Raw genomic sequence first — 112,995 nt, 5'->3', positions numbered from 1 at the left:
CGGGGCCGAGTACAGCAACCCTCATGAGAACGCTGTGCGTGCCGTCATCCGCGAGAGCGTGGAGCGGAACTCCTTAGAGCTGGACCATGTGCTGGACCTGGCGTGTGGCAGCGGTGAGGCGACACGTGCGCTCCTGGCGATGGGCGCTGAGGACATCGACGGAGTGGATCCCTATACGGCCGCCGCGTACAGCGCCGCTATAGGGATCCCCGCAGAAGAGTTGAGCTTCGAGGACGTGGCCGCCGGCGCCTTGGCCGGCCGCCACTACTCACTGACTGTGTGCAGCTTCGCGCTCCACCTGGCCGACGCCTCCCGGCTTCCACTGCTGGCGTGGCAGCTGGCCCAGGTGTGCGACGCGCTGCTGATCGTCACCCCGCACAAGCGGCCCGACCTGCGGCCCGAGTGGGGTTGGCAGCTCGTCGACGAGTTCGTCCGCGACCGGGTGCGTGCCCGGGTGTATCTGGCGGACCGCCACGAACAGGGTCAGCAGGCAGACGAGCAATAGGCCCGCGAACGCATAGCGCGCCCCGCGTCCGCTGCTGTGGTTGGCCAGCGCAATAGCGGACGTCACCACGTACACGCCACCGGATGTCCCGAGACTGCGCGCGGTGTTCAACAACCCGCTGACGACCCCGGACGACTTCTGCGGGACCGCCGCCATCACCTGCGCGTTGTTCGCCGGCGCGTAGGCGCCCAGGCCCAGGCCCAGAACACCCAGCAGGGGGACCAGCACCAGCGGTTCGAACGGCAGCACCAGCAGCCCGGCCAGCGCGGCGACCGCCAGACCGAGCCCGACCCCGGCCCGGCACTTCACGAACGACGCGCCGACCGCGAAGCCGACCGGCAGCGTGGTCAGCACCAGCCCGGAGGACAGCGCGCTGGCGCCGCGCGCGGCCATGATCACCGGCACCAGCACCAGCGGCCCGAACAGGACCAGGTAGCCGCCGGCCGCGCCGAGCAGGCCCCAGCGCACGTCGTGCTGCTTCAAGGGCGCCAGGTCCGGCCGCAGCCCGGGGGTGCGCTCGCGGGTGCGCGGGAGCAGGAACACGCCGCCGACCAGCGCCACCACCCCGACCGGGACGTTCACCCCGAACACCCAGCGCCAGCCCAGGGTGTCCACCAGCAGGCCGCCGACCGCCGGACCCAGGCCCAGGCCCAGCGCCTGCGCCGCGGCCTGGATCCCCAGGGCCTGGCGCAGCTTCTCGCGCGGGGCCGCGTTGGAGATCAGCGCGATGCTGTTGGCCTGGAGCATCGCCGCGCCCAGGGCCTGGACCACGCGGAAGACGATCAGGGTGTCCAGGCTGGGGGCCAGGGCGCAGGCCGCGGAGGCGGCGGTGAAGACGGCGAAGCCGTAGACGTAGAAGAGCTTGCGGCCCAGGGCGTCCGACAGGCGGCCGGTCGGGACCAGCAGGAGGGTGAGCGTCAGCAGGTACGACAGGGAGACCCAGGAGACCGCGGCCAGGGAGGCGCTGAACTCGGTGCGCAGCGCCGGGTAGGCCAGGGTGGTGATCGAGGCGTCGAGCTGGCCCATGAAGGCGCCGAAGCAGACTGTCAGGACGGCCAGGCGCCAGGCCGAGGGGTGGTTGCGTATGCGGTCCGGGCGGGGTCGCTCACGAAGGAGGACGTTCACGATTTAGAGCGTACTCCGAAAGTTTCGGACACCGAAATATTCGGAACCCCGACACTGTGTCTCAACCGTGCGGAGGGGCGGGCGCAACCGGGCCCCGGTCTTCTAAGGTCTGGACATGCCTACGCAGGAGACCCCCGCGACGCCCCACACACCCGAGCCGCCCGAGTCCTCAGGGCCGCCCGAGCAGTCCGCGCCGTCCGCGCCCTCCGACGCGACCGCCCAGCAGCTCACCGACGTGGTGACCCGGCTGCGGCGCGCGCTGCGCACGTCGATCCGCACGGAGTACCCGTGGGAGGCGCTGCCGATGGCGCAGATCGAGCTGATGCAGGCGCTCAGCGACCGCTCCCCGGCGCGCGTGGGCGACCTGGCCGCGCGCCAGCGCCTGTCCACCTCCACGGTCAGCGGCCTGATCGGCCAGCTGATGACCGCCGGCCTGGTGGTGCGCGGGACCCACGCCGACGACCGCCGCGTGGCGGTGGTGGAGCTGACCGAGGCCGGCCGCCGCCAGCTCGCCGACTGGCAGTTCGCGCACCAGCGGCGCATCGGCGCCGCCCTGGAGCGGCTGGAGGTGCCGGAGCAGGAGGTGGTCGCCGCGGCGCTGCCGGCGCTGGCCAAGCTGGTGGAGTACCTGTTCGCGGGGTCGGGGCTGGGCGCCGAGGGCGGCGAGGAAGGCTAGCTCCGTGTGAACATCGGCCGACATCCGCCCCGATCCGGCCGATCCGGGCGGCGGCTCGGCCAGAATACGAGGCGGAACCGCGTCAGACGCGCGCCGCTGGAGTACAGCCTGGCGGCCGGGTGATGACAGGATGGAAGAGCCAACTTCTGAATCTGCCGCTGAGGACAACGCATGACCATCGACCCGGGAGCCATCCCGAACTTCGGCCCGCAGCAGCCGCCGCAGGGCCCGCCGCCGATCATCAAGCCGGACGCGAACCTGATCGGCGACCTGTTCGAGCAGGTCGGGATCAAGTACGGCACCGATGACGAGGGCGACATCGTCGCCTCGTGGCCGGGCTTCCGCGTCTACGCGATGTTCCGCGGCGACGCCAAGGAGCTGTTCGCGGTCCGCGCCTTCTACGAGCGCGCGTACCCGCTGGAGGAGAAGCAGGAACTGCTCGACGTCATCGACGAGTGGAACCGCGACTCGCTGTGGCCGAAGGTGTACACGCACACCAACGAGGAGGGTGTGCTGCGCCTGGTCGGTGAGGCGCAGATGGTCGTGCCGCAGGGCGTGAACGTCGACTACTTCGTCTCCAGCGTCATGAACTGGGTGCAGGCCTCGATCGGCTTCCACGGCTGGCTCGCCGAGCGCCTGGGCCTGGAGGTCGAGGTCGACTCGGTCGGCCAGGGCGGCCAGGACGAGGACGCCGACGGTGCCGACAACGACATCAAGGCCGACACCGACAAGAAGCCCGACACCGGCGAGAACAGCGCCTCGGACGAGTCCGAGGACTGATCGGCGGCACCGAAGCACGTCCTCGGCGTGAGGCGGCGGCTGACGCTCCGGCGTCGGCCGCCGTGCCAGAATCAGGGCATGGCGACCCGGCTGAGCAGCATCCGCATCGAGGTCGGCGGATCGGAGCACTGGGGCGTCGAGGAGGCGGTGCACCCGATGATCGACGGCCGCGACATACTCCGCGAGTCCTTCGTCTCCGGCCCGGGCCTGCCCCCGGACGTCCTCCTGCGGCCCCACGGCGAACTGCGCGCCGTCCCCGAACCGCGCGAGGTCGTGCTCGCCGAGGCCGACTGCACCCCGGCCTGCTGCGGCGCCCTGGCCGTGACGATCCGCCTGGACGGCGAGCAGGTGGTGTGGGGCGGCTGGCGCGACCTGAACGGCCCCGCTCCGGTCCTGCCGGAGTTCCGCTTCGACGCCGCCGAGTACGACGCGGAGATCGCGCGGGCGGAGCACGCGGTCGGCGGCTGAGGACCTGTCAGGGTTCGAGCGCAGCCGACAATTCCGGCGAAGGACCTGGCACCTGGACCGCGCCCTCCGACTGCCCCTCCGCCTTCTTCCCCCGCCCCCACCGCGGCCCCAACTCCACCGCGTACATCGCCGCGAGCACCATCGCCGCCCCGATCCAGCCGCGCACCGCCAGCGTCTCCCCGGCCAGCACCCCGACCACGCCGGCGAAGACCGGCTCCATCGTCAGCACCACCGCGGCGCGCGTGGCCGGCATCCGGGCCTGCGACCAGGTCTGCAGGAAGAACCCCGCCGCCGTCCCCAGCAGCGCCGTCACCGCGATCGAGGCCCAGCCCGCGGCGTCCGGCGGCAGCGTGATGCCCGGGTGGCTCCCGTGTCCGACCAGCGCCAGCAGCAGCGAGACCGCCGCGACCGTCCCGATCTGCACCACCGCCAGCGCGTACGCCTCATGCCGGTGCGACCACTCGCCCAGGCCCACGATGTGCACCGCGAAGAAGAACGCGCCGACGACCGTCAGCATCTCCCCGCGCCCCATCGACAGCCCGTGCAGCGAGATCAGCCCGAGCCCGACCGTGGCCAGCACCACCGCCACCCACACCGCCGCCGGCACCCGGCGCCGCAGCACCACCGCACCGATCAGCGGCGTGAACACCACGAACAGCCCGGTGATGAACCCCGACACCGACGCCGAGGCGGTCTGGAGCCCGAACGTCTGTGCCACGTACCCGGCCGCCAGCACCAGGCCGAGCAGCACCCCGTGCCGCCACCCGGCGCGCCCCAGCCCCGCCAGCGCCCGCGGCCGCACCGCGAGCATCGCCGCGCACGCCACCGCGAACCGCAACCCGAGGAAGTCCGGCACCGGCACCGAGGCGATCGCGTCCTTCACCACCAGGAACGTCGAGCCCCACACCGCCGTCGTGGCCAGCAGCCCGGCCGTGGCCAGCAACCCCGATCGGCGCGGCAGCGAGGACAGCTCCGCAGCCGGCGGGGACGCGCTGAGCGCCGTATCGGAGGTGGGGGCTTCGGTGGTCACGCGCTCAGTCTTTCATAAATTTGCCGAATGACGAATGAATATTCCGTCAGCAGGAGATCAAGGACATCGATCCTCCCACGTACCTGGCCGTTCTCCCCTCAGGTCATAGCAGCACCTTGGTACAGTTGCCGTTCGAACCTGGATGCGAACGGTGGGGGGAATCCATAGTGCTGGAAGCGTTGGCCGAATTCGTTCGGGGACGGACCACCGCGCAGGAGATCGAGGCGATCAGCGACGGCCAGGGCCTGTACCTGCCGCCGGACGCCGGCGTGGAGGTCTCCGAGCTGATGGCGTCGCAGGACCCCGCGGAACTCACGGCCAACGTCGTCTCCCTGCGCAACCTCATGCCGGGCGGCGACCTCTTCCACACCGCCGTCCTGGCCCTGATGTGCGGCACGCTGGTCGAACGCGGCGCCGACGCCGGAGCCGCCATCGACGCGACCCTGGAACTGTTCGTCCGCCAACTCGACGCCCTCGCCGACGACCGCAACCGCGGCGACCGCATGATCACCACCGCCGGCGAACTGACCTTCATGGCCACCATGACGATGCTCTGCCGCTCAGTGGGCACCCGCAAGCGCTGGCACGCCCGCCCCGACCTGATGGCCCGCCTGGACGACCTCGAAGAAGCCGGCCTGGTCCCCTGGTTCCTCCGCGAGGTCTTCACCCTCCACGACAACGTGGACCTCCTGATCCTGGACGCGAAGAACCGCCGAGCCTTCCAATTCCGCATGATCGGCATCCGCGACCGCCTCTACCACTGCTACGCCCTCCTCCAGGACGCACTCCTCCGCCACACCGGCCCCGGCTACCTCAACGCCGAACCCGTAGACCCCACCGCCGTCCGCTACGCCCGCAACCGCGACCTCACCGAGGACGACTACACGAACCAGAACATGCACGACCACCTACGCTTCAACTTCACCCACCCCGGCGCCCTGATCATGCCCGGCTCCGCATCCCCATCAGAACTCCCGACCCTGAACGGCCTCCCCTTCCTCCTGGTCGAGCCGAAGGGCATGTCGATCAACTGGAACCCGGCAAACATGTACGGAGTCGTCCACGAGGCCCTACAGGCCTCGGTGGAGCTGGTACGCGAACTCGACCGGGACCGAGCCGAGGCACTGTTGGGGCAGTGCGGGGCGTAGACGGAAGCGGCGGGACCGGACCCCATGGAGGGGGTTTGTTCGGGGGACCCGGACCATGGCGACCACAAGCAGCGACCGCCGCCGAAAAGCGCGGCGCGCCCACGCACGAAGACAAAGTCGAACAGTCGCGGGCCGCCGCCTTCAGGAGGTCCACAGGGGGCGCCCCTCGCTGTAGAGCACCTGCCTTTGATCTTAGGCACCCACCAAACGCGGCAGACACCCGCCAGGCCCACGCATGCGCAGTGACTCGGACCGATGCGCGGTCGTGAACACGCGAACCGCCAGCCGCCAACGCGAAACGAGTGACTCTGCCGAACTGCGCCACCAGCGGATCCCGTAAACCATGCGCGAAGCCGTAGAAAGCCTCTAAAACCCAAAGACCAACCGCACCGCCCACGCGCGCACCGACCACGCCAGCACCGACCGGGCCGCACCGACCAAGCCCGCATCAACCGCGCCCGTACCGCCCGAGCCCGCAGCGACCATGCCCGCGCAGTACCGCACCGCGCAGCCCCCTAAGCCGCTACCCCCAACCCCTCCAATGCGAACCACACAACCTTCCCCGTAGAAGTCCGCCGCGACCCCCAATCCGCCGACAGCTCGCTCACCAAGAACAACCCCCGCCCGCTCTCCTCCAGCTCGTCCGGCAGCGCCGCCGGCCGCGGCTCGGCCCCGACCTGGTCGGCGACCTCGCACGTCAGCCGCTCGTCGTACGACAGCCGGATCTCGATCGGCCCCGGCCCCGCCGCGTGCCGTACCGCGTTCGTCGCCAGCTCGCTGACCAGCAGCTCCGCCGTGTCCACGGTGTCCTCCGGCAGGCCCCAGGAGCCCGCCTGTTGCCGAACGAAGTGCCGGGCCTCGCGGACCGCGTACGACTCCGCCGGCAGCTCCCACGACGCCGAGCGCGAGGGGGCCCTCCCGATGCGCGCCACCAGGAGCGCCAGGTCGTCGCGGTCGCCTTCCAGCACCAGGGTGCGGGTCAGGGTGTCGCAGATCTCTTCCAGACCCGCCTCGGGATCGCCCAGGTTCTCCAGCAACAGATGTAATCCGTCTCCGATGTCGCGGTTCTTCGACTCGACCAGTCCGTCCGTGCACAGCACCAGCAGGGAACCCTCGGGCAGGTCCAGGGTCCAGGACTCGAAGGGGTCCGACACGAATCCCAGCCCCAGCGGCCGGTTCGCCGGGACGTCCTCCACCCGCGGCTTCACCGACGGGTCCGGGTGCACGATCACCGGCGGCACGTGGCCGGCCCGGACGATCTCGCAGGTGCGGGCCTCCGGGTCGTGTACCGCGATGATGCACGTGGCGAACAGGTAGCTGTCCGCCATGTCCGGCAGCAGGGCGTCCAGGTGCCCCATCAGCTCGGTGACCGGCAGGTCCAGGCGGGCCAGCGTCCGGACCGCGGTGCGCAGCTGCCCCATCACCGTGGCCGCCTGCATCCCGTGCCCCATCACGTCCCCGACCACCAGCGCCACCCGGCCGCCGGTCAGCGGGATCACGTCGAACCAGTCGCCGCCGACCTCCGCGACGTCGCTGCCGGGGACGTAGCGGTGCGCCACCTCCATGCCCGGCGGCGGCTGCACGCGCTTGGGCAGCAGTGAGCTCTGGAGTGTCAGCGCCTGCGACTTCTCCAGGTTGTACAGCCGCGCGTTGTCGATGCACAGCGCCGTGCGCCGCGCCAGGTTGTCGGCCAGTTCCACGTCCCGGCCGCAGAACTCGGCGCGCTCGGCCGGGTCGCGGTTGAACGCCAGCAGTCCCAGCACCCGGCCGCGTGCCATCAGGGGGCTGAGAAGCAGCGAGCGCCCGGCCATGGCCCGGTAGAAGTCCGGCCGGCCGAACTCCTCGGCGGTACGCCCGGCCAGGTCGTCGGGGACCACCGGGAAGAACAGCGAGCGCCGCTCGGCCATGCAGCGGGCGAACGGCGAGGCCGGCGGGCACACCGCGGTCTCCCCGATCGGCAGCGTGGACAGCCAGAACTCCACCGGCAGCGGGTCCTTCTCCGACACGCCCAGGGCCAGCCGGCGCACCCGGGCCCCGCCGTCCTTGAACGGCGCCGGGATCTCGTGGTGGGTGGCGACCCGCTCCTGCAGCAGCACCCACGTGGTGTCGGCGAAGTCCGGGATGGCGATCGCGACCAGTTCCTCGGCGGTGCGCACTAAATCCAGCGTCGTGCCGATCTCCTCGCTGGCCCGGTTCAGCAGCGCCAGTCGCAGGCGCACCGAGTCGGCGGTGTCATGCCAGTCGTGCGGCGGTGCTGCGTGCCGGGGTGTGCGCTTCTCACCTCCCGTTCCAGCCAGGCCCGTCTCCGGGGCGCCGGTTGTTACGGAAAAGGGAGTGGCGGCTTGTCCCGCCACCGTCCTATCCACTGCGTGCTCCCACCCTCTCGCTGCCTGCCCACCCGTACGCCGCCCGCGCTTTCGGCTCCGGCCCCCTGGCCTCCGCCGCGCCGGACGGCTTACGTCCACTCATCCCCATACCCGCCCGACCGCGCCTCCGACCATCGCTGACGCTCCGTCATCGAGTGGACACTGTCGAGTATGGATGTCTCCCTAAGGGGAACACGCCGAATCGCAGAAGTCTTCGTCCTGGCAGGTGACGCGGGGGGAGCACACCGATCCGGCGCGCTCCCGTCCCAGGACAACTCTCAGGACAACTCTCAGGGCAGTTCTCAAGGCAGCTCTCAGTTGCGGCTATCAGGACAGCGGGTTCTCGAACAGCGCCACGGGGTCTTTGTGCCGCGCATACTTCCCCGCCCCAGGCTGTTGCGAATAAACGGTGTCGCCGAAGAACCACTTATTGACTTCTACGTTGTCGAACCCCGCGGCCGCCAGCTTCGCTTTGGCGTCGTCCTCCGAAAGTCCGGTCACGCTGGGTACTTGGAACGTCTGCGCGCCTTTGGAGATGGTGAGCGTCACCGTGGCCCCGGGCTGCGCCATCGGCGGCGTCACCGACGCCACCGAGCCGCTGGCCACGGTCTCGGAGAAGACCTGGTCCGGCGCGATCACGACCTGGAACCCGGCGGTCCGCAGCGCCTGCGTGGCCGAGCCGGGGTCCTGGCCCGCCTCGTCGGGCACCGTGACGGGCTTGGGGCCCTTGGACACGGTGAGCTGGACGTCGCCGCCCTTCTTCACCTTCCCGGACGGATCCGGCGAGGACGTGATCACCTGTCCGGACGGCACGCTGTCGCTGTAGTCCGACAGCACCTCCGCGTGCAGCCCGTCGTGCTGAAGCTCCGCGATCGCAGCGTCCTGCGTCTGCCGGATCACCGAGGGCATCGAGCGGAACTGCCCGCTGGCCGTCCACCACGCCGCGATCCCCAGGATCAGGGCCACGACGAGGATCACGGCCAGCGCGTAGTGCCCGCGCCGGGGCCGCCAGCGCTGGTCGGCCGGGACGAGCTGGCGCGGCTGGTTCGGGGACGTGCGCGCCTTGTAGACCTGCTTGCCGCCGGGCTTGGTGGCCCGGGCCGCGTGGTCGACCCGCGTGGGGTTGCTCGGCAGCGGCGGGGGCGGCGGCACGGCGCGGGTGGTCTCCGGCGCCGGCATCACCCGGGTCCGCGCGAAGTGCCGCTGCTCGGACAGAGCCGCGAACTCCGCGGTCGCGGTGTTGTCCGGGTCGGTGTCCTCCGGGATCGCGCCGAAGTCCAGCGCCGCGTCCGGCAGGCTGCCGATGGTGCGCATCACCTCGGCGTGCAGGACGTTGGCGTCGGCGGGCCGCAGCTCGGGCTCGCGGGCCGTGGCCCGGGCCACCAGCGCGTCCAGCGCCGGGTCCAGGCCGGGCACGGCGGCCGACGGGCTCGGCACGTCGTCGTGCACGTGCCGGTAGGCGACCTGGATCGGGGAGTCGGCGACGAACGGCTTGGCGCCGGTGAGCATCTCGTAGAGCACGATCCCGGAGGAGTACACGTCCGAGCGGGCGTCGCAGATCCCGGACTTGACCTGCTCAGGGGCCAGATACGAGGCGGTGCCGACGATCATCCCGGCCAGCGAGACCGTGGCCCCGGCGGCGGCCGAGCGGGCCAGCCCGAAGTCGGCGACCTTCACCGCGTGCGCGTAGGTCCCCTCCTTGCCGATCAGCACGTTCTCCGGCTTGACGTCCCGGTGCACCATCCCGGCGCGGTGCGCGGCGCCCAGGGCCGACAGCACCGGCCCGAGGATCTCCAGCGCCTCGCGCGGCGTGAAGCGGCCGCGGTCGCTGAGCAGCTCGCGCAGCGTCTGCCCGTCGACGAACTCCATGACCAGATATACGTGCCCGCCGTCGGCGCTCTGGTCGAAGACCGCCACGATGTTCGGATGGGTCAGTCGCGCGGCGGTTTTCGCCTCCCGGATGAAGCGCGACACGAACTCCTCGTGCCGCGCCAGCTCCGGATGCATGACCTTCAGCGCGACCACCCGGTCGAGCCTGCGGTCGGTGGCCAGGTAGACCGTTGCCATGCCCCCGCGAGCGATCAGGGAGTCGACCCGATAGCGCTTGTCGAGAACCTGCCCGACCAGCGAATCGTCCAAAGTCTTGTCCACGAGGGTGAGTCTAGAGCTTGGGACCGTCGGTGGTCGGGTGGGAAACAGCCCGTAGTTGCCAGACCGTTTCATCTCCGGCCTTGCGCCGCGAGTCGTGTCGACCGCCCCGGTTGCCCGTAGGGGCACTCATCGGTGCCCAGGAGCCGTCTGCCGGGATCACCGCGATCGCGCTATCAATGGTGGATTGACTGTCGTCTGTACCCCTGCGAAGGCGGGACCCATGCACACACCGGAAAAGTTGCCCGCGAGCAAGGACAGAAAGGGCGCCGGGGCGGCCAAGACTCCGCGTCCTGCCGTGATGTCCCCGGCCGCCGCGTTCGGCGGGCCGATGACCCCCGCCGCGGTGCTGACGCTTCAGCGCGCACTCGGCAATCAGACCGTGTCCAGCATGCTCGGCCAAGAAGAACACGTTCACGGTGGCGACTGCGGTCACGGCCCCGTCCAGCGCCGCGCGGCCGTCCAGACCGAGACCGAGACCGAGACCGTCGAGACGCCCGCGGACATCCTCAACGCCGCCAAGGCTTCCGCCAGCCGGTCGATCGAGAGCGGCACGCTCCAGAAGGCCCAGTCGTTCTATCAGAACGATCGCCTGTCCCGGGGCCGCGTGCACACCGGTCCGCTCGCGCAGCGCGCCGTCGCGACGTTCGGCGCCGCGGCCATGACGGTCGGCGAGCACATCTTCTTCGGCGCGGGCGTCGAACACGACACCGCCACCGCGTTCCACGAGTACGGACATCTGGACAAGAACACCAGGGGAATCGCCGAGACGGGCACCGCCGGCGCCTCCGGTGTCCCGGTGACCAACCCGGGCCAGCACAGCGAGCGGGAGGCGGCGAACGACGGCGCCGCGGCCGCCTCGGGGGCCGAGATCGCCCCGTCGGTCGTCGCGCAGCGGGCTGTGCGTTCCCACAGCTCGCGCGAGGAGGAATAAGAGCGCAGCTGTCGTCATCGTTCCCGGAGCTACGACCACGACCGCTACGCGTGCTGTCGCAGCAGTCGCAGCAGTCGCAGCAGTCGCAGCAGTCGATCAGCCGCATCAGTCGCCCGAGTCGAACGCCGGCACCTCGTCCCGCAGGTGCGCCCGGCCGTCCATGGTCGAGGACGCCTGCGCGTGGTAGCGCTTGGGCATCCGCCCGGCTGCGCGGGCCAGCCGGCCGGCCTCGATCGCGTGCCGCATCGCGGTGGCCATGGCCACTGGGTGCTGGGCACGGGTGACGGCGGTGGCGAGCATGACCGCCGAGCAGCCCAGTTCCATGGCCAGGGCGGCGTCCGAGGCGGTGCCGATGCCGGCGTCCAGGATCACCGGGACCGAGACCGCGTCCACCATCAGCTCGATGTTGTGCGGGTTGCGCACGCCCAGGCCCGAGCCGATCGGGGCGCCGGCCGGCATCACGGCCGCGCAGCCGATCTGCTCCAGCCGCTTGGCCAGCACCGGGTCGTCGGAGGTGTACGGCAGGACCGTGAAGCCGTCGTCGACCAGCGCCTCGCAGGCCGCGACCAGCTCGATCGGGTCCGGCAGCAGGGTGTGCTCGTCGGCGATCACCTCGACCTTGACCCAGTCGGTGCCCAGGGCCTCGCGGGCGAGTTTGGCGGTCAGGATCGCCTCGCCGGCGGTGAAGCAGCCGGCGGTGTTCGGCAGGACCTGGATGCCGTTGCGGCCCAGCACGTCCAGGACCGAGCCGCGGGTGGCGGTGGACACGCGGCGCAGCGCCACGGTGGTCAGCTCGGTGCCGGAGGCCAGCAGCGCCTGCTCCAGGACGTCCAGGGACGGCGCTCCGCCGGTGCCCATGATCAGGCGGGAGGAGAAGGTCTTCCCGGCGATCTCGAACCTGGCGTCGGAGACGGGGTCGGTCATGGCTTTCTGAGCAGTCATGGCGTTCTCAGCAGTCATGGCTTTCTCAGCCTCCTTGCACGGCGGTGAGGATCTCCACCCGGTCGCCGGCCGCGAGCGGGGTGCCGTCCCAGGAAGCGCGCGGGACGACGGTTTCGTTGACGGCCACGGCGATGCCGCCCCGGTTGCCGTCCCGGGCCGCCTCGACGAGCGAGACGACCAGGTCCGCGACGGAGGCGCCCTCGGCGATCTGCGAGGCCTCGCCGTTCACTGACAGCTGCATGATGTGCTCGACGCTCATTTCTGGGATCCCGCGAACCTGAGAGGACTGAAGGGGGCCAGCGCCTCCGGGACCGTGCCGGTGGCCAGGATCTCCGCCATGCCGTCCGCGGTGGCCGGGGTGAGCAGGACGCCGTGCCGGTAGTGGCCGGTGGCGTACAGCAGCCCGGGCAGCGCGGTGGGGCCGATCAGCGGGGCGTTGTCGGGGGTGCCGGGGCGCAGCGCGGCGCGGGTCTCGACCAGCGGCAGCTCGGTGATGCCGGGGACCAGCTCGCGGGCGTCGCGCAGCAGCTCGTAGACGCCGCCGGCGGTGACCGCGGTGTCGTAGTCCTGCTCCTCGACGGTCGCGCCGAGCACGAGTTCGCCGTGCGCGCGGGGCACAAGGTAGGCGTGGTTGTTACGGACGACGTAGCGCACCGTGCGGGACAGGAACGGCTTGAAGACGTCCGGCACCGCCAGCCGGATGATCTGCCCCTTGATCGGCCGCACCGGCGGGACCAGTTCCTCCGGGACGCCGGCGATCTGCCCGGACCAGCATCCGGCCGAGAGCACCACCTGGCCCCCCGAGAGCGCGGTGCCGTCCTCCAGCACAACGCCGGTCGCGCGGTCCCCGGTCACGGTCAGCTCGGCGACCCTGGCGCGCACGATCGTGACGTCCGGATTCCGTTCCAGCGCCGCGAACAGCGCGGCCAGCAGCATCCGGTTGTCGACCTGGTGGTCCCCGGACACCAGCAGCCCGCCGCGCACCGCCGGCGCCAGCATCGGCTCCAGCCGCCGCGCCTCCCGGCCGGTGAGCCATTCTGCTTTCAGGCCAAGGGATTGCTGGAACGTGTGGAGCTCGGAGAGGACCTCCCGGTCGTCCGCGTCGAAGGCGACGACCAGTGTCCCGGCTTCGCGGTATCCCGGGTCCAGCCCGTCGGCGGCCTCCCGCAGTTCCTCGATGAAGGAGGGGTAGCGCGCGGCCGAGGCCAGGTTCAGGCCCAGCAGCGTCTCCTCGCCGTAGTGCAGCTCGGTGACCGGCGTGAGCATCCCGGCGGCGGCGAAGGAGGCGTTGGATCCCGGCGCCGGATCACAGATCGTCACCGACAGTCCGCGCTCGGCGGTCCGCCAGGCTGTGGCCAACCCGATCAGGCCGCCGCCGATGATCAGGACGTCGGAACTGGCAGGCACTGGCATGGTCCACAGTCTAGATCCGACGTCCGATGTACGGCGGTGGCCCTCCGCCGAGGGCCCGCCGCACACAAGACGTTCACCGCCCGGTGGCACCCTGCCAGACGTTGATCAGCATCAGCTGCTTGCCGGAGCTGACCCAGTAGAACTCGAACGCGTTCAGCGCGATGACCAGCGCGGCCAGCAGCGCCAGCGGCGCGATCGCGGGCATCGCCGGGGAGCAGGCCGTGACCACGATCGCCAGCAGCGCGGCCACCGTGCGGGTCCAGGAGGCGCCGCCGAACATCATGATCCGCGTGTAGCAGAAGGTCGCTATGTACAGCGAGACGCCGCTGCCGAGCAGCAGCGCGTGCACGCCGTGCGGGTGCGCCCCCGGGGCGGCCACCGCCTGCGCCATGCCGGCCGCGGCCAGCATGATGCCCAGCACGAACAGCATGTGGCCGTAGGAGAAGGAGGAGCGCACCAGCAGCGCCGGGACCTTGGCGACCTTCAGGGCGTGCTCGGTCGCCGAGGCGCCGTACTGGAAGTACGTCCACCACAGCCCGCACGAGAGCAGGAACGCCACGAACAGCGTCACCGCCTCCTCGCCGTGCAGCGCGTTGCGCGTGCCGCCCTGCCCGATCCCGACCAGCGTCTCGCCGAGCGCGATGATGACGAACAGCCCGAAGCGCTCCGGCAGGTGCGAGGCGTCGAACTGCATGTAGTCCAGCCGGTGCCCCAGCACAATCGGGACCGCGAGCTCGACCGCCGCGATCGCCAGCCACACCCACTGCCGGGTGTCGCTCGGCAGGAATCCGGCCACCGTCCAGGCCACGCCGGCCAGGACGCCGACGGTGAACGGGTTGAGCCGGATCTGGAACGCGTCGCGCGCCTGCATCGTGGCGCCGAGCAGGATCCGGGAGACCAGGTACGCCGCACCGAACAGCACGCCGCGGTTGCCGTAGGCGTCCGGCACCGAGACGCACATGACGAACGCCGCCCCGGCGATGGCCAGCAGCACCAGGTGCCGCTTCGTCGCCGAGATGACCATGCCGTTGAACACGATGGCGCAGCCCACCCAGGCCCACCAGAACGGCACGAACAGCAGCACCGAGCGGCCCAGGTCCGCCCAGCCGGCCCCGACGTACATCGCGTGCGCGACCTGGGTGACGGCGAACACGAACACCAGGTCGAAGAACAGCTCGGCCCAGGTCACGCGCTGTACCGCGTGCGGGGAGCGGCCCTTGTCCGGGCCGGCGTCGTCGGCCGCTATGTCGGCGCTGCCGTCGTCCTCGTCGGATTCGATCGGGGTGTCCGGGTAGTCCTCGCTCGCCACGGCGACCATGATGGCGCATACAGGTTGTCCCCGGGATACAGTGACGGACTGATGAAACTAGAACGTGTTCTCGTCGTCGGCGGCGGCATGGCAGGACTGCACACGGTGCGGTCGCTGCGCGAAAAGGGTTTCCACGGCTCGGTCACGTTCCTGGGCGAGGAGAAACACGCGCCCTACGACCGGCCCCCGTTGTCCAAAGCGATGCTGGCCGCCGGGCGCGGCGCGGTCGAGGAGGTCGAGGAGCTCGCCTTCGCGTTCGACTTCGCCGAGGCCGAGGTGGAGTGCCGCTTCGGCGAGCGAGCCGTCGGCTGGGCCCCCGGAGTGGTGACCACCGAGACCGGCGTCGAGCTGCGCTACGACCGGCTGGTCGTGGCCACCGGATCGGTGCCGGTCCAGCTCGGCTTCGGCGAGACGCTGCGCACCTACGAGGACGCGCTGCGGCTGCGCGAGCGCGTCCTGGGCGGCAAGCCGATGGCCATCGTCGGCGCGGGATGGATCGGCGCCGAGGTGGCCACCGCGGCCCGCAACGCCGGGACCGAGGTCGTGGTCCACGAGGCGCGCGAGCGCCCGCTGGCCGCGATCTTCCCGCCGGCGATCGGGCAGGCGATGGCCGGCTGGTACGCCGAGGCCGGCGCCGTGCTCAAGTGCTCGGACCCGGTCACCGGGCCGCCCCCGGGCTCCGACCACACCCTGGTCGCCGTCGGGGCCCGCCCGGACACCCGCTGGCTCGGCGAGGCGTTCCACCGGGCCCAGGACGGCTCGCTGCTGGTCTCGGAGTATCTGGAGACGAACGTGCCCGGCGTGTTCGCCGTCGGGGACGTCGCGGCGTATCGCAGCGTGCGCTACGGCGGGCGCCACATCCGCGTCGAACACTGGGACAACGCGCTGCGGGGCCCGCAGTCGCTGGTGCCGAACCTGCTGGAGGGCGTCGGCGCGGAGCTGTACGACCCGGTGCCCTACTTCTGGAGCGAGCAGTTCGGACGGATGGTGCAGTACATCGGGCACCACACCTCCGCCGACCGCCTGGTGCTGCGCGGCGACCTCAGCGCGCCGACGTGGTCGGTGTGCTGGCTTGATCCACACGCCCGGCTGACCGCCGTCCTGGCGATCGGGCGCCCCCGCGATCTGGCGCAGGGCCGCCGCCTGGTGACCGCCGGAGCCGTGATGGACGCCGCCCGGGTGGCCGATGCCGGAGCACCTTTAACGGCGGCGGTGCTCTAGAACACCTGGCATGCTTGGGAGCGTGACTGAGAAGAACACCGCAGTTGGCACCGCACACGCCGAGGCCCACCGCGACTCGATCGACCCCGAGACCGACGCACTGGTGGGGGACTGGCTCACCCTGCCCGACGTCGCCGAGCGCTTCGGCGTCCAGGTGACCCGCGTCCGGCAGCTCCTGCGCGACAACCAGCTGATCGCCGTCCGCCGCGGCGAGAACAACGCCCTGCACGTCCCGGCCGGCTTCCTCATCGAAGACCACACGGTCAAGGGCCTGACCGGCACCCTGACCCTGCTCAGGGACGCGAAGTTCACCGACGAGGAAGCCCTGCGCTGGCTGTTCACGCCGGACGACTCGCTGCCCGGCACGCCGGTCCAGGCGCTGCGCGAGAACCGCGGGACCGAGGTGCGCCGGCGCGCGCAGGCCGAGCTGTGAGCGCTGCCGCTGCCCCTGACACCGCCCCCGCCCCCGCCCCCGCCCCCGCCCTGCGCGACAAACTGGCCGACGCGCGCCTGTACCTGTGCTGCGACGCCCGCGAGAAGCAGGGCGACCTGCCGGAGTTCCTGGACGCGGTCCTGTCCGGCGGCGTGGACATCGTCCAGCTGCGGCAGAAGGGCATCGAGGCCCGGCAGGAACTGGCGGCGCTGGAGGTCTTCGCCGACGCCTGCCGCCGCCACGGCAAGCTGCTGGCCGTGAACGACCGCGCCGACGTCGCGCTCGGCGCCGGCGCGGACGTCCTGCACCTGGGCCAGGACGACCTGCCGGTCCCGCTCGCCCGCCGCGTCATCGGCCAAGCGCCGCTGATCGGCCGCTCCTGCCACGCCGAAGAAGAAGTCGACGCCGCGGCCATGGAGCCCGGCGTGGACTACTTCTGCACCGGCCCGGTCTGGCCGACCCCGACCAAACCCGGCCGCCCCGCCCCCGGCCTGAGCCTGGTCGAGTACGCGGCGGTCCTGGCGCCCGAAGGCGCCCGGCCCTGGTTCGCGATCGGCGGCATCGACGCCGGCAACCTCGGCGAGGTGCTGGAAGCCGGCGCGCGCCGGGTGGTCGTGGTGCGGGCGCTGACCGAGGCCGCCGATCCGCACGCGGCCGCGGCGGAGCTCAGCGGGATGCTGCGGGGGTAGGCGATCGGGCGGCTCGGGTGGTTGGTCGAGGCCGGGCCGGCGCGGCGAGATCCGTGTCGGTCCGGCGGGGTCGGGCTCCCACTCGGGCCCGCGTAGGCATCGCGCACTCGGGCCCGAGCAGGCATCGCGCGCCCGGCTCCGGCCGGGTGCCCTGATGATCACCGTGGGTTAGGCTCGCGACCGTGACCCCGTCCGCGTCGCCCCGAGCCAGGCCCTCCGCGGCTCTGCTCGCGCTCCTGGTCGCGGCGGTCCTGGGTCTGTCGGGCTGCGGCAACTCCTCCAGCGAGACGGCGACCGCCACCTCCCTCAAGCCCGCGGGCATGGCCGCCGTCGCCGAGACGAGCCTGCCCGCCGAGGCGCGGGACGTCATCAAGCGCATCGAGGACGGCGGCGCCTTCCAGTACCGCCAGGACGGCGTCACCTTCCAGAACCGCGAGCGCCGCCTGCCCGCCGAACCCAGCGGCTACTACCGCGAGTACACCGTCGCCACGCCGGGGGCGGTCGACCGCGGGGCGCGGCGGCTCATCCTCGGCAAGAACGGCGAGCTCTACTACACCCCGGACCATTACAAGTCCTTCCTGTGGGTGCTGCGAGGTGGTGTGACATGACAGCGTTGGCCCACGTCCTCGGCGAGGCCGGTCCCGGGGTCCACATCTGGAACTCCGACCGCCCGGCGGCCGAGATCCGTGCCGAGGCCGAGGAGATCGCCTGGCGCTGCGTCTTCGTGGACTGCTCGCACGTCCATGACAAGCCGCAGTTCCTCGAGGAGTGCGAACGCTCCTACCGTTTCCCCGCCTATTTCGGCCACAACTGGGACGCCTTGGCCGACTGTCTCGCCGATCTGCAATGGCTGCCGCCGCCGGCGCCCGGCAGCAACGGCGGGATCCTGACCATCGTCGAGAACAGCACCGTCTTCGCCTTCGCCGACCTGGACACCTACAGCATCGCCCTGGAGGTCTGGGAGGAGGCCGCCGAGGCCTGGCGCCGGATCGGCGTGCCGTTCACCGTGCTGCTGCGGTCGGGACAGTGATGCGCAGCAGCATGCCGACCGGACGCGGCACGGCCTCGATCCGGCCGCCGTGCGCCTCGGCCACCTGCTTGGCGATCGCCAGGCCGAGCCCCGACCCCGGCAGCGACCGCGCGTCCGGCGAGCGGTGGAAGCGGTCGAAGACGTAGGGCAGGTCGGCGTCCGGGATGCCGGGCCCGTCGTCGCCGACTTCGATGACGGCGTACCCCGCGACCGCCCGCACCGCGATATCGGCCTGCGTCCCGAACTTCAGCGCGTTGTCGACCAGGTTCCCGACCGCGCGTTCCCAGGCCGCCGGATCCCCGCGCACCACGACCGCCCGGCTCCCGGCGTCCACCGAAGCCGAACCCGGGACCGAACCCGAAACCGAAACCGAAGCCCCGCGCCGAGCCGCCAACTCCGCGCACAGCAGATCCATCCGCACCGCCTCGTCCCGGGCCGCCGGCTCCCCGAACCGCGCGAGATCCACCAGGTCGCCGGTCAGCAGCGACAACCGGCGCGCCTGGTCCAGGGCCTCGCCGATCAACGCCGGCGCCTGCGGGTCGTCCGGACGCTCCGCCAACAGCTCCAGGTTCGTCACCAGCGACGTCAACGGCGTGCGCAACTCGTGTGAGGCGTCCGCCACCAGCCGCCGCTGCGCCCCGACCGAACCGTCCAGCGCACCGGTCATCGCGTTGAACGCCAACCCCAGCCGCGCGACCTCGTCACGTCCGGAGACCGCGATCGGCGCGGACAGATCGCCGGTCGCGGCGATGCGCTCGGCCGCCGCCGTCAGCCGCGCGACCGGGCTGAGCACGCGGGCCGCCAGCAGGCGCGCGCCGACCGCCGCGAGCAGTCCGGCCGCCGGGGTCAGCAGCACCAGCAGCCACGCCAGCCGGTTCAGCGTCCCGGTCGGATCCGACTCCGGCGTCGCGGCGCGCACCAGGGCGCCGGGGTGGCCGGGGATCGGCGCGGTGTAGACGCGGTACAGGACGCCGCCGCTGCGCACATCGGCGAAATACGGCGGCGCCGAACCCTGGGCGACCTGGACGTCCCGCCGGCCGACCGGCGCGACCTTGTCGGCCTGCCCGTCCACCGGGGACCTGATGAGCTCGATGAAGTCCTTGCCGATCGAGATCTTCGAGCTCGGATTCCCGTCGCCCAGCACGTTCTCCGCCGACTCCACGGCCATCAGCTTCTTGTACGTGGCCGGGGCGTCCGCCGCGATCGCGACCAGATCGGCGTCGGTGTTCGCCCGCAGCCCGGCGCCGATCGCCGGATACTCGATCGCCCCGACCAGCGCCACCGCCGCGACCACGATCACCGCGCCGCCGATCGCGACCCGGCCGCGCAGGTTCACGGATCCTCCCGCAGCACGTACCCCAGGCCCCGCACGGTCTGGATGACGCGCGGCCGCCCGCCGGCCTCCAGTTTGGATCGCAGACAGCTGACGCTTACCCACAGCGCGTTGGAGTCCGGGCCGAAGTCGTAGCCCCACACCGTCTCGAAGATCTGGGTCCGGCTCAGCACCCGGCGCGGGTTGCGCAGGAACATCTCCAGCAGCGCCAGCTCCGTCCGGGTCAGCGCCAGGTTCCGGCCGGCCCGCGTGGCCCGGCACGCCGCGGCGTCCAGGACGAGGTCGCCGAAGACGAGGTCCTCGGTCGCCGCGGCGCTGGTCCGGCGCAACAGGGCCCTGAGTCGCGCGCGCAATTCGGCCAGGGCGAAGGGTTTGACGAGGTAGTCGTCAGCCCCGGCGTCCAGCCCCGCGACCCGGTCGTCGATCAGGTCGCGCGCGGTGAGCAGCAGGATCGGGGCGCCGTCGCCGGCCTCGCGCAGCCGCCGGCAGATCTCCAGGCCGTTGGGCTCGGGCATCATGACATCAAGAACCAGGGCGTCCGGCGGGTTCTCGGCGTGCTCGCTGAGTGCCTCGGCTCCGGAGCCGGCCAGGGAGACCTGATAGCCGTCACGCCGCAGCGCGTGGTCCAGCGCGCGGCGGACGGCCGGGTCGTCATCCACTACCAGGATGCGCATGGGGCGCAGTCTGGCGTCGTGGCCTGAGACCGCGCTGAGAGGGTCACGCGGCGCCGTTCACGGTGAGGTGCGCACCGGAGCCGAAGACCGAGACGACCTTGGCGACCGGCACGTGCAACTGGTCGGCCAGGTGCTGCTCGAACTGCGTCACCGAGGGCTTCGGCTTCGCGCCGATGATCCAGAGCTTGGCTTCTTTCAGGGCCTCGGCCAGCACCGCCTTGGACACGCCGAGTTCGGAGGCGATCTTGTCCAGACTGACGACGTCTACCTTCTTCTCGCACTCGCTCACCGGCGGCTTGACGCCCTTCTTGAGCACCACTTCGCACTTCACCGGCTTCTGCCCGGTCTTCGTGGCAGTGGTGCCGGCTTCCGCCGTGGCCGCCCCGGCGACCGAGGCGCCGATCGCGACCACCAGGGCGGCCACCGGGATCAGCCTTCTGCGCAGCATCATGGGAGTTCCTTCCGGTTCGGATCCGCGACGGTTCCTCCGCCGCGGGACCACCGAACCAAGCCGGCTTCTCGCCGAGCCGTGGCGAACCTTTGCATTCCCTTAGGAATCGCTGGGCGTTCAGACTCTTGACACCCCGTCTGGTCTACACCATTTTGAACTCAGCCCCCGTGGTGTAGACCACTAACCCCACAAGATCCAGGAGTCTTCCCCGAGAGAGGTGTGCTTTGACCTGTGCAAGAACGCGCCTCCGCGCGTTCGCGGCCATGCTGGCCGCAATCCTTGTAGCCGCCGCGATGACCGTCGCCCTGAGCGCTTCCCGCGCCCGCGCCGACAGCAACCTGGTGGTGAACCCCGGCTTCGAAAGCGGAAGCCTGAGCCCGTGGACGTGTGACGCGGGCACCGGCAGTGTCGTCGGTTCCCCGGTCCACAGCGGCAGCCACGCGCTGGCCGGAGCGGCGAACAACTCCGACGACGCGCAGTGCACGCAGACCGTCTCCGTGCAGCCGAACTCGGCGTACACGCTGTCGGCCTACGTCGAGGGCGCCTACGTCTACATCGGCGCCACCGGCTACAGCTCCACGTGGACGCCGTCGGCGACCTCGTACCAGCAGCTGAGCACCAGCTTCACCACCGGCGCCTCGACCACGAGCGTCCAGATCTACCTGCACGGCTGGTACGGGCAGGGTACGTACTACGCCGACGACGTCTCGCTCGTCGGACCGGGTGGCCAGACTCAGGTGCCCCCCGTTCCGAGCGGTCTGTCGGTGACCGGTACGACGTCGAGTTCGGTGTCGCTGTCCTGGAGTGCGTCCACCGGTGCGACCGGGTACAACGTGTACCGCGGTGGTTCGAAGGTCGCCAGCGTGACCGGGACCTCCTACACCGACTCCGGCCTGAGCGCCTCCACCAGTTACAGCTACACGGTTTCCGCGACGAACTCTGCAGGGGAGTCGGCGCAGTCCGCAGCTGTCACAGGCACCACGGCCGGGAGCGGGACGACCGTCCCGCCGACGCCGGGCGGTCTGTCGGTGACCGGTACGACGTCGAGTTCGGTGTCGCTGTCCTGGACCGCGTCCAGCGGTGCGACCGGGTACAACGTGTACCGCGGTGGTTCGAAGGTCGCCAGCGTGACCGGGACCTCCTACACCGACTCCGGCCTGAGCGCCTCCACCACCTACAGCTACGCGGTCTCGGCGACCAACTCCGCCGGTGAGTCCGCGAAGTCCTCGGCGGTGAGCGCCACCACGTCCGGCACCGGCGGTACCGGCGGCGCGCTGCCCAAGCACGTGCTGACCGGCTACTGGCAGGACTTCGTGAACAGCGCCAAGCCGCTGAGCCTGGCGGCTGTGCCCTCCGGGTACAACCTGGTGGCCGTGGCGTTCGCGAACGCCGACGCGAGCAACCCCGGCGGCGTGACCTTCAGCGTCGACTCCGGGCTGTCCTCGGCGCTCGGCGGCTACACCGACGCGCAGTTCAAGGCGGACATCGCCACGCTGCACTCGCGCGGCCAGAAGGTGATCGTCTCGGTCGGCGGCCAGAACGGCGCGATCAGCGTCGGCGACACGACCTCGGCGAACAACTTCGCGAACAGCGTCTACGGCATCATGCAGAGCTACGGGTTCGACGGCGTCGACATCGACCTGGAGAACGGCGTCAACGCCACGTACATGGCGCAGGCGCTGAACTCGCTGTCGGCCAAGGCCGGCTCGGGGCTGATCATCACCATGGCCCCGCAGACGATCGACATGCAGTCGACCGGCATGGCGTACTTCCAGCTGGCGCTGAACATCAAGAACATCCTCACGATCTCCAACACGCAGTACTACAACTCCGGGTCGATGAACGGCTGCGACCAGGGTGTGTACGCCGAGGGGAGTGAGAACTTCATGACCGCGCTGGCCTGCATCCAGCTCCAGGGCGGACTGCGCCCGGACCAAGTGGGGCTGGGCCTGCCGGCCTCCGGCAGCGCGGCCGGCGGCGGCTACGTCTCGCCGTCGCTGGTGAACAACGCGCTGGACTGCCTGGCGGCCAAGACGAGCTGCGGCTCGTTCGTCCCGCCGAGCACCTGGCCGACCATCCGCGGCGCGATGACCTGGTCGATCAACTGGGACGCGAGCAACGGATGGAGCTTCGTGAACACCGTCGCCCCGCACCTCGCGGCGATGCCGTGACCCGCTGACGCACTGACGCACTGACCCGGTGGTGATGCCGGCTCCTCGGCGCGCGCCGGGCCCCGCGGGGCCCGGGACAGTGCCGGCGCTGACGTCCTGAGACAGGGCCGACGCTCTAGCCGCGCCGGGCGGGCCACTTGCGGCGGCCGTCGGACTTCGGTCCGGCGGCCGCCGTCTGGCGTCCTGCGTCTGCTTCTGTGTCTGCCTCTACGTCCGCCTCTGTGTCTGCTCTTGCCGGCGCGAGGCTTCGGACGGTGCGCCCGGTCGGCGGTTCCCCCGGGTCCGACCGTGGTTGAACCTCAGTGTTCTGCGTTACCGTGGACGGGGTGATCCACGTGATGCAGCGTGTGGTGGTGTCGCTGCCGGGGCCCCGGCGCTGGCACCAGTGGGTGGCCAGGCACCCCCGGGCGGCGCAGGCGGCGCGCATGCGGCTGGTGCGGCGCCGCAGGGTGGCGCCGGAGCTGTTGCACGATGTCTTCGTCAACAACACCACGGCCGAGTCGGTCCGCGTCGCGGTGGTCCGGCGCTGCGCGGAACTCGGCGGCGTGGCACGGGTTCTGCCGTCGGTGGCGCGCGTGTGGTGGCCGTCGGCCTACTCCTGGCCGCTGACGTATGCCGACGACGCGGTGACGGTGCAACAGGCGCTGCGCGTCTGTCGGCGCTTGAAGGACCGCAAAGCCCTGCTGAGCGGCTACGCGCGCCTGGCCCAACTGGCCGGCCCCGAAGCGGTGTGGGCGATGGAGCTGGCGTACGTCGGATCGGTGGAGTTCATGGACCCGGTTGTGCGCAGCTCCATGCAGGCCGGCGATACCGACGTGCTCCTGAAGTGGCTCGACTAAGGGCTCGATGTAACCCCGCCGCGTATCTCTGCACGGGCTACCGCGATGTGCGGTCGGCGCTTTCGTCCGTGCAGGGAACAAGGGGAGGCAGAACGATGAAAAGCAGTACGCGTACGGCCCGCACGAAGCGCAGGATCTGGCTGGGATCCACCGCGGCGTTCCTTGCCAGTGCCGCCACCGTCACGGTGTTCGCGGCTCCGTCGCAGGCCGTGCCCACCCTGCCGCCGCCCGGGCAGGCGTCGCTGTTGGTGGAGGACTTCTACGTCGACACCCCGACCAACATCGTCGGGCAGATCTTCATCACCGGCTGCCGGGACACGCCCGCCCCGCCCGCGTGGGGTGACACGTCCGTGCCGTTGCACTTCATCACGGCGCTGTCGTGCGGGCCGGATCCCGACTGAGCCCTGCGCTGCGCGATGGCATGGTGCGGCCCGGGCTCGGCGAGCCGGGGCCGTTTGCGGCGCCTCTGGCTTGTGTGGGGGTGGGTGTGGGTGGTTGCGGTTTGTTTGTGGGTTGACAGGCGCAGGCGTTTCTTGACGGCTTCGCGCGGGGTCTGCGGGATCCGTTGGTGGCGCGGGTCGGGGGGGTGGCGCTGGTTTCGCGGGGCGGCGGTGGTGTGGGCAGGTGGGCGGGTCTAGAGCCACAGTCAACAGCAAAAGCGACAGTCAAGGTCAAGAGCGCCTCCGGCGGCGCCTACGCGGCGAGCGGCGCTCTCTCCGGGGATGGGGGGCCGCGCTGCTAGGCGGCGGACGCTGCTTGTGGTCGCCTCTGTCCCGGATTCCCCGTCGCATCGTCGCCCGGAGGGAACCATCCCGGCCTGGGCGGTGTCAAGCCGGATCGCTGTTGCTGGCCACCGGTTTGGTTCGGCTGGACACCGCCCAGTCCGGGATGGTTGTGCAAGCACCGCCGAAGCGACGGGGAATCCGGGACAACCCCGCCTGTGGGAACGGTTCCCGCACCACACGCACACACCGCCTGGCCGCCGCTGTGCCTCACGGAGTGGACCCCGTCCACACCACAGACCGGGGTTGTCCCGGATTCCCCGTCGCTTCGGCGGGCGAAGCCAAGCAGGCCGGGCCGGTGGTGTCAAGCCGCTGATACTAAACCACGGCGGCGGCGATCCGGCTTGATACCACCGGACCGGTCTGCTTCCGTCAGGCGACGATGCGACGGGGAATCCGGGACAGAGGCGACCACAAGCAGCGTCCGCCGCCTAGCAGCGCGGCCCCCCACTCCCCGGAGCGAGGCCGCTCGCCGCGTAGGCGCCGCCGGAGGCGCTCTTGACCTTGACTGTCGCTTTTGCTGTTGACTGTGGCTCTAGACCCGCCCACCTGCCCACACCACCGCCGCCCCGCGAAACCAGCGCCACCCCCGACCCGCGCCACCAACGGATCCCGCCAACCATGCGCGAAGCCGTCAAGAAACGCCTGTAAACCACCCACCCCAGCCGCACCCGCACGAAGAACTCACCCACACATAGGTCCGGGCGCCCCTTTTGCCGGCCGGGCGCCTCAGCCGAACAGGTCCGGGTCGGAGGCCACGATCTGGTCCCACAGCGGCCGCGCCTGGAACCAGCCGGCGAAGTGGCCGCCGATCTGCTCGCGCACCATCAGCGCGGTCTCGCGGTCGATGTGCTTGGGCGTCCCGGCCGCCATCGCCAGCAGCTGCGCCTGGCACGAGCGCTCCATCGTCACGAACCACCACACCGCCTCGGCCACCGACTCGCCGACGGTGATCAGGCCGTGGTTCTGCAGGATCGCGGCCTTGTAGCCGGCCAGGGCCGCGCCGATGCGCTTGCCCTCCTCGACGTCGCTGGCCACGCCGCCGTAGCCGAGGTACAGGCCGTGGTCCTCGAAGAAGGCGCAGGCGTCCTGCGTGATCGGGTCCAGCGGGATGCCCAGGGAGGCGAAGGCCTTGCCGTACAGGGAGTGCGAGTGCGCGGCGGCGACCACGTCCGGGCGCGCGCGGTGCACCTCGGCGTGGATGACGAAGGCCGCGCGGTTGACGTGGAAGCGGCCCTCCAGGACGGTGCCGTCGTGGTCGCAGCGGATCAGGTCCGAGGCCTTGATCTGGTTGAAGGACTGGCCGAAACCGTTGACCCAGAAGGTGTCCGGGAACTCCGGGTCGCGGACCGTGATGTGCCCGGCCACGCCCTCGGAGAAGCCGAACCTGCCGAAGATGCGGAAGCCCGCGGCCAGCTGCTCCTTGCGGTACTGGCGCTCGGCCGCGACGTCGTCGAAGGTCGGCGGGACCGGGAAGTAGAGCTCCTTGGTGGCGTCGCCGACGGCCTGCTCGACGTACTCGACGTCCGGTTCGGTGGTGGTCATGGCAGCCCTTCCGGTTATCGGATACAACTGTGTATCGGATGCGTTCCTGTATCGTTGACGGGTCCGGAGGAGGTGTCAAGGGCCCGTGCCCAAGGGAGTGACGAAGCGCCGGCCGCAGACGCTGGCCAAGCTGCTCGACGCGGCGCTGGAGGCGTTCGCGGAGAACGGGTTCGGCGGCACGCGCATCGAGGACGTCTGCGAGCGCGCCGGCTACACGCGCGGCGCGTTCTACTCGAATTTCGCGAGCAAGGAAGAGCTCTTCTTCGCGCTGTTCGACCGGCACGCGGAGCGCGTCCTGGAACGCTTCGAGAAGCAGGCGGCGGCGATCGGCGACGGACCGGTGACACTGCCGGACATCGCCGCGGCCCTGGCGGACTTCGATGACTCCGAGCGGACGTGGTACCTGGTCACGACCGAGTTCACACTGTCGGCGATCCGGGATCCGGAGGCGGCACAGCGGCTCGCGGAGCACGACGCGGGCCTGCGGGTCGAGGCGGTGCGGCTGCTGGGCGACCTGCTGACCCGCGCCGGGATGCGGCTGCGGGCCGGGGTGGAGCTGGAGTCGCTGGTCAGGATGCTGATCGCGGTGCGCGAAGGGGCTCTGGCGCAGAGCTATGTGGAGCCGGGGGAGTTGCCGCCGGGGACGCTGGAGCGGTTGTTCCTGCCGGCGCTGTTGGGGGCCGTGACCGAGGCGGTGTGAGTACCGCCAGTGCTGCCGATGTCGCCGCTGCTATTGGTGAGGCTAGTCGGTGAAGCCAGTCGGTGAAGCTAATTGGTGATCACCAGCGGTCGGCCGATGAGCGAGTCGAGGATGTCCCGTGCCGTCTCCAGGTCCTGGATCTGCTGCGTGATGCGGGCCCGTTCGACGGCCAGTCCCTCGTGCAGCTCCGGGCAGCGGCCGGTGAGGACCACGGAGTCGTCGACGACGTTCGGCAGGATCTCGGCGATGGCCGCGGAGCCCAGGCCCGCGGAGAGCAGGACGCGGATGCGGTGCACGATCGCCACGCTGCGGTCGTCGTATACGCGGTAGCCGCTGGGCAGGCGGGCCGGGGCGAGCAGGCCCTGCTCCTCGTAGTAGCGCAGGGCGCGGATCGAGGCGCCGGTGCGGCGGGAGAGTTCGCCGATCTTCATGGATCCAGGAGAACGCGGGGTTGACTCTGACGTCAACGTGAGGCTTTAGCGTCGCGGCATGGACAGTGATGTACAGCGGATCGCGGTAGTCGGGCTCGGACCGATGGGGCAGGCGTTGGCCACGGCGTTCGCGCGCGCCGGGCATGAGGTGACGGTGTGGAATCGGACGCCGGGCAAGGCCGAAGGGCTTCCCGTCCCGGTCTCGGTGGCGGGTTCGGTCTCGGAGGTAGTACGGGCGGCAGATGTGGTGGTGGCGTGCCTGATCGATGACGCGGCGGTGCGGGGCGTCGTGGAGGGGGTCGACTTCGAGGGGCGTCCGCTGGTCAATCTGACCAGCAGCGATCCGCGGCAGGCGCGGGAGATGGCGCGCTGGGCCGACGTGCAGGGCTTCGCCTATCTGCCCGGCGTGATCCTCACGCCGACGCCGATGATCGGTACGCCGGCCGGGACGGTTCTGCTCAGTGGTGACGCCGGTGTGTACGACCGGGTGGCGTCGGCATTGGCGGCGCTTGGGGAGCGCATCGTTTATCTCGGTCCGGATCCCGCTCGGGCGAGTGCCTTCGACGTGGCACTCCTGGACCTGTTCGCGACCGCGACCAACGGGCTGCTGCACGCGTTCGCCTTGGCCGGCGCCGAGGGGATCGCTCCGAGCGAGTTCGCGGGCTTCGCCGCCGGCATGGGCGGGCTGCTGCCGGAGATGGCGACGCGGTTCGCCGCTCAGCTCGAAAGTGGGGAGTTCCCCGGTTCGCGCTCCACCATCGCCTCGGCCGCGTCGAGCGTTCGACACATCACCGCTGCCGCGCGTGAACACGGTTTGGACACCGGCATGCTCGACGCCGCGCAGGGCGTGATCGAGCATGCGGTCGCGCAGGGGCACGGGGCGGACGGGCTGGGGCGTTTGGCGACGATGTTCGGGCCCCGCTGAGATCCGGCCTCACTGATTCGGCCTCTGCTGACCGGCCCCGCTGACCTGCGTTGAATGTCGTCCCCTATAGTTTGAGCGATCGCTTAAACGAGAGGGCGGCGCGAAATGAAGATCGTGATCCCCGGCGGAACCGGCCACGTCGGCGCGGTGGCAGAGCGTGCGTTCACGGCGGCCGGACACTCGGTCGTAGTCCTGAGCCGGAATCCCTCGCGCCCGAACCAGGTGCGCTGGGACGGCCGGACGCTGGGGGCGTGGGCGGCGGAGCTCGACGGGTGCGACGTAGTGCTGAACCTGGCGGGACGCAGCGTCAGCTGCCGCTACACGCCCGAGAACCTGCGGGACATGATGGACTCGCGGGTGCTGTCGACCCGCGCGGTCGGCGAGGCCATCGCCCGGGCCGAGCGCCCGCCGCGCGTATGGCTCCAGGCGAGCACCGCGACCATCTACGCCCACACCTTCGGCCCGCCGAACGACGAGCACGGCCTCATCGGCGGCACCGAGCCCGGCGTGCCGGAGTACTGGGCGTACAGCGTCGAGATCGCGAAGAACTGGGAGCGCGAGCAGGCGCAGGCCGACACCCCGCACACCCGCAAGGTGGCCCTGCGCTCGGCGATGGTGATGAGCCCGGACCGCGGCGGCATCTTCGACTACCTGTCCTGGCTGACCCGCCTCGGCCTCGGCGGCCCGGTCGCCGGCGGCCGCCAGTACGTGTCCTGGATCCACGACCACGACTTCACCGCCGCCCTGACCCACCTCATCACCCACGAAGAACACGAAGGCCCGATCAACCTCGCAGCCCCCAACCCCTTGCCCCAGCGCGATTTCGCCCGCACCCTCCGCCACGCCTGGCACATGCCCATCGGCCTACCGGCGACCCGCACGATGGCCACCCTCGGCGCCTACGCCCTGCGCTCCGACACCGAGCTGCTGCTCAAGAGCCGCCGCGTGATCGCAGCCCGCCTGCCCGACGCCGGCTTCCACTTCGCCCACACCGACTGGAACGACGCGGCCCGCGACCTGGTGCGGCGGGTGCGGGCCGGCCGCGGGCGCTGATTCTTGCCGCTCGCGAGGCCAGTCCTCTTGCGCGCCGCCCCGAAAACACTGCGGCCGAGCACACCGAGCGCTCATCAAAGCGCATCAGCATGCCCGGTCACCGATGGCCACCCGGCGCGGGCACCGGCACCTACCCCCGCGCCAGCGCCGCCACCTACATCCGCGCCGCCACCTACCCCGGCGCCGGCACCTACCCCCGCACCGCCACCTACACCTCCGCCGCCGCCGACCACTGCACAACCAGCGCGTCCTTCTCCCCGAACCGCACCAGGTGCCGCGCGACCACGTCCTCCACCGCCGCGAGGCGCTCGGCGTCCTCGGCGCGCGCGGTCATGCGCAGGGTGCCGGGTTCGGCTGTCAGGGCGCAGTTGCCGTGGCTGAAGATGAGGGTGCCGGTGTGGCCGTCCTCGGACTGCTCGGCGTCGATCGTGTTCCCGAGGTGGGAGATGAGTTGCTTCAGGTAGCGCTCGGGGCGGTCGGTGGGGACGTTCGCGACGGATTCGATCATGCTGTGATTATTCCTTCGGTGCCTCTGCCTCGGGGGTAGCCGCGGCGCGGTCGTCGGTGGTGCGGCGGCGGAGCGCCGGTTGGCTCAGGGCCGGGGGCATCCAGCCGCCGCCCTCGGCGGCCCAGACCAGGTCGGTGCCCGGGGGGACGATCTCGTCGATGCGGTCCAGGGTCGCGTCGTCCAGGGCCAGGTCCTGGCCGGCGAGGGAGGACTCCAGTTGTTCCATGGTGCGCGGGCCGATGATCACCGAGGTCACTGCCGGGTGCGCCAGGGGGAAGGCGGTGGCCAGTTGGGGGAGGGAGACGCCGAGGTCTTCGGCCAGGGTGAAGAGTTTCTCGACCGCGTCGTACTTCGGGGCGTTGGCCGGCAGGGCCGGGTCGAAGCGGTCGGCGCGCAGGGCGGCGCGGCCGGTGGTCAGGTCGACGCCGGTGCCGCGGCGGTACTTGCCGCTCAGGAAGCCCCAGGCCAGCGGGCTCCAAGTGAGGACGCCCATGTTCAGGCGCTGGGCGGTGGGCAGGATCGAGCCCTCGATCTCGCGCGACAGGATCGAGTACGGCGGCTGCTCCGTGCGGAACTTCATCAGGCCGCGGCGCTCGGCGACGTGCCAGGCCTCGACGGTCTGCTCGGCCGGGAAGGTGGAGCTGCCGAAGGCCCGGATCTTGCCGGCGCGGACCAGGTCGGTCAGGACACCGAGGGTCTCCTCGATGTCCGTCTTCGGGTCCGGGCGGTGGATCTGGTACAGGTCGATCCACTCCGTCTGCAGACGGCGCAGGCTGTCCTCGACGGCGCCGGTGATGTAGCGCCGGGAGTTGCCGCCGTGGTTGCGCTCGCCGTCCAGCGAGAAGTGGACCTTGGTGGCCAGCACGACGTCGTCGCGCCGGCCCTTCAGGGCCTTGCCGACGATCTCCTCGGACTCCCCGGTGGAGTACATGTCCGCGGTGTCGACGAAGTTGATCCCGGCGTCCAGCGCGGCGTGGATGATGCGCTCGCCGTCGGCGTGGTCGGGGTTGCCGATCGCGCCGAACATCATGGTGCCCAGGGCGTAGGTGCTCACTTCGATGCCGGTGGCACCGAGGACGCGGTAGTTCATCGTCATGTCGGCCGACGCTACGACCTGGAGTCGACTCCAGGTCAAGCGCGGCGGGCCGCGGGCCCGCGGTGAGGGCCTAGACCTTCACCGCGCTCCCGCTGAGCCACTGGTTCCAGCTCTCCATCCAGTCGCCGTAGCCGTTGCCCGGCGAGACCGTCTTCGGTGAGTTCACCACCTGCACCAGGTCTCCGGGCAGGGTGTTGGAGAACAGCCACGCCGCGCGGTCCGTCGACAGGCCGACGCACCCGTGGCTGACGTTCGCGTACCCCTGCGAGCCGACCGACCAGGGAGCCGCGTGGATGTACGTGCCCGAATACGTCAGGTGGATCGCCCACCGCACGTCCGGGATGTCGTAGGCGTCGCCGAAGCCGACCGAGCGCGACGTCATGTGCACGTCGGAGGCCTTGTCGATGACCGCCATCGTCCCGCCCCAGGTGTCGTCGCCCGGCTTGCCGCCGGTCACCGGCATCGTCCGGACGGTGTTGCCGTTCTGGTAGACCGTCATCTCGTGCTTGGACAGGTCCACCACCGACACCTGCTTGCGGCCGACGTTGAAGGCGAAGGACGTGTCCGTCCCGCCGTACTGGTCGGCGCCGGCCGGCACGCCGTCCAGGTTCAGCGACACCCGGACCTTGGTGCCCGGCTGCCAGTAGCTCTCCGGGCGCCAGTCCAGCCGGGCGTCCGACAGCCAGCTCCAGTGCCCCGCCTGCGGCGGGTCGGTCTGCACGACCAGTGCCTTCTCCACCGCCGCGCGGTCGGTGACCGAGCGCGTGAACTGCACCAGGATCGGCATGCCGACGCCGACCAGGTCGCCGTTCTGCGGCTCGGTGGTCTGGAACTTCAGCGTGCTGTCGGCCGAGGGCGCGAAGGTGGTGAACGACGAGGTCCGCGTCACCTGGTTGCCGTTCTCGGAGACGCCGACGGCGGTGATCGTGTACTTGGTGTGGGTCCGCAGATGGTCGTCCGCGGTCCACACCGTGCCCTGCGGGTTCAGCGAACCCGGCACGGTCGCGCCGTCGGGCGCGGCCAGCGTGACCGAGGCCAACTGCTCCCCGGACTGCGCCGTGACGCTCACCGGCACCTCGGTGCGGATGCCGGTGGCGCCGTCGGTCGGCACGCTGGTCAGCGGAATCGGTGTGGCCACCGGCTGCACGGTGGCGTGGGCGGAGCCCGGCATTGCGGCCGAGCCGAGGGCCGCGCCGCCGATCAGCGTGGCGACGGCGGCGACGCCGAGAGTCCGGCGGGGGTGGCGCGGGGTCCCGGTGCGCACTCTGGTCTTCTCCAGGTTCGTGGCGGATGAGCGGTGCATACCGATACATGTGCGCCGCTTCCTTCTCATATATGCCGATCGATGAGCCGAACGGCGGAAGACACACCGAGTTGTCCCCCAGAAGTTTGAAGAGCGACGCATAGCGTCTCCTTGACGGGCGGGGGTGGGAGACGGGTCGGCGTAAGTGGTTTCATTCCTGGGTGAGCGACGCACAACTCTGGACCCCCGAATTGGCCGCCGCCGACCGCGACAAGGTCTGGCACCCCTACGCCCCGATGCCCTCAGCGGTCGAGCCCTTCCCGGTGGTCTCCGCCGACGGCGTCCGCATCCGCCTGGCCGACGGCCGCGAACTCATCGACGGCATGGCCTCCTGGTGGTCGGCGATCCACGGCTACCGGAACCCGGTGCTGGACCAGGCGGTGCGCGACCAGCTCGACACCATGGCGCACGTGATGTTCGGCGGCCTCACCCATGCCCCGGCAGTCCGCCTCGCCGAGCGCCTGACCGGCATGGCCCCGGCCGGCCTGGAGCACGTGTTCTTCGCCGACTCCGGCTCGGTCTCGGTCGAGGTCGCTATCAAGATGTGCCTGCAGTACCAGCGCTCCCAGGGCCACGCCTCGCGCACCCGCCTGATGACCGTGCGCGGCGGCTACCACGGCGACACCTTCGGCGCGATGGCCGTCACCGACCCGGCCGGCAGCATGCACCAGCTGTGGGCGGACGTCCTGCCGGAGCACGTCTTCGCCGACCGCCCGCCGGCCACCCTCACCGAGGAGTACGCCGCGCACCTGGCGGACCTGGCCGCCCGGCACGCCGGCACGCTCGCCGCGATCATCGTCGAGCCGGTCGTGCAGGGCGCCGGGGGCATGTACTTCTACGACCCCGAAGTCCTCAAGGTCCTGCGCGCGCTCTGCGACGAGCACGGCCTGCTGCTGGTCCTCGACGAGATCGCCACCGGATTCGGCCGCACCGGCGAGCTGTTCGCCGCGGACCACGCCGGCGTCAGCCCCGACATCATGACCGTCGGCAAGGCGTTGACCGGCGGATACATGACGCTGGCCGCGGTGCTGTGCACCAGCCGCGTGGCCCACGGCATCTCCAGCGGCGAGGCCCCGGTGCTGATGCACGGCCCGACGTTCATGGCCAACCCGCTGGCGTGCGCGGTCGCCTACGCCTCGACCGGCCTGCTGCTCGAGGGCGGCGCGTGGCGCACGCAGGTGGCGGGGATCGAGAAGCAGCTGACCACGCACCTGGACGCGGCGCGCGAGCTGCCCGGGGTCGCGGACGTGCGGGTGCTCGGCGCGATCGGCGTCATCGAGATGGAGCAGCCGACCGACATGCGCACCGCGACGAAGGCCGCGATGGATGAAGGAGTGTGGATCCGGCCGTTCGGCAAGCTGCTGTACGTGATGCCGCCGTATGTGACGCCCGAGGAGGACGTCGAGCGCATCGCCGCGGGGTTGGTCGCCGCGGCGCGCGCTTCGGGGGCGTAGCGGTGAAAGGCAGCCTCAGATCCTCAGGCGGCCTCAGATCCTCAGGCAGCCGCAGATCCTAAGCCAGCCTCAGATCCCGCCCTTGATCATCGCCCCGCCGTCCACCACCAGCACCTCGCCGGTGATCCACGAAGCCAGGTCGCTGGCCAGGAACAGCGCCGCGTTCGCGATGTCCTGCGGCTCGCCGAGCCGCTCCAGCGCCCACGGGTACTTCGTGTCGGGCTCGGCGCCCTCCCAGAGCATGCGCGCGAACTCCGTCTTCACCAGGCCGGGGGCGATCGCGTTCACGCGGACCGCCGGGGCCAGTTCGCCCGCCAGGTGCTTGGTCTGGTGGATCAGGGCCGCCTTGGTGGTGCCGTAGACGCCCAGGGGGTCGTTGAACTGCAGGCCGCTGACCGAGGACAGGTTGATCACGCTGCCGCCGGGGTGTTCGGCCTCGGGGTTCATCGCCTGGCGCCAGGCCTCCTGGGTCCAGATCAGGGGGCCGCGCAGGTTGACCTCGACGGTCTTGTCGAAGCGCGGGACGTCGACGTCGATCACGTTGCCGAAGTGCGGGTTGGTGGCCGCGTTGTTGACCAGGATGTCCAGGGTGCCGAAGGTGTCGACGGCGAACTTCACGCAGTCGTGCGCGGCCTGCGGGTCGCCGGCGTGGGCCGCGAACGGCACCACCTGCGCGTCGGGCACCTGGGCGCGGATCTCCTCGGCGGCGCGCTCCAGGCCGTCGAGCTTGCGGGAGCTGATCACCACCTGGGCGCCGCACGCCGCGTAGGTGGCCGCGATGGCCTGGCCGATACCGCGGGACCCGCCGGTCACCAGGGCGACCCTGCCGTCGAGTCGGATGTCCATGCCGGTGCTCCTCACCTGCCGCAGTCCTGCGACATCTCGAGAATCTTGCGACATCTCGAAAGACCTCGCTCTTTCGCGACCGAACGATAGGCCATACCTTTCAAAGGGTGACAGACCCCGCCGCGCCCGCTTCGGCCGGGCTCGACCCGGCCGCCGTCGCCGACTTCCTGGCCGCCGTCCCGCAGGTGGGGGCCGAGCCCCCGCTGACCGCCGAGCTGATCGCCGGCGGTCTTTCCAATCTCACCTACGAGCTCCGGGACGCCGGCGGCCGGACCTGGGTCCTGCGCCGGCCGCCGCTGGGGCATGTGCTGCCCACGGCGCACGACATGCGCCGCGAATACCGCGTGATCTCCGCGCTGCGCGGGACCGTGCCGGTGGCGCGGGCGTACGTGCTGTGCGAGGACCCGGACGTGATCGGCGCGCCGTTCTACCTCATGGAGAAGGTCCAGGGCGAGGTGCTGCGGACGCGGGCCCAGTGCGCGGCGCTGACCGTGGCGCAGCGGCGGTCGGCGGGGGAGAGTCTGGTCGACGTGCTCGCCGCGCTGCACAGCGTGGATCCCGAGAAGGTGGGGCTGGCCGATTTCGGGAGGCCGGAGGGGTATCTGCACCGGCAGCTGGACCGCTGGGACCGGCAGTACGCGGCGTCGCAGAGCCGTGAGATCAGGGGTCTGTTCGAGCTCGGCGACGGCCTGCGCGCGGCGGTGCCGGTGACTCAGCGTTCGACGATCCTGCACGGCGACTACCGGCTGGACAACGTGATGATGCGGCTGCCGGCGGCCGGCGAAGGGCCGCTTGGCGAAGGGCAGGCCGGTGCGGGACCGGCCGGCGAACCGGCCTCGGTGGCCGCGGTCTTCGACTGGGAGATGTCCACGCTGGGCGATCCCCTGGCGGATCTGGGCCTGTTGCTCACCTACTGGGAGGAACCCGGCCACCCCTCGAAGGACATCCTCGCCGCGGCCGGCGGCGGCCTGACCAACCACGAGGGCTTTCCCAGCAGCCGCGAGATCGTCGACCGCTATCAGGGCGCGACCGGGCTGATCGTCGACGACCTCGACTGGTACATCGCCTTCAGCCACTACAAGCTCGCGGTGATCCTGGAGGGCATCCACTACCGCCACGAGCGCGGCCTGACCCTCGGCGAGGGCTTCGAGCGCGCCGGGGCGGCGGTGCCGGCTCTGGTCGAGGCCGGCCGTCGCTATCTGGACCGGACCCGCTAGGCGTCACACAAAAGAACCCGCTAGGCGTCACACAAAACAAGCCGCAAGGCGTCACACAAAAGAAGCGGAGGAGCCCGGAGCCCGACCGGGCCCCTCCGCTTGTGGGGCAGTTCAGCGTATTGGGTCTACCGCCCGTTCGTCACGTTCAGTGGTCACGGTTAGTTCACGAAGACCTTCTTGCTGCTCTGCGTGGTGTCCAGCACCGGACCCACGCCGCCCTTGAACGTGCCGCTGCTCGGGCACAGCCCGGAGCCGCTGATCAGGTTGACGTTCTGGGTGGCGAAGCTGATCGCGTTGGTGGTGTTGGACAGGCTGCCGTCGATCTCGGTGACCGAGCCGGTGGTCCCGTAGTCACAGGTGACGTTGCCCAGGAACGAGGCCAGCGTGACCTGCTCGTCCAGGCTGGTGACCTTCAGCTTCGGGCTGGTGCCGTCCACCACGTTGCCGGTGGCCGGGCCGTTGATCTCCACGCTCACCACGCTGAACGTGCCGACGACCGTGGTGGTGCAGTTCGCGGGGTCGGCGTGCAGCTGGGTGATGGATTCCACCGCGTTGCCGGCGCCCTTGTTCGGGTTGGCGGTGACCTTGGCGGTGAACTGGCCGGTGCTGCAGTCGATGACGCCGCTGCTGGTGGTGAAGACGAAGTCGCTGTTGATCGCGCCCTTGACGATGTCGTTGACGTTCACGTTGGTGCCGCCGGCGCTGCCGACGGTCAGCACGCCGCCGGTGGCGGCGCCGGCCTGGCCGGCCGCGCCGAGCACGAGGCCGACGGTGGCCACGGCGGTCAGGGCGAGAGTACGGGTTCGCATGAGGGACTCACTTTCTCGTGGCGGTGATGGCGTTGATGGTGGTGATGCCGGTGATGGCGGCGATGGTGTCGATGGCAGGGCTGGTCAGTTGACGAAGGTCGCCTGGCTGCTCTGCGTGGTGTCCAGTACCGGACCCACGCCGCCCTGGAACGTGCCGCTGCTCGGGCACAGCCCGGAGCCGCTGATCAGGTTGACGTTCTGGGTGGCGAAGGAGATCGCGTTCGTGGTGTTCGACAGGCTGCCGTCGATCTCGGTGACCGAGCCCGTGGTCCCGTAGTCGCACGTGACGTTCCCCAGGAACGAGGACAGGGTGACCTGCTCGTCCAGGCCGGTGACCTTCAGCGTCGGGCCGGCGCCGCCCACGACGGTGCCGGTGGCCGCGCCGTTGATCTCCACGCTCACCACGCCGATCGTGCCGCTGACCGTGGTGGTGCAGTTCGCCGGGTCGGCGTGCAGCTGGCTGATGGACTCGGTGGCGTTCCCGCCGACGGCCGGGTTCGCGGTGACCCCGGCGGTGAACTGGCCGGTGCTGCAGTCGATGGTGCCGCTGCTGGTGGTGAACACGAAGTCGCTGTTGATGGCGCCGCTGAGAGTGTCGCCGACGTTCACGTCGGTGCCGCCGGCGCTGCCGACGGTCAGCACGCCGCCGGTGGATGCTCCGGCCTGGCCGGCCGCGCCCAGGACGAGGCCGAGGGCGGCCGCAGCGGTCAGGGCGAGGGTACGGGTTCGCACGACGGACTCACTTTCGTGTGGCGTTGATGGCGTTGATCAGATCGCTGTCACTGGAGTCGACCGCGAGGTCGGTGGTGACCGAGGACAGCGTGATCGCGTTGTGCCCGGCCGCCGAGGGCAGGCCGAACAGCAGGTTCACTATCCAGTCGGCGCTGCCGAACAGGCCGCAGCCGTTGGCGCCGGGAACCGGCAGCGCGTTGTCGTTCAGCGTGGCGTTGGCGAAGCCGACGACCGTGTCCCCGAAACCGTTGGGGTCCCGGCCGATCGAGATCGTCCCGGTGCTGCCCTTGACCGGCTGGTTCGGCGGCGGCGGGCTCGTGGTCCCGGCCGTCGGGCTCAGCACGATCGGCGCGCTGTCGGAGCCGATGTAGCAGCTCAGGCCGAGGAACGCGTTGAGCAGGTGCAGCTTGATCGGCAGCTGGAAGATGGGATAGTTCTCCCCGGCCGACAGCGGCGCGAAGTTCGTGATCGGGCCGGCCGGCTCGATCAGCACGATCGCGCTGGTGACGCCGGGCCAGAAGTTGGACAGGCCCGGGATCGGCACGTCCAGCGGGCTGGACTGCAACTCCTTGCCGTCGGTCGGACTGACGGTGGAGAACAGCTCGGCGGTGCTCTTGTCCGGGAAGGTGACCGTCGGGCCGCCCTTGGCCCAGGTGACCCCGAAGGAGACGGTCATGGGTGAGCTGAAGTTCACCTGGGTGGAACCCACGGTGAACCCGCCGCCGCCTATCGTGGCCACCGTGCAGCCCACGACGGCCTGGTTCGGGTCCTGCATCTGCGTGCTGGAAGTGGGGCACGTGCCCATGCCCGTATACGGACCCGTTGGTTGCCCGCTCGCCGCCGCGGACGGCGAGGCGACTGTCGCGACCAGGGCCAATGTGCCCACGACCGCGGTGAGTGTACGTTTTCTGAACCGGTGGAACAGGCCTGGGACAGCCATGTTCACGCTCCCTCGTCAGCGGGGATGTCAGATGAGCGGGGACTGCGTCGACGGTGACGCCGGTGGAGACAGAAAAGATCGAAGAACTCGTTCGTGCACGGGTTCTCGATGATCCGATGCAGATCACGCTCTGATACCGGCCGGTAACAAAACCCGTGGAGTTTGTAACTCCGTGAGGTTCGCCAGTCAAGTCCCCAGGGGAGAAGATGCCTGTTTCACCCGTTCTGGCGCCGCTGCCCGGCGCGCGCTCCCCGCGTGATCCGCAGCGGGCGATCAAGCGCGGCCCCAGCCGGGTGCCGCGCGAGCAGGTGGCGGCCACCCAGCGCGACCGGCTGTACGACGGCCTGGTGCGCACGGTCGCCGAACGCGGCTACGCCAACGCCTCGGTCAGCGACATCTGCCGGGTCTCCGGCGTGACCAGGCCGGCGTTCTACGAGCACTTCGAGAGCAAACAGGGCGCGTTTCTGGCCGCCTACCGGCACGGCACCGATGTGCTGTTCGCGATGCTGCGGCACGCTTTCCTGGAGCAGACCGACGAGAGCGAGGCCGGCGAGGGCGACGGGCTGTGCCCGCTGCCGCAGTCCCCGGCGGACATCGAGACCTGGACCAGGGCCACCTGCGCGGTGCTGGCCGTGCTGCTGGACGTGCTGGCCAGCGTGCCGGCCTTCGCCACGGCGGCGATCGTGGAGATCGACGCGGTCGGGCCCGAGGGGCGCCGGGCGCGCTCGGAGCAGCTGCACGCCTTCGAGGCCTTCTTCGCCCTGGCCCCGGCCACGCCGGAGGGCGTGGACCGCGGCGAGGTGGTGAACTCCGTCGTGGCCGGCGCCTACGGCACGCTCTACCGGTACATCGCCGAGGGCCGCTCGGCGGAGCTTCCGGCCCTGTTGCCCGCTCTGGTGTATTTCGTCGTGGCGCCCTTCGCCGGCCCCGAGATCGCCGCGAAGGCCTCCTTCGCCGCCTCGGCCGACCATCCCCGATCGGTGGCGCCGTGCGCCCCGGCGCAGGCCGAGCCCGGTGTCGGCGACGAGTGAATCAGGGCCCGAACGGTTGACCGATTCAAAACCCTGAGAGTATGTTACCCGTCAGTCACCTCGTGGGTGACTCATGTCACATTCCAGCCGTGCCGGTGCTGGTTCACTTCTCGTCCAGGCGTTCGCGCCGGCACCATTTGCGCCTGGTGACAGGAACGGAAAGGAGCCGAATGGCGACGAAACGCGAAGGCAAAGTCCGTTACCGCCGCGCCGCGATACCGGGGATGGCCGCGATGGCCGCCACCGGTGCGCTCGTGGTGCTCACCGCACAGGGCGCCCTGGGTGTGCAGTTCGCGATCTCCGGGATGCCCTTCGTGGTGACCGCGGACCACCTGACCGGGTCGAACTTCCAGCAGTACGGCAACCTGGACTCCGCGCTGCCCGGCAACCCCTGGCTGAAGAGCTCCAACGGCCAGGCCGTGGTGATGACCTCGGTGATCGGCGATGCCAAGGTCTACAACCTGTGCCAGAGCGTGAACCTGGTCGGCGTCAACCTGGTGATCCGCGCCGGCACCGGATCCACGCCGGTGCACGCGACCAACCTGGTGCTGGACGGCACGGACCTGAGCGGCAACGCCACGTTCACCAACATCCAGATCGGCCGGGACGCCAGCAACCTGACCGAGGTGCCCAGCATCGAAGGCCACGCGTACACCTTCGCGCAGCAGGCCGACACGGTGGACATCACGGACGTCCGTCAGGACAACTACGCGTCCACGGCTTCGACGTTCTCGCTGCCGAACCTCAGCATGACCTTCCAGAGCAAGGGCTGCTGAACGGTGACAGAGCACGAAGAAGGCGCGCCCCTCCTCCTCCCGGAGGCCCCGGCCCCCGAGGAGGACGGCGGGGCGCGCCGTGCCTTCCGGCACTGGCGCCGCACCCGGCCCTTCTGGGGCGGCCTGCTGGTGGCCCTCGGCGGCGGCGAGATGCTCTCGCTCTACCACACGGCCATGAAGGTCAGCATCCACATGGGCCTGTACGGCATGGCCGGCTACGCGGTCCCGGTCCTGCTGGTCGTCCTCGGACTGAGCCTGATCTTCGACCCGATGCACCGCACCTTCTACTCGGTCCTCTCACTGCTGTTCGCCATCGCCAGCTGGATGACCAGCAACCTCGGCGGCTTCCTGATCGGCATGCTGCTGTCCATGACCGGCGCCTCCCTGGCGTTCGGCTGGACCGAGACGCCGGCCGACGAGCAGGAACCGGCACGGGAGAGCGAGAACCAGACCGAGGGGCTGCCGATCTCCTGACGCCGGGCGCGGGGTGGTGACCGGTCGGAACTCTCGGAGCTCTCAGAACCGGAATTCTCAGAACTCTCAGAACCAGGGCGCGAAACGGCCCGGGGCGAACCGGTTCTCCGGATCGAAGTTCCCCTTCACCCGCCGCATCACCTCGACGCTGCCCGGTGCGCGGCCCCAGGACTCCACCATCGCGTCGACGCCGGGGCGGCGGCGGCGCAGCATCACGAAGCCGCCGACGGCCTCGACCGAGGTGCGCCAGTTCTTCACCAGCTCGGCGTGGGCCTTGGCGTCGGCGCCGGTGATGCGGACCGTGTAGGCGCCGGTGGCCGGGCTGCAGGTGAGCAGTGCCTTGACGCCCGCGCGGTCCGCGAATGCTGACAGGGAGCCGACCAGGCCGGGGTCGATGCCCGGGCGGGTGGCGGCTCGCAGGACGGTGTCTCCGGGTTCTGCGACGACCCGTGCCGCGTGCGATTCCCAGAAGCTGTGCGCCTCGCCGGCGTCGAGTTCGGCCAGGCTGCCGGTGAGCATCGAGCGGGCCGCCGCGGCGCGCGCGGCGGCGCCGTCGGCGGTTCCGTCGAAGCGGACCGCCAGGACCTGCTCGGGTTCGCACCACTCCACGGCCGTCGGCTCGATCGCCGAGCGGTTCAGGGCCCAGGTGAGCTTCTGGGCCAGGGCGGTGTTCACGTCGCGCACCATGACGGTGCGGGAGGTCTGCGGCAGCGGATGGACGCGCAGGACGAGTTCGGCCACGACGCCGAGGGTGCCCAGCGAGCCGTGGCACAGCTTCGCCAGGTCGTAGCCGGCCACGTTCTTGATGACGTGCCCGCCGCTCTTGGCGATCGCGCCGTCCGGGAAGACCATCGTCGCGCCGATCACCAGCTCGCGCAGCGAGCCGTAGGCCAGCCGGCGCGGGCCGGCGTCGCCCGTGGCCAGCAGGCCGCCGATGGTGGCCTCCGAGCGCGCCGGGTCGTACGGCAGCCACTGGCCGCGCGCGGCCAGCTCGGCCTGCAGCACGTCCAGCCGGATCCCGCCCTGGACGTGCACCGTCATGTCGGCCGGGCGGTGGTCCAGGACGCGGTCCATGCCGGCCAGCGACACCGTGGTGCGCGCGTCGCGCACCGGGGCGCCCCAGGTGGTGGCCGTCCCGGTACCCCGTATCAGGACCGCGCCGACCGTGGAGACGGCGTCGCGCAGGTCCTTCAGCGTCGTCGGGGTGATCGAGCGCGGGCCCGTCGGCGGTTCGGGCGCGGCGGCGGCGCCGTCGGCCGACGTGCCCGGGGCCGCGGACGAGCCGCCGTCGGCGTTGGAAGCGGAGGAGGAGGCGGCTACCATCTCTGGATCTTTCCGGTCTCTTCGAGCGGGTGCGGCTGATAGGCCCCGGCCCTGGCCTCGCCGCACAGCGCGGGAGTCGGGAACACCTTTCCGGGGTTGCACAGCCCTGACGGGTCGAACGCGGCGCGCAGACGGTCCATCGCCGTCAGGTCCGCGGGGGAGAACATCTTGGGCATCGAGCAGGCCTTGTCCACGCCGATCCCGTGCTCGCCGGACAGCGAGCCGCCGAGGGCGACACAGAGTTCTGCGATGTCCGCGGCGAGGGTCTCGGCGGCCGGTCCCTGGCCGTCGGCCGCCCGGTACAGAACGAGCGGATGCAGGTTTCCATCGCCGGCGTGGAAGACATTGGCAACACGCAACCCCGCCGCCGCCGACAGGTCCGCGATGCCGGCCAGCGCCTCGGCCAGCCGGGTGCGGGGCACGACGCCGTCCTGCAGCAGGAACTCCGGCGAGAGCCGGCCCATCGCGGCGAACGCGGCCTTGCGGCCGGCCCAGATGGCGGCGCGCTCGGCGTCGTCCGCGGCGATCCGCAGCCGGGTGCAGGCGTGCTGCGAGCACAGGGCGCTGACATGCTCGAACTGCTCGGCGCACTCCTCGGCCGGGCCGTCGAGCTCGATGATGAGCGAGGCCGCCGCCTCCCGGTCGTAGCCGGCGTGCACCGCGTCCTCGCAGGCCCGGATGGCCAGGTTGTCCATCATCTCGATGGCGGCCGGCACGATGCCGGCGGCGATGACCGCGCTGACCGTCTCGCAGGCCGAGGGCACGTCGGGGAAGTCCGCGACCAGCGTGCGGACCACCTCGGGCCGGCGCAGCAGCCGGACCGCGATCCGGGTGGCCACGCCGCACGTCCCCTCGGCGCCCACGAACACGCCGCGCAGGTCGTAGCCGGGGGCGTCGTAACAAGGGGCTTCGATGTCGTCCGAGCCCAGCACCGCGACGCTGCCGTCGGGGAGCACGGTCTCCACGGCGAGCACGTGGTGCGAGGTGAAGCCGTACTTCAGGCAGTGCGCGCCGCCGGAGTTCTCCGCGACGTTGCCGCCGATCGTGCACACCACCTGGGAGGAGGGGTCCGGGGCGTAGTAGAGCCCGTATTGGCCGGCGGCCGCGCTGATGGACAGGTTGGTCGCGCCCGGCTCCACGATCGCGACCCGCCGGTCGGGGTCAACATCAAGTATCCGGTTGAGCTTCGCCAGCGCGATGACGACGCCTGATTCGGCCGGCAGCGCGCCGCCGGACAGGCCGGTGCCGGCGCCGCGGGCGACGTACGGGACGCCGTGCCGGACGCACGCGCGCACGATCGGCGCCACCTGGGAGCGGTCGGCCGGAAGCAGGACCAACCCGGGCAGAACGCGGTGCGCGGTGAGCGCGTCGGTCTCATACGCTCGGCGTTCGGCCTCGCCGGAGAGCACCCGCAGGGCCGGCCCGCACTCGGCGGTGACGTCCGCGAGCACCGCGGCCAGCGCCTGCCGCCGATCCGTTTGCGTTGTCCGCCCCATGTGACGTGCCCCCTTTCCGCCGTCCCCCGCGCCGCTTTCCCCCGCGGCGATCTTGAAGTAGATCACCCCAGATTATTAGTAGGTCACCACAGATCACCACCGTGCGCCACCGGGGCGGGGCCGCGCGCCCGGCGGCGCGCGGGTGGACACTCGTGCCCCGATCATGTATGTGTTCTGATAATCACCGGCCCGGCACGGCTTCCGCTCCAAGTCGCTTTTGCCTTTGCGCACAAAGGAAAATGGCTCGTTCCGACGATCCATCTGGACCAGAGAGGTCAGCCCGCGCCAATGACTCTGACTGCCCCCCGCCCGCGCCTGGCACCCACGCGCGACCGGGGTACCGTCGCCGTCCTGCTCTTCCGGGACGCCCCCTTGTTCGAATCGTCGATACCGATCTCGGTGTTCGGCGTCGACCGGCGCGTCATGGGCCTGCCGTACTACCGGTTGCTGGTGTGCGCCGGCGAGGCCGGCCCGCTGGCCACGACCGGGTCGCTGCGGGTGTCCACGCCCTTCGGCCTGTCCGGCGCCGACCAGGCCGGCACGGTGATCGTGCCGGCCTGGCGGGCTCCGGGGGAGCGGCCCCCGGAACCGGCGCTGGCCGCGGTACGCAAGGCCCACAAGGAGGGCGCGCGGCTGGCCGCGTTCGACTCTGGGGTCTTCGTGCTGGCCGCGGCCGGCGTCCTCGACGGCCGCGGGGCCACCACGCACTGGATGTACGCGCCGGCCCTGGCCCGCCATCACCGCCGGGTGAAGGTGGACGCCCGCTCGATGCAGATCGACCACGGCGACGTGGTCACCGGCGCCGGCGCCGCGGCCGGCCTGGATCTGTGTCTGTACCTGGTCCGCATGGACCACGGCGCGGAGGCGGCCAGCGCGCTGGCCCGCCGCCTGGTGGTGGGCCCCGGCCGGCGCAGCGGCCAGGCCGCGTACTTCGACCGCCACCTGCCCAGCGAACTCGGCGCCGGCACGCCGATCGGCGACGCCATGAGCTGGGCCCTGGACCACCTGGCCGAGCCCTTCGACGTCGACGAGTTCGCCAAACACTCCGCGATGTCCCGGCGGACCTTCGACCGGCGCTTCCTGGAGGTCACCGGGACCACGCCGCTGAGATGGGTGAACTCCCAGCGGGTGATCGCCGCCCAGCGCATCCTGGAGTCCACCGACCTGCCGGTGGACGAGGTGGCCCGGCGCTCGGGCTTCGCCTCGGGCCCGGCGATGCGCGCCAACTTCCTGCGGGTGCTGGGCACCCAGCCGGCGCGCTACCGCGAGGCCTACCTGGCCTCCCGGGCAAGAGGCGGCCGAGAGGGCCGCGAGGGATAGGTCCGCCACCCATCGGAGGCGGGTTCATGACGACCGGGTCGCGCCAACGCGGTGTGGCCCAGGTCGGTCTTCGCGGCTCCTACTGAGCCCAGGGCGGGGTGAAGGGCGCGCCGCCCACGATCGCCCGCATCCCGACGGACGTGGCCACGGTGAGCCGCGCCGGCTCCTCGGTGCTCGCGTTGCGGATCTGCAGGCCGGCGTGCGCCGGCACGATGATCGCGTCGCCCGGGCCGGCGGTCGCCTCGCGGCCGCCGACGGTGGCGCAGACCGCGCCGCCGATGACGACGAAGATCTCTTCACGGTCCATGCTGTGCGTCTCGCTGACCGCGCCGGGCTCCAGGTCCAGGGCCCAGACGGCCAGTTCGGTGCTGCCGCGCGAGGGCACGGCCAGCGGGCGGAAGGTGAAGCCGTCGCGGGCGAAGTGCGGGGCGTCGGCGAGGGTGGACAAGGGCATGGCGGCCTCCGTAAGGCAATATGGACAACATGGTTGACGATCGAAGCCTAGGCCGCCGCCGCGTAGATGGTCAACCCAGTTGTCGATCACGCTTTCGGCCACAGCCCCACTAGGGTGGATCCATGAGTGACAGGCTGGTGTGGATCGACTGCGAGATGACCGGGCTCGACCTGGACAAGGACGCTCTGATCGAGGTGGCCGTGCTGGTCACGGACTCGGAGCTGAACGTCCTGGGGGACGGGGTTGACGTGGTGATCGCGCCACCGGCGGACGACCTGCCGGGCCTGCTGGAGAACATGGTCGAGGTGGTGCGCGAGATGCACACCGCCTCGGGTCTGCTGGAGGAGCTGGCCGGCGGCGTCACGATGGCCGAGGCCGAGGAGCGGGTCCTGGCCTACGTGCGCGAGCACGTGCCCGAGGCCGGCAAGGCCCAACTTGCCGGCAACTCCGTCGGCACCGACCGCGGGTTCCTGGCCCGGGACATGCCCGAGCTCGAGCAGCACCTGCACTACCGCATCGTGGACGTCTCCTCGATCAAGGAGCTGGCCCGCCGCTGGTACCCGCGTGTCTACTTCAACTCCCCGAAGAAGACCGGCAACCACCGCGCCCTGGGCGACATCCGCGACTCGATCGCGGAGCTGCGCTACTACCGCGACGCGATCTTCGTCCCGCAGCCCGGCCCGGACTCGGAGACCGCGCGCACCCTGGCCGGCCGGATCGAGGCCGAGGAGGCCGCGGCGGCCGCCCGCGCGTAGTCCTGACCTCGCACTCGGGCCCTGCGGGGCCCGAGCTAAAGGGTTGTGCAGAGTACCGCCGGATTCATGTATTCTTGGCGTGCCAGCACGGCGCAGGGCCCGGGAGACCGGGGTTCGGCGGCGTGCGGGACCATGGTGGGCGTAGCTCAGTTGGTAGAGTCCTGGGTTGTGATCCCAGTTGTCGCGGGTTCGAGCCCCGTCGCTCACCCTCCGTGGAACGGCCTCCGATCTCGATGAGATCGGGGGCCGTTTAGTATATTCCCCGGCATGGGCGAGAACCTGGACGACCTGACTTCCAAATGCGTCCACTGCGGGTTCTGCCTTCCGGCGTGCCCCACCTACGCGCTCACCGGTGACGAGAACGACTCGCCGCGCGGTCGCATCCACCTGATCCGCCAGGTGCTCGAGGGCAAGGCCGAGCTCGACGACGCGGTGGCCGAACACGTCGACTCCTGCCTGGGCTGTCTGTCCTGTGTGAGCGCGTGCCCCTCCGGCGTCGAGTACGACCGGATCATCGAGGAGTTCCGGCCCCAGGTCGAGCAGGCCTACGCCCAGACCCGCGGCGACAAAGCGTTCCGGGAGCTCGTGTTCGGGCTCTTCCCGCACCCGGCCCGGCTGCGGGTGGCTGCCCTCGGCGCGGTGGCGTACCGCCGGACGGGTGCCGCGGCGCTGGTCCGTTCCAGTGGACTGCTGCGCCGCTTCCCCAAGCTCGGCGCCATGGAGGCGCTGATGCCTGAGACCACGCTGCGCAAGGCCTGGAGCTCGCTGCCCGCGAACAGCCGGCCCGCCGGAGAGGTGCGCGCCACGGTCGCCCTGGTCTCCGGCTGCGTGCAGCGGGTGTTCTTCGGCGACGTCAACGCCGCGACCGCGCGGGTGTTGCAGGCTGAGGGCTGCCACGTGGTGGTGCCCCAGCAGGGCTGCTGCGGTGCCCTGTCGCTGCACGCCGGGCGCGAGCAGGAGGCCAGGCAGTACGCGCGGCGGCTGATCGACGCGTTCCGGCGTCCGGCGTCCGCCGGCCATGTGCCGCTGGAGGAGCTGGACGCGGTCGTGGTCAACGTCGCCGGCTGCGGCTCCACGCTGAAGGAGTACGGCGAACTGCTCGCCGACGACCCGGACTACGCCGGACCGGCCGCGGAGTTCGCCGCCAAGGTCCGCGACGTCTCCGAGGTCCTGGCCGACCTGGAACCGCGCGCCGAACGCCACCGGATCCAGGCCCGGGTCGCCTACCACGACGCCTGCCACCTGGCGCACGGCCAGGGCGTGCGGGCTCAGCCGCGCAAGCTGCTCGCCGACATCCCCGGCCTGGACGTGGTCGAGCCCGCCGAGGCCGCCTTCTGCTGCGGCTCGGCCGGCGTGCACAACCTGGTGCGCCCGGAGGCGGCCGAGGAGCTGGGCCGCCGCAAGGCCGAGCGGATCCGGGCCACCGAGCCCGACCTGGTCGCCACCGGCAACCCCGGCTGCCTGCTGCAGATCCGCCGGTACCTGGGGGACGACACCCCGGTGGTGCACCCCGTCGAGATCATCGACGCCTCGATCAGGGGGCTGACGCTCAATCCCCGGCGGCGTCGACCCACTTCGTGACGTCCTTCTGCTTGGTCCGGAACGTCTTGCCCCGGACCCGGAACACCAGCTGCGCGACGGCCCGGCCGTTGTCCTGCCGGATCGTCTCCCACTCGTGGTCGGCCGGGGGCTTGTCGTAGTTCGGCTCCAGCTTCTTCACCGCCAGCTCGGTCAGCTCCACCCGGCAGCTCGGCTCCAGCTCATGGGCCACCTGGATCGCCGCCGCGACGTTCTCCAGTCCGAGCCGCGCCCAGGAACCGTCGGCGAACACGAAGCTGACATCCGCGCCGCCGCTGCCGAACGCGTGCTTCACCACCGACGCCAGCGCGCCGCGCGGCGCCTCCCACAGCACCTCGGGGTGCTCCAGCCCGCCGTCGGCGATCGTCCCCAGCACCACCAGGCGCCGGTCGGTCACCACCAGGTCGGTGCGGTACTGCTTGGCCCGGCGGTCCGGGTCCAGTTGGTGGGGCAGGCCGCGCGCGATCGTGCCCGGGGCCGCGACCAGCACCGGGAAGTCCTCGACCTCGCGGGCCGGGTCGGTGGGGCGGGCGCCGTCGCCGAGGTTCACGGTCGGGTTGGCGTTGCTCACGGCGTTGACCGCCAGCGCCGCCGTGAACACGACGGCCTTGCCGATGCCCCACGCGGTCTTGGTTGTGCGCGCCGCGGCGTCCGAGCGTGGGCTGTACGCCGGGCCCTCGGGCCAGCCGGGCAGCTCGGCGGCGATGTCGCGGCCGGTCTCGTCGCGGAACCAGCGCATCTCCGCGACCTTCTCGGCGCGGCCGGTCGCGAAGCGGGCCGGGCCGCGGTGGACGAGGGCCTCGTCGGGTTCGGGATACCAGCTCATGGGACAAGCAGCTTATTGATCCGGCCGGGTGTGTGCCGGATCGGCGCCGGCCAGAATGCCGGCGCGAGGGCCAGTGCCCGCTCAGTCCGCCGTCGCCCGCTCGATCCGCCATCGCCGCCACGCCGGCCACCACCGGTCCAGCAGGAAGTACGTGACGATGCCCAGGCTGATCGCCACCAGGTGCTCGCGCCCGGCCAGGTTCGGCAGGATCGCCGCCTCGCCGCCCATCGACACCGCGGTCAGCGCCACCACCCAGTACGTGCGCAGCCGCAGCGCCAGGTAGATCAGCAGCGCCACCACCGCGACCGAGGGGCCGGTGTCGACCTGGAAGTTGTCGATCTGCGGGGTGCCGATGTGCAGCCAGTTGCTGGCGTAGACCATCAGCCGGGCCGCCATCGAGGTCACCGCGCTGGTGATCATCGCGATCGCGATCATCTTCTTCCAGCCCAGCCAGCACTCCGCGATCCCGAACGCGATCAGGACCTGGGCCATCGCGCCCCAGGCCGGCAGGTCCGGGGCCGGGGCGAACAGCGACAGCGGCAGCTGCGGCAGCAGCTGCCAGATCGGCTCGCCCTGGCGCACCCCGGCGATGTCGATGACGAAGGCCAGCCCGCCGGGCCGGTTCATCTCCAGGATCCAGAGCACCCCGATGGTCAGCACGCACAGCAGCGTGGCCGGGATCGCCATCAGCTTCTTCGTCCGGACCTCCCGGACCGGGACGGAGAAGAAGACCACCATGTCGCGGACGAACGTGCGCCCGACCGCCGCCACGGCGCGCACCACCGGGTTGCGCCGCGGTGCGTCGGCGGGCTCGGGCGGCGCGACCGGGGTCAGCGCGGCCTCGATCGGGTCGCCGCCGCGCGGGGCGTGCGGGTTCAGGGGGTCCAGCGGGTCCAACGAGTCCGGCGGGTTCAAGGGGTTTAGCGGTCCCGGCGGGGTGCCCTGGTCCGCCGCCGGCGTCTCCACTGATTCCCCGGGTACGCGGCCGACACCGGAGCCGGCTTCGAGGGGATCCGGCGACTTGTCGGTCACGGTCTCATTCGCCATCGTCGTCCCCCCGGATCGGTAGCCGTGGCGTCCGGCATAGGCGGATGCGCTGGAAATTCGCCTCCGACTCCGATATTAGCAACGTCGGAAGATCCAACGCCGGGCCGGGGGACGGTACAGGTCACGGGGTACCCCTGCCCGCTCGAAGATCACACTACTCGACGTCGCACAGGCGTCACCCGCTCGTCGTATAGGTTTGGCTCAGCGCGCAGCAGGTTCAACATAACGGCGAGGAGTGGCACGGCACATGTGCGGTATCGCGGGCGTCTTCGGGGCCCATGACGAGGCCATGCTCAAGAGGATGGGCGACGCCATCGCCCATCGCGGGCCCGACGGCGAGGGCCTGGTTTCTTTGGGTAGCACAGCCAGTGATGGGGGTCGCGTGGTGGGCTTTGCCCACCGCCGCCTGGCGATCATCGACCGGGCCCACGGCGACCAGCCGTTCCTCACCGAGGACGGCCGCTACGCCGCCGTCTACAACGGCGAGGTCTACAACTACCGCGAGCTGATGGCCGAACTGGAAGCCCTCGGCCACAGCTTCCGCACCGTCTGTGACACCGAGGTCGTGGTCCGGGCCTTCGCCGAGTGGGGCGAGGCGGCCTTCGACCGGTTCAACGGCATGTTCTCGGTCGCGATCCACGACACCGAGACCGGCAAGAGCTACCTGGCGCGCGACCACTTCGGCATCAAGCCGCTGTATCTGGCCTCGGTGACCGGGGAGGACGGCAGCCACCGCCTGGTCTTCGGTTCGGAGATCAAGGCGGTCCTGGCCTCGGGCCTGGTGCAGGCCGCGCCGGACGACCAGACGCTCTACCGCTACCTGCGCTTCCGCATCCACGAGGACTCCGACCGCACCTTCTTCGCCGGGATCGAGAAGGTCCGCCCCGGCGAGGTCGTGGTCGTCGAGGGCTCCGACGTGCAGCGCCGCATGTTCACCACGCTGCGTGAGGACCTGCTGGCCGACGGCCCGCGCTCGCCGTTCACCAAGGACACGACCAAGGAGTTCAAGGAGCGCCTCACCGAGGCGATCCGGATGCGCCTGGTCGGTGAGGTTCCGGTCGGCACCGCGCTGTCCGGCGGCCTGGACTCCTCCACCGTCGTCGCGGTGATCAGCAAGCTGATGAAGCAGCACGCGCAGGACGTGGAGTCGGTCGGCGCGACGCAGAACAGCTTCTCCGCGGTGTTCCCCGGCAGCGTCAACGATGAAGAGCGCTACGTCGACGCGGTCATGGCGAAGGCTGACGGCCCCATCGAGTGCCACAAGATCCACCCGAACCCGGACGAGTTCCTGGAGGACCTCGCCGACTTCGTGCGCACGCAGGAAGAGCCGACCATCTCCACCGGCCCCTACGCGCAGTACAAGGTGATGCAGGAGGCCACCAAGCACGTCACCGTCCTGCTCGACGGCCAGGGCGCGGACGAGATGATGGCCGGCTACCTGCCGTACTACTTCGTCTACCTGCGCCAGCTGCGCAAGGAGAAGCAGTACGCGAAGCTGATGCGCGAGGTGGTCTCCTCCACCGACGTGCTGTCCCGCTACGGCAAGCAGGTCGTGCGCGGCAAGCTCGGCCTGGACCAGCCGGTGGACATCCGCCAGATGCTGGACAAGAGCTTCGCCAAGCAGCACAAGGGCGAGACCTTCAGCCCCGTGCCGGACGACCTGAGGGCGCGCCTGGTCGAGGACATCTTCGCCAACTCGCTGCCCTCGCTGCTGCGCTACGAGGACCGCAACACCATGCGCTTCTCGCTGGAGGGCCGTGTGCCCTTCCTGGACTTCAACCTGGTGCGCTACCTGTTCACGCTGGAGCCCGAGGCCATCATCAAGGGCGGCTGGAACAAGAAGATCCTGCGCGACGCGGTGCGCGGCCTGCTGCCGGACCAGATCGTCGACCGCCGCAACAAGATCGGCTTCACCACGCCGGAGCGTGAGTGGTTCCTGCGCATCAAGAACCACGTGCACACGGTCTTCCGCTCGGACTCCTTCGGCTCGCGGCCGTACTTCGACCAGGCCTCGGTGCTGCGCGCGTTCGAGGAGTTCATCAGCGGCAAGAACAGCGACACCATGCTGTTCTGGCGGCTGCTGAACGTCGAGCTGTGGCTGCGCACCTTCGTGGACGCCCCCGGCACCCACGTGGACTCCACGACCTCGGCGGCCAAGGAGTACTTCGCGGCCAACCCCGGCAAGGAGATCGCGATCAGCACGCCCTCCAGCGGGCAGGTGCTGCGCTTCCCGATCCAGACCGATGCCTTCGCCAAGGGCGACGACTACCACACCAAGATCTCCGAGTACGGCGCCGAGTTCGCGACCCGCGCCTCGGAGTCCGAGGAGCACGCCGAGGCGCTGAACAGCCCGTGGTTCCTGGCCGTCAGCGAGAAGGTGGTGGCCATCTCCCAGGGCCGCAGCTACTTCCTGTGGGAGATCAAGCCCTCCTTCGCGGCCCGCAAGCTGCAGAAGTTCGTGGTCCGCACCCCCGCCGGCATCGGCCTGGGCTCCCCGGAGACCATGCAGCTGGCGATCCAGGAGGCGGGCCTGGCGCGCATCGTCGCGGCCTCCGCGGCCGGCGCCGTGGGCAAGGTCGTGGGCCGCAAGGGCCTGTTCTACCAGCTGGCCGGCCCCGCGGTCCGGGCCATCGACGGCCCGACGCAGTACTCGCTGTACCCCTCGAACGTCTCGGCGAAGCTGGCCCCGGCCGACCCGGGCAAGGCCGCCTCCGAGCTCGCCGACCGGCTGCGCGGGTCGCTGAGCGGCCAGGCCGCCGCCACGTTCCAGGGCGTGGCCATCATCGACGCCAACGACCTGGGCTGCAACATCCTGGGACAGGCCTCGACGGTCTCCGAGGAGAAGATCGCTGAGATCTTCAAGGACAACCCGCTGGGGCAGGGCGCGCAGCGCACGCCGCTGGCTGTGGTGGTGCTGCCCAAGCAGAAGAAGTAGCGCCCGAGGCGCTCTGAGGGAAGGCCCGGTGGCCCGCGTTCGCGCGGGTGCCGGGCCTTTCGCGCGCTGTGCTTCAGCTGATCTCGTGGAACGCGTGGTAGTGGCTGTCAGCCCACTGCCGGGCCTCGTCGTGCGTTCGCTGCCCTGGGGAGCGCGTGGTGCACTCCTCGCACTGCGCCCGCCACGGCCAGCCGCCCCACGTGTGCACGATGGTGACCGGACCCCACTCGTTGCCTTGACGCTCGCGTTCGATGACGGTGTTCATCGACACACCCTCCCTCGCGCCTCACAACCCATTTCACCAGGACCCGGCCCGCCGGCGCCATCGGATATACCCCTAGGGAGCCCGCCACGGCGAGATGCTTCTTGTGACGCTGGAGTAGACGCCCCGCGCGCGGCTAATCTACGGCTCGTGACTATCGAAGACGACGACGACCTCGCCCTGCCCGCGGCGCTGGCCGCGATAGCCGCGATCGGCTTCTCCGCGGAGGCCGACGAGGACGAGCCGAGCGACGAAGAGCGCGACGACGAGCGCGACGAGAGCGAAGACACCGAGAACCTGTGGGTGGACTTCGAGCCCTTCGAGGAGTTCCTGGACTCCGAGGACACCGCCGACTGGTTCCGGAGCTGGACCGGCAACCCGGAGGCCGACGCCGACCAGTTCCGGGTCTTCGGCCAGACCGCCGACGGCGGCTACGCGGCCTTCTGGCTGGTCCGCGAGGACGCGCCGCTGGCCGAGCAGCCGGTGGTGTTCCTGGGCTCCGAGGGCGAGACCGGGGTGGTCGCCTGCGACCTGCCCTCGTTCCTGTGGCTGGTGGCCGACGGATCGGGCCCCTACGAGGCGGTGGAGCACCCCACGCGCCGCTCCAACCCGCACCCGGAGTTCACGGCCATCGCCGACAAGCACGCCGGGACGGACCGCATGACGGCCCGCGAGGTGGTCGCCGCGGCCCGGGACGAGTTCCCGGACTTCGAGGACACCATGGTGGAGCTTTCGCGCTGAGCGCGGTGTGACCCGCGCGGAGCACGATGCGGCATAGTGCGGGCACGATGCGGGCGGCGACAGTGGCGCCCCATCGTGTCCGGCTTGGCGGTGCCCGGGCGTACGGCCGGATCAGTACCCGAGCACGCGCCCCGATCAGCCCTTTGGCGCGCGGGCCCGATCGGTGCCCGAGCACGCGGCCCGACCGGCGTCTCGGCGCGCGGGCCCGATCGGTGCCTGAGCGCCCGAGCCGATCAGTACCCGAGCACGCGCCCCGATCAGTGCCCGGACACATGCCCCGGCAGCACGCACACCGCGTCGATCCCGAGCACGTGGTTCAGCCGCCCGAAGGCCAGCCACGAGCCCAGGCACATCGTCAGCTCGACCACCTCCGCCTGCGAGTAGCAGCCCAGCATCCGGCCCCAGAACTCGTCGTCGAGCCCGTGGTGGTCCAACGCGTAGCGCTCGGCGTACTCGGCGGCCACCCGGGTCCGCTCGTCCAGGGACTGCGCGCCGCGCCAGTCGGCGACCGCCGTGTCGAAGCCGTCCTCGACCTTCTCCCCGGCGCGCTCGGTGCGCCAGTCCAGGCAGAACAAGCAGCCGTTGATCTGCGCGATCCGCAGGCGGGCCGCTTCGAACTCGCGCAGGCCCAGTGTCGTGTGTTCGTACACCGCCATCGAGAAGGCCGCCGCCGCGGGGCCGATGCCGGGCACCATCTCGCCCCACACGTAGCCGATCGGTTCCTTGCCCTCGGGCATGTCGATGATCACTGCGTTCCTTCTTCCCAGATCCCGGTCGCCGGACGGACGGGCACGTCCAGCGCGTCGTAGAGCCCGGGCTCGCGCCCGGCCAGCCACCCGATCGCGCCGACCAGCCGGCCCACCGCGGTGGCGTTGCCGCCGGCCGAGCGGTTCCCGCCCTCGTCCTCGGCCTCGAGCGTGACCTCGATCCGCGGCTCGCCCTCGATCACCACGCGGTGCGCTCCTACCCCGTCAGGGGCCTGCGGCCAGTGCGGTGCCACCGAGCCGTGGATGCGCGTCACGTGTTCGATCACGATCCGGGGCACGCCCCCGATCTCGCCGCGCACCTCGAAGCGCACCCCGCCCTGCGTGCCGGCGGCGAACTTGCCCATCGTCGGCGTCTCGGCGTCGATGTCCAGCGCCGCGCGCTCCACGTGCTCGGTGATCGCCGACAGCTCCGCGCCCAGGGCCCGCGCCATCAGCCGGATCTGCCCGCCCCACACCATCGTGGGCACGCCCGGCGCGGTCATCGGCGGCTCGTAGTCCATCGGCTGCCCCATGCCGACCAGGTAGCGGACCGAGTCCTCCTGGTCGTAGGTCGCGTAGTCGAAGATCTCCTGGCACCGCAACGCGCTGATCCGGGAGCCGAGCCCGGTCATCATCAGCGGCAGCACGTCGTTGGCCCAGCCGGGGTCGACGCCGGAGGCGAACAGCGATCCGCCGCCGGCGGCCACCGCCGCGAGCACGCGCTCGCGCTGGTCGGGCGGCGCGCTGTGCGGGTCGTAGAACGCGTACAGGGCCGGCGTGACCACGATCGCGCCGGCCCGGACCGCGCGGACGACGTCGTCCAGCGCCTCGTCCGGCCGCACGTCCCCGGACGCGGCGTAGACCACGGCCTTCGCCCCGGCCAGCGCCGCCTCGGCGTCGTCGGTGGCCGCGACGCCGAGCGGCCGCCCGAGCCCGGCCAGCTCCCCGGCGTCGCGCCCGACCTTGCCCGGGTCGTGCACCAGCACCGCGCACAAGCTCAGGCCGGGACGTGCGGCGACCGCCCGGATCGCCGCACGCCCGATGTTCCCGGTACCCCACACCAGCGTGGGGATCAGCTCATCCGCCATTGGCGATGATGTTCTCGATGTTGCGCTCGGCCAGCGCGGTGATGGTCACGAACGGGTTCACGCTGGTGTTGCCGGGGATCAGCGCGCCGTCCATGACGTACAGCCCCGGGTAGGCGGTCAGCCGGCCGTAGTTGTCAGTGGCCTGGTTCAGCACCGCTCCGCCGAGCGGGTGGTAGGTCAGCTCGTCCTGCCAGGTCTTGTAGGTGCCGAACAGGTCGGTGCGGTAGATCGTGCCCTCGGTCGAGTTGATCTTGTCGAAGATGGTCTTGGCCATCGTGATGCCGTCCTGCTTCCACGCCTGCTGCCAGCTCAGGTCCACCTTCTGCGTGCTGGCGTTCCAGGAGAACGCCGCGCGGTGCGGGTTCTTCGTGATCGACAGGTACAGCGAGGCCCAGGTCTCGATCCCGATCGGCAGCGGGGCCACCTCGGCGAACGCGCCGCCGTTGGTCCAGTTGTCGATGCCGCCGCAGGGGACCGTGGACTGCTGGGAGCCGGTGGGATCCCAGATCTGGTTGGCGCGGCCGACCATGATGTTGCCGTTGTCGCCCCAGTTCTGGCCGACCTGGGCGTTCAGGTTCGGCAGCTGCCCGGTGTCGCGCATCTGCACCAGCAGCTTGCTGGTGCCCACGCTGCCGGCCGCGAAGATCACCTTGTCCGCGGTGACCTCCTTGGAGACGACCACGTTCCCGGTGGTGTCCAGTTGGTTCATCAGGACCGTGTAGCCGCCGCCGGAGGCCGGGGACACCGAGGTCACCTTGTGCAGCGGCGAGATGTTGACCTTGCCGGTGGCCAGCGCGGCGGGGATGTAAGTCTTCTGCAGGGATTTCTTGCCGTAGTTGTTGCCGTAGAGCAGTTCCTGGCCCAGTGCAGAACGAGGGACCGTGCCGGCGTCCTCCTGCTGCATGTAGTTCCAGTCGTACACGTCGGGCACGAACACGTACGGGAACCCGGACCGCCCCGCCTGCTTCTGCCCCACCCGCGCGAACTGGTACCAGGCGGTGGTGTTGAACCAGCTGTTCGGGATGACCCCGGCGCCGAGCCCGGCGTTGGCCCGCGGGTAGTACACGTTGTACATCTCGGCCGGGTTCACCGAGGGCAGGATCGCGCCGAAGTTCTCCTGCTTCGGCGTCACGGCCATGCCGCCGTTCACCAGCGACCCGCCGCCGACGCCGCGGCCCTGGTAGACGGTGATCCCGGCGAAGTCCTCGGCGTCCAGGATGCCGGTGTACGACGGGATGGCGCGGTCGATCGGGATCCCGAGGAAGTAGCCCACCGGCTGCTTGGTCTCGGTCCGCAGCCAGAACGACCGCTGGTCCGGGCTGGTCAGGTTGCAGAAGATCTTCCCGTCCGACCCCGGGGTGTCCCAGGCCATGCCCATCTCGATCATCTCCACCGCGACGCCGGCCTGGGCCAGCCGCAGTGCCGCGACCGAACCGCCGTATCCGGTGCCGATGATCAGCGCCTGGACGTGGGCCCCGTTGGAGATGGGGGTGCTGCGCGGCGCGGCGGCCGCGGCCCGGGAGGCTGAGAAGCCCCCGAGGGCCGCGGCGCCCAGGACCGTGCCTGTACCGGCCAGGAATCCGCGCCGTGACAGACCTCGGGCTCCTGGGTCCCTCCTTGGTGTTGCGCTCATGTGACACTCCTCACATGGTGCGGAATTTGAGAACTTGTGTACTACCGCCCGCATGAGAAGTCACGACTTACTGACGAGTAATATAACGGGACGTCAGATCAGAAAGCCCAGGTAGATCGCGTGGAAATCGCGCCGAACCGGTCAGCACCGGTCAGCGCGGAGTCTGGCTCCGGTAGGTGTGGCCCAGCTCCGGGCCCAGTCCGAAGTAGTGCCGGAAGTTGTAGACCAGCGGACTCCAGGCCGCCGGCTCGACGTGGTTCGTCCCCGGGATCACGATCGCGGGGTCCGCGTGCACCTTCAGGACCTGCGCCTCGACGATGAGGAAGTCCTCGGTGAGGTCCGGCAGGATCCTGGCAACCGCGGCCTCAAATTGCAGCCCGCACTCGGCGACCCTCGGCGGGGTGACAACCTCCGATTCCCTTGCTGTGAACCCCGATACGCCGAACTTGTCAGGCTCGAACCGCATCCCCGCCGGCTTGCTCTCCGGCACCGGGAAGCGGCCGGTGACCGGGGCCAGACTCTCGACCCGCCGCCACAGGTGCGGCCCGGGGACGTTGATCACGACCTGCGGGCGGCGCGCGAGGTTGTACGCGGTCTGGCCCTCGGCGCCGAGCCCCATGACGATGGTGTGACCGAGTGCCCACGCCGAGGAGATCGGGGCGAGGTTGGCGGAGCCGTCGTCGTTCTCGGTCGACAGCAGGACCACCGGGGTGCCGAAGTAGAGAATGCTCGGCTCGATCACGATGTGCTCGGCGCGGGCGGTACTGAGTGAGCTCGTCATGCGGCGACCGTAGGCACCGGACGTTTCGGCGGCCGCCGAACGATGCCCGGAGAATAATCACAGCTATGAGCACTACCGGCCCCACCACCGCGAACCCCCTGCTGGCCGGCGCCGACCTGGCCGCGATGGCCCGCCTGCTGGCCGACGGCACCCGCGCCACCTTCTGCCTGGCCCTGCTCGACGGCCGCGCCTGGACCCCGACCGAACTGGCCCGGCACGCCGGCGTCGCCCCGTCCACCGCCACCGAGCACCTGAACGCGATGGTGACCGGCGGCCTGCTGGCCGAGGAACGCCAAGGCCGGCACCGCTACGTCCGCCTGGCCGACCAACAGGTCGCCGAACTCATCGAGACCATGGCCGCGGCCGCCCCGGTCCGCGCCACACCGCCCCCGCGCACCCTGTCCGCCGACAGCCGCCGCCGCGCCCTGGCCCACGCCCGCACCTGCTACGACCACCTCGCCGGCCGCGTCGGCGTGGCCATCGCCGACGCCATGACCGCCCGCGACCTGGTCGACTGGCACCACGGCCTGAGCCTGACCCCCGACGGCGAACGCTGGCTGGCCGACCTGGCGATCGAAGTCCCGGCCGCCTCCAAACGCCCTGCCCTCCGCCCCTGCCTGGACTGGACCGAACGCCGCCCGCACCTGGCCGGCGCCGTCGGCGCGGCCCTGTGCGAGCACGCGCTGGACCACGGCTGGATCAAGCGAGTCGGCACCTCGCGCGCGGTGCTGGTCACGACGCGGGGGCGCGATGTGTTCCGGGAGCGGCTGGGGCTGTCGGAGCAGGTACTGACGCCGGCGGCGGGCTGACGCGGCGCGTCTGAGCGCAGCGCCTCGACGACGGCCGCTATCAGGACCGTGACGCCGAACAGGCCGGCCACCGCCCTGTTGAAGGTCACGACACCCTTGTCCCGCACCGGATCCCCATCCAGGCCGCGCCACGGGATCCGCTCGGCCAGGCCGTTCACGTTGAGCGCGACCGGGATCGCGCCGACGGCCAGCGCGATCACTGCGAGTTTGATCAGCACACCGGGATGGTACGCCCGCCGCCTGCCGCACCGGCCAAGCTAGCCAGTTCCCTGATTCTGTCCCGTCATCCCCGCGGGTCCGCGGCCTATGCCGCATCCCCCTGGCGCTCGCCGAACCGTCGCGCCAGCCGGCACCCGCCCCGCGCCCGAGCGACGCCGAATCAGAGCTCGAATAGCTTCACCACCGCGCGCGGCAACTCCGGGTCCGGCGTGGTTCGGCTCGCCGCGTCGCTCCGTTTCGGGTTCAGAAGGGGTGGAACATGTCAGCAGCCTCGATGGGTGTGCGAAGAGCGATGGGTGTGCGGAGAGCCTTGGCGTTCCTGGGAATGCTGGTGCTCAGCTGCGCCGCGGTGGTCGCCGGGCCGGCGGTTCGGGCGCACGCCGCGGCCGACGTCGCGGTGCAGCTCGGCTATGCCGACAACCTGCGCGCGAACCCCGCCAACTTCCCGACGCCCTGGGAAGGCGCGCCGGACGTCACCTACGGCGGCTGCACCGGCGGCTGCACCTTCGACGCCGGCGCGGTGCGGGTCATCAACAACACCGGCGTCGGGGTCACCGTCGACTACATCCACGTCAGCTTCGGCACCTGTGTGTACGACATCTGGCGGCACAACGTGCCGCTCGCGCCGAACGGGCAGTACATCGTCACCCAGACGATCAACTCCTTCAGCGCCGGCTGCACCTCCGACGGCTCCTTCGACACCTCCGACATCGGGCCGAACGGCGCCGACTGGTCCGGGGACTGCAACCAGTCCAACGTGGTTCCGCTGGTCACCGTGTCGATCGACGGCGTGGTCAGCGACTTCAACGACACCGGCAAGATCCTCAACACCGGCGGCGTGGACGGCGCCAGCTGCGGCATGGGCAACGAGTCCCAGCAGTGGGCCCCGGTCGGCAGCGTCTCCTGCCCCGGCTCGATCCTGAGTCTGGCCCCGCCGCAGCAGGACCTCGCGGTCGGCACCCAGGCCTCTGTCACCGCCAACCTGGTCAACAGCTGCGGCGACCCGCTGCAGGGCGCGCCGATCGCCTTCAAGGTCGCCAGTGGTCCGAACGCCGGCCTGACCGGCAGCGCCACCACGGACGCCGGCGGCAACGCCACGTTCACCTACACCGGAACGGTGTCGGGCACGGACGTCATCGGCGCCTCGACGACGAACCCGGCCGGCACCATCACCTCCAACAACGTCCAGGTGACCTGGCTGACGCTGCTGACCGGCGACGCCTACGGCCTGAAATCCTCCGGCCTGGTCGGCATCGCCCCGACGCCCGAGGCCGGCCCGGTCGCGGTGACCGGGGCGAGCACCAGCTCCCCGCCGTGCGACGCGAACATCCTCGGCCTGATCATCACCGCCAACACGCTGTGCGCGAACGTCTCCACCGCGGTGAACCCGGACTCCTCCACCGCCGACGCCTCGGTGCAGCACGTCGGCATCGCCGTCCTGGGCCTGCCGGCGATCCAGATCGGCGCGGTCGCGTCCACCTCGCACATGGTCTGCGCCGGCGGCACCGGCGGAACGAGCATCGCGTCCATCACCGTCGGCGGCATCACCGTCCCGATCAGCGTGAATCCGGGGCCGAACACCACGGTGAACGTGCTCGGCATCAAGCTGATCCTGAACGAGCAGATCGCCACCGGCACCGCCACCGACCACACGCTGACGGTCAACGCGGTGCACGTGATCGTGCCCGGGCTGCTGGACACGGTCGTGGCGTCCTCGACCAGCGACATCCACGGGTGTGCCTGAGCCCTGAGATGAGCTGAACGGGATCGGTGCCTGACAAAAGCCGGGCACAAGCCAGACACCAGAAGGCCCGGCCGGGGATCACCCGGCCGGGCCGTCCTGTCAGTGGGCGGCGTCCCGCCCGGCGGGCTCGTCAGCCTGAGCAGGCGGTGATCATCGCCGTAGAGTCGCTCGTTATCGCGTTCATGTCGGGCGTCTTGCCGGAGGAGGCCTGGCTGGCCATGCCGACCCAGTCGTCGCCGAGCTTGTTGATCGCCGCGGCGGCGGCCGGGTTGGAGGACTTGCCCGCGTCGGCGTGCAGTTTGTCCCCGATCCCCTTGATGGCGGCGATCGCGCCCCCCAGGTTGCCGGCGGCGTTGGATATCGTGGTGGAGCCGTTGGTCAGGTCCGTCATGGCCGCCGAGCACCCCGGGTCGCTGCCGCCCAGGCCACCGGTGCTGCCGCCGGTGCTGGAGTCGTCCGAGGAGGAGCTGCTGCTGCCGCCGGTGCTGGAGCCGTCGGAGGACGAGCTGCTGCTGCCGCCGGTCGAGGAGTCGTCGCTGGAGGAGCTGCTGTGGGACGTGAGGCCCCCCGTGAGCGGATTCGCGCCGCCGGTGGCCGCCGCCGGGGTGGTGCCGGACGAGGAGCACCCCCCGAGCAGGATGACCGAGGAGGCCAGGGCCGTGCCGACGAGAATCCGTATGCCACGCGTCGTGGACATTGGTAATACCCCCATTGTTGTTTGGACCTGCGAAGTGCTCCGCCACGCTACCGCAATGGGTTGACGGCGAGCGCACAGACGAGAGGGTTAACCCCAATAGTCCGCCTCAAACGTAGGCGGTCTGAGACTAACGCGTGACGTCGACCACTGAGATGATCTTTATGGCCGCCGCGACGGTCTCCGCCAGCGTCCGCGTCACCGGTGCGCCGAACCTGTGCGCCAGGCGAATCAGGTAGCGATTCCTTTCCGGATTCGGGCAATCCGGCGGACAGCCGAGGACCGCGCGGCCGGAGCGCGCGACCAGACCGAACTCGACATTCGTCGTGAACCCCGGCAGAGTGCGCAGATCGCGCGGGATCCAGAACAGGATCGCCGAGGCGCGGTCCAGGCCCTCCCACTCCCACTCGATCTGGTCCTCGTACTCGGTTTCGCGCAGACCGCCGGGGTTCTCCGGGGCCAGGATGTGCAGCGTGTCAGGCTTCTTCCAAGCGTTTTTCAGAGCCTGGACCGCCTGCGGCCGCCAGGAGGCGACGGCCTCGGAACGGGGCGTCGGTCCGGCCAGGAAGACGCTGGGGCCGGACGGGATGGGCTCGCGGGCCCACACAACGGAAACGGTCACGCCGCCATCATCGCCGCAGGGCCGGGCACCCGGTGTTCTCCCCGAATCCACCATCGGCGGTTACCGTGCCAAAAGGGGACGCCATCTCAATCCTCTGGGAAAGACAGGAGCCCGCGTATGTCGCTGACCCGCCGCCGCCTGCTGACCACCGCCGCCGCCACCTCGGCGCTGTCCGTGCTGCCGCCCTCGCTGAGCAAGGCGATGGCCGCCGCCGCGGACACCAGGCTGCACTCGCTGGACCAGATCGAGCATGTCATGATCCTGATGCAGGAGAACCGCAGCTTCGACCACTACTTCGGCACGCTGTCCGGCGTGCGGGGATTCGGGGACCGTGACGCGCTCCGGCTGCCCGACGGCCGTCCGGTGTTCTACCAGCCCGACACCGCCAACCCCGACGGCTACACCCTGCCGTTCCGCATCGACACCACCAAGACCAGCGGTGCCAAGTACCCCAGTACGGACCACAGCTGGCCCGGCCAGCACAAGTCCTGGAACAACGGCGCGATGGACGGCTGGATGGCCGCGCACCGCACGGTCGACGGCGGCCCGTGGTCCATGGGCTACCTGACGCGCGAGGACCTGCCGTTCCACTACGCGCTCGCCGACGCCTTCACCGTGTGCGACAACTACCACTGCTCGGCCTTCGGTCCCACGCACGCCAACCGCCTGTTCGCGATCAGCGGCACCAACGACCCGGACGGCGTGGCCGGCGGCCCGGTGGTGAGCAACAGCAACCCGGCGCCGTTCCGCTGGACCACCTACGCCGAGCGCCTGGAGGCCGCCGGGATCAGCTGGCGCTACTACGTCGGCAACACCGCCGGGTCGGATCTGGGCTGGTTCCAGAACTTCCAGAACGCCCCGCACGACTCGTCCCTGTGGGTCAACGGGATGCAGCCGCGGCCGCCGCAGGCGATCGCCGACGACATCGCGAACGGGGACCTGCCCGCGGTGAGCTGGCTGAACTCGCAGTATCTGCCCTCGATCGGGCTGCCGGAGGCCAGCGAGCACCCGCCGGCGCTGCCCGGGGCCGGCGCGGAGTACATCTGGGGCGTGCTGGACGCGCTCGGGCAGCACCCCGAGGTGTGGGCCAAGACCCTGCTGCTCATCACCTACGACGAGAACGACGGCCTGTTCGACCACGTCCGGCCGCCGACCGCGCCGCCCGGGACGCCGGGGGAGTGGATCACCGTCGACCCGCTGCCCGCGGAGTGCCAGGGCATCGCGGGCCCCTCCGGGCTCGGGTTCCGGGTGCCCACGATCGTGGTCTCGCCGTGGAGCGCCGGCGGGTACGTGTGCTCGGAGGTGTTCGACCACACCTCGACGCTGCGTTTCCTGGAGCGCCGCTTCGGCGTGCGGGAGACGAACATCAGCGACTGGCGCCGCTGCACCGTCGGTGACCTGACCGGGACGCTGCGTATGCACGAGCGGCCGGAACGGACCTTCCCGAAGTTCCCGGACGCCGCCGCGCTGTACCAGCAGGAGCTGAACGAGGTCGCCACACTGCCCCCGGTGGTACCGCCGACGGTGCAGAGCATGCCGCGCCAGGAACCCGGTCACCGGCTGCGCGTGGGTTGAGACGAATAGTCCGTTTTGCGTGCACCGGGAAGGCCCTGAGAAGACCTCGGGGCCTTCCCGTTTCCCTTTGTCGCGACGGTGATCCGGCCGCCACGCATCGTGAGAAATGTGGTCTATGGCACCGGAAAGCCTTACGGGCGGTGCGTCCCATATTCACTGCATGTCATCGTTCTTGTGATTTGCTCAGGGTTGTGCTTACCGTCGGGGTCATGCCCCGCCGCGAGCGGGGACCTCGCCGGCCGGCACGCCCCTTCCTGCCCCGGACCGCGAGAGTCATTCGAACCCGACCCCCGTGAGCGGAGCAGGATGCGGGCGCCCAGGCGCCCGCCGGCGTGGCGGAGAGAGTGCAAGCCTTCAGATGTTCAACCTGTCCAGCCGCAAGAAGACCGGGATCGTCGTGGCCTCCGTGGCCGGCGCCGCCGTCGTGCTGCCCGCCCTGATGGCCGCCACCGCCAGCGCCGCCAGCGTCTCGACCTGGGACCAGGTCGCGGCGTGCGAGAGCGGCGGCAACTGGTCGATCAACACCGGCAACGGGTACTACGGCGGCCTCCAGTTCTCGACCAGCTCCTGGCTGGGCGCCGGCGGCGGCAAGTACGCCCCGCGTGCCGACCTGGCCACCAAGGACCAGCAGATAGCCGTCGCCGAGAACCTGCTGGCCTCCCAGGGCCCGGGCGCCTGGCCGGTGTGCGGTCTGCGGGCCGGCCTGAGCGCCGGCGGCGCCCCGGCCGCCGTGAACCCGGGCAGCGGCTCGAGCAGCTCCAGCACCACCCAGAGCCAGCCCAAGGCGCAGACACAGACGCAGACCCAGACCTTGCAGGCGCCCAAGCAGCAGCAGGCCCAGCCGGCCCCGGCCGTCCAGGTCCAGCCGACCGGCGCGACCTACGTGGTCAAGAGCGGCGACACGCTGTCCCAGATCGCCGTGAGCCACCACGTGGCCGGCGGCTGGCAGAGCCTGTTCCAGCTGAACAAGGGCCAGATCTCGAACCCGAACCTGATCTTCCCGGGCCAGGCCGTCAAGCTCTGAGCGTCATCAGAGCACTGATCTGCCGACCGCAGCCCCGGACCGCGTCACGCGGGCCGGGGCTGCGGCGTGCCGGCGCGGGCCTCGGCGACCGCGTCCAGAACGAGCTTGAGCGTCGTCGCAGCATCCTGCTTCGCCGAATCCATCACCAGGTGCGGCTCCGGCCACGTCTCCCACATTCCCTGCATCCGCACCACGTGCTCCCACGGCACCGTCGGCCGCCAGCCGGGGATGCCGCGGTCCCGGCCCTCGACCCGCGACCGGTGCATCTCCGGGTCCGAACACAGGCACTCCACCCCGACGAAGCGCGCCCCGAGGCTCTCGGTCACCCGCCGACACCGTTCCCGCGAGACGACTTCGTGTCCTGTCGCGTCGAGCACCACGTCCAGCCCGAGCTGCAGCTGCCGCGCGAGTGCCGCGATCAGCATCGTCTCGGCCAGCGGGTCCACGTTCTCGTCGGTCAGCACCCGGAACGGGGTCAGGGCCCCGAGCCGCCAGTCCATGGAGAACACCGCCGCCCGCAGCTCCCGGGCCAGTCCCTCGGCCAGCGTGCTCTTGCCGGCCCCCGGCGCCCCGGCGACCAGCACGGCCACCGGCGTCGCCGAAGGGTCCAAAGGCGTCAGTCGTTCGTAGCGCTGGAATACGGGCTCGTAGTCAGTCATGAACCGACACTAGGCATGGCGCCGCGCGGAGCCCCAGGGCTTTCGCTCATGGCGAACGCCACCGGCTATCCCTTCAACCGCCCCAACCGCTCCACAGCCTCGGCCAGCACCTCGTCCTTCTTGCAGAACGCGAAGCGCACCAGGGCGCGCGCGGCCTCCTTGTCGTCGTAGAACACCTGGTTCGGGATCGCGACGACGCCGCACAGCTCGGGCAGCTCGCGGCAGAACTCCAGGCCGCCCTTGTCGCTCAGGGCACTGACGTCCGTGGTGACGAAGTACGTGCCGTCGGGCCGGAACACCTCGAAGCCGGCCGCGCTGAGCCCGTCGGCGAGCAGGTCGCGCTTGCGTTCCAGGTCGGCGCGCAGGGTCGTGAAGTACTCGTCCGGCAGCGCCAGCGCGGCCGCGGCCGCGTACTGGAACGGGCCGCTGGCCACATAGGTGAGGAACTGCTTGGCGCTGCGGACCGCGGAGACCAGCGCCGGGGGAGCGGTCACCCAGCCGACCTTCCAGCCGGTGAAGGAGAACGTCTTGCCGGCCGAGCCGATGGTCACCGTGCGCTCGCGCATGCCCGGCAGCGTGGCCAGCGGGATGTGCTCGGGGCCGAACGTCAGGTGCTCGTAGACCTCGTCGGTGACGACCAGCAGGTCGCGCTCGCAGGCCAGCTGTGCGATCGCCTCGGACTCCGCGCGGGTGAGCACCATGCCGGTCGGGTTGTGCGGGGTGTTCAGCAGGAGCAGGCGGGTGCGATCGGTCACGGCGGCGCGCAGCGCGTCCAGGTCCGGCCGGAAGTGCGGCGGGCGCAGCGTCACCGGCACGCGCACGCCGCCGGCCATCGCGATGCACGCGGTGTAGGAGTCGTAGTAGGGCTCGAAGGCCACCACCTCGTCGCCCGGTTCCAGCAGGGCCAGCAGCGCCGCCGCGATGGCCTCGGTGGCCCCGGCGGTGACCAGCACCTCGGTGTCCGGGTCGAAGTCCAGGCCGTAGAAGCGCTTCTGGTGCTGGGCGATCGCGGTCCGCAGCTCCGGGATGCCGGGCCCGGGCGGGTACTGGTTGCCGCGTCCGGACAGCACGGCATCGGCCGCGGCCTGCTTGATCTGCTCGGGCCCGTCGGTGTCCGGGAAACCCTGGCCGAGGTTGATCGAACCGGTGGCCACGGCCAGGGCCGACATCTCGGCGAAGATGGTGGTGCCCATCGGGGCCAGGCGGCTGTTCACGTAGGGCATGCGCATATTCGCCATCCTGCCGTACCGGCGGCGCCACGGCCGGTCAAGGCCGGGCCCGGCCCGGCGGCGGGCCCCGGTATGCCAGGCTTGGCCCATGGACTTGCGCATCTTCACCGAGCCGCAGCAGGGCGCCGACTACGACACCCTCCTCACCGTCGCCAAAGCCACCGAGGACCTGGGCTTCGACGCGTTCTTCCGCTCCGACCACTACCTGAAGATGGGCGGGGTGACCGGCGAGCCGGGCCCCACCGACGCCTGGATCACCCTGGCCGGCCTGGCCCGCGAGACCAGCCGCATCAAGCTGGGCACCCTGGTCAGCCCGGCCACCTTCCGGCTGCCCGGCCCGCTGGCCATCACGGTCGCCCAGGTCGACGCCATGGCCGGCCCGGGGCGCGTGGAGCTGGGCCTGGGCACCGGCTGGTTCGCCGACGAGCACACCGCCTACGGCATCCCCTTCCCGGACAAGCGCTTCGGCCTGCTGGAGGAGCAGCTGGAGATCGTCACCGGGCTGTGGAACACCCCCGACGGCGCCACCTACAGCTTCAAGGGCGAGCACTACACCCTGGAGGACTCCCCGGCGCTGCCCAAGCCGGTCACCAGGCCGCACCCGCCGATCATCATCGGCGGCGGCGGCCCCAAGCGCACCCCGCGCCTGGCCGCGCGCTATGCCAGCGAGTTCAACACCTCCTTCCGCCCCTTCGACGACAGCGACAAGCTGTTCGCCACGGTCCGCGAGGCCGTCAGCGCCAACGGCCGCTCGCCGGAGTCGATGACGTACTCCGCCGCCCTTGTCGCCTGCGTCGGCCGCGACGAGGCCGAGTTCGCCAAGCGCGCCGCCGCCATCGGCCGCGAGCCGTCCGAGCTGCGCGAGAACGGCCTGGCCGGCACGCCGGCGGAGGTCGTGGACAAGATCGGGCGCTACGCCGGCATCGGGGCCCAGCGGCTGTACCTGCAGATCCTCGACCTGTCCGACCTGGACCACCTGGAGCTCATCGCCTCCGAGGTCATGGGACGGCTGTAGTACCGATCCCGATGTCCAGTACTCAAGGAGCCGGCCGCGCAGGCCGTGCCGATCGCACCGATCGCACCGATCGCACCGATCGCACTGATCGCAGCGACCTCGCGGCCGACTGCGCCAACTGCTTCGCGCTGTGCTGCGTGGGGCTGGCGTTCACGGCGTCCCAGGACTTCGCCGTCGACAAGTCCGCCGGGACGCCGTGCCCCAACCTCGCCGCCGACGACCGCTGCTCGATCCACACCGGACTGCGCGGCCGCGGCTTCAAGGGCTGCACCGTCTACGACTGCTTCGGCGCCGGCCAGAAGCTGTCCCAGCAGACGTTCGGCGGCGTGTCCTGGCGACAGGCCCCGCAGACGGCGCCGCGGATGTTCGCGGCGCTGCCGGTGATGCGCCAGCTGCACGAGATGCTCTGGTACCTGGCCGAGGCCGAGTCGCTGGCCTCGGCCTCGGCGCTGCGCGCCGAACTCGGCTGGTCGGCCGAGGAGACCGAACGCCTCGCCGGGCTCCCGCTCGACGATTTGTTGGCGCTGGACCTGTCCGCGCACCGGGCCGGTATCAGCGAGCTGCTTTCCGAGGTCAGCTCCCTGATGCGGGCCGGTGTCGGGGCAGGGCGGAAGAAGGACCGGCGCGGCGCGGATCTGATCGGCGCCCGGCTGCGCGGTGCCGACCTGACCGGGGCCGACCTGCGCGGCGCCTACCTGATCGGTGCCGACCTGACCGGGGCCGATCTGCGGCGCGCGGACCTGATCGGCGCGGACCTGCGCGACGCGAACCTGGCCGGCGCCGATCTGACCGGCGCGATCTTCCTGACCCAGACACAGGTGAACGCGGCGCTCGGAGACGCCGGGACGAGGATCCCCGAAGGGCTGACGCGGCCGTCGCACTGGGAGTGAGGGCCGCCGTCCGGGCTCGCCGGCCTCGGTCCGGCTCATCCATGCTCGTCCATACTCGGCAAAACAGACTTAACGCTGTATTCGTCTATATATTCGACCTAAAGGTGCTGCGTCGCCGCGATCAAGGTTGCCGCCCGCCACGAAAGCCCCCCATCCGGCCGCTGTTCATTACCGTCCCACCAACACCACCGCGCCGTTGGGCATCAGGCGTTGAGCGTATTTGAGGTGCGCACCCCGGCCAGGCGAACCTCGACCACCTGGACTGCGCGTGTCCGGCAATCCGTCCAGTGCCCCCGGCTCCCGCCCCGACGAGGCGCTATCCGTGCTGAGTGCGGCCGTGGCGGCGTCTAATAGTCCTTACGTTGCCGTTTCGTGACGCGTTCATGGCGGATTCGTGTCCGCCAGCTCATAGCGATCATGGTCGAAACCCGAATAGGTTTTGCGCGTCAACATATCGGCGGCGCCTCCCGGGGGTAGGCGACGTGCGGAACCAGAAAGGGGCAAGCTCCCATGCGTAAGGCGATCCTCGCTATCACCGCACTCGGCGCCGCGGTTGCGTTGAGCGCGGCTGGCTGCAGCAGCTCTAAGAGCAGCGGTTCTTCTTCCACCACCGGTGGCGGGTCTTCGACCACCGCCGCGTCGGGCTCGAGCAGCAGCAGCAGTGGCACGCCCAGCTACAAGAACAACAAGGTCGGCATCCTGCTGCCGGACACCTCCTCCTCGCCGCGCTGGGTCAACTCCGACCCGAACGAGCTGAAGACGCAGTGTGCGAGCTACGGCCTGACCTGTGACATCCAGAACGCCAACGGCTCCGCGACCACGCAGACCACGCAGGCGCAGTCGATGCTCAACGAGGGCGTCGGCGTCCTGATGATCGTCAACCTGGACTCCGGCTCGGCCAAGGCGATCGAGGCCCAGGCCCAGGCCAAGGGCGTCGTCACCATCGACTACGACCGCCTGACGCTCGGCGGCAGCGCGCAGTACTACGTCTCCTTCGACAACGTGGCCGTCGGCCAGGCCCAGGGCACCGCGCTGACCAAGTGTGCCCAGGTCGCCGGCAAGTCCGCGGTGAAGTACGTCGAGGAGGACGGCGCCGCGACGGACAACAACGCGACGCTGTTCAAGCAGGGCTACGACAGCGTGCTGAGCAAGCAGGCGGGCTGGACCCAGGCCGGCGACCAGTCCGGCAACTGGGACAACCCGGCCGGCACCGCCCAGTCGGTGTTCCAGAAGCTGCTGCAGGGCGCCCCGGACCTGAACGCGGTCATGGTCGCCAACGACGAGATGGCCAACGCGGCCATCACCGTCCTGAAGCAGCAGGGCCTCAACGGCAAGGTGGCCGTCTCGGGCCAGGACGCGACCGCGACCGGTCTGCAGAACATCCTGACCGGCGACCAGTGCTTCACGATCTACAAGCCGGTCAAGGGCGAGGCCGACGTGGCCGTCAAGCTGGCCAGCCAGATCCTGTCCGGCCAGAAGCCGACCGCGCCGTCCACGGTCCACGACCCGACCGGCAACCGTGACGTCCCGTCCTACCTGGCGACCCCGGTCGTCGTGGACAAGAGCAACATCACCCTGCCGTTCACCGACGGCTACCAGAAGGCCTCCGACGTGTGCACCGGCAACTTCGCCGCTCTGTGCGCGACGGCCGGCATCAAGTAAGGAACGCCGCATACGACCGGCGGCGGCAGCGTGTCGGGTTCCCACTTTCCGACACCGCCGCCGCTGGTCGGTGCTCCGCGCGGGAGCTGCATAACCCCCCTGCGAAGCCCACACGGCGGCCGGCGGCGGTCGCTGAAGAGCAAGACCGTTCGGGCTCGACCGCTCTGGCTCGACCGTTCGATTGCTGGGCGTCATGAGTTGAGAGAGGTGTGAGGTGACGGAAACAACCACGTCCACGGCACCCCGGACGGCGGGATCGGGCGAGCCGATCCTTCAGTTGCGGAGTGTCAACAAGTCCTTCGGCCCGGTCCACGTCCTGCGCGACGTGAACTTCGAGGCCCACGCCGGCGAGGTCACCGCTCTGGTCGGCGACAACGGCGCCGGCAAGTCCACGCTGGTGAAGTGCATCGGTGGCACGTACTCCATCGACAGCGGCGAGTACGTGTTCGAAGGCCGCGACGTGAAGGTGCACGACCCCCGCGACGCGGCCGGGCTCGGCATCGAGATCGTCTACCAGGACCTCGCGCTGTGCGAGAACCTGGACATCGTCGGCAACATGTTCCTGGGCCGCGAGCGCGTCTCCGCCTGGAAGACGCTGGACGAGAACACCATGGAGCGCCTGGCCGGCGAGACGCTGGCCGGTCTGTCGGTGCGCACCGTGAAGTCGCTGCGCCAGCAGGTCTCCAGCCTGTCCGGCGGCCAGCGGCAGACCGTGGCGATCGCCAAGTCCGTGCTGTGGAACTCCAAGGTCGTCATCCTCGACGAGCCGACCGCGGCGCTCGGCGTGGCCCAGACCGCGCAGGTCCTGGAGCTGGTGCGCCGGCTGGCCGACCGCGGCCACGCGGTCATCCTGATCTCGCACAACATGCGCGACGTGCTCGAGGTCTCCGACCGGATCGCCGCGCTGTACCTGGGCCAGATGGCCGCGCAGGTCAAGCGCTCGGACGTGACCCAGACCCAGATCGTCGAGCTGATCACCGCCGGCCGTTCCGGGGACCTGGGCCTGCAGCCCGGCGCCAACGGGACCAACGGCAACGGCAACGGCCACGCCGAGGGCCTGAACGCCGCCGGCGGCACCGGCGTCGCCGAAGCCCTGGCCGCCGCCGAGGCCAACAAGACCGGCCCGACCGACGCGACTCCCGAGGGGGGCACGGAATGAGCAGCACCACCGAGAACCCCACCGGGACCGGCACCGCCGCCGAGGCGGACGGCACCACCGGTGGCACCGGCGCGGTCGGCACGCTGCTGGCCTACGGCCGCAACCGCATCGACCGGGCGCGCGGCGGCGAGCTGGGCTCGGCCCCGGCCGTGGCCGGCCTGATCGTCCTGGTCGTCTTCTTCGCGATCGTGCAGAACGGCTTCCTGTCGCTGTACAACATCGCCAACCTGGTCACCCAGGCCGCGCCGATCATCGTGCTGGCCATGGGCCTGGTCTTCGTCCTGCTGTTGGGCGAGATCGACCTGAGCGCGGGCACCGCCTCCGGCGTGTGCGCGGCGCTGATGGCGGTCATGATCGTGCGGCACAGCCTGCCGTGGTGGCTGGCCGTGATCGCCGCCGTCATCACCGGCGCCGTGCTCGGCTTCGTCATCGGCTGGCTGCGCGCCAAGGTGCGCATCCCGTCCTTCGTCGTCACCCTGGCCGCGTTCCTGTCCTTCCAGGGCATCGTGCTGATGCAGGTCGGCAAGGCCGGCTCGATCTCGCTGCCGGACCAGGCCGCCAAGCCGATCATCACGCTCGAGGGCTACAACAACAACCTGATGCCGCTGTGGCTGGGCTGGGTGCTGCTGGCCGTGGTGGCCGGCGGCTACACGCTGGTCAAGCTGCGCCTGTCGGTGAGCCGCCGGGCGGCCGGCCTGGAGGCCGAGCCGGTCCTGGTGACCTTCACCAAGACGCTGCTCATGGTGATCCTCGGCACGGTCTTCGTCTACCTGCTGGGCGAGAACCGCGCGATCCAGCAGAACGCGTTCTTCAACAACCTGAAGATCGAGGGCATCCCCTGGGTCGTCCTGCTGCTGATCGTCCTGACCGTCGGCCTGACGTTCCTGCTCAGCCGCACCCGCTACGGCCGCCACGTCTACGCCGTCGGCGGCAACGACGAGGCCGCGCGCCGGGCCGGTATCCGGGTCGACCGGATCCGCATCTCGGTGTTCGTCCTGTGCTCGCTGCTGGCCGCGGTGGCCGGCATCGTGCAGGCCTCGCAGCTGGAGTCGGTGGCCTCGAACTTCGGCGCCGGCAACACCCTGCTGCTGGCCGTCGGCGCCGCCGTCATCGGCGGCACCAGCCTGTTCGGCGGACGCGGCCGCATCATGGACGCGGTCTGGGGCGGCCTGGTCGTGGCCGTCATCCAGAACGGCATGGGCGACCTGATCAAGGGCGCGAACAGCCAGGCCTGGCAGTGGATCGTCACCGGTCTGGTGCTGCTCCTGGCGGCCGGGTTCGACGCGGCCTCGCGCCGCGTCGGCAAGGGCGACTCGCGCTGAGGCGAGAATCGGTCGGTCTCGGTCGATAATGACCGAGACCGGCTGAAACCAGCCGACACGCGCCGACATGCGCAGCGAGGAGAGAACCATGAGGGCCCGCAAGGGGTTCACCTACGGAGTGACCCAGGAGGAGCTGCGCCGGCACAACCTGTCGACTCTCTTGCGCTATGTCCACCAGCACGGGCCCACCTCGCGGGCCGTGCTCACCGCGAGCATGAGCCTGAACCGCTCGACGATCGGCGCCCTGACCGCCGACCTGTCCTCGGCCGGGCTCGTCGAGGAGGAGCTGCCCGGGCAGCACCTCGGGGCGGGGCGGCCGTCGCTGGTGGTGGTGCCCAGGGCGGCGCACGTGTACGCGCTGGCCTACATGATCGGGGTCGACTTCGTCGTCGCGGCCCGGGTGGGCCTGGGCGGGCAGGTGCTCGACCGGCGCGAGCTGTACCGCCCGCGCGGCGACTACGACCTCGAAGACGTCATGGGGCACCTGGAACGGTTCACCGGCGAACTGCTCGCCTCCGAGGACATCCCCGCCGGCGCCCTGTGCGCGGGCGTGGGGGCCGCGGTGCCGGCCGCCGTCCGCTCCACCGACGGCATGCTGCGCTTCGTTCCCAACATGAACTGGGACGACTGGGGCGACGCCCCGCTCGGCGACATCCTGCACCGCCGCCTGATGGAGACCTTCGGCATCGACGCCCCGGTCGCCGTCGGCAACGACGCGGACCTCGGCGCCCTGGCCGAACGCACCCGCGGCGCCGCGGTCGGCTGCGACGACCTGGTGTACATCGTCGGCGAGGTCGGCGTCGGCGCCGGGGTGATCGCCGGCGGCGAGGCCATGTCCGGCCACGACGGCTACGCCGGCGAAGTCGGCCACATGGTGGTCAACCCCTCCGGCCGGCTGTGCCGCTGCGGCGCGCGCGGCTGCTGGGAGACCGAGATCGGCGAGCCGGCGATCCTGGCCGCGGCCGGCCACGCCGACGGCCGCCGGGCCACCGTGGCCGAACTGGTCGCCGAGGCGGCCACGGGCGACGAGAAGTCGGTGCGGGCCCTGGAGCACATCGGCGGCTGGATCGCCCTGGGCGTGGCGAACATCGTCACGATCTTCAACCCCAAGATGGTGATCTTCGGCGGCCTGTTCGGCGACGTCTTCCCCGGCATCCAGGGGCAGATCCGCACGAACCTGCTGTCCGGGAGCCTGGGCGTGGTGCGCGAGGGCGTGCGCCTGGTGACGCCGGGCCTGGGCGCGGACTCCACGCTGATCGGGGCCGCGGAGAAGGCTTTCGAGCCGCTGCTGGCCGACCCGCTGGGATTCGTGCAGCAGCAGGCGCTCTCCGGCGGACGCGGAGCTGTGGCGGGCTGATTCCCACACCGTTTTCGGCTATGGCCGCCATGCCGGAACAGCCATCGCGCACCCCATGATCACGCGCCTAGCCTGAGGCGCATGACAGCGAATCCCGGCAGCCCCCTGGTCCTCCTCAACCCCGGCCCGGCGTGCACGACCGACCGCGTCCGCGCCGCCCTGGGCCGCGGCGACTGGTGCCACCGCGAGCCGGAGTTCTCCGAGCTGCTGGCCTCGATCCGCGCCGGCCTGACCCGGGTGCTGAACGTCGGCGACACGCACGAGGCGATCGTCGTCACCGGCTCGGGGACCTCCGCGATGGAGATGGCGGTCATCAGCGCGGTGCGCGCCGGCCGCTCGATCCTGGTGGTGCGCAACGGCGTCTACGGCGACCGGCTGGCCCGGATCGCCGAGGTCAACGGGATCACGGTGCACTCGGTGACCGGCGAGTGGACCGAGCCGGCCGACCCCGAGGCGGTGCGCGCGGCACTGGCCGGGCACCCGGACGTGGACGCCGTCGCGGTCGTGCAGCACGAGACCACCACCGGCATGATCAACCCGGTCGGCGCCATCGGCCGGATCGCGCGGGAGGCCGGGGTGCTGATGGTGGTGGACGCGATCAGCGCCACCGCGATCGAGGACGAGGGCCACGAGGACCTGTGTGCCGACATCATCTGCGGCACCGCGAACAAGGGACTCCACGGACTGCCCGGCATCTCCTTCATCCTGTGCTCCGACAAGGGGATCGAGCGCCTTGCGGAGGTCCCGGTCCGCTCGCTGTACCTGAACGCCAATACCTACCTCACCGGCCAGCGCAAGGGTGACGTCCCGTTCACCCCGGCCGTCCAGGTGTGCTTCGCCCTGGACGAGGCCATCAAGGAACTGGAGGAGCGCGGCGGCGTCGCGGCGCGCGTGGCGGAGTACAAGGAACGGGCCGCCCTGGTGCGCGCCGGACTCGCGCGGCTGGGACTGGAGGTCCTGATCCCCGAGCAGCACCGGTCGAACTCGATCTCCATGATCTACCTGCCCGAGGGCATCACGTATCCCGAGCTGCACGACGCCCTCAAGGACGAGGGCTTCGTCATCTACGCCGGCCAGGGCGACCTGGCGAAGACCTTCTTCCGGGTCTCCACGATGGGCGAACTCCCGCTGCCCACATTGGAACGGTTCCTGACCGCGCTGGAAACGTCCATCGCGAAGATCCGCGCAGGTCGCTGAACGGATGCCCGTTGTCAACCTCGCGGAATAGGCTGACGGGCACGGGGCAGGAGGCGTGGGAAGTGGGCCAACCGTGACGCAGCTGAACTTGCACCGTCTGTCGATCTTCATGACCGTGGTGGAGACCGGCGGCTTCTCGGCCGCCGCCCAGAAGCTCTACATGAGCCAACCCTCGGTCTCCAACCACGTCCGCAACCTCGAACAGTCGCTGCAGACCACCCTGATCGACCGCTCCGGCCCCCGCATCCGCCCCACCGCCGAGGGCGAAGTGCTGGTCGAGTACGCCCGCCGGGTGTTCCTGCTCACCGAGGAAGCGGTCGCGGCCATCCGCGAGGTCTCCGGCGTCCAGTCCGGCCGCCTGGAGGTCGGCGGCACCACCACCGTCGGCACCTACCTGCTGCCGCGCCTGCTGGCCCGCTTCCGCGAACGGCACCGTGCGATCGAGTGCGACATCGTGGTCGGCAACAACGGCCAGATCGTGAAGCGCCTCCTGGAAGGCGAACTGGGCCTGGCCATCGTCGCCGGCCAGCCCGGAGCCCCGCAGCTGAAGACCGAGACGGTCCTGGACGAGCGCCTGCTGCTGGTCGCGGCACCCGGCCACCCCCTGACCAGCACCACCGCCCCGCTGGCACCCAGGGAACTGGCCGCCGAACGCTTCCTGCTGCGCGAACCCGGCTCCCAGACCCGCGACCTGCAAGAAGCCGCCCTCATCGGCTGGGACCTGGACGACATGGCCAAGGCCGACATGTGGGGCCCGGAGACCATCAAGCAGTCGGTCGCCGCGGGCCTGGGCATATCGCTGATCTCCGAGCACGCCATCGACGCCGAGGTCCGCGACGGACGCCTGGTGGTCCTGGACGTGGACCCGCCGCTGCGCTCCAGGCCGGTGGTGGTCGCCTACCGGCGCGACCGGCTGCTGTCGCCGGCCGAGCGGGCGTTCCTGGGCTTGGTGCGCGGGCTGCGGACCTGGCCGGCTGGCGAGGGGGCGGGGGACTGAGGCACTGAGGCACTGAGGCACTGAGGCACTGAGGCACTGAGGCACTGAGGCACTGAGGCACGGGCAGAAGGGTGGTGCCGCTGGCTTGGGCGTGGGTGCGGTATGGGTCTTTTGGCAGAGTCTGTTCGTTGTTTGACAGTCAAGGGCGTTTTCTTACGGCTTCGCGCGGGTTGAAGAAGGATCCGCTGGGGGCGCGGTTCGGTGGTGTGCCTCGTGTCGCGTTGGCGGCCGGCGGTTGTGGCTGTTCAAGAGCGCGCGTGGGTCCGAGTCACTGCGCACGCGTTTGGTCTGGCGGGCGGCGGCCGCGGTTGGTGGGCACCGAAGATCAAGATCAAAGGCAGGCGCCTCCGGCGGGCACTCCAGGCTCTGAGGGGACATCAACACCCCGCGTGGGCGGCGGTCTGAGTTGTGGTCGCCTCTGTCCCGGTTCCCTCGTCGCTGTCGTCGCCGTAGACGGAATCATCCCGGCCTGGCGGTATCAAGTCGGATCACACGCTGCTGTGGTCCGGTTTCGTGCGACTTGACACCGCCAGTCCGGAATGATTGGCAGAGCCCGCCGACAGCGACGAGGGAACCGGGACAACCCCGCCTGTGGGAAGGATCCCCGCACCTCGCGCACACCACCTCACCGCCGCGTGCACTCGAGAAGTGGACCCGGTCCACACCACAGGGGGTTTGTCCCGGATTCCCCGATGCAGTAGACAGCACCACCTGCCCAGACCATCAGCAGCCAACGCGCCCCGACCACCGCCCCACGACCGCGCCACCCTACGGATCCCGCAAACCATGAGCGAAGCCGTGAAAAGCTTCTAAACCCGACCAACAAACCACGCCCGGCACGCCCCAGCCAGCCACCCACGCCCCAACCACCACCGCCGAATCCCCTGGCCCCCGCCATCGAGCCCTGACATCCTGCCCTCATGGGAATGCTCGACGCCTTCGCGGCGCGCGTCGCCGCCGGCACCGAGGTGCGCTTTCGTCCGACCGGCTCCTCGATGGTGCCGCTGATCCGCAGCCGCCAGCAGGTGACCGTCGCTCCCGTCGATCCGGCCAAGCTTGAGACCGGCGACATCGTCCTGGTGCGCGTCGCCGGGACCACCTACCTGCACCTGGTCTCGGCTGTCGACCATGCGAACGCGCGCGTCCAGATCAGCAACAACCGCGGCCGGGTCAACGGGTGGACCGGGCATGCGCGCGTCTTCGGTATCTGTACCGAGGTCGAGGGCGTGGCTCGGCCCGGAACCTCCGGGAAGACCATCGCCTCTTGACGGGCTCGGGCCCCTGCCGCTTCCCTGGACCGATGACGGTCCAGAACGCGTGGCACCCCACCGCCGACCAGTCCCTCGCGCGCCGCGGCGCGCTCGCCGACCTGCTGCGCCGCACCGCCGCCCGGGATCCCGGCAAGCTCGCTCTGGTCTTCGGCGGCGTTCGGCAGACCTTCGCCGAGCTCGACACGACCGTCAGCCGCGCCGCGAACGCCCTGGCGGCCCGCGGCGTCCGGCGCGGCGACCGGGTTCTGCTCCTGGCGCACAACTCCCACGGCTTCGTCGTCGCCTACTTCGCGCTGGCGCGGCTCGGGGCGGTCTCCGTGCCGGTGAACTTCATGCTCGGGCCCGAGGAGATCGCCTACGTCCTCACGCATTCCGGGGCCGTCGCCGTCATCGCCGAGGACGCCCTCGCCGACACCGCGGACCGTGCCTGGCAGGCGGCCGGGACGGCGGCACCAGTCCTCAAAGCCGCCATCGGTAGCGGCAGCGGCGTCCCCGAAGGCTGGCTCGACTTCGAGGCCGCGTATCAGGACGCCGACGCCGAGGAGCCCGACGCCCCGGTCACCGACGACGACCCCGTCCAGATCATGTACACCTCCGGCACGGAGTCCCGCCCCAAGGGCGCCGTCATGTCCACCCGCAACCTGGTCGCCCAGTACACCAGCGCCATCGTCTGCGGCGAGATGTCCGCCGACGACGTCGAAGTCCACGCCCTGCCGCTCTACCACTGTGCGCAGCTGCACTGCTTCCTCACCCCGGACATCCAGCTCGGCGCCACCAGCATCGTGCTCCCCGGCGCCGATCCCGCGACCATCCTGCGCACCATCGAGCAGGAGGGCGCCACCAAGTTCTTCTGCCCGCCGACCGTCTGGATCGCGCTGCTGCGCCATCCCGACTTCGACAGCCGCGACCTCAGCACCCTGCGCAAGGGCTACTACGGTGCCGCCGCGATGCCGGTCGAGGTCCTGGCCGAACTGCGCCGCCGCCTGCCGTCTTTGCGCTTGTACAACTTCTACGGCCAGACCGAGATGTCCCCCGTGGCCACCGTCCTGGGCCCCGAGGACCAGGAACGCAAGCCCGGCTCGGCCGGCCGCGCAGCCCTCAACGTCGAGACCCGCGTCGTCGACGACGACGGTGCGGAGGTCCCGCGCGGCGAGGTCGGAGAGATCGTGCACCGGGGCCCGCACACCATGCTCGGCTACTGGAACGACCCGGAGCGCACCGCCGAGGCCTTCCGCGGAGGCTGGTTCCACAGCGGCGACCTCGGCGTCATGGACGACGAGGGCTTCCTGCGCGTCGTGGACCGCAAGAAGGACATGATCAAGACCGGTGGCGAGAACGTCGCCAGCCGTGAGGTCGAGGAGACCGTCTACCAGCATCCGGCCGTCGCCGAGGTCGCGGTGTTCGGCGTGCCGGACCCGTACTGGATCGAGACGGTGTGCGCGGCGGTGGTCCTGAAGCCGGGGGAGCGGCTGGAGCCGGAGGACGTCATCGAGTTCTGCCGGGCGCGGCTGGCCGGGTTCAAGACGCCCAAGAAGGTCGTCGTCGTCCCGGCGCTGCCGAAGAACCCCTCCGGCAAGGTTCTCAAGCGCGAGTTGCGGGAGACCCACGCGAGCTCATGACCGTGGCCATGATCTTGGATGTCATCGGTATGGTAACCATCTGATCGTCAGTCGCAGAACGGGATGGGGGACGATGACGATGCAGACGCTTGGTGCCGGGGACCCACAGCGGATCGGGCCGTACGTACTGACCGGCCGGCTGGGAGCCGGCGGCATGGGGAGTGTGACCCCGCAGGGCACCGGCATCAACTGCCCCTTCGACACGGCGGGCAACGGCTACAGCGCCGGCTCCCCGGTGGTCAGCAGCGGCGGCGCCACCGTCGGCTACCTGCCTCAGGGCACGAACTGGGTGATCTGCCAGGCGCAGGGCGGCACCCGGACCGAGAGCGGCGGCCAGTACTTCAACAACTGGTGGGGCTGGACCGAGGGCGACAACCAGAAGTGGGGCTGGGTCAACGCGGTCGACGGCCACGGCGGCGCGAACAACGGCGCGTTCGGCGGGGTGCCGATGTGCGACGGGTCGAAGGGCGCTCCGCCCCAGTAGGCCCCAGTAGGCCCCAGTAGGCCGTGCGGGCCCGTGCTGGACGTCCGCCATCTCATCGGCCGGTCGGCCGCCCAGGACGGTATCGAGTGTGATGGAGTAATCCGGTAAGCCCCCACCCCACCCCACAGTGAGGACCGCCGGACATGGCGCGATTCAAAGTAGGCGTGCAACTGCGCCCCCAGCACACCGACATCACCGCCCTGCGCGAGGCGTGGCAGCGCGCGGACGAGCTCGGTGTGGACTCGATCTGGACCTGGGACCACTTCTACCCGCTCAGCGGGGACCCGGAGGGGACCCACTTCGAGGGCTCCAGCCTGCTCGCGGCGATGGCCGTGACCACCACGCGGGCCCGCTTCGGCATGCTCGTGTTCTGCAACAGCTACCGCAACCCCGAGCTGCTGGCGGACATGGCGCGCACCGTCGACCAGCTCTCCGGCGGCCGCTATGTCCTGGGCGTCGGGGCCGGCTGGTTCGAGCGGGACTACAACGAGTACGGCTATGAGTTCGGAACGGCGCCGGAGCGGCTGCGCGCGCTCAGGGACGCGCTGCCGCGGATCAAGGAGCGCCTGGGCAAGCTCAACCCGGCCGACCCCGATCTGCCGATCCTGATCGGCGGCGGCGGGGAGAAGGTGACGCTGCGGCTGGTGGCGCAGTACGCCGACATGTGGAACACCTTCGGCCCGGTGGAGAACTTCCGGCACAAGAACCAGGTGCTGGACGAGTGGTGCGCGAAGGTCGGCCGGGACCCCAAGGCCGTGGAGCGCACCGTGATGATCAGCGACGACGAGATCGACAACTACCAGGCCTACCTGGACGCCGGCGCGGACCACATCATCCTCGGCGGGGACTACCCGTTCCCGCTGGACAACATCCGGCGGCTGCTGGAGCACGCGCGCGACTGAGAGGCCCGGGAACGGCATCAGGGGCCTGGTTCGCTGTGAACCAGGCCCCTGATTACTTGAGTTTTCGCCTTGCGTCTCGACCGTTACGGCAGCGTCCACTTCTGGGCGTTGGTGCCGTTGCAGGTGTAGATCTGCAACTGCGTGCCGTCGGTCGTGGTGCTGTTCGGGTCGTCCAGGCACTTGCCGGACTGCGGGTTCACCAGCGAGCCGTTGGACTGCTGCTGCCACACCTGGGACCCGGTGCCGTTGCACGTGTACAGCTGCACCAGGGTGCCGTCGGTGGTGCCGCCGCTGGTGACGTCCACGCAACCGCCCATGACGCCCAGACTCCCGTTGGAGTTGACCGTGAACTGCTGCGCGACCGAGCCGTTGCACGTCCACAGCTGGATGTGCGTGCCGTTGGCGGTGCCGCGGCTGCTGTCGTCGGCGCACTTGCCGGCGATGCCCGAGGTGATCGGGCCGGTGCTGCTGCCGGAGCTGCTCTGGTCGTAGGACGGCGGCGCGTCGCCGGCGCCGGTGCCCCAGGAGGACGCCGAGGAGCCGAGCGTGAAGTCCAGCGTGACGCCGGCCTTCCAGGTCGAGGCCGGCAGCCAGGTGTGCGTGCTGGCCGTGCCGTTCACGTTCAGCGACTGCACGTAGTAGTTGCTCGACGAGGCGGCCGGGGCGTTGATCGTGATGGTCTTGCCGGAGTCCAGGTGCACGACCGCCTGCGTGAACAGCGGGCTGTTGTACGCCAGGTCCGCGCTGCCCGGGGTCACCGGGTAGATGCCCAGGGCGCCCCAGACGTACTGCGAGGACATGGTGCCCAGGTCGTCGTTGTTCGGGAAACCGCCGGGGGTGTCCTGGTACAGCTGGTTCAGGAACCGGTTCACGACCGACTGGGTGTGCGAGGGCTCGCCGGTCCAGTCGTAGAACCAGGGGGTGCCCAGGTCCACCTCGTTGGACAGGAACGACTGGTCGGAGTGGGCGCTGTTGAAGGTCTGGAAGTAGTAGTCCAGCGCCGAGTTGATCGTGCTGTTGCCGCCGTAGAGCGCGGCCAGTCCGGTCTGGTCGAAGCCGACGTCGAAGCGGTTCTGCGCGGCCGTGGACTCGGTGAACCCGGTCGTGGTGCCGGTGGTGATGCTGTCGAAGTTCCCGTTGGACTCCACCGGGTTCAGCAGCTGGTTGGCCGGGTTGAAGATGTGCTTCCAGTTGTTGGCCCGGACGTTGAACTTGGTGGCGTTCGCCGAGTCGCCCATGGCCGAGGCGAAGCGGGACAGGGCGAAGTCGGCGTTGTCGTACTCGATCAGGCTGGAGGCCGAGTCGCGGACGTTGCAGCAGCCCAGGGACCCGGTGTACAGGTCGGAGGGCAGGTAGCCGTAGGTGTTCTCCAGCGAGGTGCCGCGGCGCACGTTGTTGTTCGTGGTGGCCTCGGTGAGCATGTCCGACAGCGCTGTCGACGTGTCGAAGCCGGTGCCGCCGAAGGCGTAGTAGTTGGAGATCGCCGCGGTGGCCGGGTCACCGTCCATGACCCAGTTGTAGAAGTTCATGAAGCCCCACTGCGGGAACGTCCCGCCCTGGGCGTAGTCGTTGACCAGCGACTGGGCCTGGTCCGAGGCGATCGAGGGGTCGACGAACGCGTCGAGCTGCGTCTGCCCCTTGTAGACGTCCCAGCCGGAGAACTGGTCGTACTGCGCGTGCCCGGAGGCCGCGGTGTGCACGGCGTTGTCGAAGCCCATGTACTGGCCGTTGACGTCGGTCACCGTGTTGGGGTGCAGCAGCGCGTGGTAGAGCGAGGTGTAGAACAGCTGCTGCTGGGCGGCGGTGCCGCCGGCGATCTGGATCTTGCCCAGCTGCGCGTTCCAGGCGTTGTGCGCCGCGGTCTGCACCGTGGAGAAGTTGAACCCCGACTGCTCGGCGGCCAGGTTCGCGGAAGCGTTTGCGGCCGAGACGTAGGACAGGCCGACCTTGGCCTGGACCACCTGGTTGGAGCTGGTGTTGAAGTTCAGGAACACCGAGTTCGGGCTGCCCTGGCCGCTCTCGGAGATGACCTGCGAGGACGTGAAGGACTGGTCGAAGACCATGTCGAAGTGCAGCGTGTAGCTGCCGGTCTCGCCGCAGAAGCCGCCGGAGGTGACTTGGCCGGTGACCTCGTTGCTGCCGACGATCTGCGCGGCGGTGTTGCTGCTGCCGTTCTCGCTGTCCAGCAGCTTGAGCAGCAGGTCGGCCTGCGTTGTGGCCGGGAAGGTGAAGCGGGCCATCCCGGTGTGGGCCGTGGTCGTCAGCTCGGTCTTCACCGGCGTCGATCCGGTGCTCACCGTGTAGTAGCCGGCGTTGCCGGTCTCGGTGCTGTGGTTCAGCGACTCGGTGAGCACACCCGGGTCCCCGGAGGGCAGACCCCCGGTGAAGGGCAGCACCGGCACGTCGCCCATCGCGCCGCAGCCGGGGCCGGCCATGTGCGTCAGGGAGAAGCCGCGGGTGCTGGTGGCGCCGTAGTCGTAGCCGCCGCCGTCGTTGCGGCTGCCGTTGGGGGAGTCCGGGCCCCACTGCACCATGCCGAACGGGGAGTCGGCGCCCGGGAAGTCGTTGCCGCCGCCGGAGGTCATCACCAGGGTGTTGACCGTGGAGGCGGGGTCGGCGACGAAGGCGGCCTTGACGGCGGCCTTCGTGCTGGCTTGCGCGGCGCCGGCGGACAGGCCCGCGGTGCCCAGGGCGGCCGCGGCGATCAAGGCCCCGGCCGATATCAGGGAGCTGCGGCGCCGAGGTGGGCGCCCTGTGCGGTTCGGACTGGTCACGGTGTCTCTTCTCTCGACGGCAACTGACTCAGTATGTTGTGAACGTTCACAGGCACCGGGGATTGTCTGGCCCCTGAGAAGAGTTGTCAATGGGGGGCGCTGAGGAATCACGGATGGTAACGTTAACCAGCCGAACTAGGAGGTCGGATGGCAGCGCGGCCCACGATGAAGGACGTGGCGCAGGCGGCGGGGGTGTCACTGATGACCGTCTCGCGCGTGGTGGCCGGGGAGGCCGGCGTGGCGCCGGCCACGGCCGCCCGCGTCGAGGAGGCGATCAGGGCTCTGGGATACCAGCGTAACGACATCGCCCGCAACCTTCGCCGCAAAGCGCAGGATTCGCGCACCATCGGTCTGGTGGTGGACGACCTGGCGAACCCGTTCTTCTCCGCCCTGGCCCGCTCGGTGGAGGACGAGGCGTACCGCCGCGGCTTCCTGGTCCTGGTCGGCAGCACCAACGACGACCCGCGCCGCGAGCGCGACGTGGTCTCGGCCTTCAGTGCCCGCCAGGTCGACGGTCTGGTCCTGGTCCCCACCGGCGGCAACCGCCCCTTCTTCCGCGCGCAGATGGCCCGCGGCGTGAAGGTGGTCTGCGTCGACCGCCCGGCCACCGGCCTGGACGTGGACTGCGTCGCGGTGGACAACCGCGCCGGCACCGCCACGGCCGTCCGCCACCTGCTGGACCGGGGCCACAGCCGCATCGCCTACCTGGGCGACCGCCAGGAGATCTGGACCCAGCGCGAACGCTTCATCGGCTACGAACAAGCCATGGCCGCCGCGGGCCTGGCCGTCGACCCGGCCCTGGTCCGCCACGGCCTGCGCGGCGTCCCCGAAGCGGCCAGGGCGATCGCCGACATGATGAAGGCACCCAACCCGCCCACCGCCCTGTTCAGCGGCAACGACCTGGTCACCCTCGGCGCGGTGGAGGCCGGCGCCACCCGCCGCCTGGCCCTGGTCGGCTTCGACGACTTCCTGCTCGCCGACAAGCTCGACCCGCCGATATCAGTGGTCAGCCAGGACCCCGCGGCCCTGGGCCGCACCGCCGCGCAGCTGCTGTTCGGCCGCATCGACGGCGACGACGCCGCCGCCCGCTCGGTGGTCCTCGCGACCCGCTTCATGGACCGCGGATCCGGCGGCAAGGCGGTGGGGCCGCCGCTGCCGGGCGGGTTCGTGGTGCAGCAGGCTGTGGTGGACTAGACGGTTGATTCCTGGGGGTTCCGGCAAGCAGCACCGCACCTGACAAGCAGTCTTGCGAAACGGTTCAGCAGCAAGCATGGGCGACCCGGACGACCTCCCGCAGCCTGGTTGGCTGTGGGTGGTCGGCCGGGGCGGCCAGGCGCCGCTGATCAACCGTTTCGCGCCGGTACCCCCAGGAATCAATCGCCTAGCTTTCCAACGCAGCCCTCAGCGCCACCGCGATCTCATCCATCCGCTCGCCCGTGAGGGCCTCGTCCTCGTCGCGCCCGAGCAGCTCGAACACCCGCGGCCCCCGCAGCTCCGGCGGCAGCTCGGGGTTGCGGGGGACGATGTGGAAGTGCACGTGTCCGAAGCCGGCCGCCTCGGCGAACTGCACCACGTAGGTCTTCTGGCAGCCCGTCACCGCGTGCAGCGCGCGCGAGAGCCGGACCTGCCAGCTGCCCAGTCCCGCCGCCTCGGCGTCGGTCAGTTCGGCGATCGTCGTGACGTGGCGGCGCGGCACCAGCACCAGCCAGCCCGGCAGGGCTGTGCCGATCGCGTGTGCCGCGCGCCAGTGTTCGTCGTGGCCGATGCGTTCGCGGGGCGGCAGGTCGGCGAGGCGGGCGTCGTTGCGGCAGCTGTAGCAGTCGGGCTCTTGGGTCATGGCTCGACTTTAGAGCTGCCGCATCGTGGCGGATCTGGGGCGTGTCTTGGAACTAGGCGATCTACGAGAAGACCGACAGGCAGTTCGTCGGCGTCGCGTGTGCCGGGTCCAGGGCGTTGACCGTCTCGTGCAGCGCGATCTTGTCGGTGGTGCCGATGGTCACGTGCTCGGACAGGTCGGTGGCGCACAGGTTCTGCAGCACGACGTTGTGCACGTTGGGCCCGCTGAGAGCCTGCGACTGCCACGGCGTCACGACCTCGTCGTACACCGTGGAGATCACCGTGTACTGCACGCCGGGCACGGTGTCCCCGCCGGCGTTCAGCTGTTGCATCAGCGGCGATCCGACGATCTGGTCGGTGCACGCCGGGCACGCCGTGCCGATCAGGCCGATCGCGCCGGGGAAGTAGTCGGCGGCCAGCGTCTCGATGCCGTCGAGGTCGGTGCCGTGGTTGGAGGGCGCGAGGCCCACCAGCGTGTGCACCTTGGCGGCGCCACCGAGGAACTTCAGGTAGTAGCGGGGCATCATCCCGCCCTGGCTGTGCCCGACGATGTCTACCTGCGAGGCGCCGGTGGCCGCCAGCACCTGGTTGACGTAGTCGGAGAGCTGCTGCGCGGACTGCGCCACCGGCGCCAGACCGTGGAACACCGGGATGCCGGGCTCCTGGCCGTAGTCGAGCTCGAAGACGCAGAAACCGCGCGAGGCGATGTAGGGCGCGCCGACCAGCCAGTTGTCACCGGCGTTGGCGAACGTGCCGTGCACCAGCACCACCGGTCGGGGGTGCGAGGCGCTGGGCCTGCAGGAGAAGTCGTTGATCCCCGACGAGGTGACGGCCTGGGCCGGGGCGGCCAATGCCAGGAACGGCACAGCCAAGAGCAAGGCGGAAATTGCGTGGAGCATGCGGTTTGGGCCCATTCGCAACTTGCGCATAATGAGCGACGCAGGAGCGATTGCGCGAGAACTGAAGGGACGCATACTGACTCCCTTAGACCGGGGCGAGCGGTTCGGGGATCTGCATTTGGCCAATACAGATCAGGGTCACACGCGTGTGGTTACCGGTCGGTAAAGCTACTCGCAGGTAGCCAGGAAGTCACGGATTCATGGCAGTTCCTTTGCCGAGTTGCACACGGCCTCTACCAGGTCGATCACCCGAAGCACCTCAGTTGTCGTACACGTGACGCTCTCATCGCCCAGCCGATACGCCTTCGCCTTCGCGCACAGATCCGCGTACTTCGGGAAGAGCTTCGCCGTGTAGTCCGCCGAAGCCTCCTTCGAGATGACCTCCCCGGTGGCGATCGTCGCGTGCAGCCGCCCCGGCCCGGTCGCCTCCCAGGCCAGCAGGTAGGGATCGACCGTGGCGTCAGGATCCTGTTTCGCGAAATGCGGCCGGTAGCCGACCTGCCCGCGCCAGTACGACTCCAGGTTCCCGTGGTTCCACTCCCGCAGCCACGCCGGATCCGGAGCCACCCGCAACTCCGAGGCGCTCGGGCCGTGCAGCGTGATCCCGTGCTTGGCCAGAACCGCCCACAGCACCGGATCGGTGACATGCCCCTCGGGCTTGAAGACCCCGTCCACCGCGAACGGAACTTTCACCTCGCTGCGTGCCCCGAGCAGATCCGGGGTGACGTAGTGCGCGTCGCTGTGCGGACCGTCGGCGCGCGTGGCCTCCAGCACGGCGTGCATCTCGCCGATCATCGCCGAATCCGAGACGCTCATCGGGCGGTCCAGCACCACCAGCACGTCCAGATCGCTGCGCCCGGCCCGCCAACTGCCGAGCGCGGCGGAGCCGACGACGTACACGCCGCGCACCATGTCCGGCGCGAGGGTCGCCTCCAGGGCCTTCAGATACCGGTCTGCCGCTTGCTCGTGAGCCATCTTCGGAGCTTAACAACCTCTCTTCTCAGGTCGGTGACGAACGCGAAACGGGCCGGCCGACTCCCCCCTCGGAGTCGGCCGGCCCGTGGTGACGCAGGCCTTTGGCTTGATCGACCGGTCAGTCGAACCGGTGTCAGTCGACCGGTACTAGTCGACCTCGGCCAGGGCCTGCGCGAACTGGGCCGCGTACAGCCGCGAGTAAGCCCCGTCGGCGTCCAGCAGCTGCGTGTGCGTCCCCGTCTCCACGATCCGGCCGTTCTCCATGACCAGGATCATGTCGGCGTCGCGGATCGTGGACAGCCGGTGCGCGATGACGAACGAGGTCCGGCCCTCGCGCAGCTTGTTCATCGCGCGCTGGATGAGCACCTCGGTGCGGGTGTCGACCGAGGAGGTGGCCTCGTCCAGGATCAGGATCGCCGGCTCGGCCAGGAAGGCCCGGGCGATCGTGATCAGCTGCTTCTCGCCCGCCGAGAGGTTCGAGCCCTCCTCGTCGATCACGGTGTCGTAGCCGTCGGGGAGCGTGCGCACGAAGTGGTCCACGTGCGTGGCCGCCGCGGCGGTCTGGATCCGCTCCATCGAGGCGTCCTGGGTGCCGTAGGCGATGTTGTCGGCGATGGTGCCGCCGAACAGCCACGCGTCCTGCAGCACCATGCCGGTCTGGTCCCGCAGGTACTCCCGCGACATCAGGGCCGTGTCGACGCCGTCGAGCAGGATCGCGCCGGAGTCCACCTCGTAGAACCGCATCAGGAGGTTCACCAGCGTGGTCTTGCCGGCCCCGGTCGGGCCGACGATGGCCACGGTCTGCCCCGGCTGCACGGCCAGCGACAGGTCCTCGATCAGCGGCCGGTCGGCGGAGTAGCTGAAGTTCACGTCCTGGAACTCCACCCGCCCCTGGACGTGCTCCAGCTCCACCGGCTGCGCCGGCTCGGCGGACATCTCCTCGGCGTCCAGGATCTGGAAGATCCGCTCGGCCGAGGCCACCCCGGACTGCATCATGTTGGCCATCGCCGCGACCTGCGACAGCGGCATGCTGAACTGCCGCGTGTACTGGATCGAGGCCTGGACGCTGCCCAGCGACAGCGCGCCGGCCGAGACCCGCAGGCCGCCGACCACCGCGACCAGCACATAGGTGACGTTGCCGAGGAACATCATCGCCGGCTGGATCAGGCCGCTGATGAACTGGGCCTTGAAGCTGGCGTCGTTCAGCGAGTCGTTCTGCTTCTTGAACTCCGCCGCCGACTCCTCCTGCCGGCCGAACGCCTTCACCAGCTGGTGGCCGGTGTACATCTCCTCGATGTGCGCGTTCAGCCGCCCGGTGGCCGCCCACTGCTTGACGAACTGCGGCTTGGACCGCTTGCCGATCTGCCCGGCGACCAGCACCGACAGCGGCACCGTCGCGATCGCGATCAGGCCCAGCAGCCAGGAGGTCCACAGCATGAAGGCGGTCACGCCGATCAGCGTGAAGACCTGCATCACCACCTGCGCCAGCGACTGCTGCAGCGACTGCGCCAGGTTGTCCACGTCGTTGGTGGCCCGGGACAGGACCTCGCCGCGCGGCTGCTTGTCGAAGTAGGACAGCGGCAGCCGGCTCAGCTTGGCCTCGATGTCGGTGCGCAGCCGCGCCATCGCCCGGTTGACCACCACGATCACCAGCCGCGACTGGATCATCATGCAGACGAAGACCAGGACGTAGATCCCCAGCAGGATCGCCAGGACGTGCCCGACCTTGGTGAAGTCGATGCCGTGGCCCGGCGTGAAGTTGATGGACTTCAGCAGGTCGGCCTGGGTGCCGTGGCCGGTGTCCCGCAGACGCTGGATGATCTCCTGCTTGGTCGGGTACTGGCCGTTCGGACCGGCCTTGGCCTGCTTGCCGATGACGCCGGCGAAGATCAGGTCGGTGGCCTTGCCCAGCAGCTTCGGTCCCCAGACCGACATCCCCACGCCGATCGCCGCCATCACCATCGAGACGATGAGGATCGGGCGCTCCGGACGCAGGTAGGACAGCAGCCGGCGCGAGGAGCCCTTGAAGTCCTTGGACTTCGCGGCCGGACCCGACATGAACGCCGCCGGGCCGCGCAGCGCGCCGCCTTGCTGCGGACGGGGCGCGTCGCCCTCGCTCTCGGTCTCCAGGCGGTCGCCGCCGGGGCCGGGCGCGCCCGGGACCGGCGGCTTGTTCGCGGCCTCCGGCTGGGCGCCGTTCTGAGCCGCGCCGTTCTGGGTGGCGCCGTTCTGGCCTGCACCGTTCTGGCCTGCACCGTTCTGAGCCGCGCCGTTCTGCTCGGCGCTGCTCTGGCTGGCGCCGTTCTGGCCGGCGCCGTTCTGCTCGGCGTTCGCGCCGCTCCCGTTCCCGTTCCCCGTGCTCATGCCGCGGCCTCCTCTTCGGTGAGCTGCGAGAGCACGATCTCCCGGTAGGTCTCGTTGGATTCCATCAGCTCGCTGTGGGTCCCGGACCCGACCACCACGCCCTGGTCCAGGACGATGATCCGGTCCGCGTTGCGGATCGTGGAGACGCGCTGCGCGACGATGACCACCGTCGACTCCCGGGTCTGGTCCACCAGCGCGGCGCGCAGGCGCGCGTCGGTGCTGTAGTCCAGGGCCGAGAACGAGTCGTCGAACAGGAAGATCTCCGGCTTGTGCACCAGCGCGCGGGCGATCGCCAGGCGCTGGCGCTGACCGCCGGAGACGTTGGTCCCGCCCTGCGAGATCGGCGAGTCCAGCTTCTCGGGCATGCGCTCGACGAAGTCCTTGGCCTGCGCGGTCTCCAGTGCCTGCCACAGCTCCTCGTCGGAGGCGTCGGGCCGGCCGTAGCGCAGGTTGGAGGCGATGGTGCCGGTGAACAGGTACGGCTTCTGCGGCACGATCGCGATCGACTCGGTGAGCCGCTTGGGGTCCAGCTCGCGCACGTCCACGCCGTCCACCAGCACCGCGCCGTCGGTGACGTCGGCCAGCCGGGGCACCAGGTTCAGCAGCGTGGTCTTGCCCGCGCCGGTGGAGCCGATGATCGCGGTGGTCTCGCCGGGCCGGGCGTTCAGCGAGACGTTGTTCAGCACGCAGTCCTCGGCGCCGGGGTACTTGAAGCTGGCCCCGCGCAACTCCAGCGTGCCGGAGATCTGCGGCAGCACCGACACCGTCGGCGGGACGACGCTGGACTCGGTCTCCAGCACCTCGCCGATGCGGTCGGCGCACACCGCGGCGCGCGGCACCATCATGAACATGAAGGTGGTCATCATGACCGACATCAGGATCTGCATCAGGTAGCTCAGGAACGCCGTCAGCGACCCGATCTGCATGCCGCCGGAGTCGATGCGCTTGGCACCGAACCACAGCACGCCGACGCTGGCGAAGTTCACGATCGTCATCACGACCGGGAACATCAGCGCCATCAGCTTGCCGACCCGCAGGGAGACGTCCAGCAGTTCGTTGTTGGCCCGGCCGTAGCGCTCGTTCTCGTGCTCGTCCTTGACGAAGGCCCGGATGACGCGGATGCCGGTGATCTGCTCGCGCATCACGCCGTTGATCTTGTCGATGCGCACCTGCACGATCCGGAACAGCGGACCCATCCGCCGGATGATGATCCCGATCGCGATGGCCAGCGCCGGGATGATCGCGACCAGCAGCCCGGACAGCGGCACGTCCTGGCGCAGCGCCAGGATCACGCCGCCGACCAGCATCACCGGCGCCGCGGCGGCCATGGTGAAGGTCATCAGGACCACCATCTGCACCTGCAGCACGTCGTTGGTGGTGCGGGTGAGCAGCGAGGGCGCCCCGAACCGGCCCACCTCGCGGGTGGAGAAGGCCTGCACCCGGTCGAAGATCCCGGCCCGCAGGTCCCGGCCCAGCGCCGTCGCGGTCTTCGCCCCGAAGTAGACCGCGCCGATCGAGCAGGAGATCTGCAGCAGCGAGAACACGAGCATCAGGGCGCCGGTCTTGATGACGTAGCCGGTGTCGCCCTTGACCACGCCGTCGTCGATGATGTCGGCGTTCAGCGTGGGCAGGTACAGCGCGCACAGCGTCTGCACGAACTGCAGCGCCAGGACCAGCGAGATCGGCCCTCTGTACGGTCGCAGGTATTGTTTCAGGATTCTGATAAGCATGGAGATCGTCCCATCTATCTCGCACCTGCCGGCGGCGGTGGCGGTCGGCGTGGCCGGGCGAGCACTGTATGCGGAATCAGGGGTTTTCGTTTTCCGGTAAGCTGGCCCCCGGCGGGGACGGGATGCCCGGCTGGCCGCCCAGCGCGGCGGCTGTGCGCACGGCTTGGCGCAGCAGGGCAGTGTAGGGGGCCTCGACGTCGTCGCGCAGCCAGTATTTGGTCGCCACCCGCACCGCGCCGCTCACGGCCGCGGCCACGATCCGCGGCAGCAGATCGGTGCTCTCATCGAGCCCGAGCCGGGCCGCGATCACCGGCGTGAGCTGGTCCTCGAGCTGGGTCATCGCCTCCAGGAAGTGCGGACGCACCCCCTTCTCGGCCATGACCCTGCGAAGCGCCTCCTTGCTGTAGCTCCCGTCGGCCATGATCGCGCGCAGCTTGCGCACGCTGGCCTTGTCCGGCTCGTGGCCCAGCGTGAACTCCGCGACGACCGCCTCGGCCAGCGCGACGTCGAAGGGCTCGGCGGCCGGGCGCTCGCTGAAGGCGAGGGCCACCCGGCGCGCGCGGTCGCCCGGCAGCGCGCCGAGCGCGGCCTCGCGGCTGTGGAAGTAGTTGTGGAACGTGCGCGCGGAGACCCCGGCGCGTTCGGCGATCTCGTCGGGGCTGACGTTCTGCAGGCCGTCGTTCTCCAGGGTCAGCTGCAAGGCGGCCTGGGTGATGCATTTGCGGGTCTCCAGGCGCTTCTGCTCACGCCGGGAGCCCGCTTCGTTCTCGGGCGCGGACACGGCTCCACCTTCTCCTGAACTTGCGCTGAGCGCAATTATATTTTTGCGCTGGGCGCACCTTTTCAGCCCGCGGCCGCTTCCCGCCGCCCGGCGCGCAGCGTCCTGGCGGTCCAGATCAGCTGGTCCATCAGGCCGTCCACGGCCTTGTCGCGGTTCTCGGAAGGGGCCGGCCAGGACTTGTCCTGGCCGAACTGGGTCCAGAACTCGGTGAAGCTGAGCGTGTCCCGGATCGGCACCGCGGACAGTTCGATGAAGACGTGGCGCAACTGCTGCACCGCGCGCAGGCCGCCGGAGACGCCGCCGTAGGAGACGAAGGCGACGGGCTTGCGGCTCCATTCGCCGTGGTACCAGTCGATCGCGTTCTTCAGCGCCGCCGGGAAGCTGTGGTTGTACTCCGGCGTGACGACGACGAAGGCGTCCGCGCCGGCCAGCCGCGGGGCCAGGGCCGCCACCGCCTCCGGGCGCGGCTGCCCGAACCCGGTCATGGTCAGCGGCAGGTCCGCCTCGGCCAGGTCGACGACGTCGAGGACGAGGTCGGGGTGCCGGCGCCGGGCCTCGGCGACGAACCAGTCGGTCACGGTCGGCCCGAAGCGGCCCTCGCGGGTGCTGCCGATGATGACGGCGACGCGCAGCGGATCGGCGTCCTGCTGGGCCCCGGTCGTGGTGGCGGCGGTGGCGGCGGCGGCGGTGTCGATGGTCGCGGCGGTCATGGTGATCCCCCTGGGATGTGTACGGTGTACGCGCTGATGCGTACACCGTACATCCGCGCGTACGCTGTACACAAGACGACCCCATGGGAGGCTTCACGCATGGCGAAGACCAAGAACGGGACTGCCCCGTCCGCGGAGGAAGGCGGCATCCCCGCGACGATCTGGGAGCGCCTCGACGCCCCCCGGGGCGCCCGCACCACCCTGACTCACGTCCAGATCGCCGAGGCCGCCGTCGCCCTGGCCGACGCCGAGGGCCTGGACGCGGTCTCCATGCGCAGACTGGCCGAACGCCTCGGCGTGGCCACCATGGCGCTGTACCGCTACGTCGACAGCAAGGACGAGCTCGTGGAGCTCATGACCGATTCGGTGACCGCCTCCACCCCCCTGACCGCCGACCCCGCCGACTGGCGCGCGGTCTTCCGCGAAGCCGCCCGCCGCCGCCGCGACACCGCCCTGGCCCACCCCTGGCTCCCGGCGGCCCAGGCCCAGGTCCCGACCACCCTCACCCCCAGCCGCAACCTGGTCCTGGAGCGCATGCTCGCCGCCCTGGAACCCCTGCCGCTGACCGGCGACCAGAAGATGCAGCTCATCAGAGCACTGGACGCCTACGCCCGCGGCGCCGCCGACGGCGAGGTGAACCAGCGCATGATGCTGGAACGGCGCGGCTACGGCGCCGACGGCGATGTCAGGATGCTGCTCCGCTCGAACATGGAGTGGCTGCTGCGCAGCGGCCGCTTCCCGCGCTTCGCCGAACTGGTCCGGGCCGGCCTGTCGCCGGTGGACGCGACGGAGGAGTTCGACCTGGGGCTCGAGGCGATGCTCGACGGGCTGGCGGCGCGGTTCGGGATCTGAGGGCTGCGTGGCGGATCGGGGTGGTTGCGGCCCGGCGGCGCTGGTTTGCTCAGCCGCGCTCGTTGCTCAGCCGAGCCGGTCGCCGTTCTCCGTGACCAGCGCCTCGCCGATCCGACTGCGCACATACAGCACATACCGCCCCGTCCGGTGCGCGTCGACCAGCCCCGCGTCGCGCAGCGCGGTCAGATGCTGCGACACACCGCCGGCGGACAGCCCGGTACGGCGCGCGAGGTCCGTCGTCGAAGCCGGCGCGTCGAGTTCGGCCAGCAGCCGCGCGCGGCCCTTGCCGAGAACCGCGGCCAGCGCCGCGGGAGCATCGCCCGTGCGGTGCTCCCACAAAGCGGCCACCCCCGCGGCGGATAGCGCAGCGCCGGCTGATACGCCGGAACGATCAGCGAGAACACCTGCGGCCAGATGAACACCGAGGGCACCAGCAGAAGCCCCTGCCCCGACAGGGATCTGCGCCCCGAGGAACGCCGGTGCGCGATGCGCAATGTGTCGTCGCGCCACGCCAGGCTGGCGTCGAGGTCGTCGAACAGCCGCGTGATCCCGCCGTCCAGCAACCGGCGCGCGCGGTACAGCACGTCGGCTTCGTAGATCGTCATGATGCGCGGCCAGTACGGCGCCAGTGCGACGCCGAAGAAGTCCGTGATGCTCGCGGCGAGTTCGGCGAGCTGATTCTCAGGGTCCTGGCACAGCGCCTCCAGGCGCGGCGTGGGATCGAGGTGCGCGACGCCCTCGCGGATGCTCTGCGGCGGCGTGGCTTGCAGCGCCCGCAGTTCCAGATCCAGATCGGGCACCGGCGTCGTCGGCGGCGGCGCGAGGAACGCGGGGATGCGGTGCGCCGGAACCAGGTGGGATAACAGGCCCCAGGTGACACCGGCGGCGGCCAGCCGGTCCCGCGCCACCGCCGCCCACCCGGCGTGCAGCGGATGATCGCCGGGATACTTCAACACCCGCACCGCCGCGACCACCTCCCACAACGGAGAGAACGCGAAGCGCGTGCGGGCCACATCCGCCGTGGTGAACTCGACTTCCAGCACCGCCATCGCCCCCTTTCGATTCGCTCCTGGCTAAATCTATCGAGGCAGGCCACCGTCCCGCGCCATGGTCTGCTCATGACCATCGACCTCCGCGAAACCCGCCCCATACCTGCGGAACCGGCTGCGGAACCGGCCCCGAAGCGCGCCGCGAAGCCCGCCCCGAAACCCGCCGGCCTGGTCCGTGCGAACCGCGCCTTCCGCGACGTCTACACCGCGGCCGCGATCAGCAAGCTCGGCACCGCGGTCGGCACCCTGGCCGTCCCGCTCGTCGCCCAACTCGTCCTGCACACCTCGGCCGCCGGCATCGGCGTGCTCGCCGCGCTCAACACCGGCGCGTTCCTGCTGATCGGCCTGCCCGCGGGCGTGTGGGTGGAACGGATGCGCCGCCGTCCGCTGCTGATCGCGGCGGACCTGGCGCGCGCGGCGGCCTTCGGCTCGGTGCCCGTCGCGGCGTTCTGCGGTGTGCTGACCTACTTCTGGCTGTGCGCGGTGGTGGCCGTCGCCGGGGTGGCGACCGTGTTCTTCGACGTCGCCTCGCTCAGCTACCTGCCGCACGTCGTCGGCCGCGACCGGCTGGTCGAGGCGAACGCCTCGCTGGTCGGCATGGACGCGGTCGGCCAGATCGCCGGACGGGGCCTGGCCGGCCTGCTCGTGCAGGCGCTGACCGCCTCCGGGGTCGTCGCCCTGGACGCCGTCAGCTACCTGGCCTCGGCGCTGTTCCTGATGCGGGTGCGCGAGCCGGAGCCGGCGCCGGCCGTCGGCGCGGCGCGCGATCTGCGGGCCGAGATGCTCGAAGGGCTGCGCTTCGTGCTCGGCGACAGCGTGTTGCGGCCGCTGGTCCTCAAGGGCGCGCTCGCCAACCTGGCGACCATGCTGATCGTCACGCTGCTGCCGACCTATTTCGTGCTGCGGCTGGGGACGGCCGACGGCCCATCGCTGCTCGGCGCCTTCCTCGCGCTGGGAGCCGTCGGCTCGCTGCTCGGGGCGCGCTCGGCGCCGTGGCTGGGCCGCCGCTTCGGCGCGACGCGCACGATGTGGCTGGCGAGCCTGGTGACGGCCCCCATCAGCCTGTTGATTCCGCTGGTCGGGCACGGGCCGTGGCTGGTGGTCGCGGCGCTCGCGTGGGCGGTGACGCTGGGCCGGGTCGGCCTCGACAACGTCCTGGGCGTCAGCCTGCGGCAGGCCGCGGCGCCGGAGGCGATGGCCGGCCGAGTGAACGCGACGTTCCGCTTCCTGCTGTTCGGCGCGCTGTCCCTGGGCTCGCTGCTCGCCGGGGTGATCGGGGCGACGCTGGGGATCCAGGCCTGTCTGTGGGCCGGCGCGGTCGGGTTGGCGCTGCTGTGGGTGCCGGTCTATTTCTCGGCGCTGGGGGCCGAGAAATGAGCCTCTACCCCAACCGCTCCAACCGCCGCGCCGCGACTTCCGCCGCGACGTCCCCGACCTCGGTCAGCATCGGCGGCGCGAGCTTCCACTGCTGCCAGTACAGCGGCACGTCCACCGGCCGCCCCGGGGTCAACTCGACCAGCTCCACCTGGCCGAACTGCTTGGCCTGCACATCCGGGATCAGACCCCAGCCGAGGCCGGACTCGACCGCGTAGAGGAAGGCGTCGGTGGCGGGCATGTATTGGCGCGGCCCGGAGGCCGTCGTGCCGAGGCCGCGCAGGAAGGCGTCCTGGAGATCGTCCTTGCGGTTGAAGATGACGACCGGCGCGGCAGCCAGCGCCGCAGCGGTGTCCGGCGCGTCGACGCCGTCCGGCAGCCAGCGTCTGATGAACCCGCGTGTGGCCACCGCCCGATACCGCATCCGCGCCAGCGGCCGCACCACACAGCCCTGCACCGGCTTCGGCGACGACGAGACGGCTGCCATCACCAGGCCGGCGCGCAGCAACTCGTCCGTGTAGTCCTGATCCTCGCGGTGAAGATCGAAGCACACCCCCGAATCGGGGCCGAAGCGGGCCGTCACCTCGGGGAACCAGGTGCTCAGGGAGTCGGAGTTCACCGCGATCGACAACGTCTGATCCGCGCCGGTCAGCCCCAGCTCCGCGCGGGCGTTGTCCTCCAGCCAGGCCAGCTGCCGGGCGAAGCGCACCACCGCGACGCCGGACTCGGTCGGGCGCAGCGGCTTGGAGCGGACCAGCAGCACGCGGCCGGTGCGCTGCTCCAGTGCCTTGATCCGCTGGCTGACCGCGGAGGGCGTGACGTGCAGGATGCGGGCCGCGGCCTCGAAGGTGCCGGCGTCCACCGCGACCAGGAGGGTGCGCACGTGGTCCAGCGGCAGGTCCGTCATCATGATCTCTAATGATAGCCAAGAAAAGTGAGCTGGCCTTGGGATCACATACCTTCCTAGCATCGTGCTCATGACCTCCTCCCTCGCGGCCGCCGCAGCGGGCCTGGGCACCGGCCTGTCCCTGATCGTGGCCATCGGCGCGCAGAACGCGTACGTCCTGCGCCAGGGTGTCCGCCGCGAGCACGTGGGCCCCATCGTCGCGATCTGCGCGGCCTCCGACGCGGTCCTGATCGCCGCCGGGGTCGGGGGCCTGGGCGCCCTGGTGCGCCGCATGCCCACGGCCGTGACCGTGATCGCCTGGATCGGCGCGGCCTTCCTGGTGACCTACGGCCTGCTCGCCGCCCGCCGCGCCTGGCGCCACCAGGACCACCTGGCCGCCGACGGCGCGGGCGAGAAGTCCCTGCGCACCGCGGTCCTCACCTGCCTGGCCCTGACCTGGCTCAACCCCCACGTCTACCTCGACACCGTCCTGCTCCTGGGCACCGTGGGCAACAGCTACGGCAGTGCCCACTGGTACTTCGCCCTCGGTGCCATCACCGGCAGCGTCCTGTGGTTCTCCGGCCTGGGCTTCGGCGCCCGCAGCCTCGGCGCCCTGCTCGCGCGCCCGAAGGCCTGGCGGGTGCTGGACGGCGTCATCGCGGTCACGATGATCACGCTGGGCGTCGCGATGGCGGCTAGAACGTGAGGCCGGCGGCGGGTATAGCATCCGGGTCGTGGGGGACTTGGTCTACAGAAGACCGCGCAAACTGATGCGGCTCGACGCGTATCCGATGGTCGCCTTGCTGCCCTGGCACTGGATGGGGCCGCGCCCGGCGATCGCGCTCAACGTGCTGACGGCGATTCCCTTCGCGCTGATGATCCGGCCGTGGTCCACGACTGTCACCGCCGAGGGAATCAGGATCCAGACACTGCGGCGCCGCTTCATCCCATGGAGCGACGTCCTGGACATCAGGCTGGACGTGATCGCCGGTGACACCTCCGTCGACGTCTATCTGCACGACGGCTCCCGGCACCGTCTTCCGGCGCCGCTGGAGCGGTACAAGAACTTCTACGACACGGAGTTCCCGGAGAAGTACGTCGCGATCGTCCAGGCGTGGCGGGCAGCAGCCCGGCCCGGCAGCGTGACCGCCGCCGGGCCGGACTCCGAGCAGATCAGCTCGCCGGGATCACCGACCCGTTGAACGTCTTCTCGATGTACTGCTTCACCTGGTCCGAGGTCAGCAGCGCGGCCAGCTTCTTCACCGCCGGGTCGTTCTCGTGCCCCTTCTTCACCACCAGGATGTTGACGTAGGGGTTGCCGGCCGTCTTCTCCAGGGCCAGCGCGTCCTTGCTCGGGGTGAGCTTGGCCTGCAGGGCGTAGTTTCCGTTGATGACCGCGGCGTCCACGTCGTCCAGGGCGCGGGGGAGTTCGGCGGCTTCCAGGGGCTTGAACTTCAGGTGCTCGGGGTTGTCCGCGACGTCCTTCTCCGTGGCCGTGGTGCCGGCGCCGGGCTTGAGGGTGATCAGGTTGTTGTCGGCCAGTAGCTTCAGCGCGCGGCCCTCGTTGGTGGCGTCGTTGGGGACGGCGATGGTGGCGCCGTCCTTGATCTGGTCCAGGGACTTGGCCTTGTGCGAGTACAGGCCGAGGGGCTCCAGGTGGACGCCGACCACCGGGACCAGGTCGGTGCCCTTGCTCTTGTTGAAGTCGTCCAGGTAGGGCTGGTGCTGGAAGTAGTTGGCGTCGACCTCGCCGTCCTGGGTGGCCAGGTTCGGCTGGACGTAGTCGGTGAACTCCTTCACCGTCAGCTTCAGGCCGGCTTTGGCCGCCAGGTTGTCGCGGACGTAGTCCAGGATCTGCGCGTGCGGGACCGGGGAGGCCGCGACGGTGATGGAGTCCACGCCGTCGGCGGCCTTGGCGGTCGCGCCGGTGCCGGCGGACTTCGAGGAGGAGCAGGCGGTCAGACCCACGGCCAGGACGCCCGACAGGGCGATCAGGGACGCGGCGAGCTTCTTGTTACGCATAACAAGGTCTTCTTTCTTCCGTGTACTGAGGTGGGGGGTGTGGCCGGGGTGGTTACCGGTGAGCCAGCCGCTTGGCGGTGAAGTCGCCGAGCCACTGGAGGATCTGGACGAGGACGATCAGCAGCACGACCGTGGCGATCATGAGCCCGTTCTCGAAGCGCTGGTAGCCGTAGCGGATGGCCAGGTCGCCCAGGCCCCCGCCGCCGATCGCGCCGGCCATGGCCGAATAGCCGACCAGCGCGACCACGGTCGTCGTCAGGCCGCTGACCAGCGCCGGCAGCGACTCCGGGAGCAGGACCTTGCGCACGGTGGCCAGGTGCGAGGCGCCCATCGCGGCCGAGGCCTCGACCAGGCCCCGGTCGACCTCGCGCACCGCGGTCTCCACCAGCCGGGCGAAGAACGGCACCGCGCCCACGGCCAGCGGCACGATCGCGGCGTCCACGCCGATGGTGGTGCCGACGACCCCGCGGGTGAACGGCGTGATCGCGATCAGCAGGATGATGAACGGCAGCGAGCGCCCGACGTTCACCACCGTGCCCAAAGCCTTGTTCGCCGGCGCGTTGGCCAGCAGGCCGCCGCGGTCGGTGAGGACCAGCAGGAGCCCGATCGGCAGGCCGACGAGCACCGTGAACAGCGCCGACCAGCCGACCATCTGCAGCGTCTCCAAGGTCGCCTGCCACAGCAGCGGCTGCATGTCCGACCAGCTCATGACCCGACCTCCACGCTGTTCCGGGCTGCGGCGGTTACGGCGATCGTCTTGGCGGTGGTCTCAGCAGTGACCGTCTCGACATTCAGCCCCCGCTCCCGCAGGAACCCGATCGGCACCACGTTGTCCTCGAACCGCCCCGGCAGCCCGATCCGCATCCGCCCGACCGTCCGCCCGTTCACCGTCTCGATGGCCGCGCCCAGAATCGTCACGTCGACCGAGTACGTCCGCGCCAGCTGCGAGATCAGCGGCTGCGCCGTGGAATCGCCGTGGAACGTGACGTCCAGCACCGTTCTGTCCGGCAGCGCCGGCTCCGGCGCCGGGCCCAGCCGGAACAGCTCCCGAGCCAGCTCCGAACCCTGCCGCGCGAGCAACTCCGGGATGGTCCCGGACTCGGCGATCCGGCCGTCGCGCATCAGGGCCGCGCTGTCGCACACGGCCTTGACGACCTCCATCTCGTGCGTGATCAGCAGCACCGTGACCCCGAGCCGCTCGTTGACCTCCTTGAGCAGCTTCAGCACACTGCGCGTGGTCTCCGGGTCCAGCGCCGAGGTGGCCTCGTCGGACAGCAGCACGTGCGGGTCGGCGGCCAGCGCCCGCGCGATCCCGACCCGCTGCTTCTGCCCGCCGGACAGCTGCGCCGGGTACGCCCCGGCCCGGTCGGACAGCCCGACCACGTCCAGCAGTTCCCCGGCACGGGCCTGCCGCTCGCGGCGCGTCAGCCGGCCGCCGATCTCCAACGGCAGCTCGACGTTCTCCCGCGCGGTACGGCTGGAGAGCAGGTTGAAGTGCTGGAACACCATGCCGATACGGCGCCGTTCGGCCCGCAGCCGCCGCCCGCCCAGGGCCGTGAGCTCGCGCCCGGCCACCGACACCGTGCCGGAGGTGGGACGCTCCAGCAGGTTCACGCAGCGGATCAGCGTGCTCTTGCCGGCCCCGGAGCGGCCGACGACGCCGTAGACCTCGCCGGCGGCCACCGAGAGGTCCACGCCGTCCAGGGCGGTGACGCCGCGATTTCGCGCAGGGTAAACCTTTGTCAGGTTCTTGATTTCAATCATGACGCTTTCCAAAAGGCCGCGACCACGCGGCGGCGGGCGCGCGACAACGGCGCGCCACGAAGGCTTACAAGGGGGAGGAGCTGCGAGAACCCGGTTCGGGGAGTCGAAGACTCAGCAGCTGCACATTCGACACGAGGGCATGCAGCCGCACATCATCCGCGACGCCTTGGTGGCGGCGGACGTGCGGGAGCTCTGCGTGTCGATCATGGGAATGACTATAGGTGGATCGACGAGGTGACCCTTACCGCGTCCATTGCGTGAGACAGCGTGGTTTCACGAACGTGCTGACGCAGCCGTACTGCCGAAGCAGTACGGCCACGTCACTTGTCACGTCACCCGCTACTTCACCGGATGCACCACAGCCGCCGCGCCACCGCCGCGCCGGGCCGGCTCCGCCGCGGCCTCGACCGCGCCGTCCGGCAGGAACTCCAGCCCGGTCGCGGCCCCGATCTCGGGGGTCGGCGTCCCCGAGGGCGGCGCGAGCGTGAACGTCTCGCCCAGCGCCTCCAGCCCCGGGATCTGCGGCAGGTTCAGGAACGCCGGCTCGGCCTGCGTGGAGGCGGCGTTGCGCTGCGAGGCCCGGGGCGCGGCGATCGCCTGCTCCAGGTTCATGCCCAGGTCCAGGCGGTTGACCAGGATCTGCAGCACCGTGGTGATGATGGTCGCCCCGCCCGGGGAGCCGACCGCGATGAACGGCCTGCCGTCCTTCAGGACGATGGTCGGGGACATCGCCGAGCGCGGCCGCTTGAAGGCGGCCGGCAGGTTCGGGTCCGGGACGCCCGGGTACAGCGGCGTGAAGTCGAAGTCCGTCATCTCGTTGTTGAGCAGGAAGCCCCGGCCGGGCACGGTCATGGCCGAGCCGCCGGTCTGCTCGATGGTCAGCGTGTAGGAGACGACGTCCCCCCACTTGTCCGCGGTCACCAGGTGCGTCGTGGACATGCCCTCGGTGTCGGTGTACGAGGTCCCGGCCGGTGCACTGGACGGGCACGTCGTGCCGCCGCCCGGTGCGAACGGGTTCCCCGGCGCCACCGGGGCCGTCAGGGTGCTGGTCGGGCTGATCAGGCAGGCCCGGTCCTTGCCGTACTGCGGCGAGGTGAGCTGCTTGGTCGGGACGTCGTTGAAGTTCGCGTCCCCGACCCAGCGGTTGCGGTCGGCGAAGGCGATCTTCGAGGCCTCGTCATACAGGTGCAGCGCCTGCACCTGGTTGGACGGGTCGATGTCGAAGTTCGACAGGATGTTGAGAGCCTCGCCGACCGTCGTACCGCCGGAGGACGGCGGCGCGATCGAGTAGACGTCCAGACCTTTGTAGTTCACATGGGTCGGCGCCTGCACCGGCGCGCTGTACCCGGCGATGTCGGCCGCGGTGAGCTGCCCGGGCCGGAAGTCCATCGTCGGATTCGGGATCGTCGGCGGGTGCTGGGAGGTGTTGGCGACCTCCTTGCCCAACTCGCCGCCGTAGAACAACCCGGGGCCGTCCTTGGCCAGCAGCTTGTAGGTGTTCGCCAGGTCCGGGTTCTTGAAGACCGAGCCGACCGCCGGCGGGGCGCCGCCGGGCAGGAACAACTGCGCGGTCGGGGCTATCTGCGAGAAGCGCGCCTGGTTCATCGCGGTGAAGGAGTTGAACGTGGGGTCGACGACGAATCCCTTGGAGGCGATGTCGATCCCGCCCTGCAGCGCCTGCTTCAGCGAGATGGTGCCCCAGTCGTCCAGCGCCGTCGTCCAGGTCTTCAGCGTGCCCGGCACGCCCACCGACAGCCCGGAGTTGACCGCGTCGTTGAAGGACAACGGCTGGCCCGTGGCGGGGTCTATGAACCAGTTGGTGTTCATCGCCGCCGGGCCGGCCTCGCGGCCGTCGATCGTGGAGACCTTGTGGGTGCGGGCGTTGTAGTAGACGAAGAACCCGCCGCCGCCGATACCGGCCGAGTACGGCTCCACGACGCCGAGCGCGGCCGCCGTGGCCACCGCCGCGTCCACGGCGTTGCCGCCGTGTTCGAGCACGTCCAGGCCGGCCTGCGTGGCATACGGACTGACGCTGGCCACCGCGCCGCCGTACCCGGTGGCGACCGGCTCGCGCGGCGGCTGGCCGCCGTGGCCGCCGTGGCCGCCGTGGCCGTCGGGGGCGGCGCGGGCCGCGGTCAGGGTGCTGGTCAGAGCCGCCGCCGTGACCAGGGCGGCGAATGCTTTGGAGCGTCTGCGTGTGGGGACGGACATCTATGCCTCCGCGTGATCGTTCCGGTACTCCCTGCAGGGTCACCACTTTGGCAGAGGCCTCATTTCCTGGGAAGCGGCCATGGAATATGCTCAGGCGCCCCGCGGCTGTTACCGGGGGTGGTCGGACCGGCTCTCACCGGGGGCTTCGCGGAGGCGGTTCGGACGCGATGCGGAGGCGATCCGGTCGCGGCGTTCGGTTCGGTTCCATCGCCTTGAGGGGGCTCGCGTGTCGAAGCGGGGATGGCTGCTGTTCGCGGCCATGTCGGTGATCTGGGGTATCCCGTACCTGCTGATCAAGGTGGCGCTGGAGGGGATGCCGGCGCCGTTCATCGTGTTCGCGCGCACCGCGATCGGCGCGGCGGTGCTGCTGCCGGTGGCGTGGAAGCGCGGCATGGTCGGCCCGGCGCTGAAGCAGTGGCGCTACATCGCGGCCTTCGCGGCACTGGAGATCGCCGGCCCCTGGCTGCTGCTGGGCGACGCCGAACAGCACATGACCTCCTCGCTGGCCGGTCTGCTGATCGCCGCCGTGCCCTTCTTCGTCGCGCTGATCATGTGGCGCCTCGGCGACCGCTCGGCGGTCTCCGGCACCCGCCTGGCCGGCCTGTTCATCGGCATGGCCGGCGTGGTGGCGATCGTCGGGCTGAACATCGGGCAGGTCCAGGTCCTGCGCATGCTCGAGGTGATCGCCGTCGCGGTCGGCTACGCGATCGCCCCGATCATCGCCGACCGCAAGCTGGTCGGCGTCCCCACCCTGGCCACCATCACGCTCTCGCTGACCGGCGTGGCCCTGCTCTACGTGCCGATCGCCGCCTTCAGCCACCCCTCGCACATGCCCAAGGCCAACGCCCTGGCCTCCGTCGTCGCCCTCGGCCTGGTCTGCACCGCCTCGGCGTTCCTGCTCTTCTTCGAGCTGATCGGCGAGGTCGGCCCGGCCAAGTCCTCGATGATCACCTTCGTGAACCCGGCCGTCGCGGTCGCCGGCGGCGTGCTGTTCCTCGGCGAGACCATCAAGGCCGGCATCATCGTCGGCGCGCCGCTGGTGCTGATCGGCCTGATCCTGTCGACGCTGCGGCGCGGCGAGGCGGCCGCGCCGCCCCCGGCGGCGGCCGACGCGCTACAGGCGCCGGCCGCCGCGGCTGAGGACCACGGACCCGAGGCGGCCATGGTCTGATGCGGCCATGGCCTGAGGCCGCTCGCGGTCGAACTTCGGACTGCCGAACTTCGGACTCAGGACAGCAGGTTCCTCAGGACAGCAGGTTCAGGGTGTTGGTCGCGTCGTCGACGAAGTACACGCCGCCGCGCGGCGCCTGAGCCAGGCCGAACAGCGCGCCGGCGCCGGCCGGGGAACCGGAGGAGTCCAGCTGGACGACGTGCGTCTGCACGCCGCCCGGGGTGGTCGCCACGAGGTTGCCGTCACCGGCGTTGACCGTCAGGATCAGGCCCCTGCGGTCCACCATCAGGCCTAGCGGCGTGTTCAGCGCGCCGCCGCTGGTGACGGTGCGGCCGGTGCCGTCGCCGGTGAGGCGGGTCTCGGCGGAGGCGATGGCGGCGATCCGGTTGCCGACGCTGTCGGCGACGTACAAGGTGCCGTCCTTGTCCAGGCCCAGGCCCGTCGGCCCGACGACCAGCGCGGCGGGGTCGGTGCGCTCGCCGAACCCGCAGCCGATCACCGTGGTCTCCTCGCGCCGGGGCAGCCGGCCGTGCTCCAGGGACAGCCGGATCCGCAGGACGGTGCCCTCGTTCACGACCGCACCGTTGCCGGCGACCGTGCCGTTGAGCACGTTGGACACGAACAGGTCGGCCTCATCGCCCCGGTCCGCGGCGGTCATGTCCCAGGGCCCGTTGATGCCCTGCCCGGCGAAGGTCTCCCGGACCTGGCCGTGGTCGTCCAGGACGAGCAGGCAGCCGGCCTGGGCGGTGGCCGAGGTGCCGTCGGCGGTGGGCAGCGAGCCGACGATCACCCAGCCGGAGCGCAGCACCGACAGGGCCGTGGTCAGCCCGACCCCGCCGGGGCACGGGCCGGGCAGGTGCGCCGGGTCGATGGTGGCGAAGGTGGACACCGCGCCGCCCGGGGCGACCTGGACGATGGTGGTGCCGGTGCCCTGCAGGTTGGAGGCGGCGTTGAAGTTGCTCACCAACACGTCGCCCCGGTGCAGATCGCCGGTGGAGACCGGCACCACGGCGACGCCGTAGGGGTTCACGTCGCCGTTGGCCGGGACGGTGGAGGCGATGGTGGAGACGGTGTCGGGGAACCGGGCGGCGGCCGCGGGCGTGATCCCCGCTGCCACCCCCAGCCCGATCGCGGCCAGCAGGATCGTGGTTCGTACGCGTGCCAAGGACACGGCTTCGTCCCTTCGGTGAGAAGTCGGGTTCCGACCTCTGATCAGTTCTCGACGAAGGGATACACCGTCACATTCCGCGACACGCCGTATATAACGCCCCCGAGCGTGGCCCGGCGTGTCGCTACTTCGCCACCCGATGCACCTTGTGCTGCGCCGCCTGAGCCCGCGGCCGCACCACCATCAGGTCCACGTTCACATGCGCCGGCCGCGTCACCGACCACGCGATGCAGTCCGCGACGTCCTCGGCCACCAGCGGGCCGGGGACCCCGGCATACACCGAGGCCGCCTTCTGCGCGTCGCCGCCGAAGCGCTTGAGCGAGAACTCGTCGGTCATCACCATGCCCGGCGCGATCTCGATGATCCGGACCGGCTGGTCGAACACCTCCAGGCGCAGCGTCGCGGTCATGGCGTGCATCGCGTACTTGGAGGCCGCGTAGCCCGCCCCGCCCTCATAGGCGACGTGGGCGGCGGTCGAGGTCAACATCACCACGGTGCCGGCGCCGGAGGCGACCAGCAGCGGCAGCAGAGCCTGCGTGAAATTCAGGGCGCCCAGCACGTTCGTCTCGAACATCGACCGCCAGTCGCCGGGATCCGCGGCGGACACCGGGGCGGCGCCGATCGCGCCGCCGGCGTTGTTCACCAGAACGTCACACGAGTCCAGACTGGCCGCGAACGCCTTCACCGCCTCGGCGTCCGTCACATCCAGCGCCACCGCCACCGCCGCCTCGCCGATCTCCGCCGCCAGCGCCTCCAGCCGCTCCTTGCGCCGGGCCACCAGCACCACCCGGTACCCCTCGGCGGCCAGCCGGCGGGCGGTGGCGGCCCCGATGCCGCTGCTGGCTCCGGTGACGACGGCGGTCTTGGTCATGGCGGGGTCCCTATCGCTATCGGCCGGCCGGTACCTGCCGGCCGGTCTTGTCAGTGCTGTCGCGGACAATGATCGGATGCAGATCGCGGCGACCTACGACCCCGAGGGTTTCAGGGATCGAGGCTTCGTTCAAGCGATCACCGAGGACGGCGGCGCCGGCGGTGCGGCGCGCGCCGTCGCGGACCTGGAAGCCGAGGTGGGCGCGCTGGAAACCGGCAGCGCCGGGTCTGAGGATCCCAGCCGTCCGCGCTGGGTCTGGCCGGCCACCGCCGACATCGCCCCGGCCCTGCTGCGCCGCGGCATCGGCGTCGACCGCTGCCACGACCTCGCCCTCACCGAGGCTCTGCTGCTGGCCTACGAGGGCCGCTGCGGCGAGCCGCGCTCCCTGGGCGCGGCCTGGGCCCGGCTGCACGGCCTGCCGGTCCCCGAGGACCGTGCCGAGGGCACCATGGCCGCCCCGGCCGACAGCCCGGCCACCCAGCCGGCGCTGTTCGAACCCGACCGCTCCGGCCTGGCCAAGGACGTCGATCCGCTGCGCGCGGTGCGCGAGGTCTACGCCGACCAGCTGCGCCGCATCGCCGCCACCGCCAACCCCGGCGCGTTCCGGCTGCTGGTGGCCGCCGAGTCCGCGGCCTCGCTGGCCGCCGCCGAGATGGCGCACGCCGGCCTGCCCTGGCGCGCCGACGTGCACAGCTCGATCCTGGAGGAGGTGCTGGGCCCGCGCCCCCTGGACGGCTCGCCGCCCCGGGAGATGGTCGCCGCGGCGGCCCGACTCGCGGCGGCGCTGGGGATCCGCGCGCTGAACCCGGACTCCGCGCCGCAGGTGACCAAGGCCTTCGCCGACGCCGGAGTGCGCCTGCCCTCGCTGCGCCGCTGGGAGCTCAAGGAGATCGACCACCCGGCGATCCCGTTGCTGCTGAAGTACAAGGAGCTCTCGCGGCTGTACTCGTTCAACGGCTGGGCCTGGCGCGACACCTGGGTCGTGGAGGGCCGCTTCCGGCCCGAGTACAGCGTCGGCGGGGTCGTCACCGGACGCTGGGCGGCCCGCGGCGGCGGCGCGCTGCAGATCGCGCGGCGGCTGCGCAAAGCGGTCATCGCCGACCCCGGCTGGGTGTTCGTCTCCGCCGACGCCGCGCAGCTGGAGCCGCGCATCCTGGCCGCGATGGCGAAGGACGCGGGGATGGCCGAGGCCACGCAGAGCGATGACATGTACGCCGCGCTCGCCGGCGTCTTCGAGGGCTCCCGGGACCAGGCCAAACTCGGGCTGCTGGGGGCCATGTACGGCCAGACCGGGGGAGGGGCCGCGGCGCCCCTGGCCCTGATGCGCCGGCGTTTCCCGAAGGCCACCGCGCTGCTGGACGACGCGGCCCGCGAGGGCGAGCGCGGCCGCCTGGTCCGCTCCCAGCTCGGCCGCACCTGCCCGCCGCCCTCGCAGCGCTGGCAGAGCGCGATCGCCGGGGACGCCGAGGCCGAGGCCGACGACGACAGCAACCGCCGCTCCGGCCAGGTCGCCCGGGCCCGCGGCCGGTTCACCCGCAACTTCGTCATCCAGGCCACCGCCGCCGAATGGGCCGAGGTGCTGCTGGCCCTGCTGCGGCAGCGGCTGCGCGCCCTGGACGGTCCGCAGCTGGTGTTCTTCCAGCACGACGAGGTGCTGGTGCACGCACCCCGCGAGCACGCCGAGGCGGTCGCTGAGATGATCGTCCAGTGCGCCACCGGAGCCGGGCGGCTCGTGTTCGGCCCTTCACCGGTTAGATTTCCTATGAGTGTTCACTCCGTGGAGTGCTACGGCGACGCCAAATAGTGCACAAGCGGTGACAGAACGACCATGCTCACGGCATGCTCTGACGATGTGGAAACCAATGTGGAAGTCGAAGAAGTAGTCCTGCTCTCCGAGGACGGCAGCCCCATCGGCACCGCGCCGAAGGCGACCGTGCACACCGAGAACACCCCGCTGCACCTGGCCTTCTCCTGCTACGTCTTCGACGACCAGCAGCGTCTGCTCCTCACCCGGCGCGCCGATTCCAAGCGGACCTGGCCCGGTGTGTGGACGAACTCCGCCTGCGGGCACCCGGGGCCGGGGGAGTCGATCGAGGACGCCGTGCGGCGGCGGCTCTCCAGTGAACTCGGGCTGAACATTCCCGCCGTCCATCCGCTCCTGCCGGACTTTCGTTACCGGGCGGTAATGCCGAACGGCATCGTGGAGAACGAAGTCTGCCCGGTGTTCCGGGCGAGCCTCGCCAGCGGAATTACGCCGTCACCCGATCCCGACGAAGTGGGCGAATACCGGTGGATTCCGTGGGCTGATTTCAGCCGCGACGTACTTTCCGGTTCCTTCGAGGTGTCGCCCTGGTGCCGCCTGCAAGTCGAGCAGTTGGCTGCCCAGGATATGGATCCCCGGATGTAATGATCTTGGGGGTGATCATGTGATCACACAGGGGCTTGTTCGACACCTGTGAAGTCGGGCATCATTGCGCGGTGCCCGATCCCTTTACACGGTCTTGGGAATTGCTTGACCATGCCCAGCTGCCGGACCCCCCGCCGGCAGCCGCCTGAGTCATATGAGCCCCCAAGACTTCAAGCCCGTTATGCACCCGGCCGGATTCGACGAGCCGCTGGCGCGGATCCTCGGTGAGGTCCGCACCGGCCACTGGTTCTCGATGGCCGAGCTGCTGGCCGACTCCACGCGCGACCGCCGCCTGCGCGGCACCCGCATCTCGCTGCTGGCCCAGGTCGCCGCCGGCTCCAACGCCGTCGACCAGTGGGTCGCCGAGCGCCCGCGCGACCCCGACGCCGTCGTGATGGCAGCGCGGGTGGCGGTCGAGCGGGCCTGCAAGGCCGCCGCCAAGGGTCTGGACCAGGCGCAGAACCTGGGCCGGCGGGCCGCGGAGCTGTGTGCCGAGGCCGCCGCCGTCGACCCCGCCGACCCAGCGCCCTACCTGGGTCGGCTGGCCCTGGCCGCCGGATTCGGCGAACGCGTCGAGGGCCCGGCCTCCTGCCCGGTACCAGGGCCCTGGCACGCCTTCCGCGACCTGTGGCGGGTGGATCCGGCCAACCGGGAGGGCTGTCACCGGATGCTCGGCGCCGTGGGCACGGGCCCGGGTCCAAGCCCGGCCGGCGCGCAGCTGTTCGCGGCCAGCATCGTCACCGGCGTGGGCTTGAGCAGCCTGTCCCCGCTGCAGCTGCTGCCGCTGTACGCGCTGGTCGTGGCCTACGAATACCGCAAAGCCCAAGGCGACGGCCTGGCCCACCTGCTGTGGACCACGGACGCCACGAAAACCGAGATGGCCCGGGGCTGGAACTGGTTCACCAGCACCGGCAAAGACGACTGGCTGGTGGTGGACCTGTCGCACCTGGCCCACGCCCTGGTCGTCGGCGGCCGCTCGGATCTGGCCGCGGACGTGTTCGGGGCCCTGGGGCCCTACGGCTCGAACCGGCCGTGGGCCGTGGTTTCGGCGGTGGGGGACGCCGCGGAGGAGTTCGTACGGGCGCGGTCCACCGCGCTGTCGGCAGCGGCACGGCGCACCGACCCGTCCGGACGGGCGCGCGCCGGACCATAGCGGCGCGCGGCCGAATCGCAGTGACTCAGGGCTCGGATTCCACACCACATCGGGCCCGATTCGGGGAAAACGCACCATCGCAGTGAGCTGTTTCGCACCATCGCCAAACGCACAACCCTTCCCCCCTAGTTGGGCCTCGAAGCGAAAACGGAACGAGACCATGTCGATGACTCAAAACTCAGATAACCCAGCGTGGAGTGACACCGACTCCGCCGACGCCGCGCAACTGCGCGCCATCGGCTACGAGCCGGTGTTGTCCCGCAAGATGTCCGGCTTCGGCAACTTCGCGATCAGTTTCTCCATCATCTCCATCCTGTCCGGCTGTATGACGCTGTTCGGCTTCGGCATGGCCACCGGCGGCCCGGCCGTCATGGTCTGGGGCTGGATCGGCGTCACCATCGCGGTCCTGCTCATCGGGCTGAGCCTGGCCGAGGTCACCAGCGTCTACCCGACCTCCGGCGCGCTGTTCTTCATGGCCCACCGCCTCGGCGGCAAGGGCTGGGGCTGGATCACCGGCTGGCTGAACATGCTGGGCCTGTTCGGCGTCATCGCCGGCATCGACTACGGCGCCGCGGAGTTCATCGGCGCCTTCACCGGCATGGCCTTCGGCTGGACCCCGGACAAGTACGGGCTGATAGCCATCTTCGCCGGCGTGCTGCTGCTGCACGGCGTGCTGAACACCTTCGGCGTGCGGGTGCTGGACCTGTTCAACCGGGTCAGCGTCTGGTGGCACCTGATCGGCGTGGCGTTCATCGTGGCGGTGCTGTTCATCGTCCCGGCCCACCACCAGAGCGCCAGCTTCGTCTTCACGCACTACGCCAACGCCACCGGCTTCAAGAGCGCGATCTACGTCAGCGCCATCGGCCTGCTGCTCACCGGCTACACCCTGACCGGCTACGACGCCTCGGCCCACATGTCCGAGGAGACCTCCCAGGCATCCACGCTGGCCCCCAAGGGCATCGTGCGGTCCATCTGGGTCTCCGGCATCGCCGGCCTGGTCCTGATCGTCGCCTTCCTGTTCTCCATCCAGGGCGGCGCCAACAACTACGCCACCGAGTCCGCGGGCTCCGGCTACGGCGGCGCGGTGACGGCCCCCTCGATCATCATGCTCGACGCCCTGGGCCAGCACTGGGCCGAGGTCTTGACCCTGGTCATCATCGTCGCCCAGCTGTGCTGCGGCCTGGCCGCCATCGGCTCGGCGGCCCGCATGGTCTTCGCCTTCTCCCGGGACGGCGCGCTTCCGGGCTCCCCGACCTGGCGCAAGGTCAACCGCGCGGCGGTCCCGACCAACGCCATGTGGCTGGTCGTCGTCGTGGCCTTCCTGCTGACCCTGCCCTCGCTGTGGACCATCCAGGCCTACGGCGCGGTCACCGCCATCGCCTCGATCGGTCTGGCCCCGGCCTACGTCATCCCCGGCTTCCTGCGGGCCCGCCAGGGCAAGAACTTCAAGAAGGGCGCCTGGAACCTGGGCAAGTGGGGCCCGCTGATCGGCTACACCGCCTCGGTGTGGGTGGTGATCGAGGTCGTGCTGTTCTGCCTGCCGCAGGCCTCGCCGATCAACGCGCTGAGCTTCAACTACGCGCCGATCGCGCTGGTCGCCGCGCTGGCGCTGTCCGGTATCTGGTGGCTGGCGCGCGGTCGCGCCTCCTACGCGCCGCCGGCCGGCGCGGTCGAGGCCGAGCAGTTCGCGGACCTGGACGTGATCTGAGCATCCGCTGTTTGTGACACTCGCACGTGATGTGGCGCGCCCCGGGATTCCCGGGGCGCGCCCGTTCTATTTCCGACTCAGCGTGGTGCCGGCAACCGTGACAGGAACACCTCGAACGCCGTCGGATCGACCTTCATGGTCCCCGAATACGGATAACTCATCTCCCTGACGACGACCAGCGACACCACCACCAGCGCCGCCAGCGTCATCACCATCACGGTGTGCGCGAAGGAACTGGACAGGCCGAACAAGAACGTGAAGGCGATCGTCACCAGCGCACTGCCGATCAGGATCGCCCACAACAACGGCGGCAAGGACTCCTCGGTCTGGTTCAGACGCTCCCTTCGTTCCTCGGCCAGTGACTCCACATGCGTCAGCACGTGGTCGTAGAGCACCTGCTGGGACACGTCGGCCGGATGGAAGGCGAAGACGCTGGCGCGGATCTGGTAGACCAGGTCCGTGGCCTTCGGGCTGGTCTGGTGCTCGGCCAGCAGCGGCCATTCGTCGTCGATGACGGTGTGGGCGTAGTCCAGGGTCTCGTGCTCCAGCTGCGGGCCCAGCGGGAGCGGCATCTGGCGGGAGATCCAGTAGATGCCGGCGAGTTCGTTGGCCTCCTTGAAGGTGGTCTGGTGGGCGTTGTCGTTGTTCGTCCACAGGGCCACGACCACGAAGGCCAGCGGCACCGCGAACACCACGGACACCGTGGCGAAGATGAAGCCGGCGACGTCGTTGTGCGGTTCGCGCCGGTGGTGCGGGATGAAGCGTTCGAACAGGCGCAAGGTGATGAAGGTCAGGATGAGGACGGCGACGATGGTGCCGTAGTCCTTCATGGTCATGACGACTCCCCGTGTTCGTGGTGCTGTGGTGCGCGTTGCGCCGCTGTGCCCGTAGTGCCGTGGTGCCCGTGGTGCTCGATCAAGGCGTGGTCAGCGTTCGATCAGTGCCCGATCAGCTGGTCCGCCGAGTGATCAGCTCGGCGAGCGCCCGCAGATCGTGGACCCTGCCGTGGTCGACACCCGGCGCGCGCCGCAGATGCCCGTGGGCTTGCGCGACCCGTGCCGTCGCCTCGGTGGCCGCCCAAGCCCGCCCGCCGGCGCGTTCGACGGCGTCGGCGGCGTGCCGCAGCTCGTGCTCGGTGAAGTCCCGGCCCAGCGCATACAGCCGCGCCAACTCCGCGGCCGCCGCCGAACTCGCCGACAACGCCGCCACCACCGGCAGCGACTTCTTACGCGCACTGAGATCCGAACCCACCGGCTTCCCGGTGAGCGCCGGGTCGCCCCAGATGCCCAACAGATCGTCGGTCAGCTGGAACGCGATGCCGATCTCCCGCCCGAACAGGTCCAACGCCGCCACGGCCAACGGATCGGCACGCACCGCCAACGCCCCGAGCGCACACGCGCACCCCAACAACGCGCCGGTCTTCTTGCCGGCCATCACCATGCACTCCTGGAGCGTGACGTCGTCGCGCTGCTCGAAAGCACAGTCCTCGTACTGGCCGTCGCAGATCTCGATGACACACTCCGCCAGCCGGCTCGCCGCCTCGCCCCCGACCAGACGCAGCGCCAACGCCAACATCGCGTCACCGGCCAGGATCGCGTTCTCCGCACCGAACACCGTCCACGCCGTGGGCCGGTGCCGGCGCGTGTGATCGCGGTCGATGACGTCGTCGTGCAGCAGCGTGAAGTTGTGCGCCAACTCCACCGCCGCGGCCGCGGCCAGCACCGCCGAGTCGGCGCCCGGCTCGCCGCCGACGGCCGCCGCGGCGGCCAGGACCAGCCCCGGCCGCAGGAGCTTGCCCCCGATGCCCTCGATCGCCAGGCCTTCGGCGTCCTCCCACCCGAAGTGGTAGGCCGAGATCGCACGTAATCGGCCCGGCAACGTGTCCACGGCCGCGCGCAGCACCGGTTCGACCAGGTCGCGGGTCCGGCGCAGCGCCGCCTCGGCGTGGAATCCGGCGTGGGATCCGGCCTCGGTTCCGGTTCTAGCTCCGGCTCCAGCTCCGGTTCTAGCTCCCGCTCCGGTTCTAGCTGCCGCTCCGGTTCTAGCTCCCGCTCCCGTTCCGGTTCCAGCTCCAGCTCCAGCTCCGGTTCTAGCTCCCGCTCCAGCTCCAGCTCCGGTCTCGGCTCCAGCTATCTTCGGCGGCGCATCATCGGCCATGTCCACCTCCGCTCCTCCCACCGGCCAGGCCGTTCCCGCCGGCGACTCAGCCACGGGGCCGCGCGATCTCGACGTTCTCCAGCACGCCGAGCGCGTCCGGCACCAGCACGGCCGCCGAATAGTAGGCGCTCACCAGATACGAGGTGATGGCCTTGTCGTCCACACCCATGAAGCGCACCGACAAACCCGGCTGGTACTCGTCCGGGATCCCCGTCTGGTGCAGCCCGACGACGCCCTGCTCCGCCTCGCCGACCCGCAGCGCCAGGATCGAGGTGGTGTGGCCGTCGGCCACCGGGATCTTCGGCACCGGCAGCAGCGGCACGCCCCGCCACGCCGACACCTGCGTGCCCAGCAGATCCATCGTCCCGGGGTAGATCCCGCGCTTGGTGCA

General features: G+C 70.5%; 105 protein-coding genes, 1 tRNA gene and 1 pseudogene (1 of these 107 only partly in view). 53 read left to right on the top strand and 54 right to left on the bottom strand.

The annotated features are described in order from the left end of the window. Positions 1-268: 268 nt before the first annotated feature. Complete coding sequence (locus ABIA35_RS18985) at positions 269-1,630, bottom strand: MFS transporter (protein WP_370358748.1); 1,362 nt, start codon at positions 1,628-1,630, stop codon at positions 269-271. Positions 1,631-1,745: 115 nt separating this feature from the next. On the opposite strand from ABIA35_RS18985, the gene ABIA35_RS18980 reads away from it, so the two are divergent. The 3 genes from ABIA35_RS18980 to ABIA35_RS18970 all read left to right on the top strand — a co-directional run bounded on the left by ABIA35_RS18980 (position 1,746) and on the right by ABIA35_RS18970 (position 3,554). Continuing rightward, positions 1,746-2,306 carry a MarR family winged helix-turn-helix transcriptional regulator gene (locus ABIA35_RS18980; protein WP_370341257.1) on the top strand — a complete coding sequence of 187 codons (561 nt, stop codon included), beginning with the start codon at positions 1,746-1,748 and terminating at the stop codon, positions 2,304-2,306. Between the two features lie 171 nt (positions 2,307-2,477). After that, complete coding sequence (locus ABIA35_RS18975; protein ID WP_370341256.1) at positions 2,478-3,086, top strand: YbjN domain-containing protein; 609 nt, start codon at positions 2,478-2,480, stop codon at positions 3,084-3,086. A gap of 78 nt (positions 3,087-3,164) precedes the next feature. Further along, positions 3,165-3,554 carry a hypothetical protein gene (locus ABIA35_RS18970; RefSeq protein WP_370341255.1) on the top strand — a complete coding sequence of 130 codons (390 nt, stop codon included), beginning with the start codon at positions 3,165-3,167 and terminating at the stop codon, positions 3,552-3,554. Between the two features lie 7 nt (positions 3,555-3,561). Here ABIA35_RS18970 and ABIA35_RS18965 read toward each other — a convergent pair whose 3' ends face one another. Next, positions 3,562-4,584, bottom strand: coding sequence for a DMT family transporter (locus tag ABIA35_RS18965; protein WP_370358747.1), 1,023 nt, complete (start codon positions 4,582-4,584; stop codon positions 3,562-3,564). 179 nt (positions 4,585-4,763) lie between these two features. On the opposite strand from ABIA35_RS18965, the gene ABIA35_RS18960 reads away from it, so the two are divergent. Further along, entirely contained in the window at positions 4,764-5,732 is a 969-nt protein-coding gene (locus tag ABIA35_RS18960; RefSeq protein WP_370358746.1) for a hypothetical protein, read from the top strand. Positions 5,733-6,247: 515 nt separating this feature from the next. Here ABIA35_RS18960 and ABIA35_RS18955 read toward each other — a convergent pair. Both ABIA35_RS18955 and pknB read right to left on the bottom strand, forming a co-directional pair. Beyond that, entirely contained in the window at positions 6,248-7,951 is a 1,704-nt protein-coding gene (locus ABIA35_RS18955) for a SpoIIE family protein phosphatase (protein WP_370341252.1), read from the bottom strand. 474 nt (positions 7,952-8,425) lie between these two features. Continuing rightward, positions 8,426-10,249, bottom strand: a complete 1,824-nt coding sequence (gene pknB / locus ABIA35_RS18950) for a Stk1 family PASTA domain-containing Ser/Thr kinase (protein WP_370358745.1) — start codon at positions 10,247-10,249, stop codon at positions 8,426-8,428. 220 nt (positions 10,250-10,469) lie between these two features. Here pknB and ABIA35_RS18945 point away from each other — a divergent pair, with 220 nt between their 5' ends. Then, the gene (locus ABIA35_RS18945) at positions 10,470-11,180 is read left to right on the top strand and encodes a DUF4157 domain-containing protein (protein ID WP_370341250.1); all 711 of its coding nucleotides are present in this window, start codon (positions 10,470-10,472) and stop codon (positions 11,178-11,180) included. Positions 11,181-11,285: 105 nt separating this feature from the next. Here ABIA35_RS18945 and ABIA35_RS18940 read toward each other — a convergent pair whose 3' ends face one another. The 4 genes from ABIA35_RS18940 to ABIA35_RS18925 all read right to left on the bottom strand — a co-directional run bounded on the left by ABIA35_RS18940 (position 11,286) and on the right by ABIA35_RS18925 (position 14,844). Further along, entirely contained in the window at positions 11,286-12,104 is an 819-nt protein-coding gene (locus tag ABIA35_RS18940) for a thiazole synthase (RefSeq protein ID WP_370341552.1), read from the bottom strand. 43 nt (positions 12,105-12,147) lie between these two features. Continuing rightward, positions 12,148-12,381, bottom strand: coding sequence for a sulfur carrier protein ThiS (gene thiS / locus ABIA35_RS18935; protein WP_370341249.1), 234 nt, complete (start codon positions 12,379-12,381; stop codon positions 12,148-12,150). After that, complete coding sequence (gene thiO / locus ABIA35_RS18930) at positions 12,378-13,535, bottom strand: glycine oxidase ThiO (protein WP_370358744.1); 1,158 nt, start codon at positions 13,533-13,535, stop codon at positions 12,378-12,380. Before thiO ends, thiS begins: the two co-directional genes overlap by 4 nt. Positions 13,536-13,608: 73 nt before the next feature. Continuing rightward, positions 13,609-14,844, bottom strand: a complete 1,236-nt coding sequence (locus ABIA35_RS18925; RefSeq protein ID WP_370358743.1) for a low temperature requirement protein A — start codon at positions 14,842-14,844, stop codon at positions 13,609-13,611. 51 nt (positions 14,845-14,895) lie between these two features. On the opposite strand from ABIA35_RS18925, the gene ABIA35_RS18920 reads away from it, so the two are divergent. The 5 genes from ABIA35_RS18920 (at position 14,896) to ABIA35_RS18900 (ending at position 18,217) form a co-directional block, all read left to right on the top strand. Next, on the top strand, positions 14,896-16,065 hold the full coding sequence (locus ABIA35_RS18920; RefSeq protein ID WP_370341246.1) for an NAD(P)/FAD-dependent oxidoreductase: 1,170 nt from the start codon (positions 14,896-14,898) through the stop codon (positions 16,063-16,065). Between the two features lie 10 nt (positions 16,066-16,075). Continuing rightward, on the top strand, positions 16,076-16,498 hold the full coding sequence (locus tag ABIA35_RS18915) for an Rv2175c family DNA-binding protein (RefSeq protein ID WP_370341245.1): 423 nt from the start codon (positions 16,076-16,078) through the stop codon (positions 16,496-16,498). Next, positions 16,495-17,187, top strand: coding sequence for a thiamine phosphate synthase (gene thiE / locus ABIA35_RS18910; RefSeq protein ID WP_370358742.1), 693 nt, complete (start codon positions 16,495-16,497; stop codon positions 17,185-17,187). The genes ABIA35_RS18915 and thiE overlap by 4 nt, the downstream gene beginning before the upstream one ends. Positions 17,188-17,369: 182 nt before the next feature. Next, positions 17,370-17,795: a ribonuclease domain-containing protein gene (locus ABIA35_RS18905; protein ID WP_370358741.1), complete on the top strand. Its 426-nt coding sequence runs from the start codon at positions 17,370-17,372 to the stop codon at positions 17,793-17,795. After that, the gene (locus ABIA35_RS18900) at positions 17,792-18,217 is read left to right on the top strand and encodes a barstar family protein (RefSeq protein WP_370358740.1); all 426 of its coding nucleotides are present in this window, start codon (positions 17,792-17,794) and stop codon (positions 18,215-18,217) included. Before ABIA35_RS18905 ends, ABIA35_RS18900 begins: the two co-directional genes overlap by 4 nt. On the opposite strand, the gene ABIA35_RS18895 is transcribed toward ABIA35_RS18900, so the two are convergent. Genes ABIA35_RS18895 through ABIA35_RS18885 form a run of 3 tightly spaced genes read right to left on the bottom strand, consistent with a single transcriptional unit; the run spans position 18,189 to position 20,675 of the window. Beyond that, positions 18,189-19,553, bottom strand: a complete 1,365-nt coding sequence (locus tag ABIA35_RS18895; protein WP_370358739.1) for an ATP-binding protein — start codon at positions 19,551-19,553, stop codon at positions 18,189-18,191. The genes ABIA35_RS18900 and ABIA35_RS18895 overlap by 29 nt on opposite strands. Next, complete coding sequence (locus ABIA35_RS18890) at positions 19,550-20,224, bottom strand: response regulator transcription factor (RefSeq protein ID WP_370358738.1); 675 nt, start codon at positions 20,222-20,224, stop codon at positions 19,550-19,552. The genes ABIA35_RS18895 and ABIA35_RS18890 overlap by 4 nt, the downstream gene beginning before the upstream one ends. A gap of 43 nt (positions 20,225-20,267) precedes the next feature. Next, complete coding sequence (locus ABIA35_RS18885; protein WP_370341239.1) at positions 20,268-20,675, bottom strand: hypothetical protein; 408 nt, start codon at positions 20,673-20,675, stop codon at positions 20,268-20,270. Positions 20,676-20,938: 263 nt separating this feature from the next. On the opposite strand from ABIA35_RS18885, the gene ABIA35_RS18880 reads away from it, so the two are divergent. The 3 genes from ABIA35_RS18880 to ABIA35_RS18870 all read left to right on the top strand — a co-directional run bounded on the left by ABIA35_RS18880 (position 20,939) and on the right by ABIA35_RS18870 (position 24,086). Then, positions 20,939-22,846 (top strand): glycosyl hydrolase family 18 protein, encoded by a 1,908-nt coding sequence (locus ABIA35_RS18880; protein WP_370358737.1) that lies wholly within the window; start codon positions 20,939-20,941, stop codon positions 22,844-22,846. 326 nt (positions 22,847-23,172) lie between these two features. Further along, positions 23,173-23,685, top strand: coding sequence for a hypothetical protein (locus ABIA35_RS18875; protein WP_370358736.1), 513 nt, complete (start codon positions 23,173-23,175; stop codon positions 23,683-23,685). A 95-nt stretch (positions 23,686-23,780) separates the two neighbouring features. After that, the gene (locus ABIA35_RS18870) at positions 23,781-24,086 is read left to right on the top strand and encodes a hypothetical protein (RefSeq protein WP_370341236.1); all 306 of its coding nucleotides are present in this window, start codon (positions 23,781-23,783) and stop codon (positions 24,084-24,086) included. Between the two features lie 1,110 nt (positions 24,087-25,196). Here the strand turns inward: ABIA35_RS18870 and ABIA35_RS18865 are convergent. Beyond that, a complete protein-coding gene (locus ABIA35_RS18865; protein ID WP_370344284.1) occupies positions 25,197-26,012 on the bottom strand; it encodes a class II aldolase/adducin family protein in 816 nt (271 codons plus the stop codon). A gap of 85 nt (positions 26,013-26,097) precedes the next feature. Between ABIA35_RS18865 and ABIA35_RS18860 the strand changes: the two genes are divergently transcribed. Further along, entirely contained in the window at positions 26,098-26,712 is a 615-nt protein-coding gene (locus ABIA35_RS18860; protein WP_370344283.1) for a TetR/AcrR family transcriptional regulator, read from the top strand. A 68-nt stretch (positions 26,713-26,780) separates the two neighbouring features. On the opposite strand, the gene ABIA35_RS18855 is transcribed toward ABIA35_RS18860, so the two are convergent. Next, entirely contained in the window at positions 26,781-27,143 is a 363-nt protein-coding gene (locus tag ABIA35_RS18855; RefSeq protein WP_370344282.1) for a MerR family transcriptional regulator, read from the bottom strand. Positions 27,144-27,201: 58 nt separating this feature from the next. On the opposite strand from ABIA35_RS18855, the gene ABIA35_RS18850 reads away from it, so the two are divergent. Then, positions 27,202-28,068 carry an NAD(P)-dependent oxidoreductase gene (locus tag ABIA35_RS18850; RefSeq protein WP_370358735.1) on the top strand — a complete coding sequence of 289 codons (867 nt, stop codon included), beginning with the start codon at positions 27,202-27,204 and terminating at the stop codon, positions 28,066-28,068. 105 nt (positions 28,069-28,173) lie between these two features. Continuing rightward, complete coding sequence (locus ABIA35_RS18845; protein ID WP_370358734.1) at positions 28,174-29,121, top strand: TIGR01777 family oxidoreductase; 948 nt, start codon at positions 28,174-28,176, stop codon at positions 29,119-29,121. 208 nt (positions 29,122-29,329) lie between these two features. On the opposite strand, the gene ABIA35_RS18840 is transcribed toward ABIA35_RS18845, so the two are convergent. From ABIA35_RS18840 to ABIA35_RS18830, 3 genes are all read right to left on the bottom strand, one after another. Next, entirely contained in the window at positions 29,330-29,629 is a 300-nt protein-coding gene (locus ABIA35_RS18840) for a DUF2218 domain-containing protein (protein ID WP_370344279.1), read from the bottom strand. 7 nt (positions 29,630-29,636) lie between these two features. Continuing rightward, complete coding sequence (locus tag ABIA35_RS18835; protein WP_370358826.1) at positions 29,637-30,719, bottom strand: aldo/keto reductase; 1,083 nt, start codon at positions 30,717-30,719, stop codon at positions 29,637-29,639. Positions 30,720-30,795: 76 nt separating this feature from the next. Then, the gene (locus ABIA35_RS18830; RefSeq protein WP_370344278.1) at positions 30,796-32,028 is read right to left on the bottom strand and encodes an Ig-like domain-containing protein; all 1,233 of its coding nucleotides are present in this window, start codon (positions 32,026-32,028) and stop codon (positions 30,796-30,798) included. A 161-nt stretch (positions 32,029-32,189) separates the two neighbouring features. Between ABIA35_RS18830 and ABIA35_RS18825 the strand changes: the two genes are divergently transcribed. Further along, positions 32,190-33,482, top strand: coding sequence for an adenosylmethionine--8-amino-7-oxononanoate transaminase (locus ABIA35_RS18825; RefSeq protein WP_370344277.1), 1,293 nt, complete (start codon positions 32,190-32,192; stop codon positions 33,480-33,482). Positions 33,483-33,551: 69 nt separating this feature from the next. On the opposite strand, the gene ABIA35_RS18820 is transcribed toward ABIA35_RS18825, so the two are convergent. Next, positions 33,552-34,328, bottom strand: a complete 777-nt coding sequence (locus tag ABIA35_RS18820; protein ID WP_370344276.1) for an SDR family oxidoreductase — start codon at positions 34,326-34,328, stop codon at positions 33,552-33,554. A gap of 107 nt (positions 34,329-34,435) precedes the next feature. On the opposite strand from ABIA35_RS18820, the gene ABIA35_RS18815 reads away from it, so the two are divergent. Next, a complete protein-coding gene (locus tag ABIA35_RS18815; protein ID WP_370358733.1) occupies positions 34,436-35,545 on the top strand; it encodes a phosphotransferase family protein in 1,110 nt (369 codons plus the stop codon). 158 nt (positions 35,546-35,703) lie between these two features. On the opposite strand, the gene ABIA35_RS18810 is transcribed toward ABIA35_RS18815, so the two are convergent. The 3 genes from ABIA35_RS18810 to ABIA35_RS18800 all read right to left on the bottom strand — a co-directional run bounded on the left by ABIA35_RS18810 (position 35,704) and on the right by ABIA35_RS18800 (position 37,972). Then, entirely contained in the window at positions 35,704-36,354 is a 651-nt protein-coding gene (locus ABIA35_RS18810) for a hypothetical protein (protein ID WP_370358732.1), read from the bottom strand. Between the two features lie 84 nt (positions 36,355-36,438). Next, positions 36,439-37,086 (bottom strand): hypothetical protein, encoded by a 648-nt coding sequence (locus ABIA35_RS18805; protein WP_370344273.1) that lies wholly within the window; start codon positions 37,084-37,086, stop codon positions 36,439-36,441. 7 nt (positions 37,087-37,093) lie between these two features. Further along, positions 37,094-37,972 (bottom strand): hypothetical protein, encoded by an 879-nt coding sequence (locus tag ABIA35_RS18800; RefSeq protein ID WP_370358731.1) that lies wholly within the window; start codon positions 37,970-37,972, stop codon positions 37,094-37,096. 260 nt (positions 37,973-38,232) lie between these two features. Here ABIA35_RS18800 and ABIA35_RS18795 point away from each other — a divergent pair, with 260 nt between their 5' ends. The 3 genes from ABIA35_RS18795 (at position 38,233) to ABIA35_RS18785 (ending at position 40,307) form a co-directional block, all read left to right on the top strand. Beyond that, positions 38,233-39,057, top strand: a complete 825-nt coding sequence (locus ABIA35_RS18795) for a TetR/AcrR family transcriptional regulator (RefSeq protein WP_370344270.1) — start codon at positions 38,233-38,235, stop codon at positions 39,055-39,057. Positions 39,058-39,227: 170 nt separating this feature from the next. Next, on the top strand, positions 39,228-39,833 hold the full coding sequence (locus ABIA35_RS18790; protein WP_370344269.1) for a DUF6230 family protein: 606 nt from the start codon (positions 39,228-39,230) through the stop codon (positions 39,831-39,833). Positions 39,834-39,836: 3 nt separating this feature from the next. Continuing rightward, entirely contained in the window at positions 39,837-40,307 is a 471-nt protein-coding gene (locus ABIA35_RS18785) for a DUF6114 domain-containing protein (protein ID WP_370344268.1), read from the top strand. Between the two features lie 66 nt (positions 40,308-40,373). Here the strand turns inward: ABIA35_RS18785 and ABIA35_RS18780 are convergent, their stop codons facing one another. Next, positions 40,374-41,630, bottom strand: a complete 1,257-nt coding sequence (locus ABIA35_RS18780) for an FAD-binding oxidoreductase (protein WP_370358730.1) — start codon at positions 41,628-41,630, stop codon at positions 40,374-40,376. After that, positions 41,624-43,126, bottom strand: coding sequence for an FAD-linked oxidase C-terminal domain-containing protein (locus ABIA35_RS18775; protein ID WP_370358728.1), 1,503 nt, complete (start codon positions 43,124-43,126; stop codon positions 41,624-41,626). Before ABIA35_RS18775 ends, ABIA35_RS18780 begins: the two co-directional genes overlap by 7 nt. A 288-nt stretch (positions 43,127-43,414) precedes the next feature. Here ABIA35_RS18775 and ABIA35_RS18770 point away from each other — a divergent pair, with 288 nt between their 5' ends. Further along, positions 43,415-44,446: a GlxA family transcriptional regulator gene (locus tag ABIA35_RS18770; RefSeq protein WP_370344264.1), complete on the top strand. Its 1,032-nt coding sequence runs from the start codon at positions 43,415-43,417 to the stop codon at positions 44,444-44,446. 79 nt (positions 44,447-44,525) lie between these two features. Here ABIA35_RS18770 and ABIA35_RS18765 read toward each other — a convergent pair whose 3' ends face one another. Beyond that, entirely contained in the window at positions 44,526-44,900 is a 375-nt protein-coding gene (locus tag ABIA35_RS18765; RefSeq protein WP_370344263.1) for a cupin domain-containing protein, read from the bottom strand. A 122-nt stretch (positions 44,901-45,022) separates the two neighbouring features. Between ABIA35_RS18765 and orn the strand changes: the two genes are divergently transcribed. From orn to ABIA35_RS18750, 3 genes are all read left to right on the top strand, one after another. Beyond that, positions 45,023-45,655, top strand: a complete 633-nt coding sequence (orn, locus tag ABIA35_RS18760; protein ID WP_370358727.1) for an oligoribonuclease — start codon at positions 45,023-45,025, stop codon at positions 45,653-45,655. A gap of 135 nt (positions 45,656-45,790) precedes the next feature. Beyond that, a tRNA-His gene (locus ABIA35_RS18755) sits at positions 45,791-45,863 on the top strand. 59 nt (positions 45,864-45,922) lie between these two features. Further along, complete coding sequence (locus ABIA35_RS18750) at positions 45,923-47,236, top strand: (Fe-S)-binding protein (RefSeq protein ID WP_370358726.1); 1,314 nt, start codon at positions 45,923-45,925, stop codon at positions 47,234-47,236. On the opposite strand, the gene ABIA35_RS18745 is transcribed toward ABIA35_RS18750, so the two are convergent. Next, positions 47,205-48,059, bottom strand: a complete 855-nt coding sequence (locus ABIA35_RS18745; protein ID WP_370358725.1) for a hypothetical protein — start codon at positions 48,057-48,059, stop codon at positions 47,205-47,207. The genes ABIA35_RS18750 and ABIA35_RS18745 overlap by 32 nt on opposite strands. Positions 48,060-48,140: 81 nt before the next feature. Then, positions 48,141-49,106, bottom strand: coding sequence for a hypothetical protein (locus ABIA35_RS18740; protein ID WP_370358724.1), 966 nt, complete (start codon positions 49,104-49,106; stop codon positions 48,141-48,143). Between the two features lie 247 nt (positions 49,107-49,353). Here ABIA35_RS18740 and asnB point away from each other — a divergent pair, with 247 nt between their 5' ends. Beyond that, entirely contained in the window at positions 49,354-52,041 is a 2,688-nt protein-coding gene (gene asnB / locus ABIA35_RS18735; protein ID WP_370358723.1) for an asparagine synthase (glutamine-hydrolyzing), read from the top strand. Between the two features lie 73 nt (positions 52,042-52,114). Here asnB and ABIA35_RS18730 read toward each other — a convergent pair whose 3' ends face one another. Continuing rightward, complete coding sequence (locus ABIA35_RS18730) at positions 52,115-52,306, bottom strand: hypothetical protein (protein WP_370344257.1); 192 nt, start codon at positions 52,304-52,306, stop codon at positions 52,115-52,117. A 147-nt stretch (positions 52,307-52,453) separates the two neighbouring features. Here ABIA35_RS18730 and ABIA35_RS18725 point away from each other — a divergent pair, with 147 nt between their 5' ends. Continuing rightward, entirely contained in the window at positions 52,454-53,044 is a 591-nt protein-coding gene (locus ABIA35_RS18725) for an SMI1/KNR4 family protein (protein ID WP_370358722.1), read from the top strand. Between the two features lie 257 nt (positions 53,045-53,301). On the opposite strand, the gene ABIA35_RS18720 is transcribed toward ABIA35_RS18725, so the two are convergent. The 4 genes and pseudogenes from ABIA35_RS18720 to ABIA35_RS18705 form a co-directional block, all read right to left on the bottom strand. Further along, positions 53,302-53,793 carry a carboxymuconolactone decarboxylase family protein gene (locus ABIA35_RS18720; protein WP_370344255.1) on the bottom strand — a complete coding sequence of 164 codons (492 nt, stop codon included), beginning with the start codon at positions 53,791-53,793 and terminating at the stop codon, positions 53,302-53,304. After that, positions 53,794-54,866: pseudogene (locus ABIA35_RS18715) on the bottom strand (dihydrodipicolinate reductase); the annotation flags it as partial. Between the two features lies 1 nt (position 54,867). Next, positions 54,868-56,511, bottom strand: coding sequence for a GMC oxidoreductase (locus tag ABIA35_RS18710; protein ID WP_370358721.1), 1,644 nt, complete (start codon positions 56,509-56,511; stop codon positions 54,868-54,870). Positions 56,512-56,662: 151 nt separating this feature from the next. Beyond that, a complete protein-coding gene (locus ABIA35_RS18705; RefSeq protein WP_370344253.1) occupies positions 56,663-57,292 on the bottom strand; it encodes a flavin reductase family protein in 630 nt (209 codons plus the stop codon). A 65-nt stretch (positions 57,293-57,357) separates the two neighbouring features. Between ABIA35_RS18705 and ABIA35_RS18700 the strand changes: the two genes are divergently transcribed. Continuing rightward, entirely contained in the window at positions 57,358-58,101 is a 744-nt protein-coding gene (locus tag ABIA35_RS18700; protein WP_370344252.1) for an ArsR/SmtB family transcription factor, read from the top strand. 517 nt (positions 58,102-58,618) lie between these two features. Beyond that, positions 58,619-60,064, top strand: a complete 1,446-nt coding sequence (locus tag ABIA35_RS18695; RefSeq protein WP_370358720.1) for a choice-of-anchor P family protein — start codon at positions 58,619-58,621, stop codon at positions 60,062-60,064. A 130-nt stretch (positions 60,065-60,194) separates the two neighbouring features. Here ABIA35_RS18695 and ABIA35_RS18690 read toward each other — a convergent pair whose 3' ends face one another. Both ABIA35_RS18690 and ABIA35_RS18685 read right to left on the bottom strand, forming a co-directional pair. After that, the gene (locus ABIA35_RS18690) at positions 60,195-60,761 is read right to left on the bottom strand and encodes a hypothetical protein (RefSeq protein ID WP_370358719.1); all 567 of its coding nucleotides are present in this window, start codon (positions 60,759-60,761) and stop codon (positions 60,195-60,197) included. A 127-nt stretch (positions 60,762-60,888) separates the two neighbouring features. Then, complete coding sequence (locus tag ABIA35_RS18685; protein WP_370358718.1) at positions 60,889-61,380, bottom strand: nucleoside 2-deoxyribosyltransferase domain-containing protein; 492 nt, start codon at positions 61,378-61,380, stop codon at positions 60,889-60,891. Positions 61,381-61,497: 117 nt separating this feature from the next. Here ABIA35_RS18685 and ABIA35_RS18680 point away from each other — a divergent pair, with 117 nt between their 5' ends. Then, positions 61,498-62,955: an alkaline phosphatase family protein gene (locus ABIA35_RS18680; RefSeq protein ID WP_370358717.1), complete on the top strand. Its 1,458-nt coding sequence runs from the start codon at positions 61,498-61,500 to the stop codon at positions 62,953-62,955. A 358-nt stretch (positions 62,956-63,313) separates the two neighbouring features. Next, positions 63,314-63,979 (top strand): transglycosylase family protein, encoded by a 666-nt coding sequence (locus tag ABIA35_RS18675; protein WP_370358716.1) that lies wholly within the window; start codon positions 63,314-63,316, stop codon positions 63,977-63,979. Between the two features lie 44 nt (positions 63,980-64,023). Here the strand turns inward: ABIA35_RS18675 and ABIA35_RS18670 are convergent, their stop codons facing one another. After that, entirely contained in the window at positions 64,024-64,638 is a 615-nt protein-coding gene (locus tag ABIA35_RS18670; RefSeq protein WP_370358715.1) for an AAA family ATPase, read from the bottom strand. A gap of 65 nt (positions 64,639-64,703) precedes the next feature. Continuing rightward, on the bottom strand, positions 64,704-65,867 hold the full coding sequence (locus ABIA35_RS18665; RefSeq protein WP_370358714.1) for a pyridoxal phosphate-dependent aminotransferase: 1,164 nt from the start codon (positions 65,865-65,867) through the stop codon (positions 64,704-64,706). 88 nt (positions 65,868-65,955) lie between these two features. On the opposite strand from ABIA35_RS18665, the gene ABIA35_RS18660 reads away from it, so the two are divergent. The 12 genes from ABIA35_RS18660 (at position 65,956) to ABIA35_RS18605 (ending at position 79,742) form a co-directional block, all read left to right on the top strand. Further along, a complete protein-coding gene (locus tag ABIA35_RS18660; protein ID WP_370344243.1) occupies positions 65,956-66,882 on the top strand; it encodes an LLM class F420-dependent oxidoreductase in 927 nt (308 codons plus the stop codon). 11 nt (positions 66,883-66,893) lie between these two features. Further along, positions 66,894-67,772, top strand: coding sequence for a pentapeptide repeat-containing protein (locus ABIA35_RS18655; protein ID WP_370358713.1), 879 nt, complete (start codon positions 66,894-66,896; stop codon positions 67,770-67,772). A gap of 510 nt (positions 67,773-68,282) precedes the next feature. Then, positions 68,283-69,434, top strand: coding sequence for a sugar ABC transporter substrate-binding protein (locus ABIA35_RS18650; protein WP_370344241.1), 1,152 nt, complete (start codon positions 68,283-68,285; stop codon positions 69,432-69,434). Between the two features lie 214 nt (positions 69,435-69,648). After that, positions 69,649-70,593 (top strand): ATP-binding cassette domain-containing protein, encoded by a 945-nt coding sequence (locus ABIA35_RS18645; RefSeq protein WP_370344240.1) that lies wholly within the window; start codon positions 69,649-69,651, stop codon positions 70,591-70,593. Then, positions 70,590-71,915 carry a sugar ABC transporter permease gene (locus ABIA35_RS18640; protein ID WP_370344239.1) on the top strand — a complete coding sequence of 442 codons (1,326 nt, stop codon included), beginning with the start codon at positions 70,590-70,592 and terminating at the stop codon, positions 71,913-71,915. Before ABIA35_RS18645 ends, ABIA35_RS18640 begins: the two co-directional genes overlap by 4 nt. Positions 71,916-72,003: 88 nt before the next feature. Then, on the top strand, positions 72,004-73,272 hold the full coding sequence (locus ABIA35_RS18635; RefSeq protein WP_370344238.1) for an ROK family protein: 1,269 nt from the start codon (positions 72,004-72,006) through the stop codon (positions 73,270-73,272). An 81-nt stretch (positions 73,273-73,353) separates the two neighbouring features. After that, the gene (locus tag ABIA35_RS18630) at positions 73,354-74,469 is read left to right on the top strand and encodes an alanine--glyoxylate aminotransferase family protein (RefSeq protein ID WP_370358711.1); all 1,116 of its coding nucleotides are present in this window, start codon (positions 73,354-73,356) and stop codon (positions 74,467-74,469) included. Between the two features lie 73 nt (positions 74,470-74,542). Then, positions 74,543-75,466 (top strand): LysR family transcriptional regulator, encoded by a 924-nt coding sequence (locus tag ABIA35_RS18625; RefSeq protein WP_370358710.1) that lies wholly within the window; start codon positions 74,543-74,545, stop codon positions 75,464-75,466. 920 nt (positions 75,467-76,386) lie between these two features. Continuing rightward, positions 76,387-76,734, top strand: coding sequence for a S26 family signal peptidase (locus ABIA35_RS18620; protein WP_370344235.1), 348 nt, complete (start codon positions 76,387-76,389; stop codon positions 76,732-76,734). A gap of 32 nt (positions 76,735-76,766) precedes the next feature. After that, on the top strand, positions 76,767-78,356 hold the full coding sequence (locus ABIA35_RS18615; protein WP_370358709.1) for an acyl-CoA synthetase: 1,590 nt from the start codon (positions 76,767-76,769) through the stop codon (positions 78,354-78,356). Positions 78,357-78,429: 73 nt separating this feature from the next. After that, positions 78,430-78,840 carry a hypothetical protein gene (locus ABIA35_RS18610; RefSeq protein ID WP_370344233.1) on the top strand — a complete coding sequence of 137 codons (411 nt, stop codon included), beginning with the start codon at positions 78,430-78,432 and terminating at the stop codon, positions 78,838-78,840. A gap of 143 nt (positions 78,841-78,983) precedes the next feature. Further along, positions 78,984-79,742: an LLM class F420-dependent oxidoreductase gene (locus ABIA35_RS18605; RefSeq protein ID WP_370344232.1), complete on the top strand. Its 759-nt coding sequence runs from the start codon at positions 78,984-78,986 to the stop codon at positions 79,740-79,742. Between the two features lie 83 nt (positions 79,743-79,825). On the opposite strand, the gene ABIA35_RS18600 is transcribed toward ABIA35_RS18605, so the two are convergent. Continuing rightward, the gene (locus ABIA35_RS18600) at positions 79,826-82,516 is read right to left on the bottom strand and encodes a GH92 family glycosyl hydrolase (protein ID WP_370358708.1); all 2,691 of its coding nucleotides are present in this window, start codon (positions 82,514-82,516) and stop codon (positions 79,826-79,828) included. A gap of 147 nt (positions 82,517-82,663) precedes the next feature. Here ABIA35_RS18600 and ABIA35_RS18595 point away from each other — a divergent pair, with 147 nt between their 5' ends. Beyond that, the gene (locus ABIA35_RS18595; protein WP_370358707.1) at positions 82,664-83,710 is read left to right on the top strand and encodes a LacI family DNA-binding transcriptional regulator; all 1,047 of its coding nucleotides are present in this window, start codon (positions 82,664-82,666) and stop codon (positions 83,708-83,710) included. Between the two features lie 187 nt (positions 83,711-83,897). On the opposite strand, the gene ABIA35_RS18590 is transcribed toward ABIA35_RS18595, so the two are convergent. The 7 genes from ABIA35_RS18590 to ABIA35_RS18560 form a co-directional block, all read right to left on the bottom strand. After that, positions 83,898-84,353: an HIT family protein gene (locus ABIA35_RS18590; protein WP_370358705.1), complete on the bottom strand. Its 456-nt coding sequence runs from the start codon at positions 84,351-84,353 to the stop codon at positions 83,898-83,900. 61 nt (positions 84,354-84,414) lie between these two features. Further along, the gene (locus ABIA35_RS18585; RefSeq protein ID WP_370358825.1) at positions 84,415-85,266 is read right to left on the bottom strand and encodes an esterase/lipase family protein; all 852 of its coding nucleotides are present in this window, start codon (positions 85,264-85,266) and stop codon (positions 84,415-84,417) included. Between the two features lie 183 nt (positions 85,267-85,449). After that, positions 85,450-86,226: a nucleotidyltransferase domain-containing protein gene (locus ABIA35_RS18580; RefSeq protein WP_370358704.1), complete on the bottom strand. Its 777-nt coding sequence runs from the start codon at positions 86,224-86,226 to the stop codon at positions 85,450-85,452. Positions 86,227-86,373: 147 nt separating this feature from the next. Next, on the bottom strand, positions 86,374-88,590 hold the full coding sequence (locus ABIA35_RS18575; protein WP_370358702.1) for an ABC transporter transmembrane domain-containing protein: 2,217 nt from the start codon (positions 88,588-88,590) through the stop codon (positions 86,374-86,376). Then, complete coding sequence (locus ABIA35_RS18570; RefSeq protein ID WP_370344226.1) at positions 88,587-90,320, bottom strand: ABC transporter ATP-binding protein; 1,734 nt, start codon at positions 90,318-90,320, stop codon at positions 88,587-88,589. Before ABIA35_RS18570 ends, ABIA35_RS18575 begins: the two co-directional genes overlap by 4 nt. Positions 90,321-90,396: 76 nt before the next feature. After that, a complete protein-coding gene (locus ABIA35_RS18565; RefSeq protein WP_370344225.1) occupies positions 90,397-91,101 on the bottom strand; it encodes a TetR/AcrR family transcriptional regulator in 705 nt (234 codons plus the stop codon). A gap of 62 nt (positions 91,102-91,163) precedes the next feature. Next, a complete protein-coding gene (locus ABIA35_RS18560) occupies positions 91,164-91,811 on the bottom strand; it encodes an NADPH-dependent FMN reductase (RefSeq protein WP_370358701.1) in 648 nt (215 codons plus the stop codon). A 99-nt stretch (positions 91,812-91,910) separates the two neighbouring features. Here ABIA35_RS18560 and ABIA35_RS18555 point away from each other — a divergent pair, with 99 nt between their 5' ends. Next, positions 91,911-92,663 carry a TetR/AcrR family transcriptional regulator gene (locus ABIA35_RS18555; protein ID WP_370344223.1) on the top strand — a complete coding sequence of 251 codons (753 nt, stop codon included), beginning with the start codon at positions 91,911-91,913 and terminating at the stop codon, positions 92,661-92,663. 66 nt (positions 92,664-92,729) lie between these two features. On the opposite strand, the gene ABIA35_RS18550 is transcribed toward ABIA35_RS18555, so the two are convergent. Together ABIA35_RS18550 and ABIA35_RS18545 are read right to left on the bottom strand one after the other, a co-directional pair. Then, positions 92,730-92,930: an ArsR/SmtB family transcription factor gene (locus ABIA35_RS18550; RefSeq protein WP_370358824.1), complete on the bottom strand. Its 201-nt coding sequence runs from the start codon at positions 92,928-92,930 to the stop codon at positions 92,730-92,732. Beyond that, positions 92,846-93,712 carry a DUF5937 family protein gene (locus ABIA35_RS18545; protein ID WP_370358700.1) on the bottom strand — a complete coding sequence of 289 codons (867 nt, stop codon included), beginning with the start codon at positions 93,710-93,712 and terminating at the stop codon, positions 92,846-92,848. Before ABIA35_RS18545 ends, ABIA35_RS18550 begins: the two co-directional genes overlap by 85 nt. Positions 93,713-93,781: 69 nt before the next feature. On the opposite strand from ABIA35_RS18545, the gene ABIA35_RS18540 reads away from it, so the two are divergent. Then, positions 93,782-95,089, top strand: a complete 1,308-nt coding sequence (locus ABIA35_RS18540; protein WP_370358699.1) for an MFS transporter — start codon at positions 93,782-93,784, stop codon at positions 95,087-95,089. A 4-nt stretch (positions 95,090-95,093) separates the two neighbouring features. Here ABIA35_RS18540 and ABIA35_RS18535 read toward each other — a convergent pair whose 3' ends face one another. Continuing rightward, positions 95,094-95,993 carry a LysR family transcriptional regulator ArgP gene (locus ABIA35_RS18535; RefSeq protein ID WP_370358823.1) on the bottom strand — a complete coding sequence of 300 codons (900 nt, stop codon included), beginning with the start codon at positions 95,991-95,993 and terminating at the stop codon, positions 95,094-95,096. 70 nt (positions 95,994-96,063) lie between these two features. Here ABIA35_RS18535 and ABIA35_RS18530 point away from each other — a divergent pair, with 70 nt between their 5' ends. Further along, positions 96,064-96,678 carry a LysE/ArgO family amino acid transporter gene (locus ABIA35_RS18530; protein ID WP_370358697.1) on the top strand — a complete coding sequence of 205 codons (615 nt, stop codon included), beginning with the start codon at positions 96,064-96,066 and terminating at the stop codon, positions 96,676-96,678. Between the two features lie 28 nt (positions 96,679-96,706). Then, positions 96,707-97,174, top strand: coding sequence for a hypothetical protein (locus ABIA35_RS18525; RefSeq protein ID WP_370358696.1), 468 nt, complete (start codon positions 96,707-96,709; stop codon positions 97,172-97,174). Here the strand turns inward: ABIA35_RS18525 and ABIA35_RS18520 are convergent. From ABIA35_RS18520 to ggt, 4 genes are all read right to left on the bottom strand, one after another. Then, positions 97,146-97,994: a MetQ/NlpA family ABC transporter substrate-binding protein gene (locus ABIA35_RS18520; RefSeq protein WP_370358695.1), complete on the bottom strand. Its 849-nt coding sequence runs from the start codon at positions 97,992-97,994 to the stop codon at positions 97,146-97,148. The genes ABIA35_RS18525 and ABIA35_RS18520 overlap by 29 nt on opposite strands. A 52-nt stretch (positions 97,995-98,046) precedes the next feature. Then, positions 98,047-98,703, bottom strand: coding sequence for a methionine ABC transporter permease (locus ABIA35_RS18515; protein WP_370344217.1), 657 nt, complete (start codon positions 98,701-98,703; stop codon positions 98,047-98,049). Continuing rightward, complete coding sequence (locus ABIA35_RS18510) at positions 98,700-99,758, bottom strand: methionine ABC transporter ATP-binding protein (protein WP_370344216.1); 1,059 nt, start codon at positions 99,756-99,758, stop codon at positions 98,700-98,702. Before ABIA35_RS18510 ends, ABIA35_RS18515 begins: the two co-directional genes overlap by 4 nt. 339 nt (positions 99,759-100,097) lie before the next feature. Next, the gene (gene ggt / locus ABIA35_RS18505) at positions 100,098-101,969 is read right to left on the bottom strand and encodes a gamma-glutamyltransferase (protein WP_370358694.1); all 1,872 of its coding nucleotides are present in this window, start codon (positions 101,967-101,969) and stop codon (positions 100,098-100,100) included. 226 nt (positions 101,970-102,195) lie between these two features. On the opposite strand from ggt, the gene ABIA35_RS18500 reads away from it, so the two are divergent. Beyond that, positions 102,196-103,140 (top strand): DMT family transporter, encoded by a 945-nt coding sequence (locus ABIA35_RS18500; protein WP_370344214.1) that lies wholly within the window; start codon positions 102,196-102,198, stop codon positions 103,138-103,140. 73 nt (positions 103,141-103,213) lie between these two features. Here the strand turns inward: ABIA35_RS18500 and ABIA35_RS18495 are convergent, their stop codons facing one another. Beyond that, a complete protein-coding gene (locus tag ABIA35_RS18495; protein WP_370358692.1) occupies positions 103,214-104,311 on the bottom strand; it encodes a hypothetical protein in 1,098 nt (365 codons plus the stop codon). A 121-nt stretch (positions 104,312-104,432) separates the two neighbouring features. Next, on the bottom strand, positions 104,433-105,179 hold the full coding sequence (locus ABIA35_RS18490; RefSeq protein ID WP_370358690.1) for an SDR family NAD(P)-dependent oxidoreductase: 747 nt from the start codon (positions 105,177-105,179) through the stop codon (positions 104,433-104,435). 76 nt (positions 105,180-105,255) lie between these two features. On the opposite strand from ABIA35_RS18490, the gene ABIA35_RS18485 reads away from it, so the two are divergent. The 4 genes from ABIA35_RS18485 (at position 105,256) to ABIA35_RS18470 (ending at position 110,447) form a co-directional block, all read left to right on the top strand. Further along, positions 105,256-106,983 (top strand): bifunctional 3'-5' exonuclease/DNA polymerase, encoded by a 1,728-nt coding sequence (locus tag ABIA35_RS18485; protein WP_370344211.1) that lies wholly within the window; start codon positions 105,256-105,258, stop codon positions 106,981-106,983. A 48-nt stretch (positions 106,984-107,031) separates the two neighbouring features. Further along, positions 107,032-107,586, top strand: coding sequence for an isopentenyl-diphosphate Delta-isomerase (gene idi / locus ABIA35_RS18480; protein WP_370358688.1), 555 nt, complete (start codon positions 107,032-107,034; stop codon positions 107,584-107,586). A gap of 154 nt (positions 107,587-107,740) precedes the next feature. After that, positions 107,741-108,739 (top strand): hypothetical protein, encoded by a 999-nt coding sequence (locus ABIA35_RS18475; protein WP_370358687.1) that lies wholly within the window; start codon positions 107,741-107,743, stop codon positions 108,737-108,739. 166 nt (positions 108,740-108,905) lie between these two features. Then, positions 108,906-110,447 carry an amino acid permease gene (locus ABIA35_RS18470; RefSeq protein WP_370344288.1) on the top strand — a complete coding sequence of 514 codons (1,542 nt, stop codon included), beginning with the start codon at positions 108,906-108,908 and terminating at the stop codon, positions 110,445-110,447. Positions 110,448-110,524: 77 nt separating this feature from the next. On the opposite strand, the gene ABIA35_RS18465 is transcribed toward ABIA35_RS18470, so the two are convergent. From ABIA35_RS18465 to ABIA35_RS18455, 3 genes are all read right to left on the bottom strand, one after another. Then, positions 110,525-111,283, bottom strand: coding sequence for a DUF4239 domain-containing protein (locus ABIA35_RS18465; protein WP_370358685.1), 759 nt, complete (start codon positions 111,281-111,283; stop codon positions 110,525-110,527). Between the two features lie 112 nt (positions 111,284-111,395). Further along, entirely contained in the window at positions 111,396-112,379 is a 984-nt protein-coding gene (locus tag ABIA35_RS18460; protein WP_370358822.1) for a polyprenyl synthetase family protein, read from the bottom strand. A gap of 271 nt (positions 112,380-112,650) precedes the next feature. Continuing rightward, a protein-coding gene (locus ABIA35_RS18455) for a family 2B encapsulin nanocompartment shell protein (RefSeq protein ID WP_370358684.1) crosses the window boundary here: on the bottom strand, positions 112,651-112,995 show its 3' end. 1,107 nt of this gene lie beyond the right edge of the window; 345 of the gene's 1,452 nt are visible here — the last part of the coding sequence; its start codon lies beyond the right edge, outside the window — the gene reads right to left on this strand; its stop codon occupies positions 112,651-112,653.

It is taken from the genome of Catenulispora sp. MAP12-49 (assembly GCF_041262705.1).
In the GTDB taxonomy this organism is placed as follows: domain Bacteria; phylum Actinomycetota; class Actinomycetes; order Streptomycetales; family Catenulisporaceae; genus Catenulispora.
The sequence above is the reverse complement of the archived record's forward strand: the minus strand, read 5'-3'. Positions and strand labels throughout refer to the sequence as shown.

Bases quoted from the DNA above. Each gene is read 5' to 3' on its own strand.
- ABIA35_RS18980 (WP_370341257.1), top strand. From the start codon at position 1,746: ATGCCTACGCAGGAGACCCCCGCGACGCCCCACACACCCGAGCCGCCC.
- ABIA35_RS18975 (WP_370341256.1), top strand. From the start codon at position 2,478: ATGACCATCGACCCGGGAGCCATCCCGAACTTCGGCCCGCAGCAGCCG.
- ABIA35_RS18970 (WP_370341255.1), top strand. From the start codon at position 3,165: ATGGCGACCCGGCTGAGCAGCATCCGCATCGAGGTCGGCGGATCGGAG.
- ABIA35_RS18945 (WP_370341250.1), top strand. From the start codon at position 10,470: ATGCACACACCGGAAAAGTTGCCCGCGAGCAAGGACAGAAAGGGCGCC.
- ABIA35_RS18940 (WP_370341552.1), bottom strand. From the start codon at position 12,104: ATGACCGACCCCGTCTCCGACGCCAGGTTCGAGATCGCCGGGAAGACC.
- thiS (WP_370341249.1), bottom strand. From the start codon at position 12,381: ATGAGCGTCGAGCACATCATGCAGCTGTCAGTGAACGGCGAGGCCTCG.
- thiO (WP_370358744.1), bottom strand. From the start codon at position 13,535: ATGCCAGTGCCTGCCAGTTCCGACGTCCTGATCATCGGCGGCGGCCTG.
- ABIA35_RS18920 (WP_370341246.1), top strand. From the start codon at position 14,896: ATGAAACTAGAACGTGTTCTCGTCGTCGGCGGCGGCATGGCAGGACTG.
- ABIA35_RS18915 (WP_370341245.1), top strand. From the start codon at position 16,076: ATGCTTGGGAGCGTGACTGAGAAGAACACCGCAGTTGGCACCGCACAC.
- ABIA35_RS18900 (WP_370358740.1), top strand. From the start codon at position 17,792: ATGACAGCGTTGGCCCACGTCCTCGGCGAGGCCGGTCCCGGGGTCCAC.
- ABIA35_RS18890 (WP_370358738.1), bottom strand. From the start codon at position 20,224: ATGCGCATCCTGGTAGTGGATGACGACCCGGCCGTCCGCCGCGCGCTG.
- ABIA35_RS18885 (WP_370341239.1), bottom strand. From the start codon at position 20,675: ATGATGCTGCGCAGAAGGCTGATCCCGGTGGCCGCCCTGGTGGTCGCG.
- ABIA35_RS18880 (WP_370358737.1), top strand. From the start codon at position 20,939: ATGCTGGCCGCAATCCTTGTAGCCGCCGCGATGACCGTCGCCCTGAGC.
- ABIA35_RS18870 (WP_370341236.1), top strand. From the start codon at position 23,781: ATGAAAAGCAGTACGCGTACGGCCCGCACGAAGCGCAGGATCTGGCTG.
- ABIA35_RS18865 (WP_370344284.1), bottom strand. From the start codon at position 26,012: ATGACCACCACCGAACCGGACGTCGAGTACGTCGAGCAGGCCGTCGGC.
- ABIA35_RS18855 (WP_370344282.1), bottom strand. From the start codon at position 27,143: ATGAAGATCGGCGAACTCTCCCGCCGCACCGGCGCCTCGATCCGCGCC.
- ABIA35_RS18850 (WP_370358735.1), top strand. From the start codon at position 27,202: ATGGACAGTGATGTACAGCGGATCGCGGTAGTCGGGCTCGGACCGATG.
- ABIA35_RS18845 (WP_370358734.1), top strand. From the start codon at position 28,174: ATGAAGATCGTGATCCCCGGCGGAACCGGCCACGTCGGCGCGGTGGCA.
- ABIA35_RS18840 (WP_370344279.1), bottom strand. From the start codon at position 29,629: ATGATCGAATCCGTCGCGAACGTCCCCACCGACCGCCCCGAGCGCTAC.
- ABIA35_RS18835 (WP_370358826.1), bottom strand. From the start codon at position 30,719: ATGAACTACCGCGTCCTCGGTGCCACCGGCATCGAAGTGAGCACCTAC.
- ABIA35_RS18830 (WP_370344278.1), bottom strand. From the start codon at position 32,028: ATGCACCGCTCATCCGCCACGAACCTGGAGAAGACCAGAGTGCGCACC.
- ABIA35_RS18820 (WP_370344276.1), bottom strand. From the start codon at position 34,328: ATGGACATCCGACTCGACGGCAGGGTCGCCCTGGTGACCGGCGGGTCC.
- ABIA35_RS18810 (WP_370358732.1), bottom strand. From the start codon at position 36,354: ATGCGAACCCGTACTCTCGCCCTGACCGCCGTGGCCACCGTCGGCCTC.
- ABIA35_RS18795 (WP_370344270.1), top strand. From the start codon at position 38,233: ATGCCTGTTTCACCCGTTCTGGCGCCGCTGCCCGGCGCGCGCTCCCCG.
- ABIA35_RS18790 (WP_370344269.1), top strand. From the start codon at position 39,228: ATGGCGACGAAACGCGAAGGCAAAGTCCGTTACCGCCGCGCCGCGATA.
- ABIA35_RS18780 (WP_370358730.1), bottom strand. From the start codon at position 41,630: ATGGTAGCCGCCTCCTCCTCCGCTTCCAACGCCGACGGCGGCTCGTCC.
- ABIA35_RS18775 (WP_370358728.1), bottom strand. From the start codon at position 43,126: ATGGGGCGGACAACGCAAACGGATCGGCGGCAGGCGCTGGCCGCGGTG.
- ABIA35_RS18770 (WP_370344264.1), top strand. From the start codon at position 43,415: ATGACTCTGACTGCCCCCCGCCCGCGCCTGGCACCCACGCGCGACCGG.
- ABIA35_RS18765 (WP_370344263.1), bottom strand. From the start codon at position 44,900: ATGCCCTTGTCCACCCTCGCCGACGCCCCGCACTTCGCCCGCGACGGC.
- orn (WP_370358727.1), top strand. From the start codon at position 45,023: ATGAGTGACAGGCTGGTGTGGATCGACTGCGAGATGACCGGGCTCGAC.
- ABIA35_RS18750 (WP_370358726.1), top strand. From the start codon at position 45,923: ATGGGCGAGAACCTGGACGACCTGACTTCCAAATGCGTCCACTGCGGG.
- ABIA35_RS18745 (WP_370358725.1), bottom strand. From the start codon at position 48,059: ATGAGCTGGTATCCCGAACCCGACGAGGCCCTCGTCCACCGCGGCCCG.
- ABIA35_RS18740 (WP_370358724.1), bottom strand. From the start codon at position 49,106: ATGGCGAATGAGACCGTGACCGACAAGTCGCCGGATCCCCTCGAAGCC.
- asnB (WP_370358723.1), top strand. From the start codon at position 49,354: ATGTGCGGTATCGCGGGCGTCTTCGGGGCCCATGACGAGGCCATGCTC.
- ABIA35_RS18730 (WP_370344257.1), bottom strand. From the start codon at position 52,306: ATGAACACCGTCATCGAACGCGAGCGTCAAGGCAACGAGTGGGGTCCG.
- ABIA35_RS18710 (WP_370358721.1), bottom strand. From the start codon at position 56,511: ATGAGCGCAACACCAAGGAGGGACCCAGGAGCCCGAGGTCTGTCACGG.
- ABIA35_RS18705 (WP_370344253.1), bottom strand. From the start codon at position 57,292: ATGACGAGCTCACTCAGTACCGCCCGCGCCGAGCACATCGTGATCGAG.
- ABIA35_RS18700 (WP_370344252.1), top strand. From the start codon at position 57,358: ATGAGCACTACCGGCCCCACCACCGCGAACCCCCTGCTGGCCGGCGCC.
- ABIA35_RS18690 (WP_370358719.1), bottom strand. From the start codon at position 60,761: ATGTCCACGACGCGTGGCATACGGATTCTCGTCGGCACGGCCCTGGCC.
- ABIA35_RS18680 (WP_370358717.1), top strand. From the start codon at position 61,498: ATGTCGCTGACCCGCCGCCGCCTGCTGACCACCGCCGCCGCCACCTCG.
- ABIA35_RS18675 (WP_370358716.1), top strand. From the start codon at position 63,314: ATGTTCAACCTGTCCAGCCGCAAGAAGACCGGGATCGTCGTGGCCTCC.
- ABIA35_RS18670 (WP_370358715.1), bottom strand. From the start codon at position 64,638: ATGACTGACTACGAGCCCGTATTCCAGCGCTACGAACGACTGACGCCT.
- ABIA35_RS18665 (WP_370358714.1), bottom strand. From the start codon at position 65,867: ATGCGCATGCCCTACGTGAACAGCCGCCTGGCCCCGATGGGCACCACC.
- ABIA35_RS18660 (WP_370344243.1), top strand. From the start codon at position 65,956: ATGGACTTGCGCATCTTCACCGAGCCGCAGCAGGGCGCCGACTACGAC.
- ABIA35_RS18655 (WP_370358713.1), top strand. From the start codon at position 66,894: ATGTCCAGTACTCAAGGAGCCGGCCGCGCAGGCCGTGCCGATCGCACC.
- ABIA35_RS18650 (WP_370344241.1), top strand. From the start codon at position 68,283: ATGCGTAAGGCGATCCTCGCTATCACCGCACTCGGCGCCGCGGTTGCG.
- ABIA35_RS18640 (WP_370344239.1), top strand. From the start codon at position 70,590: ATGAGCAGCACCACCGAGAACCCCACCGGGACCGGCACCGCCGCCGAG.
- ABIA35_RS18635 (WP_370344238.1), top strand. From the start codon at position 72,004: ATGAGGGCCCGCAAGGGGTTCACCTACGGAGTGACCCAGGAGGAGCTG.
- ABIA35_RS18630 (WP_370358711.1), top strand. From the start codon at position 73,354: ATGACAGCGAATCCCGGCAGCCCCCTGGTCCTCCTCAACCCCGGCCCG.
- ABIA35_RS18620 (WP_370344235.1), top strand. From the start codon at position 76,387: ATGGGAATGCTCGACGCCTTCGCGGCGCGCGTCGCCGCCGGCACCGAG.
- ABIA35_RS18615 (WP_370358709.1), top strand. From the start codon at position 76,767: ATGACGGTCCAGAACGCGTGGCACCCCACCGCCGACCAGTCCCTCGCG.
- ABIA35_RS18610 (WP_370344233.1), top strand. From the start codon at position 78,430: ATGACGATGCAGACGCTTGGTGCCGGGGACCCACAGCGGATCGGGCCG.
- ABIA35_RS18605 (WP_370344232.1), top strand. From the start codon at position 78,984: ATGGCGCGATTCAAAGTAGGCGTGCAACTGCGCCCCCAGCACACCGAC.
- ABIA35_RS18595 (WP_370358707.1), top strand. From the start codon at position 82,664: ATGGCAGCGCGGCCCACGATGAAGGACGTGGCGCAGGCGGCGGGGGTG.
- ABIA35_RS18590 (WP_370358705.1), bottom strand. From the start codon at position 84,353: ATGACCCAAGAGCCCGACTGCTACAGCTGCCGCAACGACGCCCGCCTC.
- ABIA35_RS18585 (WP_370358825.1), bottom strand. From the start codon at position 85,266: ATGGGCCCAAACCGCATGCTCCACGCAATTTCCGCCTTGCTCTTGGCT.
- ABIA35_RS18580 (WP_370358704.1), bottom strand. From the start codon at position 86,226: ATGGCTCACGAGCAAGCGGCAGACCGGTATCTGAAGGCCCTGGAGGCG.
- ABIA35_RS18575 (WP_370358702.1), bottom strand. From the start codon at position 88,590: ATGAGCACGGGGAACGGGAACGGGAGCGGCGCGAACGCCGAGCAGAAC.
- ABIA35_RS18570 (WP_370344226.1), bottom strand. From the start codon at position 90,320: ATGCTTATCAGAATCCTGAAACAATACCTGCGACCGTACAGAGGGCCG.
- ABIA35_RS18560 (WP_370358701.1), bottom strand. From the start codon at position 91,811: ATGACCGCCGCGACCATCGACACCGCCGCCGCCGCCACCGCCGCCACC.
- ABIA35_RS18555 (WP_370344223.1), top strand. From the start codon at position 91,911: ATGGCGAAGACCAAGAACGGGACTGCCCCGTCCGCGGAGGAAGGCGGC.
- ABIA35_RS18545 (WP_370358700.1), bottom strand. From the start codon at position 93,712: ATGGCGGTGCTGGAAGTCGAGTTCACCACGGCGGATGTGGCCCGCACG.
- ABIA35_RS18540 (WP_370358699.1), top strand. From the start codon at position 93,782: ATGACCATCGACCTCCGCGAAACCCGCCCCATACCTGCGGAACCGGCT.
- ABIA35_RS18535 (WP_370358823.1), bottom strand. From the start codon at position 95,993: ATGACGGACCTGCCGCTGGACCACGTGCGCACCCTCCTGGTCGCGGTG.
- ABIA35_RS18530 (WP_370358697.1), top strand. From the start codon at position 96,064: ATGACCTCCTCCCTCGCGGCCGCCGCAGCGGGCCTGGGCACCGGCCTG.
- ABIA35_RS18520 (WP_370358695.1), bottom strand. From the start codon at position 97,994: ATGCGTAACAAGAAGCTCGCCGCGTCCCTGATCGCCCTGTCGGGCGTC.
- ABIA35_RS18515 (WP_370344217.1), bottom strand. From the start codon at position 98,703: ATGAGCTGGTCGGACATGCAGCCGCTGCTGTGGCAGGCGACCTTGGAG.
- ABIA35_RS18510 (WP_370344216.1), bottom strand. From the start codon at position 99,758: ATGATTGAAATCAAGAACCTGACAAAGGTTTACCCTGCGCGAAATCGC.
- ggt (WP_370358694.1), bottom strand. From the start codon at position 101,969: ATGTCCGTCCCCACACGCAGACGCTCCAAAGCATTCGCCGCCCTGGTC.
- ABIA35_RS18490 (WP_370358690.1), bottom strand. From the start codon at position 105,179: ATGACCAAGACCGCCGTCGTCACCGGAGCCAGCAGCGGCATCGGGGCC.
- ABIA35_RS18485 (WP_370344211.1), top strand. From the start codon at position 105,256: ATGCAGATCGCGGCGACCTACGACCCCGAGGGTTTCAGGGATCGAGGC.
- ABIA35_RS18475 (WP_370358687.1), top strand. From the start codon at position 107,741: ATGAGCCCCCAAGACTTCAAGCCCGTTATGCACCCGGCCGGATTCGAC.
- ABIA35_RS18470 (WP_370344288.1), top strand. From the start codon at position 108,906: ATGACTCAAAACTCAGATAACCCAGCGTGGAGTGACACCGACTCCGCC.
- ABIA35_RS18465 (WP_370358685.1), bottom strand. From the start codon at position 111,283: ATGACCATGAAGGACTACGGCACCATCGTCGCCGTCCTCATCCTGACC.